This is a genomic window from Parasphingopyxis sp., assembly GCF_028279465.1.
Lineage (GTDB): Bacteria > Pseudomonadota > Alphaproteobacteria > Sphingomonadales > Sphingomonadaceae > Parasphingopyxis.
In genome coordinates this window covers 56,108-171,450 of the sequence record NZ_JANQNS010000008.1, presented here as the reverse complement: position 1 = coordinate 171,450, position 115,343 = coordinate 56,108, and the positions used below count along the sequence as shown (strand labels likewise).

The following is a 115,343-nucleotide window of genomic DNA, read 5'->3' as shown; positions in this document are numbered from 1 at the left end:
CCGAGGCTATCCGATGATCCTGCTTCACTACCATCTGTTCAAAAATGCCGGCACGTCGGTCGATGCGATGCTCAAGGCAAATTTTGGCGAGGCCTGGGTCGAGCAGGAATTTGAAACCCGCGGCAGCGAGAGTAATTGCGACGCCGTACGCCAGTTTCTGGTCGAACGGCCACACATAAAGGCCTTGTCATCCCATACAGCTCTGATGCCGGTTCCGGAGATCGAGTCGGTCGAGATATTTCCAATCCTGTTCGTCCGACATCCGATCCTCCGGCTCAAATCCGCCTATGCGTTCGAGAGCAAGCAGGACGCGGACACACATGGGGCTCGATTGGCGCGATCGACAGATTTCAGCGGATACATAAGCGCGATGCTGGAACAGGAGAACGCTACACAGGCATGGAATTTCCAGACTACCCGATTGGCATATTGCCACTGCGGCGGCAGCGATGTGCCGCTGGAACGCGCGCAAAACGCGCTCCGCCAACTCCCCTTTGTCGGACTTGTCGAGGAATACGTCTTGTCGATCGACATATTGGTCGCGAAGCTCAAACCCCATATTCACGATTTCGAACCGCTATTGGCCCGTAAGAACGCCACGTCTGACGGTAGCGAAAGCGTGACTGCCCGGATCGCCGCCATTCAGACCGAACTCGGCGATGCACTCTTCGAAAGGCTTGTTCGCGCCAATTTCGCGGATCTGGCGATATATTACACGATCGCCGATCGCTATTTGAAGATCGCCGCCGAACAGAAAACCGATAGCGGCTAGACTGGCGTATCTGTCCTGGCAACATTGGCTGTGATGCGGCCCGTTGCGCTGGTTGGCAGCGTCGCGAGGCCACTCGGTGTAGACAATTGCGAACATTCTCCAACATGGTATGCGATTACGCCGTAGTCGTGGGATTCGGACCGCCTCCGCCTCGCACAGCAAATCGCAAAGACGCCAACGGAAGAATGATCGGATTCAGGCATGACTGAGCATATGCCCGCGCGGCGCGGGATCATTCTTGCGGGCGGTTCGGGGACGCGGCTTCATCCGCTAACCATCGCGGTATCCAAGCAATTGATGCCGGTGTTCGACAAGCCGATGATCTACTATCCGCTCTGCACGTTGATGCTGGCGGGTATTCGCGAAATTCTGATCATCACAACGCCGCATGATCAGGCACAGTTCCAGAATCTGCTCGGGGATGGCAGCCAGTGGGGGATCGAACTCCACTATGCCGTACAGCCTGACCCCAACGGCCTGGCCGAAGCCTTTATCATCGGGCGGGACTTTGTCGGCAATGCGCCTTCGACGCTCATCCTCGGCGACAATATCTTTTACGGTCATGGGCTGGAACCGCTCCTGCTCAGCGCCGATAGCCGGCGCGATGGCGCCAGCGTCTTCGGCTATCTGGTCAGCAACCCCGAGGCCTATGGCGTTGTGTCGTTCGACGATGAAGGGCGCGCGGAGACGATCGAAGAAAAGCCGGACAAGCCGAAATCCCATTATGCGGTGACCGGGCTCTATTTCTACGACGAGAATGTCTGCGAAATGGCCGCCTCGCTCAAGCCATCCGCACGCGGCGAGCTCGAAATCACCGACCTTAACCGGCTCTACCTGGAAGCGGGTACGCTGAACGTTGAAATGATGGGCCGTGGCTTTGCCTGGCTGGACACAGGCACCCATGGCGCGCTGACCGATGCGAGCCAGTTCGTGCGCATCGTTGAAGAACGGCAGGGCACCAAAATCTGCTGCCCGGAGGAAGTCGCCTGGTACAAGGGGTTCATCGACCGGGATCAGCTGCGTGACCTGGGCAATGGCTTGGTGAAAAGCGGATATGGCGAATATCTGCTGGAGATCGCCGGGAAGCCCGGCACATGAAGGTCGTCGATACCGACATACCCGACGTCAAGCTGATCGAACCGAAGGTGTTCGCCGACGATCGCGGCTTCTTTTTCGAAAGCTGGCGCGAAAACGCGATGGCCGAGTATGGGATAGCGGGGCCCTGGGTGCAGGACAATCACAGCCGGTCCGCCAAGGGTGTCTTGCGCGGCATCCACTATCAGGTCCAGCAGCCCCAGGGTAAGCTTGTCCGCGTGACGAGCGGGGCCGTGCTCGATGTCGCCGTCGACCTCAGACAATCCTCGCCGACTTTCGGCAAACATGTCGCGTTCGAACTCAGCGCCGAGAACAAGCATATGCTTTGGGTGCCGCCGGGCTTCGGTCACGCCTTTCTGACGCTCGAAGACGACACCGATTTTCTCTACAAATGCACCGATTATTTCGCGCCCGAACATGACCGGTCGATCCGCTGGGACGATCCCGATATCGGGATCAACTGGCCGCTTGCACCCGGCGAAACGCCAGATGTTTCGGACAAGGATGCCAAGGGCAAATGGTTTAAAGACGCAGAGCTGTATCCGTGAAAACCGTGATTTTCGGAGCGGGCGGCCAGCTGGGCCGCGCCTTGCGGGCGACCCTCCCCGAGAACGTTGCGGCGGAAAGTTTCCCCGAGGAAGAGCTCGATATCTGCTCGCCCAATGCGGTTGCGGCGGCGATCGAGGAAACCAAGCCCGATATCGTGATAAACGCGGCCGCCTATACGGCCGTCGACAAGGCAGAAAGCGAAACGGATACTGCCTTCCACGTCAATGCCGAGGCGCCCGGTCATATCGCGCAAGCCTGTAATGATGTGGGCGCGCGGCTGGTCCATGTCTCCACCGATTATGTGTTCGACGGCACGGGCGAACGGCCCTATCGCCCGGATGACCCCACCGGCCCGGTTAGCGTCTATGGCCGATCCAAACTCGCCGGCGAAGAGGCGGTGCAGGCGATCCTGCCCGACGCGCTGATCGTGCGGACCGCCTGGGTCTACGCCGCGGGCGGCGCGAATTTCGTAGTGACCATGTTGCGGCTGATGGCCGAGCGCGACGAACTCAACGTCGTCGCAGATCAGATCGGCGCGCCGACCCATGCCGACAGTCTCGCCCGCGCATTGTGGGCGCTCGTCGGCAACGAGGCTCAGGGTGTTTTCCATTATACCGATGCCGGCGAAACGAGCTGGCATGGCTTCGCGATGGCGATCGAGGAGCAAGCGCGGGCGATGGGCATGATCGACGGCTGCACCGTCCACCCGATCACTACTGCCGAATATCCGACGCCAGCCGCCCGCCCGGCCATGAGCCTGCTCGACTGCACGGCGACCTATGCGATAACCGGACCGGCAAAGAACTGGCGCGACGAACTGCGCAACATGCTTGACCAGCAAAAGGCCCTTTCATGAATACTATCCTCATCACCGGCGGCGCCGGTTTTATTGGAGCGAATTTCGTGCGGCACTGGCGGGCGCACCATCCCGAAGACGAAGTCATCGTGCTCGATGCGCTGACCTATGCGGGCAACCGGGAAAGCCTGGACGGGGTCGAAGGCATCGACTTTATCGAAGGCGATATTCGCGATTTCGACATGGTGTATAAACTTGTCGGCAATCGCGGCGTCGATCGCATCATCCATTTCGCCGCCGAAAGCCATGTCGATCGCTCGATCGACGGTCCCGACGTGTTCATCGACACCAACATCATCGGCACCCTGTCGCTGCTGAAAGCTGCCAAGGCGCATTGGCTCGACGCGGGCGGCGGGCGTCCCCATCGCTTCCACCATGTCTCGACCGACGAAGTCTATGGCAGCCTCGGCCCCGACGATCCGGGTTTCAGCGAGACGACACCCTATGCGCCCAATTCGCCTTATTCGGCCTCGAAAGCGGCGTCCGACCATCTCGTACGCGCCTATCACCACACCTATGGCCTCGAGGTCACGACGTCGAACTGTTCGAACAATTACGGGCCCTATCAATATCCCGAAAAGCTGATCCCACTGTTCATCCTCAACGCGCTGCACGGGAAGAATTTGCCGATTTATGGCGACGGACAGCAACGGCGCGACTGGCTGCACGTGACGGACCACTGCATGGGCATAGACCTGGTCATCTCGAATGGCCGGAGCGGCGAAGTCTACAATATCGGCGGCGGGGCGGAGATGCCCAATCTCGCCGTGATCGACACGATATGCGCGGCAGTCGATCAGGCATTCGAGACGAAGCCCGGTATCGCCGAAGCCTTTCCCGACGCTGCCGCCGCCAATGGCAAACCCAGCGAAACCCTGAAAACCCATGTCGAAGACCGGCTCGGCCACGATCGCCGCTATGCCATCGACGAACGCAAGATCGCCGGCGAACTCGGTTACAAACCCGCGCGCACGTTCGAACAGGGACTCGCGGAAACGATCGACTGGTATCTGGACAATGAAAACTGGTGGCAGGCGGTACTGGCGAAGGCCTGAGTCGTACGCCGATCCCGCCGCGATGGTGAGCTGCATCTACTAGACCGGTTGTGCAGTGCGAAGAATCGTATAGGTAGCATGATCGATGCGATAGGAACATGAATGTCAGACACGCCTGAATTATTGCTGCATATCGGCGCCGGAAAAACCGGTTCGACATCGATCCAGTTCACGCTCAGGCACAACGCGAAGGCGCTCATCGCGCAGGACTGCCGTTACGCCGGATTAATGCTGGAACAGTTGACGCAAGAGGGTCAGTTCGACTGGTCGGTAAATCGTGCGCCGCAAAAATATTTCCGGACCAAAGAGCCTGAACGCGTCGACGACGAAGTCTATACTTTCATGCGCGACAAGCTCGAACAGCTCGGCCGGAAAGGCTATCGCCAGGTCATTTGGAGCAATGAGGCCTTTTTGACCCGGCACGGCCGGATCATCCACATTATCAAGCGATTAGCGGACGATGGCGTTGCTGTTCGACCGGTCTGCTATGTTCGCCGCCATGATAAATGGGCACGGAGCGTCTATGTCCAGAATGCGATCAAGTTCAAGCCGTATCGCGGGCGTATCAAGAGCTTCGACGAATGGGCGCCTGATAGCATAACGGGGTATAGCGAGTCCCTGGCGAGATGGGCGCGTCTGTTTCCGAATATCGAAACCTATAATTTCGACGCCATCGATGATGTCGCGGCTCATTTTTTTGAGCTGGCGGGCTTGGAACCCGTACCAACCATCCGGGCCAATGTCGCGCCGTCCAATGCCGTTCTCGCCGCATGGGCGGTGTTCAACAACAAGTTTGCCGGCCAAGTGATGCCCACGGAGTTTCTGGATACCGGCAGACGGTTGGGCATCATGCCGAATGAAGATCGCAGCTGCCTGCCGATTGAAGATCTCTTGCCGTCGGTTGAGCAGCTTCAGAAGTTTCAGGACAGCCAGGCCGACGATCTCGAATATGTCAACACGCTGCTGACAGAGCGCGGCGAGCCCGCGCTCGAATTTCACCAACCCGAGGACAAGCCGAGAAAAGCCTCGGACTGGGAAATGAACCGTTTGCTCCTGCAGATGATCTATGCGCTGCAGGAACAAGTCGTAGAGTTGGAAGAGAAACTCGACCGGGTTTCAGCGGAGGAAAACGAATAAGGGACTCAGCGCAGGAGCTCAGACCGATAGAAGGCTAAGAGTCGATACCGGCGCATGCATCTATGTCGTTGAACTAAAGGTGCAAGACAAACGGTTTGAGTCGCGCGAATGCCTTGTGTCTAATCGTCGAGGCGCTGCGTTATATTGTGCCAGCGTTTATAATAATTGACGACATCGTCCTCTCCATAGAGGGACACAGCTTCGTCCACGCCAGCGAGGCCACGCTCCTCAAACTGGCTCAGAATATCCTCGATCTGACCCTTCACATCGCTCAACAGCAGATGCGTTTTTGAGTCGAAAAGAGCAGAAAATCCGCTGTCGACCAGATCACCGACCAGTTCGGCTTCAAAGTCCTGCAGTTCGGTTTTGACTTTCCTGCCCTGCTTCCGCTTGATCTGGTTGATCCGCATGACACGAGATTTTTCGAATGCGGTGGGGACTGCGGGCGCGACATGCTCCGCCATCCGCTTCACTGCCGAACGCCAGTCGTCGAGCAGACACTGGTGCGGCGCGATCAAGATATTGGCGTCGTCCGGTGCGTGCACCAAAGCGCGCAAGAGCGAAATAGTATCCATTATGGCAAATACGCCGCGCCGCCCTTTCTGCCATGGGTCCTTACGGTTCGCCGCCCGGGCGTTGTACGAGCGGGCAACCGCAAAAGGGTCGCGAACGCAGCTGATCGCCGGACAGTTATCGAGTTCGGCAAGAATGCCATTCAACCGATTGTAATAGTTGGGCGTTTTGTTGCCGAAGAACCGAATCTCGTCTCCTCTGGAAAGGACTTCGTCCTTGGATGTCGACCGCCATCGATCGTGCTCGAACGCGATAAACGCGTCGGGAACCGAAATCTCCGAATGATCGATATTGGGTGGAAAGACCTCGACGCCGCAATGGATATGCTGGGTCGCGGAAAGGTAGCGCGCGGTGGCACTCGTACCACCGCGCGGCATACCGAACACAATGAAATCGAGCTTATTGGTCATGGCCACGACCGACAGGTTGCAATGCCGGGATCAGATTCAATCTCCAGTCCGGCAGCGGTGACCGCACCAATCCACCGATTTTATAGGGCTGCCAAGCCGGCTTACGATTCTTCCTGAACCAGGCTGACGCCACGCGACTTCAGCTGCCGCAGCACCTTGTTCGCCTTCTGAACGAAGGGCGCTTTTTCGGCCTGATAGGCTTCCTGCTTCGCGGTCTGATCATCAAATTTCTTGTCGCCCTGCTCGGCGGACCAAAGGGCGCGCGCGAGTGCAGGACGGGCTTTTTTATCAGCGTCGGTCAATTCAATTTTTTCGGCCATTGTTGTACTCCTAAGCGTAAATTCATGGGAGTTCTAACCAAGCGTTTTTGAAATTGCAACGCGCAAAAAACCGCGAAAATCCGGTGTAGACGACGAATATCGAATTCAGTCACCAGCCCGGCTGAAACACCCTTGCCGACGCCAAAGCATAAGGATCCGAAAGTGGTACCGGGAACATATGGTGCCTATCATGGAAGTGTGTGATCCGCGCCAAATCATGGCTATGGCCACGTCCATCGGCATGGCGTCAGGTTGGTATCACGTGCCCGGTAAATCATTCTTCACGGACAATAGTATTTCGAGTAACGCGCTAAGAATGCCCGTTGTAGATATCGGAGCCAAGGCTCGATAGACTCGTGCCATAATCACCATTCTTGCCAATGGATCACGATGCGTAATTCGCCGAAGATAATCTATTTACATATCGGCAGTCCGAAGACCGGCTCCAGTTTCATTCAGTCGTCGTTGGCGAATGCGGAAAAGACGCTCGCGGATCATAAGATCCATTATCCGATCGACGAAACCGAATCGGAAAAGGCGCGAAACGGCCTCATAACGTCCGGAAATTTCTATCCGAAGCCTGGAGCATTCACCGCACTCATCGAGAGAGGCCGCCAATCGGACCTGCCCGGCTGGTTGATTTCCAGCGAGTCGATTTTTCAGCTCTTGGTCAGAGAAGGCTCTGGCTTCCTCGATCGCATTTCCGCCGAATGTCCTGACGCCGAGATCAAGACACTCGTGTATTTGCGTGATCCGGTCGATCATGTCGTTTCCGGTTACCAGCAACGCGTCAAACGCGGCGGTTTCACCGGCACACTGGCTGATTTCATGCAGTCCTACCGCTATCCTTCGGAGACGAAGACCGTGCTTCGTCAACTTCGCAAATGCGGCGCAGACACAACTGTCCTCAATTACACGCGGCACAAGAAGAATTTGCTCGCAACGTTCGAGAACTGGCTTGGGCTGGTGTCGGGCTCACTGCCGCGGCCCCCGGTGAATAATATCAACCGCTCGCTGACCAATTCAGAATTGAAACTGCAGCTTATTTTCAACGCACATTTCGGCGGCCTGGCGCGGCGATTTGTCAGCGACCCGCTTTGTCACGCTTTGCCGGATATCAAGTCCGAAACGCCGCCGCTATCGCGCGACGAGCTGACTGTCTTTCTCGAGCGCATGCATAGCGAAATGGAAGATCCCGAATATCTCGAACTGGTGCCGGCGGAAGAGCATCCGCGGCCCGGCGAAGCCGAGGACTATATCGCGCGGTTTTCCAATGAAAATCGGGATGACCAGTTCGTTTTTTCGGCCGATCAGATCCACGCCGTAGCCGAAGCGTTGAGCGATGAGCTGAAAAGATATGAGAAGCGCGCCGGACTCAGCACAGCGCCGGCAGGCACCGAACCCGAGAATTCCGATGAGAACCGGTCTATTTTCATCAAGGCGCTATGGCTCAGCGAGCAGGATGATCGCGCATTCGATAGCGCCGGATCGCGCGCGCTGGCCTTCAACGAAGAGCGGAAAGAAGCAGCCGAAAAAGCGGATATGGCATTGGGCGCGCTTCGATCGAAAGGCTTCGTGCTGAAACAATCGGCTTGATCGATACGCGCTTTTTCCGATCGGCGCCCGACTTTGGGGGGCGCCGAATCAGAACGATCTGTCATTGCGATCCGCGGCCGCGGGCCTCTCGACAAGCTAAGCCTGCACCTCGAGCCAAAGGCCACCGCCGGTCTGCGGAACCGGCTCGCCATAAGCTTCGGCCATCTGATCGCGATGATGCGTTCCAAAATAATTGTTGAAGAACACGATCTTGAATCTGTCATTATACATCAGGAATGCACGGACCGCGTAGATCTCGTTCCAGGACCGCCGGAATTCAAATACCCAGCTATCGGTATATTCGAACGGATAGTGGATATCATGGAAATGCACGAGCACGCCGGGTTTCAGGACGGGTAGAATCTCGAACAGTTCGAAACAGACATCGCTCCCGGTTTTCAGAACGTGGGTGGAATCGATGAAGAGAATGTCCCCCGCTTCCAAAGTGGAATAGAGCGCCGGATCCGTTGCTTCGACGGGACTCTCGATAATCGTGACTTTTTTCGCGTCGTCTTCCGTCAGATTTTCGCGCAATCGGGCGGGATAAGGTTCGACGCACATGACGCGCGTATCGAGCCCATCCCGATCGATCGCGTCGAGCATCGCAGCCGTTGAAAAGCCCGATCCGATCTCGATAATCTTTGCCGGCTTGTTGTGCGCGATGATCGCACTCAGCATGACCGCATCGCCGAGCGGGAAGAAGCCGTTGTCGTAATAGTAACGCAAACCGTCCGTCTTGTGCTCCGGAAATTTGTGCTTTCCAATGAACGGCGCGACTTGCTGGAACCGCTCTTGCAGTTCGGCAGCGCTGACATTGAGGGCGGGAAGCGTTTCGATTGACCTTCCGCGATCGATATTGAACCGGTCGCGTATAGCCTCCGGATCCACGATCGGCGAATAGTAGTGACCGGGGGGATGGCCCGGCACGACATGGCTATGCGCGGAGCGCTCTATTGAATTCTGAATCCGGTAAAAGACATCTTCAAACGAAAGGCCGTGCTCATCGAGCTGGGACGCCCAGTGTTTAAGTTCTTTCTCCCGCGGTTCCCGCAAAAGCAGGCACTGATACAAGCTCTTGATATGATCTTCGGAAGAATGCTGCACTTTGGCCATTTTTTACTCCAGGTCGACGCCGTTTCACCGGCGAGAATATCTATAGTGAAACCCAAACATATATCGCGATCTCCCGATCACGATAGTGAATGTCCATGATCGTCCAGCCATCGCTTATGCGATACGCCCACGATTACAGGCACTCCGATTATCTGTGCTGCCGGCGGCAATTAGATGCGCGCCGCCGAATCAAGTTGTACTACCTTAGGGTCCCGTTTCACGCCGAGCGATTCAATAATGTCCACATGCGCCTGCCAGGCCGCATCTACAGTGATCTCATCCTTGATCCCGGATCGCAAGCGATCCCATAAGTCCGCATTGCCGATACAGTCTTCGATAATGTTGGCGAGCCGCTCGGTCGACCCTGGCGGAAAGGACAGGCCATTCTTTCCGTCGACGATGCGGTCGTCGAGGCCGCCCGCGCGCGCCGCTATAACGGGCCGGCGCGCATCCCACGCTTCCGACACGACTAATCCGAAGGTTTCCGGCCATACCGAGGGCACGACCGCCCAATCGATCCCGGTCATGAGATCGAACACGTTGCGCCGCGAATAGGAGCCCATTTCGCGTACCGTGAGATTTTTGGGCGCGTCTTCGAGTATAGCTTCAATACGCGCCACATAGTCTTCGGACGCGTGCTGTTTATTCCCGCCGAAAATCTTGACCTCGATATCCTCCTTGACCCTGTCAGCGGCTACGCGCGCCGCCATCAGCAATATGTCGATCCCCTTCGCATCGACAAATTGTCCAAAGAAACCGAAGACGTTCAGCGACGCGCTCGCCTTAGGCGTCCAGTCGTCAGGCCGCACGCTCTTATGACCGTTCGGTACGACCGAAATATTGTCTTTCGGAATGCCCCAATCGACGAAGCGCTGTCGAAGGTACGCGGACGGCGCGATGAAATGATCGACGAGACCGAAGGCCCGCTTGAACATGCGCCGCCGCAATATGAATTCTTCCGCAGACCGGTCAGGAAAGCATTTCACGCACTGATCCGGTGATGAATCGTTGCAGATGCCGTTCTCGTGATAACGATAAAGCTGGCCGCGCGAATTACAGATCGCGACATATTCGTGCAGCGTGTAGATGATCTTGACGTTGGGCAGGATCTTGCGGGCCAGTTCCAAAAATTCGAGGCCGATCCAAATTGAATGATGTACATGAATGACGTCAGGCTGATGATCTTCGAGGAATCGGGCCACCGCCTTGTTGCGCCGTTGATCGTAGATCGTGTGGAAGAAATCGTCGAATTTCTGGCCGGCCAATATGTATTCGTTGGCGCTATCCGGAAGAGCCGTGATCGCGGAGCCGACCTTGGCATATTGCGGGAACATCTGACCATCGATGCCAGCGAGCATAACCGGATCGAAATTCGCATCGCGCACCGCCGCGTCATGAATATCCTTCGCGACGAACTGGGCGCCGCCACGCATCACGCGCGGATGATACAGCGAGACGCTTAAATACTTGATGGGGCGATCCGTCATAGTAGTGCCTGGTCCGAAACGATGTCGACTACTTGATCGCAGGACTCGAATTTCTTCGAAAAGTGCACGCGATTGAGCCACATGAAGGACCGGACCGAGGGCGACATGGCCTTGCCGACCCCTTCGAGGTGAATCCATCGCGCGTCGCGATCGACCACGATATCGCCACCTGCCGCGATCCAGCGCAGACAGAAATCAGCGTCTTCGTAATAGGCAAAGATATAATCTGTGGGCAGGCCGCCAAGCGCCCAAAACCGATCCTTGCGGACTTTCCAGAGCGCCGCGCTCACGATGCACGCGTCTTTGCGCACATTCATCAAGGCCCGATCGAGTCCCGCTTCGTCATCATCGATATGATGGGACAGACCCTTGCCGAAATGTTCGACACGAAGGGCGTTGCCTGTCTCTCCGGACCGGGAGTTCATCACCGTTTCCCTGACGACATACATGCCCGAATGCATGAGCAGCCCCTCGCCATAATAGAGAAGGCCGCCATGCAGGGCGTCGCCGGGGTCTGTCTTTAGAAAATTGAGCGCGGCTTCCTTGTCCTCGGCTGGTGGAAACACATCGGGATTCATGAAAATCAGCGTATCGCCGCGCGCCACTTCGGCGCCATGATTATTGCCGCCAGAGAAACCGGAATTGCCCGTACAGACGTATAGCGAGAGCCTGATATCGTGGATTTGGCAGAATGCGAGCACGTTGTTGACGAGGCCGACCGGGTCCGGAACCTGGTTGAGAACCACGATAACCTCGGCGCTGCCTTCTTTCAGGAAATCCGCGAGCTCAGTGAGCTGCACGAGCAACATTGCCGGCTTCCTGTATATCGTGATGATAATGCTCTGATCGACATCCGCATCGCCCCTTGTATCGACCATCTTGGCAAATTTCTGATTTGCCAGAACCGTTTTCCAGATCGGTTCGATCCGGTCATAGAGTTGCGCTCCGATCGCAAGCGTATCGCCAATCGGATGCGCCGCGAGAACAGCGCAGGCACCCAATGCCTGGTCAAGGAATTTTCCAGTCGAGAGCCAACGACTGGCGGGATCTTGATGGACCTTGAAGTTTCTCAGATAGAGATTGACCTCGGAATGCACAAAAAAGCTGTCTTCGGCCGGAATTTTCAGAATCGCAATAAAGCCATTGGCCGCTCCTTGATTGCCAAGCACTTCGTCGACATCCGGCCGAGCATACCAGCACACGCCATCCGTATCCAAATCGAAGCTTAGATAGCCAACTTCCATGCGAAGCTGCAGCGTTTGAATAATACGGCGGTCGGCCCAACCCGCGATAAAAATATCGCCTTGGTCGGAGCAGAAAAAATTCTCGATCTGAAAATAGCGATCGACCTGCACGCCTCGTAACTCGCCACGACCGTGCTTCTCATAATGTCGTTTCAGAGATTCTTCGTCTTCGCCGAACACATCGAGTAGATCGGCATTCGCCTGTGCATAATTCTGAAATTTGAACTCGCTCGGCATGGTTTAAGCGGCGTCTTTCTTCAACGATTCCGCGAGTATGTCCAAGCCGAAATTGTCATCATACTCAGACTCGTCATTCCGCAGCTTGAACTGCCGGCCCTCTCGAAAGCCGACAGAATAGAAATGCTCTCTGACACTGGCAAAACGTCCGTCTTCGACGGCTTTCACGACATCCTCATAGCGATTTGCATAATCGTCTTCGTCCAGTTCACACGCGAAGGGAATACGTTTCTCATAGATGCCCGCGGTGACAAAATGGTGAAACCCGGATTGAACAGCCCCTTGCGCGATGGCAGCCTCGACATCGGGATAGCGAGACAAATAGCCGTCCTCATCGAATGACGGTTTGACGGCTAGCTGAACAATGTAATGAAAAACGTCGGTCGGGACCGAGACCCTATCGTCGTCGGACTTTTCGATATCCATCAAACCGCGCGCCAACGCACACGCACGCGCCTGTTTAGAACTCGCGGACTTCAGAACTTTATCCCCCGATGTGCCGATTCCTTCTCTACTGCTTATTCGATCCCCGGTAAGTTGCAAGCGTGAACCGTTTTTGGGGATGGGTGGCGTGGCAATGTTTCGGAATAATGCTAACGAGAAGCAGAGGGTCGCAAAACAAGGGTCAACTTCGATGGCGGGGATAATTTATGTATTGGGGTCAACGCGTTCCGGCACGTCTGCCATCCGCAACGCGTTAGGTGAAACACAGTATAAAGGTTATGGCGAGGGGCATCTGGCCCCCATACTCGTTGATATGATCGCTACGATACGCCGGCACAATAGTTCGGGCCTTGGCCATGACGAGCCTGGGAACGGACTCTACAAGTTACGCCCCTTCGTTCTGCTGCGCCATTTGTTCCACGGATATGAGCGATATCTCGTCGAAGAGATCGGCTCGGAATACATCGTCGACAAAACCCCAACCATCACGCCGATACTAGCGGCGCCAGATCTGAACAAATTCCACAAGAATGTGAAATTCATTCATTGCTCGCGCCGCCATGTCGACAATATACATTCGAAGCTGAAGAAATTCCCCGAGAAGGACATCGCCCATCACACGCGGGAATGGGCGGACACCAATGCCGCCTGGCTCGATATCCGGGATGAGCTTGACGAAAATTTCGTAGAGTTCGATTTCCACCAGTTGGCCACCGACCCGGATAGCGTTGCAAAGTTGATCGGCGAATATATCGGCGTTGATGAGGATGTGATCGGCAAAATGGCAGCGTATCTGCACTCGCAGAGACCGGAAGCCGCGCCTGACCGCGATCTGACGAAATTCCTCAAGCTGAGCGAAGTGGATTGGAGCGATGAGGATAAGGCCGTCTTCACCTCCATCGCGGAAGACGTCGGCGAGCGCCTGGGTTACGGTTTCGAAGACTATTTCGCTTAGGCACCAGACCAAACGGCAGCAGACCGCCGGGTCGAACGAGTCCGAAAGGCCTGATCTACTCGATCAAGCCAGCCTCGCACAGCATCTCAGCCAATCCGGTCTCGATCGCGATTTCCGCGGACCAGCCGAGCTGGTCTCGCGCGCGCGCGCAACATAAAATATTCGAATGCACATTGGCGCCCAGCGCGACCTGCCTCGTTCTGATCGAGCGGCCCGTCATCTCCTCGATATGGCTGATCAGCTCGCGTACGGATACGCCGCGCCCGCTGCCGATATTGAGCGTCAGGCTCGGGTCCGAAAGATCGGTATCCACCGCCAGTCTCACGGCCCGGCACAGATCGTCCATGGCGATATAATCGCGCAACGCACTGCCGTCGCCGAACAGTTCGATCGTCCGGTCCTCCAGGATCGCGTCGATCAATATCGGAATAATGCCCTGGCCCGGCTTACGCACGAAACCGCCATAGGGATTGGACACCCGCAGCGAAATTGTCTCGGTACCGAACCTTTGGGACAGAAACGCAAAGGCCTGTTCGAGAAACAGATTGTAGAGGCCATAGTCATTTTTCGGCTGCGGCAGCACATTCTCACTTATCGGTAGCTTGTCCGTATCCCCATAGACCGTGCCGCCAGACGATATGAAGATAAGCCGCCCTCTCCATCCTCGAGCGATCAGCGATTCCATCATCGCGACATGCGGCCCGACTTCCCTATCGTAGAGTTCGTTGCGCGAGGCAAAGCTGATGCGCGGATCGGACAATCCGGCGCAATGAATAATCGCCGCATCCGTGCAATCGGCATCGAGCCAATCGCCATCGAACAGGTGGGACGTATGAACCTGCCGCGAATCGTCATCCGGCAATGCGGGAGACGGTTTGCGCGCAATCGCCCGAACGTCGCCGCCATGTTGATCCAGATATCGAACGATAGCGGACCCGATAAAGCCGGACGCGCCAGTGACATAAATTGTCATTTTCCAGCGTTCGCCCGCAATTCGGCTTTCAATCCATCGCAATAGCTGCACATCGGCCGCAACCGCCGCCGACTGTCGGGATCGAAATACGCGCCCGGCGCAATCCATGCGATAGTATTGACCGATCTCACCAACATACCCCCTGCTTCACGCGCATCGTCGACCACATCACGACGGAAAACAACTTTTTTCGCGGTGACGATATCCGTCATGTCTCGATGGAATAGCGTCGCCGCGATCCGGCTACGGAAATAGTCTCGGTCTATTGCGTGTCTCTGCCGAGCAGGATACTTCCCCGCGACCAGGGGCAGTCACTAGCACATTCCGTTGTTTTGCGCAGACGGCCCGCCCAATGCCCATCGTGTCCCGGAGAGTCTCTTGGCGCTGAAAATCGATGCTTGGAACTGGCATAAGGATGGCTGGCTGCAGACCGAAGGCGCGATCCGCGTCACGGGCTGCGAAGAGATCAGCATCAACCTGTACATACCCAATGCCGATGACTGGCCGGAGAATAAGCGGATAGCCATTTTCGACGGGCAATCGGTTCACCATGTCGAACTGCACCGTGGTAAGCTTCACGCGATGGAGCCGATCCATACGGTCGATGGCGATATCACGCTGCAATTCGTCAGCGAGTATCTCGATAATCCGGGCGCGCAGGATAATCGGAGGCTCGGCTTTCTTCTGAATATCGTCGATCCGCCGAAGGAGTCTTTCGAGATCGAGCGGACGATCATGCGCGACAGGCCCGCGCGCCTCACCACTACACATCCCGAAACCGATCTGATCCGTTACGCATTCGACGAAGAGCATTATTGCGCGCAGTTCGAGATGGGCGCGGCGCCGCACTATCCGATCCAGCACTATCTGATGCTCGGATGGATGATCGGCCGCGATCCGAACGCCGAATTCGCCAACGATGCCTTCATCGCATCGGCTGAATATGACGCGGCGAGCGGGCTCTCGCCCCTGTCGCAATATTGCCTGCAAAATGCGAAAACGAGCCGGATAGAGGAGAAGGACGAAGACCGCCGGCACCTCGACGCTATCTGGCGAGACTACATTGGCGCGGAGCTATACGATCGTAGGCCGAATTTCCGGTTCGACATCGACTTCTATCAGCGTGCTTATCGGGACCTCGAGATTCTCACCGCAAAGGAGCATTTTGATACGATCGGTCGGCGCGAAGGCCGGCCGCCGAACCGCTATCATCTCGCCCGGTCGACCATATCCAATCTGGACGGCAAAATTTCGAAGCTCGTACGGGACGAAGCGCTTGCCCAGGCCATTGTCGATGACATTCCCCATGCCGCCGAACTCGCCTTTGAACTGATCGGCCTTGGCGAACCGGTCGATCGGAAAGTCTCGGACTTCTCCGCAAAATATTATCGCGAAACCTACTCCGATATCGACAAGCCGGGTCTCGATGCCTGGCAGCATTATCTGTCCTATGGCTTCACCGAAGGCCGGTTCAGCCTCAAACAGCTGCGTGAAAACATGATCGACGGGGAGCAATTGTTCGACCCCGACCGCCCGACATGCCTGATCGCCAGCCATGATTTTTCGCGGACAGGCGCGCCTGCCGTCGCGCTCAAACTCGCGCAGGAGGCTACCAAGACCTGCAATGTCGTCGCGTTGTCGCTCCGCGACGGCTCGTTGTTGGACGATTTCGCCGCCACGAGTTCGGCTGTGATAGTCACCGAAAATCCAGCCGCCGATTTTCAGTATTTCGAGCACCCCGCTCTCGAATCCGCCGATTTTGCCATTCTCAATTCAGTGGAGAGCTTCGCCTTCATTCGCGAAATGGTCGCGCGCGGCGTTCCCTTCGGCTGCTATATCCACGAATATAAGCATTACACTTTTCCATACTACAAAACGAAGATCGCCGCGCTCTACTCCGACACCCTCGCCTTCTCATCCGAAAGCGTGCGGGATTCATGGGCGGGCGTTTTCGAGGACACGCAATTCGATGTGGATCGGGACTCCTATATCATTCCGCAGGAGCGGCTGCCCGATCCCAAGCTGAGCGCGAGCGATTTCGCGGCGGCCCGCGAACGCGTATCGCGGATCATTGGCGCAGACCTTACCGGCAAACGCGTGATCTATGGCGCCGGGCAAGCGCAGATGCGCAAGGGCACCGATCTGTTCATCGTCGCGTCGCAGCATGCTCGCGACATCGATCCGTCAGCCGTTTTCATCTGGATCGGCGACGGGCAGAATCATGAGGATATCCAGTTCGGCGCCTGGCTCGATTTCCAGATGCAACAGGCCGGCGCCAACGATCCGGACGGCAACCTCTTCTTCCTGCCCGCCGGCGATTATTATTTCGACGTGTGCAAGGCGGCCGACGCGATGTTCTTGAGTTCGCGGCTCGACCCGTTGCCCAATGTGGTCTTCGATGCAATCCGCTTCGCCAATCCCGTTATCATGTTCGAGAATGCCTCGGGATTCTGCGACGAGACCTATGCGCAATCGCCCTTGCTGGAAACCGTCCCTTATGGCGACTCATATACGGCCTGTAGACGCTTGCTGGCCCGGCCGACCAAGACCGAACTTTTGCAAGACGCGGGTGGCGCGATCGAACCAACCGGAACCGTGACCGGCGAACATGAGGCGCCGCCCTTCACCGTGATCCGGTCCAGGCTAGACGCCGCCGTCGATGCGCGCGGCCACAGCGCAGAAGGCGATGGCGAATTCGACGTGGCAGTCCTCTTCGCTGGAGATGACGAACATACAGCATTGCGAGCGCGTGAGCGCGCCAAGATCTGGCATCTTGGCCGCCGCATGATCTGGCGAAATCAGCAGGAAGCTGAGCAAGCGCTGAAAGACGAAGGCGAGTGGATGCATGCCCGTTCGCGAATCGTGGAGCAGCTCGCCGAAGCGCCCACGGCTAAGGACGCAGCGCCGGATTTCGCAGTTCATATGCATGCCTATTATGTCGGTTCGCTGGCGCAAGATTTGGAGAGCTATCGCGCCTTGCAAGATACCAGCCGATTAGTCTTTACGACCGACACAGATTCGAAAGCTGCGAGAATCCAGGAGATTGCAGACAGTGCCGGTCTCGATCCGGAGATTCGCGTGGTGCCCAATCGCGGACGCGACATCCTGCCTTTCATGGAGCTTATCGACAGCGAACCGTCGCTGGCAGACGCGGCGATCTGGTGCCACCTGCACCAGAAACAGTCGATCGGTTCCGCGAGCGGCGGCGCGCAGTGGCACCGTTTCCTGATGGAGATACTGCTCGGCGATCAGAACAACGTGTCATCCGCGCTTGGCGAGATTACGGATCGTGCGACCGGCCTCGTAACGGCGATGGACCCGCATATCGTCGGTTGGGAGGCATCTCGGCGCCAGCTTCCTCTACTCGAGACGCTGCTAGGCCGTCCCCTACCCGATAGCCCGGTGATGTTTCCCGTGGGCAATATGTTCTGGACGAAAACCTCGGTCGTCCGACGGATGAATGCGCTGTTCGGCGACGATTATGGTTGGCCGAACGAGCCGATTCCAAATGACGGAACCATATATCACGCGATCGAGCGCCTATGGCCGGCGGTGACCGTATTGAGTGATCTGGATAGCGTTTTCCTCAAAAATTCGGATGTGAAGCGGATCTGATGCGGTGACTGCGCAACGGGCGGGAACCGTACTGCGCTGGTCGCGATAAGAGCACGCCAAGTCACTGATGGGTTTCCATTTGCCGCAAAGCACAATATCGGACAGATGCGCCGTAACATAAGGTGCCGGGTCGATCGCCAGAGGTCGCGTTCGGGAAAGTCTGAAACATTCTATGCCACTAATCTCGCTTGACGGCCGCGAAGCGGTTCGAATTCGCAAGAAAAACGAATATGCGACCTGGGGATCGCGCAATACCGAGAACCGGGTCGAACCGATCGCCAATCCCGCCTTCGACGTCCCTTTTCAGCTGACGCCTGGCGAGAAGATATTCACGATCGGCTCCTGTTTCGCACGCAATGTGGAGAGCGAACTGATCCGGCGCGGATTCCGTATACCCATCCGCGAACTTTTCGAGCAGCCTAGTTTCAAAGGCCTCCCGCGAGAGATCGTCAACAATTTCGGTACGCCGTCGATCTTCAACGAATTTGCCTGGGCTTTTGGCGAGAAAATCTACGACGAAGAGAAGAGTATCCTCGAGGTCGGGAAGAACAGATATATCGATCTGCACATGGTCAACAGCATCAGGCCCGCGGCGCTCAAGACCGTGCGGCAACGCCGAAAGGGCCTGATCGACGCAACCCGCACCCTCGCGGAATGCAGAGTCATGATCATGACGCTCGGCCTCGTCGAGCTGTGGTGGGATACGGAAGCCCAAACCTATCTGAACACCGGCCCGCTCCCCTCCATACTCGAGAAGCATCCCGATCGATTTGCGCTGCATGTTCTGAGTTTCGAAGAATGCCATACCTATCTTCGCCAGGCGCTCGACATCGCATTTGCCAATGCCAAGGACGATCTCTCCGTCATTCTCACCGTTTCGCCGGTGCCGATGGTGGCTACCCACCGGCCGACCGACGTCATCGCCGCCAACACATATTCCAAATCCGTGCTGCGTGCGGTGGCCGAGCAGATCATCGCCGAAGACCCGAGGGTTTCCTACTTTCCGAGCTTCGAAACCGTATCGCTGAGCGACAGGAATTTCTCATGGACCGAAGATTTCGTCCATGTAAACAAGGATATGATCGCGCTGAATGTCGAGCGAATGGTTAACGCCTTTACTGGAAACAAAACGCTGGCATCCGCAATCCTGACCGAAGTGGATATCGAACCGGCGGAACCGGCTGAAGCGCTCCTGCTGGCGGAACGGGCACGGGAAGCACGCGCATCGGGGGACGGGGAGTTCTTTGAGGAGCATTCCGGCGCTGCAAAATCATCGCCGGCCTTCGCTCTGGAATATGCGAAGTTCCTTTACGAGACCCAGCGCCCTGCGGAGGTAATCGGCCTCGCGCGGAAAGATAGGCGTCCGGCGATGCAGGTTCTTGCCGCGCGCAGCATGATAGCCTCCGGAAAACCCGCACGCGCAAGGAATTTCATTCGGCCCCTGTGCCTCAGCGATCTGAAAGAAACCGATCATTGGGAGGCCTATGTCGAAGCCGCCATCGCGATGAAGTCCGAATCTACGCTGTTGCAGATTGAGAAGGAGTGGCTGAAGTTCCAGCCGCGCAACACGGGTTATGCCCAGGCGAGGATCGGCCGCGCTCTGCATGTTATGGGGCACTACGAAGCCGCAATCGATCGGCTGCTCCCGGCCGCCACCCTGCCCGATCGGCATATCGCGACCGTGATTTACTGCGCGGCATGTCTTCACGAATTGGGACGCAACGAGGAAGCGCAAAAGATGATCCGGGGGGTAAGCGGGAAATCGGATTGGCAACTCCGACAGATTCGGCAGATAAAGCAGCGGATCAAGCGCGCGCTCGACCATGAAAAACGCTAGAAACGCGATCGAACTTCGCCGATCGGCATCCTGGCGCATAAGGGGCAACCCGGAATGCCGCCGAATATGGTGAAATTGCACGACGCCGACCGGATGAGCCGGCGCGACATTGCCGTGCAAGACGGCGCGATTACGATCTGCGGGCCGCGCAAGGGCTGGATGTGGGTCACGGTTATCGCCAATGGCGCTGACGACCTGTCTCTTACGCCCGATCCCGGCAGCATGGATTTCCGCCGCACCCTTGCCGATGGTCGCCATATTTGGACTTGGCTGGTGGAAGCGTCGAATACTCCGGTCCGTCTCGACGGGTTGCACGGGGAAAACGATACAACATGCCTTTTCGGGACGCTGCCCGATCCGTTGGACGAATGGGTCACGGGTTCCGAGGCCGAGAGGCATGCGCTTGCAGAGATGCTCGGGGACATCTCGAGCGAAACACGGCCGGCGCAACCGCGCAGCGATGCGCTGTCGGACACCCATAATTTCGATCTTGCCCGCGGTGGAGCGGCCGTCGCCCGCAGCCTTGGCTTTGCAGAGATCCAAGTCGATCTGCTGAATGCCGCGCTGGCGATTCGGCAGTCGACAAATCTAACCCGGCTACTCTCTTACGCCAAGGCCAATGCATATGATTATACAGGCGCCATAGCCGCGGCGAAAACGGCGTTGGCTGCAAAGCCCGACCTCGCCGATGGTCCGTTCCGCGCGCATCTGGAGGAGTTGCTGGCCTATTGCGATCTTGCCGGCGAATTGCGGGATATCGCCGCAAAACGGCCGCGCACGCCGGCGCGCGGCACGACGATTGCCTATTGCCTGCACAATGCGCAGCCACATGCGCAGGGCGGCTATGCGATGCGCAGCCATGCGCTGGCCAGCGCTATCGTCGAGACCGGCCAGCCGCTGATCGCTTTCGCCCGGCCCGGCTTTCCGAGCGACGGCGAAGCATCGCCCGATGGAACGCCTGACACCGAACAGGTGGATGAAGTGCGGTACCGTTTCGAAAACGGTTTTGGCCGGCGCGGACGCGCCTATGGCTATATCGCGGACGCCGCCGATTATTTCGAAAAAACCTTTGCGGCGAATGAGATAGGGCTGGTGCATGCCGCGACCAATTTCTGGACGGGCCTGCCAGCCGCCATCGCAGCCTGCCGGCTCGGTCTGCCGTTCGTTTATGAGGTACGCAGTTTCTGGTCGATCACGCGGGATGCGCGCGAGCTCGGATTTTCCGAAAGCCTGCAAGGTCAGCGCGACGACGCGCTCGAAACCATGGTGCTCGCCATGGCCGATCAGGTGCTTACGCTAAACGAAGCGATGCGCGACAGGCTCGTCGAGATGGGTGTGGATGCCGACCGGATCACGCTCGCCCCGAACTGCGTCGATGCCGACCTGTTCGCGCCACACGCGCCGGATGCCGATCTGGCGGCACAGTTCGGCGTCGGCCCGAACGATATCGTGATCGGCTATATGGGGGCGATGCTCGGCTATGAGGGGATCGACCTGCTGGTCGATGCCGCCGCGCCGCTGATCCAGGATGACGAGCGCATTCGCCTGCTCATCGTCGGGGCGGATGCGGCCAAACGCACGCAAGCCGGTGCGATCGAATATGATCTCGAACGGCAGATCGAACGGCTCAGCATGGCGGAACATATCCGCCTCGTCGATCGCGTGCCGCCCGAAACGGCGCGGAATCTCTACACCCTTTTTGACATCTGCGCCTATCCGCGCCGTCCTCTCGAAGTCTGCGAACTCGTATCGCCACTGAAACCGCTTGAAGCGATGGCGATGCGCAAGACCGTGATCGGCTCGAGCGTCCGGGCGCTGCAGGACGTGATCGACCATGAGCGTACCGGCCTGATTTTCGACAAGGGCGATGTGGAGAGCCTGCGCGCCGTTTTGCACCGGGCAATCGGCGACGAAACGCTGCGCGCACGGCTGGGCGAAGCCGCGCGCGATTTTGTGCGAACCGAGCGCAATTGGGCGCAGATCGCAGAACAAGTCGGCACGGTTTATCGCCAGGCCGAAGGCGAAGACGCGCGAACCGCCGAAAAACTGCGCAAACTCGTCGATACGCATTTCGATGCGCCGGACGATGTTAGCGCCATCCGCACCGCGCTCGGTTCCGCCCGTTGACTGCGCCGTTAGCTCCGCTTTAGGCATTTTCCGCTAGGGGAGTTTAGGGAATTTGCACGGCGGAAACCGCCCGGGTTGGGGACATTCATGAAGATTATCATAGTCTTCGGCACGCGCCCCGAAGCGATAAAGATGGCGCCCGTCGTCAAGGCCTTCCGCGCCGACCCCGCCTTCGAAACGATCGTCTGTGTTACCGGGCAACATCGCTCCATGCTCGATCAGGTGCTGTCCCTATTCGATATCGCGCCCGATATCGATCTCGATATCATGAAAGCCGAGCAATCGCTGACCGATGTGACCGTCGGAACGATGACCGGGCTTGAGACCGTTCTGGCCGAACAGAAGCCCGACGCGATGCTCGTCCATGGCGACACGACAACGGCGATGGCGGCGGCGATGGCGGCCTTTTATGCTCAGATACCGGTCGGCCATGTCGAAGCGGGTTTGCGCACCGGCGACCTCTCCGCCCCCTGGCCCGAGGAAATGAACCGGCGGGTCGTCGACCTTGTCTCGCGCTGGCTGTTCGCGCCGACCGAAACCGCCGGCGAAGCGCTGCGCAAGGAAGGCGCTAATCCCACACATATCCATATTACCGGCAACACGGTGATCGATGCGCTGCTCTCTGTCGTCGGCGATATCCATGCCGATAGCGCGAAAAAGGCGGCGTTAGACGCGCAGTTCGATTTTCTCGACGCCACCAAGCGGCTCATCGTCGTGACGGGCCATCGTCGGGAAAATTTCGATGGCGGGCTCGAACGCATGTGCCAGGCGCTCGCGCAGCTGGCCGCGCGTGGCGATGTGGAGATCGTCTATCCCGTGCATCTCAACGAAAATGTTCAGCGCGCGGCGAATACTGTTCTCGCAGACACCAACGCGGTGCATCTGATCGAGCCGCAGGATTATCTGCCCTTCGTCTATCTGATGGACCGGGCGCATCTCGTGATATCGGATTCCGGCGGCATCCAAGAGGAAGCGCCGTCGCTCGGCAAGCCGGTGCTTGTCACGCGCGACGTCACCGAGCGGCCCGAGGCGATAGAGGCCGGCACCTGTCAGCTTGTCGGCACGGACATCGACCGGATCGTCAGCGCCGCGGCGACGCTGTTGGACGACGAGCAGGAATATGCACGCGTTAGCGCGATCAAAAACCCGTTCGGCGATGGCACTGCGGCCGCGCACATAGTAGAGGCGATGAAACATGCCGCGTGAATTCGAAACCATCTGCGTCGTCGGGCTCGGCTATATCGGCTTGCCGACCGCCGCGACGCTGGCCTCGGCCGGTTTCGCGGTCAAAGGCTGCGACGTCACCCCGCATATCGTCGAAGAGCTGAACGAGGGCCGCGCGCATTTCTCCGAGCCCGATCTCGACATGCTGGTGCGCGGCGCCGTCAGCAGCGGCCGCCTGACCGCCTATACAGAACCGCAACCCGCCGACGCTTTCATCATCACCGTACCGACGCCGATCCGTGACGATAAGTCGCCCGACATGTCCTATGTCGAAACCGCCGCGCGATCGGTCGCGCCGGTGCTGGCCGAGGGCAATCTCGTCATCCTCGAATCGACGAGCCCGCTGGGCGCGACCGAGTCCGTCGCCGATGTCATCCGCGAGGCTCGGCCCGATCTTGTCGATGGCGAGACGCTCAGCGTCGCCCTCGCCTATTGCCCCGAGCGTATCCTGCCCGGCCAGATGGTACGCGAACTCGTGCAGAACGACCGTATCGTCGGCGGACTGACGCCGGCCGATTCAGAATGCGCGCGCGATCTCTATGCGAGCTTCGTGCGCGGCGAGATTCACATGACGGACGCCAAAACGGCGGAACTCGTGAAGCTGATCGAGAATGCCTATCGCGACGTGAATATCGCTTTTGCCAACGAGGTCGCGAATATCTCCGAAGCGCATGGGCTCGATCCATGGGAGGCCATCGGGCTCGCCAACCGGCATCCGCGCGTCAATATTCTCAACCCCGGCCCGGGCGTCGGCGGCCATTGCATCGCGGTCGATCCCTGGTTCCTGATTTCGAACAATGGCGATCTGACCGGCCTGATGGCCGAAGCGCGGCGCGTGAATGATGGACGGCCCGAAACGGTTCTCGAGAAAGTTCGCGCTGCGGCGGCGGAAACGGGATCGAAGAAGGTGGCCTGCCTCGGCCTCGCCTTCAAGCCCGATGTCGACGATCTCCGCGAGAGTCCTGCGATCGATATCGCCGTTGGCCTCGCCGAAGAAGGCTTTGAAATCTGCGCCGTCGAACCGCATGTGAATGCGCTGCCGGAGAAACTCTGGCGGCACGATTCCATCCGGCTCGCGGGTTTCGAGGAGGCGCTGGCCAAGGCCGATATCGTCGTGCTGCTCGTCGGCCATAAGGCGTTCCGCAATCGCGCGGCGGATGCGGACGGCAAGACGGTAATCGATACCGTCGGGCTTTGGAGATAGCCGCACCATGCCGCCCGATCAGAAAGACATCATCGAGCTCCGCAAGAAGATAACGGCGGGCGAGATCGATCCGCGCGCCTTTTTCGAGATGCTGAACCAGCACAGCCATAACGGCCTGATCGGCGTCCAGTTTGTCGCGAACGCCGATAACTGGGTCGAGCTCGCGATCGATTATGACGAGAAGCTGATCGGCGATCCGCGCACCGGTATCCTCGCCTCGGGTCCGATCATCAGCCTATGCGACATGGCGTCGGGCATGTGCGTGATGCTGACGACGGGCAAGTTCCTGCAGACCGTCACCATCGACCTGCGCGTCGATTATCTCCGCCCCGCCAAGGTCGGCAACCGGGTGACGGGCCATATGGAATGCTACAAACATACCCGCAATGTCGCGTTCGTGCGCGGCTATGCGCATGACGGCGATGCCGACAGCCCGATCGCCAATGTCACCGGCACCTTCATGTTCCTGGGGGCACCGCAATGACGCTGACGCTGCCGCCCTATGCCGAGGCGCTCGGCATCGAACCGACGCGCGACGATGACGGCCGGATCGTGCTGACCATGGCGTTCGGCCCGCATGTACAAGGCCGGCCGAAGTTCCTCCACGGCGGCGCGATCGCGGGCCTGCTCGAGATCGCCGCCTTCGCGACCCTCTGGGATGCGTTGGGCGAAGAAGAACCGCGGCCGCAGACCAAGCCGATCACGGTGACGACAGATTTCATGCGCGGCGGACGCGAGCGACTGACCTATGCAGCCGCGACCATTTCCCGGCTCGGCCAACGCATGGCCAATGTCGAAAGCTTCGCCTGGCAGGAAAGCGAGGACAAGCCGATCGCCGCCGCGCGTATGAACTTCCTGTTGGTTCGGGAGTAGAGTCTTTTTGGACTCGACCCTGCGGTCGAGCGCCGCACCGGCGAAATTCTTACGAGTTACTCTCCCGCGATACTCGTCCGCGCATCGGCGTGCACAAGACCGCCATCGACCGTCAGCGTCTCGCCGATCACATAGTCGCCCGCGCGGCTCGCCAGATAGATGGCGGCCGCCGCCATATCTTCCGCTTCGCCGATCCGCTTCGCCGGGATCGACTGCGCGACAGCGTCGCCAGCATCGCGCGCCGCTTTGTTCATGTCCGAAGCGAAAGCGCCCGGCGCAATCGCCGTCGCGATGATATTGTCCTTGATCAGGCGTGCCGCCATCCGCTTGGTCAGCCACAGGATCGCGGCCTTGGATGCGTGATAGCTGTAGGTTTCCCACGGATTGAGCCGCATACCGTCGATCGAGCCGATGTTGATGACTTTGGCCGGCTGTTCTGCGCTCGCCGCATTGACGAGCAACTGGTGCAGCGCCTGGGTCAGGAAGAAGGGCGATTTGACGTTGAGGTCCATCGCCCGGTCCCAGCCCTTTTCGGGAAAGCTCAGATAATCCTCGCCCCAGGCTGCGCCCGCATTGTTGACGAGGATATCGAGCTTGTCCTCATGCTCGGCAATGGCGGCGGCAAGACCTTTGCAGCCTTCGACGGTCGAAATGTCCATCGGAATGCCGACGACCTTCTCACCCAGCTCCTGGACAGCGGCGGCGATCTGATCTTCCTTGCGCGCCGAAATATAGACCTTGCGGCATCCGGCCGCGAGCAGGCCCTGCACGATCATCTTGCCGATGCCGCGCGATCCACCGGTGACCAGCGCCGTGCGCCCTTCGAGGCTGAAAAGTTGCCCGATATCCATTATTCTTCTCCTTCGTCATCCCAGCGAACGCGGGGATCTCTGGCAAATTGTGGAAACGCCGGCGTTTAAGAGCCTGAGATTCCAGCGTTCGCTGGAATGACGTTATCCTCGGTTTTTGATCGTTTCCCTTGCAATGATCAGCTGCTGGATCTGGCTCGTGCCTTCATAGATCCGGAACAGCCGCACATCGCGGTAGAAGCGCTCGATGCCGTAATCATTGATATAGCCCGCGCCGCCATGAATCTGTACCGCGCGGTCCGCAACCCGGCCGACCATCTCGCTGGCGAAATATTTGGCGGCCGCCGCTTCGAGCGTGATCCGCTCGCCCGCATCCTTTTTCGCCGCGGCTTCGAGGACGAGCGCCTTGGCCGCCATGCTTTCCGCCTTGCTGTCCGCAATCATCGCCTGAATGAGCTGGAACTCGGACAGCGCCTGGCCGAACTGCTTGCGCTCGGTCGCATAAGCGACGCAATCGGCGATGAGCCGGTCCGCGATGCCGACACATACCGCGCTGATATGCAGTCGCCCGCGGTCGAGCACCTGCATCGCGACCTTGAACCCCTCGCCTTCCGCGCCGAGCCGGTTGGCAGCGGGCACGGGCGCATCATCGAAATTGACGTCGCAAACCTTGGCGCCCTGCTGGCCCATCTTCTTTTCCGGTTCACCGACCGATAAGCCGGGCAAGTCGCGCGGGACGAGAAAGGCCGAAACGCCGCGTCCGCCCACTTCCTCGCCGGTGCGCGCCATGACGGTGAAGACCGAGGCCTTGTCGGCATTGGTGATGTAGCGCTTCGTGCCGGAGAGCCGGTAGACATCGCCCCCTTTTTCATCTTTGGCGCGCACAGCCTTGGCTTTCACCGCGCCCGAGTCCGATCCGACATCCGGCTCGGTCAGCGCGAAGCTCGCTATCGCCTCGCCGCTCGCCATTTTCGGCAGCCATTCGGCCTTCTGTTCGTCGGTGCCCGCGATTACCACGCCCTGACTGCCGATCCCGACATTGGTGCCGAAGGTGGAGCGAAAGGCCGGGGTGGTACCACCAAGCTCGAAGGCGACGCGCACCTCTTCGCTCATCGTCAGCCCGATGCCGCCATATTCGGGGTCGATCGACAGGCCGAACAGCCCCATCGCTTTCATTTCCTCGACAACATCCTCGGGGATAGCGTCATCAGCCTCGACCTGGCCTTCGAGCGGGCGCAACCGCTCCTGTACGAAGCGGCGGATAGTCTCGAGCAGCTGATCGAAGGTTTCCGGATCGAGCGCCATGGCTATTCCCCTGTCCTCAATGGCCGGTCCTAATACCCATTCATCTCCGCCACGCGATTGGCGTGATAATTGGCGTCGCCCATGAATTCGGCCAGCGCGCGATCGCGCTTCATGTAGAGGCCAATGTCGTACTCATCGGTCATGCCGATGCCGCCATGCATCTGCACGCCTTCGCGGACGACAAGATTGGCCGCGCGGCTCGCTTTGGCTTTGGCGACGGAGACCATCAGCGGCGCGCCCTCGTCGCCCTCATCGAGCAGCTGCTGCGCCTTGAGCACCGTGGAACGCGCGATCTCCATCTCGCTATAGAGATGCGCCGCGCGGTGCTGGAGCGCCTGGAAGCTGCCGATGGTGCGGCCGAACTGCTTACGCTCCTTAAGATAGTTCACCGTCATGTCCATCGCGCCCGCACCGACGCCGACGGTCTCAGCCGCCGCGCCCGTCTGCCCGGCATGGAGCATCTTGGTCAGCACGTCCCAGCCCTGATCGACCTCGCCGATCACGGCGTCGGCAGTCACCTCGACATTATCGAACGCAACATGCGCGCCCATCGCGCTATCGACGAGGCGCGCGGCCTCCGCCGAAAGCCCGGCGGCATCCTTCTCGACCGCGAACAGCGTGATGCCGTTCGTCTCGCCGACACTGCCGCCGGTGCGCGCGGCGACGATCAGCATATCGGCCGATGCGCCCTGAATCACGAACTGTTTCCTGCCGTTGAGCTTGAAACCGTTACCGGACCGCTCGGCCTGCATGGCGATATGGGTGGGGCGGAACTTGGCACCCTCGTCGATCGCGATGCCGAGCACCGTGTCTCCGGCGATAATGCCAGGCAGCCACTGATCGCGCATATCCTTGCTGGCATCATTGAGCGCAGTCACGCCGACCACCGAGGTCGTCAGGAAAGGAGACGGCGTCAGATTACGGCCGATCTCTTCGAGCACGATCCCGGCTTCGACATGGCCCATGCCGAGCCCGCCATCCTCTTCGCCCGCCAGCATCCCGGCGAACCCCATTTCGGCAAACTGCTTCCACAGCGCATGGCCGAAACCGTCCTTGCACTCGCGGTCGCGCCAATGGCGGAGCTGCGTTTCGATGCTGCCCTCGGCCGCCATGAAGGGGCGCACCGTGTCCTGCAGCATCGTCTGGTCATCGTCGTGATAAAGGGGCATTTCAGGTCTCTCCAGTCATGCCCTCTCCCCTTGCGGGAGAGGGCTAGGGAGAGAGGGTTGACCGAGGCGGTTCGATGCCGCCGAGATCAAGATCGCTTCGCGAACCCCTCTCTCCAAACCTCTCTCCCGCAAGGGGAGAGAGGCTCAAAATTTACGCGTCCGGCAGCTCGAGTATCCGCTTCGAGATCACGTTGAGCATGACCTCACTCGTGCCGCCTTCGATGCTGTTCGCTTTTGTCCGCAGCCAGTCGCGCGATTTTGCGCCGCCGTTCGAGGCTTCGCTGTCCCATTCCAGCGCTTCGGACCCGCCCGACGCCATGATCAGCTCGTGCCGCCGCTTGTTGAGCTCGGTCCCCGCATATTTCATCATATTGGGCGTCGCCGGGTGGTTCTTCTTGGCCTTGAGCTCGTCCATGAAACGTTCGGCCATCGCCTTGAAGGCGAGCGCCTCGACATCGAGCTCGGCAAGCTGCGCGCGCAACAGCGGATCGTCGAGACGGCCCATAGCGTCCTCGCCGAGGCTCGGCATTACCGCCTTGCCGAGCGAGCCCATGCCGCCACCGCCGCCCATGCCCGAAATCATCTCGCGCTCATGGCCCAGCAGATATTTGGCGACATCCCAGCCACGATTGATCTCGCCGACATAGCCGGTGACGCCGTCACCATAATCCTTGGGCACCTGCACATCGTCGAAAAAGGTCTCGCAGAAGGGCGAGCTGCCCGAGATCAGCAGGATCGGCTTGGTCGACACGCCTTCGCTCGCCATGTCGAACAGCATGAAGGTGATGCCGCGATATTTGTCTGCCTTGTCCGTGCGGACAAGGCAGAAGATCCAGTCGGCCTGGTCGGCATAGCTGGTCCAGATCTTGCTCCCGTTGACGACCCAGTGATCGCCCTTGTCTTCGCCGAAGGTCTGCAAGCTGACGAGATCGGACCCGCTGCCCGGCTCCGAATAGCCCTGGCACCAGCGGATTTCGCCGCGCGCGATTTCGTTCAAGAAGCGCTGCTTCTGCGCCTCGGTGCCGAAATGCAGGAGCGCGGGCCCGAGCATCCAGATGCCGAAGCTGGAGAGCGGCGGCCGTGCCTTGATGCGCGCCATTTCCTGTTTGAGAACCTTGCCTTCGGCCGGGGAAAGCCCTGCCCCGCCATAGTCTGTCGGCCATTCGGGCACCGTATAGCCCTTCTCCAGACAGGCTTCGAACCAAGCCTTTTGCGCGTCGTTTTTGAACGTGGCGTTGCGGCCGCCCCAATAGATATCGGCTTCATCGCGCACCGGCTCGCGCATCTCGGCCGGGCAATTCGCCTCCAGCCAGGCGCGGGTCTCGCTGCGGAAACTTTCGAGGTCGGGCATCGCAATCTCCTATCGGTCTTCGCCATACTAATCCCGCGGGCGCGGGAGCGCGAATCTTGCTTTACGTTTACGTCAATACTCGGCTAAGCCACAAGAAAAAGTTTTCGGTCGCAACGGGCTTTCGGGCGTCATCGCTTTGCCCTAGCCTTTCGGCCAAGAGAGGAACGCTATGAGATTCGCAGGCAAGCGCGTGGTCGTCACGGGCGGTGCTTCGGGCATCGGCAAGGCGACCGTCGAAGCGTTCATCGCCGAAGGCGCGCAGGTGATGATGGGCGATCTCAACGCCGAAACAGGCGATGCGATGGCGGCCGATGCGCACTTCGATAACCGCCTCGCCTTCCAGCCGACGGACGTCTGCAATGTCGACGATCTCAAGAGTCTGATGGACAATGCCGCCGAACATTTCGGCGGGATCGATATCCTGTTCAACAATGCGGGCGCGGGCGGCGCGCGTGAGACGATCGATGAGATGACGGCGGAGGCATGGGATTCGACGATGAACCTGCTGCTGCGCGCGGTCGCCATGGGCACGCGCTACGCCGTCGATCATATGAAGAAAAATCCGGACGGCGGCGCGATCGTCAACACCTCGTCGATCAATGCGCACGAAGCCGGCTGGGGTCCGGTCGCCTATGCGACGGCCAAGGCCGGGGTGCGGCATCTCTCGAAGCTCTCCGCAGCACAACTCGCCAAGTTCAATATCCGGGTGAACTCGATCAGCCCGGGTTTCATCATGACGAACATTTTCGCGGACGCTTACAAGAACGAGCCGGAAGAGGCGCAGCGCGTCGATCAGGCGATCCGCATGGTCTCGCCGATCGCGCAGCCGGTATCCCGTTCGGGCGCTCCGGAGGATATCGCGCAAGCGGTGCTCTATCTCTGCTCCGAGGATGGCGGTTTCGTGAACGGGACCGATCTGACCGTCGATGGCGGGATCACGGTCGGCCATCGCCATAGCTGGGACGAGAATACGCCCGGCCTGCTGGAGCTAATCGAAGCGCAAGCGCAATTGGAAGGGACCGCCTAGCCAGCCGATGAGCGACACGGCCCAGCCAGACGCCCCTGCCGGCAATGCCTCCGTTCCGCTGGAACGGCATGTGCCGGCCCGTGTGAAATTCTTCTTCGGCTTCGGCGCCATCGCCTTCGGCATCAAAGACCTCAGCTTCGCGCTGCTGCTGACCTTCTATTTCAATCAGGTGATCGGCGTGCCCGCGACAATCGTCGGCAGCGCCCTGCTCTGCGCGCTTGTCTTCGACGCCTTCAACGATCCGCTGATCGGCCATCTCTCCGACAATCTGAAAACGCGCTGGGGCCGGCGGCATCCGTTTCTCTACGGGTCCGCGATACCGGCGGCTTTGTGCTTTATATTCCTGTGGAATCCACCCGAGCTAACCGACGGGCAGATGTTCTTCTTCATCTTCGGTGCAGCCTTTCTCGTGCGCGCGAGCATGTCTTTCTTCGAGGTGCCGATGGCCTCGCTCGGGCCGGAGCTTACCAGCGAATATCATGAGCGCACGCGGCTCTACGGGCTGCGGTTTTTCTTCGGCTGGTTTGGCGGCTCATCGATGCTGCTCATTACCTATGCGTTTCTGCTGGTGCCCGCCCCCGGCTATCCGGACGGTCAGCTCAACCCGGCCGGCTATGAAAGTTTCGCACTGATTGGCGCCGTCATCATGGCGAGCGTGATCATCATTGCGGGCATGGGCACGCATAGCGAGATCAAATATCTGCCGAAGAACAATTATCAGCGCCAATCGCTGCGCGAGGAGCTACGGCTGATCCTCCGCTCGTTCAACAATCCCGGCTTCAAGATCCTGATGTTGTGCACGTTGTTCGCCAATTCCACACTCGGCCTCAATCTCGGCCTGCTCATGTATTTCATCACCTATTTCTGGGAGCTGGACTCGGCGGCGCTCGCCTGGTTCGTGATCGGCCTCGTCGCCGGCATCGCCTGCGCGGTGGTCGCTTCGGCCTGGCTCTCGAAACGGATCGGCAAGCGCCGCGCGGCCTATATCTTCATTCTTTCGTCGATCGTGTTCACCCCGGCGGCCTATCTGGGCCGGGTGTTCGGCATCATGCCCGAAAATGGCGACCCGATACTGCTGCCAATCCTCGTCCTGTTCATGGCGCTCGGCAGCGGGCTGTTGGTATCCGGCCTGATCCTCAAGGTTTCGATGCTGACCGATGTGATCGAGGACGATGCCGAGCGCAGCGGCAAGCGCAACGAGGGCATATTCTTCGCGGGCAATTTCTTCGTCCAGAAATGCGTATCGGGCATGGGGATCGCGATCACCGCCGGCATCATCGCACTCGTATCCTTCCCGATCGGCGCAACGCCGGGCGAGGTGCCGCAATCCATCCTCAACAATCTCGCGATGGTGTATACGGGCATCATTACCGTGCTAGCGCTTTCGGCAGCGGCCATCGTCAGTCGATTCCCGATCGATCAGGCCGACCACGAAGCGCGCATCGCACGCATGCGCGGCGCGGCCGGCGAAGCGACGATGTGATTTGAATTCGGATTATCAAGGAGACTCTTCATGGATTTCAACCTTTCGGACCGCGAGACCCATTTCCGCGACCGCGTCAAAGCCTTTATCGATGAGGAAGTCCGGCCGCGTGTCGATGACTATGCCGCCGAGTTCCCGCCCGACAATCGCTGGGGCACGAGCGATACGCTCGAAGAGCTGAAGGAAAAGGCGAAAGCCAAGGGCCTGTGGAACTTCTTCATGCCGCCCCATTCCGGCCAGACGCATGTCGACGATACGTTCGAGTTTGAGGGTGAACAGCTCACGAATCTCGAATACGCCCTGTGCGCCGAGGAAATGGGCCGGGTCGGCATTGCGTCCGAATGCTTCAACTGCTCGGCGCCCGATACCGGCAACATGGAAGTCTTCCATCGCTACGGCACGCTCGAACAGAAGGAGCAGTGGCTCCGCCCGCTGATGAACGGCGAAATCCGCTCCGCCTTTCTGATGACCGAGCCACAGGTCGCCTCGTCCGACGCGACCAATATCGAAACGAAGATCGAGCGCGATGGCGATGATTATGTCATCAACGGCCGCAAATGGTGGTCGTCCGGCCTCGGCGATCCGCGCTGTAAGGTCGCGATCGTCATGGGCAAGACGGACTTCGAAGCGCAGCGCCACCAGCAGCAGTCGATGATCCTGATGCCGACCGATGCCGAAGGCGTCGAGATCGTACGTCACCTGCCCGTCTTCGGCTATGACGACGCGCCGCACGGCCATATGGAGGTCATCCTCAAGGATGTCCGCGTGCCGGCGTCGAACCTGCTTCTCGGCGAAGGCCGCGGTTTCGAGATCGCGCAGGGCCGCCTCGGCCCGGGCCGTATCCATCACTGCATGCGCACAATCGGCGTGGCGGAAGAAGCACTCGAAAAGATGTGCAAGCGTCTCCAGTCGCGCGTCGCGTTCGGCAAGACGATCGCCGATCACTCGATCTGGGAATGGCGCGTCGCCAAGGCGCGGATCGGCATCGAGCAGAATCGGCTGCTCTGCCTCAAGGCCGCCGACATGATGGACAAGGCCGGCAACAAGACGGCGCGCAACGAGATCGCGATGATCAAGGTCGCCGCCCCGCAAATGGCGCTCGATATCATCGACGACGCGATCCAGGCGTTCGGCGGCGCCGGCGTCACAACCGATCCGGGCCTCGCCCGCGCCTATGCGAGCCAGCGCACGCTGCGCCTCGCCGACGGCCCCGACGAAGTCCATGCCCGCGCCATCGCCCGCTGGGAATTCGGCCGCCATGCGCCGACCGAAGATGATGGCGCGATGAGCAGCGGCGATATCGGCGTCACGCGTTAGAAATGATGTTTCACTTCATTCCAGCGAAGGCTGGAATCTCGGGCTTTCTGGCGGGACTGTTCCGCATAGTTGCCTGAGATCCCAGCCTTCGCTGGGATGACGGATGAGGAGGGAGCAGCGATCATGCAAACCGCCGATCCTGATGCGCTGGGTTTCATCCCCAACCGCCTGAGCTACATCCCCGAGTTCATCAACGAGCGCTACATCGCCAGCGGCAAGATGAAGAATTTCCAGCTGACGATCGGCCGGGGCGACGATATCGCGCTGTTCGCGTCTGGCGGGATAGCGCGCGAGGATGGCGCACCGCTCCTCGACGATCAACTCTTCCGCATCGCATCGATGACCAAGCCGATCACTTCGGTCGCCTTTATGCAGCTTGTCGAACAGGGCAAGGTCGCGCTCGACGATCCGGTCCATCGCGTGTTGCCCGAGTTCAAGGGGCTCGGCGTCTATGCAGGCGGCGGCGCGCAAGTCCCGTTCGCCACCACGCCAACCGAGGCGCCGATGCGGATGGTGGACCTGCTGCGCCACACATCGGGCCTCACCTACGCTTTTCAGAACCGCTCCAATATCGACCTCGCCTATCGGGACCGGAAGATCGAAAAGTGGCACGGCAATCACGATCTCGATAGCTTCGTCGCCGATCTTGGAACGCTGCCGCTCGAATTCTCGCCGGGTACGGCTTGGAATTACTCAGTCTCGACCGATGTGCTCGGCGCCGTGATCCAGCGCGTATCTGGGCAGACGCTCGACGCCTATTTCGCGGACCATATCCTCGCCCCGCTCGGCATGGACGACACCTTCTTCACCGTGCCGGAAAGCAAGCTCGGCCGGCTCGGCGATTGCTGGACATGGACGCCGAAAGAGCCGGTGATGTTCGACCGGGCGGAGGAGAGCATCTGGTCGAGGCCGCCCAAGCTGCTCTCGGGCGGCGGCGGGCTGATTTCGACGAGCGCCGACTATCATCGTTTCTGCCGCATGCTGCTCGGTAAGGGTTCACTCGGCGATGCCCGCATCCTCGGCCGCAAGACGATCGAGCTGATGGCGCAGAACCATCTGCCCGGCGGCCGCGACCTCGCCGATATGTCGATCGCCATGTTCAGCGAGACGCAAAATGCGGGCACCGGCTTCGGCCTTGGCCTCGCGGTCAATCTCGATCCGGCGCGGTCGATGATGCCCGGCTCAGCCGGCGAATTTTATTGGGGGGGCATGTATTCGACCGCCTTTTTCGTCGATCCGGTCGAGGATCTGACGATGGTTTTCATGACCCAGCTCCAGCCGTCCAACACCTACCCGATCCGCCGGGAACTCAAGACGCTCATCTATTCGGCACTGGCCTGACGCGCTTCCGCTTTTGACTCAGCTAATGCTTTGCCGCAGATTTCGAAAAGGGCGCGAATCGAAGGGGGCATGCATATGAAACGGACTTTCGGGATCGTCACGGCAACGGCGATGGCCTTGGCGCTGACCGGCTGCGAATTCAGCTTTGGCGGACCGAGTCTGGAGGATATCGAACAATCGATCGTCGAGAATTACGAGGGCGAAGGATATGAGAATATCGCGGTCTCGCTCGAAGAGACCGAAGAGGGCGGCTATATCGGCGAAGTCGAATATACCGTTCCCCAGCAGAACGATGTCCAGCGCACACTCGAATGCTCGGTCGAACCGGTCGAGAATAACGAAGCGTCCTGGCGATGCTATCCGCGTGTAAACGACCTCGCCCAGATGATCGTCGATGGTTATGAGGAACGCGGCGCGCAAGAAGTCTACGCCGAACTGACGTCCGAAAGCGACACCAGCTATACCGGCCATGTCGACTATACCAACCCGCAGACCGGCCAGCGCAATCGCCACGATTGTACGGTCGATCTCGCCGATGGCGATGCGAATTGGCAGTGCGCGCCGTAAGACGCACATGCCCGGTCCGGCGCAATCCGCACTGGAAAATCCCGCGCAGAATCGGTTAGGGCGTTTTCGAAGTTATCGAGGATGCCCATGACCGCCCCTTTTCGCACCGTATCGCTGTTCGCCGCCGCCTTGCTGTTGGCCGCGTGCGGTTCTCCGGAGGCCGCTGAAGAAGCGGCCGCCACCGCCGCAGAAGAAAGCGCTGAGCGGGACCGCGCATTGGTCGAAAACGCAGTGCGCGACGCCTATGAAGCGGAAGGCGCCGAGGTCACCGACGTGACGATGGAACTGGCCCCTGACGGCGCCCGCTATATCGGCAATGCGACGATCCGCGATCCCGAGAGCGGCAACGAGATCACGGTCGAATGCCGCTATACGACCGATGCCGGCGGCACGCCGCGCCTCAATTGCGACCGGATGACGGACGCAGGGTAAGCTCGGCGCTTTCTTCGATTCCCGGTCGGGCTGCTTTATGTCATCGCGGCAAGGCGCTATTCTTGATCCAGCATCATGGTCGATATCTTCATCTCCTATTCGCGCGAAAACCGGGCCAAGGTCCGGCTGCTCGCCGAGAAATGCGCCGCTCTGGGCTATGCCGTCTGGTGGGATGAGGAACTACCGCCGCACAAATCCTATGGCGATGTGATCACGGAGAAGATCGGCGTGGCCAAGGCGGCGATCGTCGTCTGGTCGAAAAGCGCGGCGGCATCGGAATGGGTGCGGGCCGAGGCCGATATCGCGCGCAACCAGAAGAAACTGATCCAGAGCGCGCTCGACGACACGCCGCCGCCCCTGCCCTTCAACCAGATTCAGTGCGTGATGCTAGACGATTGGCAGGGCCAGGACGATCATTCGGGGTGGCGCAAGATCCGGGAAAGCCTGACCGAACTATGCGGTCCGCCGAACAGCGCTGCCGAGCCCGCCTATGCCATGCCGAGCGCGCCGCCGCCGGAGCCTGTATGGGCCGAAGCAGACAGCGCCGCTCGATCGAACCGCCTTCCGCTGATCGCGGGCATCGTTGCGCTGGGCGCAACGATCGCCGTCGCGCTGTTTCTGTGGCTGCCGGATCGGGAAAAGCCGGCTATGCAAGAGAATAGAGAGGAAGCGATCGCCGCCGAAGACGCGGAAGAACCGGTGGAGGAATTCCCGCTGCGCGCCGTGATCGACGATCCGGACGGCTTCACCTATATGCGCAACGCGCCGGCGCGGGGCGCCGCTGTCTTGCGCGCCATTTCGGACGGCGAGATGTTCTCGACGCGCGAGCAGGTCGCCGACTGGTGGGAGATCATGGCCGCGGACGGCACGCGCGGGTACATGCATGAATCGCGGATCCGCATCCTGAGCGAGGACGAGCGGATCGCACGCGAAGCCAGTGCCGAAAACGCGGTCCGGTCGCAGGCAGACGCGCTCGACGATATTGCAGGCGCGATGCAGGGCGTCAGCGACGCCATCGAATCCGGGCGCGACCCGGCGCAGTAACGCGATCAGCCGAGCTTCAGGCTCTCGCGCAATTCGCGCTTCAATACCTTACCGATTGCGCTGCGCGGCAATTCATCGACGATATGAACGGCGGCAAGCCGTTGGGTTTTGCCGAGCTTCGCGTTGGCCCAGTCCCTGATCGCCTCGGCATCGCGCGGCCCGACGACGACACCGACCGGCGTTTCGCCCCAATCCTCGCTCGGCACGCCGATCACGGCGACCTCGTCGACTTCGGGATGCTCGATAACAACCGCTTCCAAGTCACTGGGATAGATATTAAATCCGCCCGAAATAATCATGTCCTTGCGGCGATCCATCAGCGTCAGGAACCCGTCTTCGTCGAACCGCCCGACATCGCCGGTGCGGATGAAGCGGTTGCCCTCTTCATCATACCATTCGGTGTCGCGCGTCTGTTCGGGCCGGTTGTGATAGCCCTTCATGATCGTACCCGAGCGCCCGACAATTTCGCCGATCTCGCCCTGCGGTACTTCCTTGCCCTGCTCGTCGATGAGGCGGATGTCATGGCCCGGCATAGGCTGGCCGACCGTATGGAGCTTGTCGGGAAATTCATGGGCGCGCAGCGCGCAGCTGCCGCCACCTTCGGTCATGCCGTAAAATTCGACGAGCCCGCCCGGCCAGCGTTTCAGAATGTCCGCCTTCAGCTCCGCCGCGAACGGTGCGCTCGTGCAGAATTTCATCAGATAGGAGGACAGGTCGTAATCGTCGAAACGCGGCTCAGCCATCAGCCGCTTATACTGGATCGGCACAAGCATCGCCGTCGTCACCTTTTCACGCTCGCTGAGTTCAAGAAATTCCGTTGTCTTGAACTTCTGCATCAGCACCGCCTTGCCGCCATTGCCGATACAGGGGAGGAAGCTCACCAGCGTCGTGTTCGAATAGAGCGGCGTCGAGAGCAGCGCGACGGTCGCGGGCGTGAAGATCAGCCCACCGAAGGCCGTCACCTGCCGCCAGCGCATCTGATGCGAATGGACGATGCCCTTGGGCGTGCCCGTCGTGCCGCTCGAATAAATGATGTTGAAGCCCTGTTCGGGATCGATCTCGACCGGTTCGGGCTCCGCGCCTTCTTCCGGCAGCCAGGCTTCGAACGCCGTATCGTCGTCCAGCGTCACCGGCGTCACGCCGTCCGGCAGCGTCAGGGTATCGAGGATCGACTGGTCGGCGAAGAGCAGCCGCGTGCCACAATCCTCGACCATCAGCGCCAGCGCCTCGGGCGTTGAACTTTGCGCGAGCGGCGCCACAGTCCCCCCGGCTCGCAATATGCCGAGCCAGAGCACCGCATAGGCCCAGCCGTTGAGGCCGCAAATCGACACCGCCTCGCCCGATTGGACTCCGTCTCGCTGAAGCCCGGCAGCAATCCGGTCGCCATAGCGATCGAACGCGGCATAGCTCAGCCTTCTGTCCCCCGCGACAACCGCGATATCGTCCGGCCGTTCGGTCGCATGGGCGCACACAACATCGGCATAGGATGCGAACTCGCTTTGCAGCATCTCGGCGGCGGTCGTCATGCCAGGCTCCTCTCAAACGTCATTCCGGCTCCCGATGGGTCGCTAATCCGGAATCTCGGGCAACAAGCAATGTGCCTAACCGCCCTGGATTCCGGATCAAGTCCGGAATGACGATACTGTTCGATTTCAGTCGCGCGACGGCGCGACCGCCGAACCGGCAAGCAAACCGCCATCGATAGTCAACTCAGCGCCCGTCATATAGGCCGCCTCGTCGCTCGCCAGCAGCACGGCCAACGCCGCCACTTCCTCGGGCTCACCGAACCGCCGCATTGGCGTATCGGCGACGAATTCGGCCATCCGCTCTTCGCGATCCGGCCCGTCGCCGAGCATCGGCTCCCACATCGGGGTCAGCACGGCAGCCGGATGGATGGAGTTGCAGCGGATGTTTAGCCCTTGCTCCGCGCAATAGAGCGCAACGGTCTTACTGTGATTGCGTATAGCAGCCTTGGACGAGGCATAGGCCGCAGCGCCCGGAATACCGACCATCCCGGAACGCGAGGATATGTTGATGATCGAACCCGTGCCTTTTTCGCGCATGGCGCGGATGGCGTAGCGGCAGCCGAGAAACGTCCCGTCCAGATTGACGCGGTGGACAGCATGCCAATCTTCGAGGCTCACATGTTCGGGGTCGTGCGGGCTCATACCCTCTTCGAAACCCGTCACGCCGGCATTGTTGACGACAGTATCGACCGCGGGAAACGCATCGGCACAGGCTTGCCAGTCGGCCTCCTCGCCGACATCCAGACGCAGCCATTGGCGACCGATATCGTCCGCAACCGCTTGCGCGCTCGCCCCGTCCTTGTCGGTCACGATGACGTCCGCGCCTTCGGCTGCGAAAGCGCGCGCAATCGCTTCGCCGATCCCGCGTCCGGCACCGGTGACAAGGCACAGCTTCCCGTCCAGCCGTTTCATTCGCGATTCTCCCGGCCAAGTGCCTCGACCGGGATGGATAGACCGCCGATTACTGGTGGTCGAGCATCCCGAGCACGCGTTTGGAGATGATGTTGTTCTGGATCTCCGTCGAGCCGCCGTAAATCGTAACGGCCCGGTTCCAGAGCCAGGTGCGCGTCGTCTTCAGCTCGTCCTTGTCGAAGCCTTCGCCTTCCCAGCCCAGGCCCTGCATGCCCATGACTTCTACCATCAGGTCGGTGCGTTCCTGCGCCAGTTTTGCGCCAACATTTTTGAGGACCGAACTGGTCGCGCTCGGCCCGCCCTGTTCGCGCGCCTCGCGCTGGGCGCGGCCGACCGTACCCATGAAATTGCGCACCGACATCTCGTGCTTGATGATCTTAAGCCGCAATTCCTTGTCGGCAATCTCGTCCTCTTCAGTGACCTCAACATATTGCTTCGCGTGATCGGCCAGCGAGCGCATCATCGCGCGCGCCCCGCCACCGCCAATGCCGGCACGTTCGAACTGCAAAAGGCGCTTGCCGATCGTCCAGCCCTTGCCTTCCTCGCCGACGCGATTTTCCTTGGGCACCTTCACATCCGTGAAGAAGGTTTCGCAAAAAGGCGACAGGCCCGAGATCATCTTGATCGGACGGCGTTCGACGCCCGGCTGATCCATATCGACGATTAGGAAGGTGATGCCGTCATGCTTGTGCTCTTTGTCCGTGCGGAACAGGCCAAAGCAGAAATCGGCCCATTGGCCGCCCGACTGCCAGGTCTTCTGGCCGTTGATGACGTAATGATCGCCCTTGTCCTCGGCAAAGCTCTGCACATTGGCGAGATCGGACCCGGCATTCGGTTCCGAATACCCCTGACATCCCCGGAGAGAGCCGTCCGATAGCGGCGGCAGCCATTTCCGCTTCTGCTCCTCGGTGCCATATTCCATCAGCGTCGGCGCAAACATGCCGACCGCCAGGCCGCCGATCGGATTATAGGCGCCGATCTTGCGCATTTCCTCGTCGAGAATGGCGGCTTCCTTGGAGGAGAGTCCTGCCCCGCCATATTCCTTCGCCCAGGTCGGCGTGCCGAAACCGCGCTCGCCCAGCGCCTTGCGCCATTTCACCATATCCGGCGACATGTCGGTCGGTCCGTCCACCATACCCATCGGATTGTGACGGCCCTTGAGCGCGGGATCGAAATTGTCCGCCAGCCAGTCGCGCACCTCCGTCCGGAAGGCGTCTAGGGGTTCGACATCGGCCATCATGCTCTCCTGAAAATGCGCTGCTTTACGTTCACGTCAATTGTCGGGGAAATGGCGGGCAAGGTCAAGCCATCGCGACGCGTTCAGCTTGGGTTAGCGCAGGCTTGGCCATGTCTTCGGACCGAAATCGGCGGGGTGACGCAGATGGCACGATTGGCTAGGCCGTCTGCCAAAGCCGGATACGTTCGGAGGGCAAGGCTATGAAAATCGCCAATTTGATCGCGCCGCTGGCGGCGATGACGTTGCTCGCGGCATGCGGCAGCGAACAGGAGCTACGCGACCGGAGCGCCGAACCCATGGTCGATGGCGAGAGTATCTACGCGACTGAGGAAGGCCGCGATACGCATAGCTATGCCAATCCGCTCGAAGCCCGCGTCACCCATGTCTCGCTCGATCTCAATGCCGATTTCGAGGAACGGCGGATGGTCGGAACGGCAACGCTCGATCTCGTGCTCGCCGAGGATGCCGAGGAGGTCGTGCTCGACAGCAAGGGGCTGGAAATCCGCGAGGTCGTCAATGGCGAGGGCGAGGCCCTGCGCTGGGAGATGGGCGAAGACAGCGGCGATGTGCATGGCGCGCCGCTGACGATTGCGCTCGACGGCGCCGAGCAGGTGAAGATCACCTATGCGTCCGCGCCGGGCGCCGCCGCCCTGCAATGGCTGGAGCCCGAGCAGACCGAAGGCGGCGAGGAACCGTTCCTGTTCAGCCAGGGCCAGGCGATTCTCAACCGGAGCTGGATTCCGACGCAGGACAGCCCCGGTATCCGCCAGACCTGGGACGCGCGGATCACCGCGCCCGAGGGCATTCGCGTCGTGATGAGCGCGGAAATGCTGACGCCTGAGGGCGAACTCATCGACGATCAGCCGGGCCGCCGTGCTTTCCGCTTTCGCATGGATGAGCCGATCGCGCCCTATCTGATCGCTATCGCGGCCGGTGACCTCGCCTTTCAGGAGCTTGGCGACCGCAGCGGCGTCTATGCCGAACCGTCGATGCTCGCCGCCGCGGCTAGCGAATTTGAGGATATTGAGGAGATGATCACCGCGGCCGAACAGCTGTACGGCGAGTATCGCTGGGGCCGCTACGATCTGCTCGTACTGCCCTCGGCCTTCCCGTTCGGCGGGATGGAGAATCCCCGTCTCACCTTCGTGACGCCGACCATTCTCGCCGGCGACAAATCGCTGGTCAGCCTAGTCGCGCACGAACTCGCGCATAGCTGGTCCGGCAATCTCGTCACCAATGCGACCTGGAACGATTTCTGGCTCAATGAAGGCTTCACCGTCTATTTCGAAAACCGCATCATGGAAGCGGTCTATGGCCGCGAACAGGCGGAGATGCTCGCCGATCTCGGCTGGGCGGACATGATGGCCGATATCGAAGCGCTGGGCGGACTCGAATCTCCCGATACCCGGCTGCATCTCGATCTTGAGGGCCGCAATCCCGACGACGGGATGACCGATATCGCCTATGAGAAAGGCGCGGTGTTCCTGCGCACGATCGAAGAAACGGTCGGCCGCGCCCGCTTCGACGCCTGGTTGCGCGACTATTTCGACCGCAACGCCTTCCGGCCGCAGACCAGCGCCGGGCTGATCGCCGATATGCGCGCCAATCTGTTCGAAGGCGACGAGGCGGACGAGATCGGCATCGAACAATGGATCTACGAACCCGGCCTTCCCGAAAACGCCGTCCATGTGCAGTCCAATCGCTTCCGCGCCGTCGACCATGCGATCCAGAATTTCGCGGAGAGCGGCGAAGTGACGGTCATCAACTGGCCCGAATGGACGACGCAGGAGCGATTGCGCTTCCTCAACGGCCTGCCGCGCGAAATGGATGAGGACCGGCTCACGGCGCTCGAAGAGACGTTCGCACTCAATGTCGCGCGCAACAGCGAAATCCGCTTTGCCTGGCTGAGGCTCGCGATCGCCAATCGTTATGACGATGCACGGGATTCGGTCGAACGCTTCCTCCTGTCCATGGGCCGGCGGAAATTCGTCGCGCCATTGTTCGAAGCGCTAATGGCCGCAGGCGATTGGGGGCAGCCTTTCGCCCGGCGAATCTATCGCGAAGCGCGACCGCGCTATCATGCGATCACGACCGGGACCGTCGACGAAACGGTGCCCCTGTCGGACGGATAGTCCGGGTTCCGCAGTTTAGCGCCGACTCCTCACCGCTTGTCGCGTTAACCCTTTCGCTTCACCCTATACTGGGGAAAGGGCTCTATCGAACGCCGCACCACGGCATTCGAAGAAAAAAGAGTCGCATATGATACCGGGTCGCAAACCGGGCTTTTTCAGCTTGATCGCCGCGTGCATCTTCGCGCTTGGCGTTACCACAACCGCCGCCGAAGCGCGCGATCCGCGCTGGCAATGCGTGACCTATGCGCGCAGCGTGTCGGACATCCAGATTCGCGGCAACGCGCATACCTGGTGGGCATCCGCAGAAGGCCGCTACGAGCGCGGCAGCACGCCGGAAGCAGGCTCGGTCATGGTGCTGCGGTCGCATGGCCGCATGCGGCTCGGCCATGTCGCGATGGTCCGCGAAGTCGTCAATGATCGCCAGATTCGCCTGAACCATGCCAACTGGTCGCGCCGCGGCATGATCGAGAGCGATGTGCTGGCTGAAGACGTTTCGCCGAACAATGACTGGAGCGTGGTCCGCGTCTGGCACACGCCGACCGGTCAGCTCGGCATCACGCGCTATCCGGTCTATGGCTTCATCTATCCCAACGCAGCAGATGCGGAGCCCGAAGTGCGGATCGCCGCGACCGAGCTGGACGCCAATCGCACCCTGCTCGCCAGCTATCAGCCTGCCGATGGCGATCGCATCGGTCAGTTGATCGAGGATCTCGATTAAGGCTTTTGGTTAGCGTGCTTCGCGCAGCTGGATAAACGCCGAATTGACCCAACCGCTAAGGCACGGGCCGTCATAGGCCCGGCGCGATCCGATCGGCTCGGATACGCCGCAGGTGGCGCTCAGTTCGCCCGCTTCGGTATAGACGATGGCCAGCCAGCTTTGATCGTGGCTGCGATTGCAGACGAAGACGCGCATGCCGACCGTTATACTGTCGAGTTGCCGCGCGCGATCGAACGGCGCAGCGCGCACGGCCAGCGCCGCCTGCCCGCCCAGGGACTGTACCTGCCCCGTCGCCTGACACGCATTGAAACGCGGCCCGAACTGGCCGACGACCACGGGCTGCACCAGCTCGTCGGACCGTTCGACCTCGCCGCGATCGAGCGGCGCCGTACCCGATCCGCTGGTCTGCTCCACATTCGGATTGCAGGAGGCGAGCGCCAGCGCCCCCGCCATCACCGCGAAAACCAACCCGTGCTTCACACTACCTCCAAAAACGACCTGCACCCGAAATAGGGATTTGCACGGGGCGGTCAATCGGTCAGTACCCGACGACGCCCGCCTGCAGCGCGTCTCAATAAGATGTTCACACTGTTTCCGTTCGAAATCCGAGCATCGGCGCGATAATATGATAGAATTACACATGGTCGCGATTGGCAGATACGGGATCAATCCATGAAGCGTTTTTTGGCATCCGCTGCGTCCATTCTGGTCCTCAACGCCTGTGGCGGCGACGGCAATGCTCCGCCACCGCCGCCTCCGCCCGCGAACACGGCGCCTTCGATCACGTCCGCGGGCACGGCGCAGGTGACGGAGAATGATCGCAACGCCTATCAGACCCAAGTCAGCGATCCGGACGGCGACACGCTGACCTATTCGATATCCGGCGGTGCGGACGCCAGCCTGTTCTCGATCAACAGCGCGGGCGCCCTCGTCTTCAATGCGCGGCCCAATTTCGATTTGCCGGCGGACGCCAATCAGGACAATGTCTATCGCGTCAACGTCACCGTCAGCGATGGCCAGGCGTCCGACAGCACCAATCTCTCCATCACCGTAGAGAATGATCGCGAGGGCATTGCGGTGCGCCGGATCGCGTCCGGCCTTGCCCGGCCGACCTATATCGCGCCCATACCCGGCGAAGACGATGTCTTCGTGATCGAAAAACGGGGGCGCATCCTGCGGCTCGATCCGGCGACGGGCGCGTTGAATACCGTCCGGACAGTGCAGGATATCTCATTCGAGGGCGAAGGCGGACTGCTCGGCATCGCCATGCCGTCCTACTATCCCAGCGAGCGAATGATCTACATTTTTGTGACCAATGCGGCGGGGGATATCGAACTGCGCCGCTTCCGCGAAAACGGCATTGAACCGCCACAGGGCGAGCCTTCGCTCCTGACCATTCCGCATCCGGTCGCCAGCAACCATTATGGCGGCTGGATCGGTTTCGATCCAGACGATCTGCTGTTCGTCGCCACCGGGGATGGCGGGGCGATCGGCGGACCGAACGACAATGCGCAAGACCCGGATTCGCTGCTCGGCAAGATTCTGCGCTTCGGCATTTTGCGCGATCCCTATGCCGGCGCGTCGGTCCCGAGCAATTTTCGCGTGATTCCACCCGACAATCCGTTCGCCAATGGCGGCGGCGCGCCGGAAATTTACGCGCTTGGCCTGCGCAATCCCTTCCGAGCCTCATTCTCGGGCGATACCCTGTTCATGGGCGATGTCGGCCAGAAGACGTTCGAAGAGGTCAATCGGCTTTCACGGCTGGATGGCGCAGGCACGAATTTCGGCTGGCCGTTCCGCGAGGGCAGCATCCCCTTTCGCGGCGACGATCCTGGCGGACTGACCGACCCGGTGACCGAATATGACAATGGCGAAGGCCCGCGCGCGGGCCGCTCGGTGATCGGCGGGATCGTCTATGACGGGCCCATCGTCGATCTTTTCGGCAAATATGTCTTCGCCGATTTCCTCAGCAGCAATATCTGGTCGATCCCGGTCGGCAGGCTGAACGGATCGATGATCGTCCCCTCAAGCGAATATGAACGCCGCAACGAGGATTTCGCGCCCGATGTCGGGACGATAGACCGGATGGTCGCCCTCGTTCCGACGGGCGATGGCAGCATCTATATCGTCGATTTCGACGGCGAAATTTTCGTCGCCGAACCTGCCTGACGAAAGCTAAGCCGCCTCCGCTTTCCGCGCTTCCTTTTTCCGCTCATGCGGATCGAGATGGCGTTTGCGGATACGGATGGCTTTCGGCGTGACCTCGACCAGTTCGTCATCCTGGATATAGGCGATGGCCTGTTCCAGCGTCATCCGGCGCGGCGGGGTCAGGCGGATCGCGTCATCCTTGCCCGATGAGCGGATGTTGGTGAGCTGCTTCGTCTTGATCGGATTGACCTCGAGATCCTGCGGCTTCGCATTCTCGCCGATCACCATCCCCTGATAGAGCGCATCGCCGGGCGAGATGAACAGCACGCCGCGCTCCTCGAGCGAGTTCAGCGCATAGGCAACGGCCGCGCCCTGCTCCATCGAGATCAACACGCCGTTGGCCCGGCCCTCGATCGGACCCTTGTACGACCCGTATTTCTCGTAAACCCGGTTTATGATCCCGGTGCCGCGCGTGTCGGACAGGAATTCGCCATGATAGCCGATCAGGCCGCGCGAGGGCGCGGAGAAGGTGATCCGCGTCTTGCCGCCGCCCGAGGGCGACATGTCGGTCATCTCAGCTTTGCGCAGCGCCATCTTCTCGACGACCGTGCCGGAAAATTCGTCGTCCACATCGACGACGACCGTCTCATAGGGTTCTTCGCGCCCACTCTCGCCGTCGCGGAAGAGTACGCGTGGGCGGCTGATCGACAGCTCGAACCCCTCGCGCCGCATCGTTTCGATCAGTACGCCGAGCTGCAGCTCGCCGCGTCCGGCCACCTCGAAGGCATCCTTTTCGGCGCTCTCGCTGATCCGGATCGCAACATTGCCCTCCGCCTCGCGCTCCAGCCGCTCGCGGATGACGCGCGATTGCACCTTGTCGCCATCCTTGCCGGCGAACGGGCTGTCATTGACGGCGAAGGTCATGGCCAGCGTCGGCGGATCGATTGGCTGGGCGTCGACCGGCGTCTCGACCTCGGGCGCGCAGATCGTGTTCGCCACGGTCGCATCGGTAAGCCCCGCAATCGCGACGATATCGCCGGCTTTCGCCGATTCTACAGGAACGCGTTCAAGGCCCTGGAAAGCGAGGATTTTCGTCGCACGCCCGCTCTCCACCACATTGCCTTCTGCGTCGATCGCCTTGATAGGCATGTTCATCTCAAGCCGCCCGCTTTCGATCCGCCCAGTGAGCACGCGGCCCATGAAATTGTCGCGGTCGAGCAGGGTCGCCAGCATCTTGAACTCGCCGTCCGGATCGGCGTCCGGTTCCGGCACATGCTCGACGATCGTCTCGAACAGCGGCGTCAGGTCGCCGTCGCGGACACTATCCTCGCGGCCCGCATAGCCCGAGCGCCCGCTCGCATAGAGGGTTGGAAAATCGAGCTGCTCGTCATTGGCGTCGAGCGCGAGGAACAGTTCGAAACATTCATCGAGCACCTCGGCGGGCCGCGCATCGGGCCGGTCGATCTTGTTGACGACGACGATCGGCTTGAGGCCGAGCGCCAGCGCCTTGCCGGTGACGAATTTCGTCTGTGGCATCGGCCCTTCGGCGGCATCGACGAGCAGGATCACCCCATCGACCATCGAGAGTATCCGCTCGACCTCGGCACCGAAATCGGCATGGCCCGGCGTATCCACGATATTGATGTGATGATCGTTCCAGTCGACGCTCGTGCATTTGGCGAGGATCGTTATCCCGCGCTCCTTTTCGAGCTCGTTCGAATCCATCGCCCGCTCCTCGACGCGTTCATTCTCGCGGAACGTACCGGACTGGCGAAACAACTCGTCGACGAGCGTCGTCTTGCCATGATCGACATGGGCGATGATGGCCACATTGCGAAGGCCCATAGAAACTCTCTCGATTGTCAGGAGCGTTGGAATTGCCGCGCGCTATACAGGTCTTTGTGCGTCGCAACAAGGCGGATGCATGCCAGTTCGATAGCGTAACGCTATGAGAATCGCTCAATTCTTATAATTGGTGTTATCGCCGTCTATCATCCTATATTGGTTGGATTGTTGATAATCACATGAATGGAGCAGCCCATGACCGCAGCTTCCCCCGAATCCGCCCCACACACGTCTAGCGTGCGCACGATCCTGTTCGCCACGGACCTGACAGCCCGCTGCGATCGCCCGCTCGATCGCGCTATCCAGCTGGCCCAGCAATGGGATGCGAAGCTGGTCCTGCTGCACGTGCTCGAAGCACAGTCCGATACCCCGGAGAATATCGCGGCCGCCGAAGAGCGGATACGGCAGGATATCGAAGATACCGGCATCCGTTTCGAGATCGATATCGCCGAAGGCAGGGTCGCGGAAACCGTAGAGGCGAAGGCCGCCGAGCATGACGCCGACCTGATCGTCACCGGCGTCGCGCGGTTCAACACGTTCGGCGACTTCGTGCTCGGTCATGAAGTCGACAAGCTGATCCGCAAGACCAACATACCGGTGCTCATCGTCAAGGCGAAGCCGCGCACGCCATATCAGCAATTGCTGGTGACGACGGATTTCTCGAAACCATCGCAAAATGCGCTCGAAACGGCGCTCGACCTGTTTCCGGCGCTGCCGATCGACCTCGCCAATGCGTTTCACGTGCCGTTCGAAGGCTTTATCAAGGCCGAAGACGCGCTGGCCGAAGTCCGCGCGGAGCAGAATGAATATGCCCAGTCGTTCATCAAAAAGATCGAGCTCGATCCCGAAAACAACGAGCGCATCACGCTCAAATTGCTGGACGGCACGACCTGCGAAGCGGTGTGCCGCCATGCCAACAGCCTCAAGAACAGCCTGACCGTCGTCGGCACACATGGCCGGGGCGGCATCCGGGCGGCGATGATCGGCAGTGTAGCCGAAGCTTTGCTCGAAACCCTGCCCGGCGACGTGTTGATGATCCGCGGTGCGAAGGCGCGCAAAAAGGTCAAGGACACGGGTGGTACGCGCTTGTCGGCGCTTGCCTGACCAAAACTAACCGCAACGACTCCGAACCCGCACCGGGATTCGCCTTTGGGCCGTAAAGCGGTATGGCGGCGCGATGCAGCGCCTCGTATCGCTCCTGATACCCGACCGGTTCATCGTCATCCTGCTGGCGATGGTCGGCGTTGCGGCCGTATTGCCCGCGCGCGGGACAGCGCTCGATTGGCTGGGCGCGGTCTCGACGATCTGCATCGTGACTCTGTTTTTCGTGCACGGTGCGCGGCTCAGCCGGTCTGCCGTAATCGGCGGTTTCACAAGGCTGCGGCTGCATCTCGTTATCGTCGGTTTCACCTTCCTCATCTTCCCTCTGCTCGGACTGGCACTGACAACCGTCGCAGCGCCGCTGATCGAGCCGGCCTTCGTGCCGGGCATCCTGTTCCTCTGCGCGCTGCCGACGACGGTCGCCTCGTCGATCGCGATGGTGTCCATGGCCAAGGGCAATGTCGCGGCTTCGGTGATCGCCGCCGCGCTCTCCTCGATGCTCGGCGTGGTGCTCACCCCGCTGATGTTTGCCGCCTTGCTCTCCACCGCCGGTGCGCCGATCGACCTGTCCGGCATCGGCAAGGTCGTGCTGATCCTCGCCCTGCCCTTCGCCATCGGCCATCTTTGCCGCCCGCTCGCAGGCGCGTGGATCGAAGCGCATCCGGGAGTCGGGCGGTCGCTCGATCGTCTGACGATTTTGCTCGCCATCTATGTCGCCCTGTCGGCAGCCGTCGGCGGCGGGCTGCTCGCCGGACTTGGCCTGGATCGGTTCCTCTGGCTGCTCGCCGCGATGCTGGCCTTACTGGTGCTGGTCATCGGTACGGCAATGCTGATCGCGCAACTGTTCCGGTTCGACTATGGCGACGGCGCAGCCCTGCTCTTCGCGGCGATGCAGAAGAGCATCATTTCGGGCACGCCGATGGCGCGTATCCTGTTCCCGGGTGCGGAGGCCGGGCTGATCATCGTGCCGCTGCTCGTCTACTATGTGCCGATGATGACGGTTTCGGCGATCATGGCCGCGCGGATGGGTAGCGTGCGGGAGTAGAGTTTTTTGTCAGACTCGACCTAACGGTCGAGCGCGGCACCGGGATTTATTTTTCAGAACATTGCTTTCGCAATGTCGCCGCACCAGCCCGCACCCCCTCCCGACCTCCCAACAAGGTACCATCAAGTGGGAGGTCGGGAGGGGGTGCGGGCTAGTGCGGCGCTCGACCGTTAGGTCGAGTCTGACAAACTAAGCGATCCAGAGGCGCAGCACATAGGCGACCGCCGCAACCGTTCCGACACCGGCCAGCCATAGCCCGACGAACCAGGCGAGCTTCTGCCAGAGCGGGCGCTCGGGAGTATCGTCCGCCTCAGTGATAACCGGCCTCGTCGACCTTGCCGCGGAACACCCAATAGGCCCAGGCCGTATAGGCGAGGATGATCGGCACAAGGATCGCCGCCCCGATCAGCATGAAGATCTGGCTTTCTCGCGGGGCGGCGGCGTCGAAAATAGTGACGCTGCCGGGCAGCACATAGGGCCAGATCGAGATGGCGAGACCGATCATGCTGAGCAGGAAAAGCCCGAGCGCCCAGAAGAAAGGCCGCGTCTCGTAGTTGCTCTCCAGATCGCGCCACAGCATGAAGGTGAAGAAAGCGACCAGCAACGGCATCGGGATCGTGACCAGCATGCCGGGCATCTGGAACCAGCGGTCATAATATTGCGGATCGACGAACGGCGTCGCGAGGCTCACAGAGAAGATCGCGGCGAGCAGCACTGGTGTCAGCCGTAACGCGATGCCGCGCGCCTTGTTGTGCAACCTGCCCGTGCTCTTCATCACCAGCCAGCAGGCGCCGAGCATCGCATAGCCGACGACCAGCGCGGCGCCGCACAGCAGGCTGAACGGCGTCAACCAGTCCCACCAGCCGCCCGCATAGGCCCGGTCCTCAACAACGATGCCCTGTAGCAGCGCGCCCAGCGTGACCCCCTGCGCGAAGGTTGCAACGACCGAACCGGCCGAGAAGCTGAAATCCCAGAAGCGGCGATGACCGGGATCGCGCCAGCGGAATTCGAAGGCGACGCCGCGAAACACGAGCGCGAGCAGCATCGCGGTCAGCGGCGCGTAGAGCGCTGGCAGGATCACCGCATAAGCCAGTGGAAAGGCCGCCATCAGCCCGCCGCCTCCCAAGACCAGCCAGGTCTCGTTGCCGTCCCAGACCGGCGCTATGGTGTTCATCGCCATGTCCCGCTGCTGACCCACGGGAAAGGCCTTGAAGAGAATGCCAATGCCGAGATCGAACCCGTCCATCACGACATAGGCACCGATCGCGAAGGCGATGATGCCGGCCCATATGATGGTGAGGGTAGGATCGCTCATTCGCCGCGCTCCTGGTTTTCCGGAAGCGAGCGGGGGTCATCCTTGCCGATGCCCGAAGCAGGCGTGATTCCGGCCGAGCGAATGGGCGCCGTCACGCGCCTGTCTTCGCCGGATGCCGGTGCCTTGGACATGAGTTTGAGCAGATACAGCGTCCCGGCGCCGAACACGAAGAAATAGACGACGACGAAGGCGATAAGCGATCCGGCGACCGCAGGGACACCAATGTCGGACACGGCCTCCGAGGTGCGCATCACCTCATGAATAACCCAGGGCTGACGGCCGACTTCGGTCGTGATCCAGCCGGCGATCACGGCGACAAAGCCGCTCGGCGCCATGACGAGCGCGAAACGGTGCAGCCAGCGGCTCTCGTACAGAGTCTTGCGCCAGCGCGCCCACAGGCTCCACAGCCCAAGCGCGAACATCAGGAAACCGAGCCCCACCATGATCCGGAACGACCAGAAGACGATGCCAACGGGTGGCCGGTCCTCGCGTGCAACGGTATCGAGGCCGTCCAGCGGTGCGTCGATATCATGCTTGAGGATCAGCGATGCGAGACCGGGGATCGCGATCTGATAGTGCATCTCCTCCGCCTCGCTGTCCGGAATACCGAACAGGATCAGTGGCGCGGCGCGCTCGTAACTGTGAAAATGTCCCTCCATCGCAGCGACCTTCATCGGCTGATGTTCGAGCGTGTTTAGGCCATGGAGGTCGCCGGCAAAAATCTGGACCGGCGCGACGAGCGCGGCCATCCACATCGCCATCGAGAACATCTTTTTCACCGCCGGCAAATCGCGGCCTTTGAGCATGTGCCAGGCCGCCACGCCGCCCACTACGAGCGCGGTCGTGAGGTAGGCGGCGATGACCGTGTGGACGAGGCGGTAAGGGAAGCTCGGGGTAAAGACGACGTCCCACCAGCTCGCATCAAGCACGTACTGGCCGACTTCGTTGGTCGTATAGCCGACCGGCGTCTGCATCCAGCTATTGACCGACAGAATCCAGAAGGCCGAGATCACCGTTCCAATCGCGACCATCAGCGTCGCGGCGAAGTGCAGCTTCTTGCCGACCTTGTCCATGCCGAACAGCATGACGCCAAGGAAACCGGCCTCGAGGAAGAAGGCGGTGAGGACTTCGTAGGCCATCAGTGGCCCGATGATCGGCCCGGCACGGTCGGAAAAGACCGACCAGTTGGTACCGAACTGATAGGACATGACGATCCCGGAGACGACACCCATCGCGAATGTGATCGCGAAAATCTTGAGCCAATATTTGAAGAGGCGCAGATAGACGTCGTTCTTGGTCTTCAGCCACAGCCCTTCGAGCACCGCGAGAAAGCTCGCGAGGCCGATCGAAAAGGCGGGGAAGATGAAATGGAAACTGACCGTGAAAGCGAACTGGATGCGCGCCAGTAGCAGGGCGAGTTCGGCATCGGCCATGCGCTCTACCTAGCGCGCGCTGCGGGAGATTACAGCCCGGTAATTATGCAAAATCAGGCGGTTCGATTGCATCCTGCGCAACCGTCAATAGCGGCCGAAAACCGACCAGCCCGTCTCGGCGACCAGCGCCTCGAGCGCAATGGCGCCCACCGTCGAAGTTCCCGCATCATTGAGGCCCGGCGACCAGACGGCCACCGCCCCCTCCCCCGGCGTGATGGCGAGTACACCGCCGCCCACGCCGCTCTTGCCGGGCAAGCCGATGCGGAAGGCGAAATCGCCCGAGTTGTCGTAGTGACCACAACTCATCATGACGGCATTGATCCGACGGCACCGTTGGGCCGTCAGGATGCGCTCGCCAGTCACCGGGTCCTTGCCATCGAAGGCAAGGAACAGCGCGGCGCGGGAGAGCTGCGCGCAGGAGAGCGCCAGCGCGCAATGCCGGAAATAGGCGGAGAGAACCACTTCGACTTCGTTATCGAGATTGCCGAAGCTCGCCATGAAATGGGCGAGGCTGCGGTTACGCGCGCCGGTCTCGCTTTCCGACTTGGCGACCGCATGATCGATATCGATGCTTTGATCTTCCGCATGGTCGCGCAGGACGCGCAGCAGCGTCTCGATAGTCGCGTCGGCATCGCCATTTTCGATCAGATGATCGGTGACGACGATGGCGCCGGCGTTGATCAGCGGATTGCGCGGAATGCCGTGCTCATGTTCGAGCTGGACGATCGAGTTGAAAGCCGTACCGGACGGCTCCCGCCCCACACGCCGCCAGAGCGCATCCCCGACTTTCTGGAGCGCGAGCGAGAAGGTGAATACTTTCGATATGCTCTGGATCGAGAAACATTCGTCCGCGTCGCCGATCCTGTGGCATGCACCGTCCCGCGTGGCGATCGCCATGCCGAACTTGTTAGGATCGACCGATGCGAGCGCCGGAATATAATCGGCTACTGTGCCGCTGCCGCGATGCGGCTCGACGGCCTCGCCGACGATTTGCAGAATCCTGTCGAGGTCCATCCGTCCCTCATGCCGCCAAATCCGGCCAAAAGCCACGAATTATCAACGGCTAGGTGACATATCATCGCAACTGTATTATATGAATAATACGCACCTTGAAAAAGTCACACTCGGACGGCATTTAGGGATGAGTTCGAGGAGAAGGAAAACAGTCATGGCCACGACACCGGCAAATGAAACCACAACAGCCACCAAGGTCGATACCGGCCTGACGCTCGACGCGCCCGATCCGGTGCCCGCGGTGACGGCGGAAAAGGCCGCCGGCCTCGTGCCCGTCGAGCCCGAAAAACAGGCGAAACTCGACGAGAAGGTGAACGGCTTTGTCGGCGAGCTGGTCGAACTGGACGCGAACAGCCCCGAATTTGGCGAGAAGGTCGACCAGATCACCAATATGGGCCGCAAGGAAATCGCGGATGCGGCCGGCCAGTCCAACCGGTTTCTCGACCGGCCCGTCCGTTCGATGGACGAGAATAGCGCGATCGGCACGGACCTGTCCGAGCTGCGCCGCACGGTCGAGGATCTCGATCCGGGTTCGCGCGGCGACCTGACTTCGAGGCGCAAGATTTTCGGGATCATTCCCTGGGGCAGCAAGCTGCGCAACTATTTCGATTCCTACAAAAGCGCTCAGAGCCATATCGCCGCGATCCTGAAGCGCCTCGCCTCGGGCAAGGACGAGCTGATCAAGGACAATGCGGCAATCTCGGTCGAACGGCAGAAGCTGTGGGACGCGATGGGCCGGCTCGAGCAGATGATCTATGTCGCCAAGGCGCTCGATGCGAAGCTTGAGGAAAAGGCTGTCGAGCTCGAAGTGACCGATCCGGAAAAATCCAAGGCGATCAAGGAAACCGCGCTCTTCTATATTCGCCAGCGGACGCAGGATCTGCTCACGCAGATGGCGGTATCGGTACAGGGCTATCTCGCGCTCGATCTCGTGAAGAAAAACAATGTCGAGCTGATCAAGGGCGTCGACCGCGCTTCGACGACGACCGTCGGCGCGCTGCGCACGGCGGTGACCGTCGCCCAGGCGATGACCAACCAGAAGCTGGTGCTCGGTCAGATCACCGCGCTCAACGAGACGACCGCGAACATGATCGATTCGACCGGCGAGATGCTGCGCACGACGACGGCAGACGTCCATCAGCAGGCCGCCTCCTCGACTATCCCGCTCGAAACGCTGCAACGCGCCTTCCAGAATATCTACGATACGATGGACGAGATCGACCGGTTCAAGCTGGAAGCATTGGGCTCGATGAAGCAGACGGTCACCGTCCTGTCCGACGAGGTCGAAAAGTCGAAAGGCTATATCGCCCGGGCCGAAGGCGCATCGAAGAGCCAGGCCACCCCGTTCGAAGCGCTTGAGGGATAAGAACCTAAGTGACCACCAGCGATCGTATCCTCGCCCAGGCCGACGAACTGCTCCGCCGCGTATCGCCGCAGGCGCGCGAACTGGCGCGCCGCCAGCGCCAGCGCCGCCAGCAGGCGTTCGTCCGGCGGTTACGCCGCGGCGTGCTGATTTCGCTGGTCGCTATCCTCGGCATGACGGCGGCGGGACTCTTCATCGGCAGCTTCGGCTTCGCCTGGATGATGCTGACGGTGCTCGTGACCTTCTTCGTGATGCTGACAGTGCTGATCGCGGGCAGCCGCGAATCGGCCGTGACGCAGGAAAAGCTGATGGAGAGCGAGCTGCCCGCCTTGCCCTCCAACACCGAAAACTGGCTGGCCAAACAGCGGCTCGCCCTGCCCGCGCCCGCCAACCGCAAGCTCGACCAGATTGCCGTGCGACTTGAGGAATTGCGCCCGCAGCTCGCCAATCTCGATCCCCGCGAACCGGCGGCCGTCGAGGTGCGCCGCCTGGTCGGCGTCGAGCTACCCGAACTCGTCGAAGGCTATAAACGCGTACCCGATCATCTCCGCCGCGAGGAAAGCCATGGCGGCCGCACGCCCGAAAAGCAGCTCGTCGAAGGCCTCGACATCGTCAATGACGAAATCAGCCGCATGACCCGCCAGCTCGCGAGCGGCGAACTCGACGCGCTGGCGACGCAGAAAACGTTCCTCAAGCTCAAATATCAAGGCGATGAGGATATGCGGGAGGAATCCTAACCGTTTGTCGTCATTGCGAGGAGCCGAAGGCGACGAAGCAATCCAGAGCTGCAGACGGTACGCTTGAGGCTCTGGATTGCTTCGCTATGCTCGCAATGACGACATCGGCCAATTCTGCGTCCATCAAATCCCCGCATACCAGGCATAGTCGCCGACATCTTCCCAATAGCCGCCCTTGCCGCCGTAAATATTGTCGAAGCTCTCGACCGCCTCGAGCCGCATCACGAATTTCGCATGCTTATAGCCGAGCTGCCGCTCGATCCGGGCGCGCAGGGGTGCGCCATGCGCTTCGGGCAGCACGTCGCCATTCATGTCATAGGCGAGGATCGTCTGCGGGTGGAAGGCGTCGATCAGGTCGATGCTCTCATAGTAAGGCCGGTTCTGCGCGCCATAGGTGTCCGCGCAATGGAAAACGATATAGTTGGCGTTATCGCGCAGGCCGGCGAGATCGAGGATGCGCGAGAGCGGCGTCCCCTTCCATTGGCCGATCGCGCTCCAGCCTTCGACGCAATCGTGCCGCGTGATCTGCGTCCGGCTCGGCATGGATCTGAGGTCCGCCAGCGACAGCGAGAGCGGGCGCTGGACGAGCCCATCGACCTGCAGCCGGAAATCGGCGAAATTGTTGGCGAGCATCTCCTGATAGTCCCTGCCCTGCGCCGTTTCGGCGGTGCGGCTGCCATTGGCGCGGAAGCGCGGCGAGATCTCGGCCAGCGTGAATTCTCGCGCCAGCGCCTCACGGTCCGTGATCAGCCGCTGGGCGCGCATTGTCAGCCCTTCGGCCGAGGCGAGAATCTCTCTGACGCGCTCATTGCGGCTCCAGCTGTCGCAGCCCGCGAGCAGCACAGAACTGCCCAGCCCGGCGAGAAGTTTTCGGCGGTTCGTCATGATAGCCATTATGCGGACTCCTCGGCGGGTGTATCGGTGGCGGGCGCAGCTTTCGGCGCCTTCTCTTTGGGCAGGCGGAAGCGGCCCGTAATCATCGAGCGGATTTCGTTATACGGTCCGGCGAGCACCACCATGATCAGGTGGACGGCGATGAAACCGGTGATCAGGAAGGCGACAATAAAGTGGATCGAGCGCGCCGATTGCCGGCCGCCGAAAATATCGAGCAGCCAGGGCCAGGCTGCGTTCATCGTCGGCGACATGGTCAGGCCCGTCAGCACGATCAGCGGCAGCAGCACGAACAGCACGATCAGATAGCTGAGCTTCTGCAGGATATTGTAGTTCAGCGCCTCGGCCCCGGTCGGGAAGCGCAACCGGGCATGGTCCTTGATATCGTGCCAGATATGGCGAAGCGATAACTCTTTTCGCTTGGGCGCGAGATCGCGCTGCACATGGCGGTTGCCGAAACTCCAGAACCAGTAGGCGAGCCCTGCCAGCACGAAAATCCAGCCGAAGAAGAAGTGCCAGAGCCGCCCGGTCGCAAGGCTGTAATAGCCGGGAATGGTCGACCAGTGCGGGAAGGCCCGGGTCGAGATATCGCCGTCGGGTTCCGTCCAGCGGCCGAGCACGCCGGTTGTGTCCCAGCGCCAGTCGCCGATCTCAAGATAACCGCGATCGTCCTCGCTGTAGATTTCGAGCCAGGCCTCGTCGAAATTCGCGCCATAGCTGCCCCAGTATAGCCGCGGATGGGCGTTAAAAATGGAGAGCCCGCTCATCAGCAGCACGATGATCGCAATGGCGTTGGTCCAGTGCCAGAGCCGAGTGGAAATCCTGTGCCGTTTTACCAGTTCGCCGGGTTGCGGCTCAGTATCGTCTCTCGCCATTTTCTACCCCTTTTCAAAGCCATCCATAGGCTCATTCGCGCGCGATGGCGATGACGTTACAGGGTGACGGAGAAAAGACTCAGGCGTGGCGGTGTGGATCGTTGCGCCAGTAGAGCCAGCTTGCCATGGTCAGAATGGCCACGAGCATGAGGCTCCCACCCACGATTAGATAGATCGCGATGGCCGGCGTGAAAAGTGTCGCGCCGATGATCAGCAGCCCGAGCCCGATAAAGCCGCGACCGGCGAGGATATGGGTGCGCAGCCAGCTATGATCGCTTGAGAGTGTCCATGGCGTGCGCACACCGACGAGGAAATTGGGCCGCGTCTTGGGCAGGAAATTGCCCAATATGACGAAGAAGATGCCAGTCGCGCCGCTCACCAGATCGGTAATCGAAATCGCCCATCCGGCCGCGATGCCGAGCGTCGCCAGATGCAGCACCATGAGCAGCGCCATCGTGCCCGCGATCGACCAGTCGAGCATCGGGCGGCTGCGCTGCAAATTCTCCCGCCGGGGTTCGTTACGCGCGAGGAACAGGAACAGCACGAACAGCCCCGCCGCAATGGCCGGGAAAAGGATCAAGCCTTCCACCAGGCTGCCATAGCGATTGACCGCTCCGGTCGCGTCATACTGCATCGGAATGCGCGTATCGGCGGGCAGGACCAGCCAAGTGGCAAGCGAGGCGAGCGCCATCGTCGCCAGCGCTAATATCGTAACGCGTTTGACCCAGGGCGAGATCATCGTGCGCGCTCCCGACCCGTCACCGCGTCTGCATTCCTGCCCGCCAGCAGGGCCGCCACGACACCGACCATCTCCTCGGCTACGCTCGCATTGAAGCTGTAGACAATCTCCGTCCCGCGCCGTTCCGCGAGGATCAGGCCTGCATCCTTCAACACCTGAAAATGGCGTGACATAGTCGGCGCCGAGACGTCGAACTGCTCGGCTAACATTCCCGCCGTCGCATCGCCCTTGCGCAATTGCGCAAGCACCGCGCGACGGATCGGATGCGACAAGGCTTTGAAACAATCCTGCATGCAGATTGCTTAGCATAGAGGCTAATTAGCATCAATGCTAAATAAGGCAGACGACGTTTGGGTGAAGGGTCGGGCTGCGTTTTTCGGAGAAGCTGGATGCCCCGCGTGGATTCGAACCACGATTGACGGAGTCAGAGTCCGTAGTCTTACCATTAGACGACGGGGCAACCGGGAGGCGGCGACATAGGCAGCACGGCAAATGCTGTCAATGTGCCCAACTTGCTCTTTTGCCGGGCTTTGGGCTAGTCTGATCGCAAGTACCGACGGCACAAGCCGTTTCGGAAAACATAAGCGTTAGAAGAAGTAACCGGCGTGGACGACAAATTCGCCAGCCCCAGACCAGAACCCGGCGCGTCGCCGCGCGCTGCGCCCAACCGTCAGCACAAATCCCATCATCGCAACGGACAGGCCTATCGCAGCCGCCGCAGCTATGGCGCGCTCGATCTCGGCACCAACAATTGCCGACTGCTGATCGCGCGGCCGGCCGAGGACGGCTTTACCGTGATCGATGCCTTTTCGCGCATCGTGCGGCTCGGCGAAGGCCTCTCCAAGACAGGCCGGCTCAGCGATGCCGCCATAGACCGCTCGATATCGGCGCTCTCGATCTGCGCCGACAAGCTACGCCGCCGTCATGTCAGCCTGGCGCGCTCGGTCGCGACCGAAGCCTGCAGAAGGGCTGCCAATGGCCGCTATTTTGTCCGCCGGGTCCGCGAAGAAACCGGCATCGCGCTCGATATCATCAGCCCGCGCGAGGAAGCGCGGCTCGCAGTACTGGGCTGTCACATCCTGCTCGAACCCGGCGACGGCCCGGCGCTGATCTTCGATATCGGCGGCGGCTCGACCGAGCTCGTATTGATCGAGCCCAACGGCCTCGGCGAGCGCGAGGGCGAGCCGCAAATCCTCTCCTGGTACAGCGCGCCTTGGGGCGTGGTGAGCCTGGCGGAAAAGGAATTCAACGACCTGACGACGCTGGAAGACCGGCTCGACACCTATCAGCGCATGCGCAACCGCGTCGCCAAGAGCTTTGCCGATTTCGCCTCTACCCTGCCCACGATCGGCTATCAGCCGCGCCTGCTCGGCACGAGCGGCACGGTAACGACGCTGGCCAGCGTCCATCTCAAACTGCCAAGCTATGACCGCAGCAAGATCGACGGCCTGGTTCTGCCCTCCGAAGCGCTGCGGGCGGTGAGCACCGATCTTGCGCATAAATCCGTGCCCGAGCGTGCGGAAATCCCGTGCATCGGAGCCGAGCGCGCCGATCTCGTCGTCGCCGGCTGCGCCATTCTCGAGGCGATACTCGATATCTGGCCCGCCGAACGGATCGGCATCGCCGATCGCGGCATTCGCGAGGGCATCTTGCGCTCGATGATGGCGGCCGACCGATGAAACGGGTCCGCAAGGCGCGCGGACGGTCCGAATCCTCGCGCCGCTGGATCGAGCGGCAGATCAACGACCCCTATGTCAAAAAGGCCCAGAAAGACGGGTATCGCGCGCGCTCTGCCTACAAACTCATCGAACTCGACGAGCGGTTCGGACTGCTCAAGGGCGCGCGGCGGATCGTCGATCTCGGCATTGCGCCGGGCGGCTGGTCGCAGGTCGCGCGACAGCGAGCGCCGAACGCCAAAATCGTCGGAATCGATCTGCTCCGCACCGATCCGATCGAAGGGGTGACGATCTTCGAAATGGATTTTCTCGACGATGACGCGCCGGAGACGTTGACCGAAGCGCTGAGCGGCGAAGCAGACCTCGTAATGTCCGACATGGCCGCAAACACTGTCGGCCACAAACAGACCGATCATCTGCGCACAATGGCGCTGGTCGAGGCCGCCGCCCTGTTCGCGACCGAAGTGCTGCGCCCCGGCGGCGTATTCGTCGCCAAAGTGCTGGCGGGCGGCGCGGACAATACACTCGTTGCCGAGCTCAAGCGCAATTTCGCCAGCGTCAAACACGCCAAGCCGCCGGCCAGCCGCAAAGGCTCATCGGAATGGTATGTGATCGCGAAAGGGTTTAAGGGCCAAGACCCCAAGGATTGAGCCTGAGGAGGCGAGAATGGGCCTGTTCGGTAAACTCTTTGGCAAAGACGGGACCCCGCCGGCGCCCGCGCAACCTGACGTGCCGACTCTCGCCATTGATATCAATGGCGAGCCGCTGCCCGATCCCGACATGACGCGACGGCTCGAACAGCTGGCCGCTGTGCCCGCCGAACAGCGCGACACAAGTTGGCAGTATGATTTCTTCACCGCTCTCTGGACCGCCGCGATCGAAATTCCGTCCTCGACACCATTCGTGGGGCTGGACGGCTTCGCCTATTTGCGGTTCGACATGCCCTCGGCAGACGAATTCGTCGCCCATAATCTCGCCGGTCTGACCCAGCCCTGTCTCGATGCGGGGTCGGGCGCTGTCCTGTTCGCGGACGCACGGGCCGAAGAGCCGATTTACGTGATCCCGATGGGCATGATCGAGAGCATCCTGCGCTATCGTGATTGGCGCGGCGATCCCGTCGATATCGCGGAAACGCGCGGCGCCCCGGATGCCGGCAATGTGAGGCTCAAGGCCGGATCGAAAGTCATGCAGGGGACGCCGTCGGCCGACTATCTCTCGCCCGAGGCAGCACGCGCGCTGGACCGTCATCTCAAGGAGATTTGGAAGATCGAACAGCCACGCGTCTCGGTAATGATGTCTGCCGAGATGCAGCCCTCGCGCTCGCTCGTCGTCAATGTGTCGCGAGACGCATTTGGCAGCGACGCGCATGCCGACAACTTCGCCCGGGCGGTGCTCTGGTTCCTGCCGCCGTCGCGCTCGATCATCTTCATGCCAGATACTATGGCGGAAGCGGATATGATCCCGCTTGCCGATCTGGCAAAAGCTTAGTCGCCTGACGCCGCCCGCGCTTCGGCCACCGCTTCGCGAAGCCGGTCGTAACCGACTGCACCAGCCAAAATCCGATCGCCAACCACAAAGGCCGGGGTGCCGTTCACCTCGAGCTGCACGGCGAGGTCGCGGTTCCGGCGCAGCTCCGCCTCGATCGCCGCGTCATCGAGATCGCGGCGGACTTGCGCCGCATCGAGACCGGCGCTGCGCTGCGCCTCGGCAATCGATGCCGCACCCGGGCGGCCCGCAGCATACATCGCCTGATGAAATTCGAAATATTCGCGTTGCTTCGCCGCCGACAGGCTGACCCGCGCTGCGTCCACGCTTTCTTCGCTCAGGATCGGCAGTTCTCGGAACACGACGCGCACATTCGGGTCCTCGGCGATGAGCCGCTCGATATCAGGCAGGCTCGTACGGCAGAAGCCGCAGGCATAATCGAAAAACTCGACGACGGTGACATCGGCATCCGCCGCGCCGATCCAAGCACCCTCGAATGGCGTTTCGAGTTCGTCGCGCACCGTGGAGATCATCTGCACCATGCGGCGTTCTTGCAGCCGCTCCATCGCCTCGGGAATAATCTCCGGATTGGCCAGAATATATTCGCGGATGACGGTTTCGAGTTCTTCGCGTTCAAGCCCGGCGGGCAGATCGACCTCGGTCCGGCCGTCAGCCGCGGCCGAGCCGTCCGGTCGCAGGATGAAGAACGCAGCGACAGCCGCGATCAGTGCAATAGCGCCAGCCATGATCCAGCGGTTCATGTTCGTATCCCGTATCCGTTTCTACTCTGCCTGATCTGCCTGATCTGCTTGCGCCCGGCGACGGCGCCGATCACCATGCTCTTCGATAAAATTCTCGGCAATCAGTGCGATATCCTGGGCGCGCAACCAATCGGGCGTACCTTGCGGTATTCCTTGCATGGCTTGGCGCGCATTGACCAGCGCTTCCTGCGGCGATCCGGCTAGGGTCGCATATTCGGCCGTCGCCAGATAGGCGCGGGCGAGATCGCCTTGCTGCGAATAGATATAGCCGAGACGCCGCCAGGCGAACGGATTGCGATTGTCCCGGGCTACCGCCGTACGCAGCACGCGGCGCGCTTCGGCCAGATGCTGTTCATCTTCGGTCGCGATCAGCGCGTGACCGAACATCGAGGCGATCAGTGGGTGATTGCGCGAATTGGCAAGCGCCATCCGCAAATCCTCCAGCGCATCCTCCGGCCGGCCGGATTCGAGCAGAATCTGGCCGCGCAGTTCGAGGAAATAGGGATCGCCCGGCGCGCCCGCTAGCAACGAGTCCACCTCGGCAAGTGCGCGATCCGGAAAAGCCTGTTTGTGATAGGCATAAGCCCGGGCATAGCGCGCGGGCACCGACATATCGCTCTCAGGATAATTGATCAGCGTCTGTTCGGGCTGCTGCACGAAGCCGATGAGTTTGGCGCGGGCCCGCTGAAACCGGGCTTCGAGTTCGGGGTCGGTTTCCGCATTCCAGGCCGGGTCATTCTGATAGAGTTCTTCGAGGATCGCCAGCCGTTCGCCGGTCAGCGGGTGTGTGCGTTCGTAGCTGTTATCCTGCGGGATATTCAGCCGATATTCGAGATTTTGCAGTCGACGGAAAAAGGCGAGGCTGCCGCGGCCGCTGATCCCGGCGTCGGAAAGATATTGCGCGCCGGCCAGATCCGCGGCCGATTCCTGCGTCCGGCTGAAGGCGAGAAAATTGCCGATCGCCGCGCGCGAACCGGCCGATAGCATCGCAAGACCCGCCTCGCCCGCGCCCGCCGCGATCGCGGCCGCGCCAAGAATGAGCGAGAGGATGCTGATGCCGCCCGCATCGCCCATCGCATCCTGAATCGCGATCACATGGCCGCCGGTCACATGGCCGATCTCATGCGCGATGACGCCCTGCACCTCATTGGCGTTGTCCGCCGCCATGATTAGGCCCGAATGGATGAAGACGCGTTGTCCGCCCGCCACGAAGGCGTTGATGCTGCGATCGGAGACGAGAACGATCTCGAACCCATTGGGCTCGAGCCCGGCCGCTTCGACCAGCGGTGCCGCCATGTCGTTGAGCAGCGTTTCCGTTTCCGCGTCGCGCAGGATTGACTGTGCCGAAACCGGGCGCACCGCCATGAGCAGGCTCAAAAGCAGCACGAGCGCGAAACGCGACACGATACGCGCCGAAACGGCGGGAATGAACGCAGGGGAACGCATTATGGCCCTTGTCAGGTTCGGCATATGAACCCGGCATGAAAATGAAGGGCCGGATGTCATCTTACGCCTATTCGCCGAATGTCCGCTGCCACCAGCCGCGCCGCGCGGGCTTGTCCTCGCCTTCGCTTTGCGCGGCAGCGTCCGGCACAGCCTCTTCCGCCGGCGCTTCGCTGCCATTGGCCTGTGTCCGCGAACCGCCGGAACCCGCCGATTGCGATTCCGCGGCATCATCAGCCGGTGCCTCGCCATTGGCCTTGGCCGGCTCGGCCTTTTTGCGCGAGCGGCTGCGCTTCGGCTTTTCCTCCGCCGTGTCTTCGCTTGCCGACGCATCGGTTTTGCTGTCCGCCTGCTCGGTTTCGGAATCCGCCTTTTTGCGGCTCCGACTGCGCTTGGGTTTGTCCGCCTTGGCGTCTGCAGACTCGCTAGCGGCTTCATCGGCCTTTGCCTCGCCCTTTTCGGCCGATTCTTCGGCTTCCGGCTGAGCCGTATCCTCGGCGCTTTTTCGGCGGCGGCCGCCGCGGCGGCCCCGGCGCGATTTCTTCGGCGGCGCGTCCTCTTCGCCGTCATCAGCGGACTGCGTCGCGTCTTCGGTCTTCTCGTCTGCCTTACCGGCCGTATCCTCGGTCTTGGCCTTGCTGCGCCGACCGCGGCCGCCGCGCCGTCCACGACGACGGCGGGATTTCGGCTTTTCCTCCTCCTGCTCTTCCTCGATCTCGTCGACGATATCCTCATCATCGTCATCGAGTTCGAGCGGCACGATCTCGACCTTTTTGGTCGGGGCCGGGCCGGACGCGGAGACTTCCATCGCTGCGCCTTCGAGCGTGCGCTCGGGCATGACTTCGATCGAAACGCCGTACAGCTCTTCGATCTCGCCCAAATCCTTGCGCTTGGAGTTCAGCACATAGACCGCCGCGTCGCGCGAACAGGTCAATGACAGTTTCGACCCCTTGCCCTTCGCCGCCTCCTCTTCGAGCATGCGGAGCGCGGACAGGCCCGCGGACGAGGGCGTGCGCATCAGGCCTGTGCCATCGCAATGCGGGCAGGGAATGGTCGAGGCTTCGAGTACGCCCGTGCGCAGCCGCTGCCGGCTCATTTCAAGGAGGCCGAAAGACGAAATCCGGCCGACCTGGATGCGCGCGCGATCGTTCTTGAGCGCGTCCTTGAGCGCGCCTTCCACCTTCCGGTTGTTCGAGCGATGATCCATGTCGATGAAATCGATCACGACGAGGCCCGCCATGTCGCGCAGGCGCAACTGGCGCGCAATCTCGCGCGCCGCCTCGATATTGGTCTTGAGCGCCGTTTGCTCGATATTATGCTCGCGCGTCGAGCGCCCCGAGTTGATGTCGATAGACACCAAAGCTTCGGTCGGGTTGATGACCAGATAGCCGCCGGATTTGAGCTGGACGAGCGGCTGATACATTGCGCTGAGCTGATCTTCGACCTGATAGCGCTGGAATAGCGGCGTCGCGTCCGCATATTGCTGCACGCGGCGCGCATGGCTCGGCATCAGCAGTTTCATGAAGGATTTGGCGGCCTTGTAGCCCTCCTCGCCCTCGACGATCACCTCGCTGATATCGCGATTATAGATATCGCGGATCGCGCGCTTGATAAGATCGCTATCGGTGTAGATCTTCTCCGGCGCCGTCGCCTTGAGCGTGGCGTCCCGAATTTCGTCCCACAGGCGCGCCAGATAGGTGAAATCGCGTTTGATTTCGGTCTTGGTGCGCGTCATGCCGGCGGTGCGCACGATACAGCCCATCGTGTCCGGCAGGTTGAGCTCGGAAATCACCGATTTCAGCCGCTTGCGGTCAGACGCGTTCGAAATTTTCCGGCTGATCCCGCCGCCATGCGACGTATTCGGCATCAATACGCAATAGCGCCCGGCGAGCGACAGATAAGTGGTCAGCGCCGCGCCTTTATTGCCGCGCTCTTCCTTGACGACCTGGACGAGCAGCACCTGCCGGCGCTTGATCACATCCTGAATCTTGTAGCGGCGGCGCAGGTCCATCCGGCGCTTGCGGATATTCTTTACAGAGGGTTCGTCATGATGCTCTTCATCGGCATCGGCGTCGCCCGTTTCCTCGACTTCGGGCTCATCGCCCTCCTCGTCGTCATCGGCGGCCTCCTGCTCGGCCTGCTCTTCGTCTTCGTCCTCGCGAAGCTTGGCCTCTTCCTTCGCCTGCTCGACTTCTTCGGCGAGCAGCTTGTCCCGGTCTTCTTTGGGGATCTGATAATAATCGGGATGGATTTCGCTGAAGGCGAGGAAGCCGTGGCGATTGCCGCCATAATCGACAAAGGCCGCCTGCAGCGAGGGTTCGACCCGGGTTACCTTGGCGAGATAGATATTTCCCTTGAGCTGCTTATGCTCTTCGGATTCGAAATCAAATTCCTCGATCCGGTTGTTTTGGACGACGGCCACACGGGTTTCTTCCCGGTGGCGCGCATCGATCAACATACGCGTTGCCATTTATGTGTCTCCGATCATGCCGATCCGTCCATGCGGGCGGTGCGGACATGAAAACTGATGGGAATGGGCGATTGGCGATCGCGCATGGCGTCGCGCCCATTCGCGGTGAATTGGAATAAATTGCGTCTGCTGAATCGGCATGTCCGGCCTCAGGGGCGGGACGACTGTCCACGAACACGGAACGGCGCGAACCGCGCATCGCCTCATATTCGGGAAGTATATGCCTCATGCAGCTTCAACCTGGCGGGTCGGGCGAAATTGCGCCGACCATCTGTGGCAGTAAAGTTGCCATGCCAACCGGCACAATCAACCCCTGCACCTGAAATCGCTAGCAGCGCGGCCTCGCAACGGCAAGAAAAAGCATGGCTGACATGGCGGATAAAGCCCGGACAAACATGGTGAACCCGCTGTTAACCGGACTATTTCACCTCGTTTTGAAGCGCACGCCTTAGCCCACAGCCCGAACGAAAAAGAACAAGGGTAACCTTAATCATGTGTTTGCGCTGGACCAAAGGGGGGGTAGCGCGGCAATATGGGACCATGTCCCTGCTGCTCGCCATTTTCGCGATCTTCGGTTGGCAGCCGGCCCTGGCGACCGCCATTCAGGCGGTGAACGTCACGCCGGAGCGGATCACCGTGCAATTCGACGATACGGTCGAAAACGCGTCCGCCTTTGTGCTCGACAATCCCTATCGCATCGCGATCGATATTGCCGGTGCGCGCGCCGGCAGCGCCACGGGCCAGGCCGGCCCGATCCGTGCGATCCGGCAGGGCCAGTATAACCCGCAGACAGCGCGCCTCGTGCTCGATCTCGCGCGCCCCGCGGTCTTCCAGAATGGGCGTTTCTCGGACAATGGCCGAGAATTTACGCTCGATATCCGGCCCGCGAGCCGGGTCCAGTTCGCCAGCGCGGCCGATGCCGGGCGCGCCAGCTTCCTGCCGCCAGCAGCCTTTCGCGCCCGCCCGCCGCGCGGCCGGGGCGAGCTAACGGTACGCTTGCCACGCGCGACGCCTGCCAATCAGATGGAATTGCCGGAAATTCAGGGTCCGCGCGGCCGGCCGCTCGTCGTGATCGATGCCGGTCATGGCGGCCACGACCCGGGCGCGATTTCGCCCTTTGGCAATGTCTATGAAAAGGACGTGGTGCTGGCGATCGCACTCGCGACCCGCGACGCGTTGCTCGCATCAGGCCGTGTGCGGGTGGCGCTGACCCGCGACGATGACCGTTTCCTGGTCCTGCGTGAGCGCTACGAGATCGCGCGGCGCCTCGGCGGCGAGCTGTTCATCTCCATCCATGCCGACAGCGCCCCGAACACGAACGCGAGCGGCGCTACCATCTACACGCTCTCCGAAGTGGCATCGGACGCGGAAACGGCGCGCCTTGCACGACGCGAAAACGCGGCCGACATTATCAACGGCGTCAATCTCGGCGGCGAGGATGACGATGTGCGCTCGATCCTGATCGACCTGACCCAGCGCGAGACGATGAACATTTCGGCGCGTTTTGCCTCGTTGCTACGGCGCGAGGGCGGAGACCATATGCCGTTTCGCAACGATTATCATCGTTTTGCCGGTTTCGCGGTGCTCAAGGCGCCGGATATGCCGTCTGTTCTTTTCGAATCGGGATATCTGACCAACGCGCAGGATGCCCGGCGGCTTTTCTCGCGCGAAGGACAGCGCGCTATCGCACGCGGTCTCGCCGAGGCGATCGAGACACATTTCGCCCGGCGTACGACCAGCACCGACTAGGGTCAGAATTTGCGGCGGATTGCCGGGCGCAACATAAAAACCGGCTGGCATCGATAGTCAAAACTGGTAAACCGTCGGGCGATGACGGATATTGCCCAGAACGATACTGGCGAAACCAGCATGGACGTGAAGCTCCGGCGCGAAACCAAGGGTTTTTTCGCCGGGTTGAGACGCGTGTTGAGCAAGCGCCGTTATCGCTGGCCGCTCTATCTGCTCGGTATAGCTATACTGGGCCTGATCGCCTTCTGGTTCACCTTCATGCGCGATCTGCCCTCGACCGATACGCTGCTCGATTACGAGCCCGCGCTGCCGACCTTCGTACGCGACGTGAATGGCGAACCGGTGCAGAGTTTCGCGCGGGAGCGCAGGGTGGAGCTCGCTTTCGAGGAATATCCGCCGCAGCTGATCCGCGCTTTCCTTGCCGCAGAGGACGCGGATTTCTTTAGCCATAACGGGCTCGATTATCCGGGCCTTGCGGCGGCCGCCATCGACTTTGTCCGGATCGAGGTTACTGGCGCCGAAGAGCGCGCGCGCGGCGGCTCGACGATCACCCAGCAGGTCGCGAAGAACCTGCTGCTGACGGACGAATATTCGATCACGCGCAAGATTCGTGAGGCTATCCTCGCCACCCGGATCGAGGGCGCGCTGACCAAACAGCGGATCCTCGAACTCTATCTGAACCAGATTTTCCTCGGGCGGAACGCCTATGGCGTACAGGCCGCGTCCCGCGCCTATTTCGATAAGGATGTCGCCGACCTGGAACTGCATGAAGCCGCTTTCCTCGCCGGCCTTCCGCAGGCGCCGTCGCGCTACAATCCGATTACGAACCCGGATGCCGCGATCGGCCGCCGCAATGTCGTGCTCGAGCTGATGCGCGACAATGACTGGATCAGCGAGGCCGAATATACGGCCGCCCGCGCCGAGCCACTCGGAACGACGCGGTCGACCCAGTCGGTAACCGACAATGTCGACGGCTATTATATGGAAGAGGTCCGGCGCATTCTCGTCGACAGCTTCGGCGATGATGCCGAAGACGGCCCCTATGGCGTCTATTCCGGCGGCCTCTGGGTCCGCACCTCCTACGATCCCGATATGCAGGCCAGCGCCGAGAACGCATTGCGCGCCGGCCTGTTGCGCTTCGACCGCGGCCGGCCCTGGGCGGGTCCTGTCGCCACGATCCCGATGGATGATGGGGAGTGGCGATCGCGGCTCGCCAGCGCGAACCTTTCGGTGGATTATGAAGACTGGCGCGTCGCTGTCGTCATTTCGAAAGATGCGAGCGCCGCGCAGATCGGCTTCGCCGATGGCGAAACCGCCTCGCTCTCGCGCGGTTCGGCATCGGTTGCGCGGCGCGGCGGCGGCACGGCTTTCTCGACGATGCAGCCCGGCGACATCATCACGGTCCGCCCCTCGGGCAGCGGCTACGCCTTCGTCAAAGTCCCGGATATATCTGGCGGCATGGTCGTCGAAGACGTCCAGACCGGACGCGTCTATGCGATGCAGGGCGGATTCAGTTCCGGGCTCGAAGATTTCAACCGGGCAACCCAGGCTGAGCGGCAACCGGGATCGAGCATCAAGCCGTTCGTCTACGCCGCGGCGCTCGAGAACGGGATGACCCCAGCCTCGATCATCGTCGACGGACCCTTCTGCGTCTATCAGGGCGCAACTCTGGGCCGGAAGTGCTTCCGTAACTCGGGCGGCGGCGTTGCCGGCCCGCAGACGCTGCGCTGGGGCCTCGAACAGTCGCGCAACCTGATGACTGTGCGCACGGCGTCCGAAACCGGCATGGAAAATGTCGTCGAACTGATCAGCAATGCCGGTATCGGCGAGCATGAGCCATTCCTCTCGACATCGCTCGGCTCGGGCGACACTTCGGTGCTCCGCATCGTCAACGCCTATGGCATGCTCGCCAATCACGGGCGCGATGTTGGCCCGTCGCTGATCGATTATGTGCAGGACCGGCGCGGCGAAGTGATCTATCCGGCCAATTGGCGCGCCTGCGAGGGCTGCAATGCCGATGATTGGGATGGCGGACGCATGCCGCGCCCGCCCGTACCCGGCCGCCAGATCATTGACCCGATGACGGCCTTCCAGATGGTGCATATCCTGGAAGGCGTGATCCAGCGCGGCACGGCGACGATCCTGCGCGATCTCGGCCATCCGATCTTCGGCAAGACGGGCACGACGACGGGCCCGACCAATGTCTGGTTCGTCGGCGGCACGGCCAACCTCGTGGCGGGTGTTTACATGGGCTATGACCGGCAGAATCGCAGTCTCGGCTTTGGCGCGGGCGGCACGCTCGCCGCGCCGATCTTCCGCCAGTTCATGGCGGAAACCCTGGAAGACCAGGCCGTTATCCCGTTCCGCGCGCCGCGTGGCATTCGCATGGTCAGGATCGACCGGCGCAGCGGCCGCCGCGTCTTCGGCGGCTGGCCGAGCCAGGACTCGCACAGCGCGATCATCTGGGAGGCGTTCCGACCCGATAGCGAGCCGACGCGAACGATCCGCCGCGACGTCCTCGCGCGCCGCCCTGCGCGTCCTGTCCTGAATGAGGCCGAGCAGAATACGGTCGAAATCGACGCACCGCGCAACGACAGCGAATTCCTGCAATCCGAAGGCGGCATCTACTAAGCCGCGCATCTTTACGGACGATATCGCGGGCCGAGTCCTTAACAATAGCGCCGGAATTTCGGCCGATTGCCCCATTGCGGTGCGCCACGTTACAATAAGCGTCGGTCGCGCAAGTGGGAGACTCGCGAATGACCGATGGGGCCATCAACACGGCGAGCGAATTCGCCTATCGGAAGCTCGAAGAAACGCGCGCCGAACGGACCCGGCGCGGGCTGGTGTTCACGGCCGTCATAATCGCGGCAATAGTGATCACCCTGGCCGCCCCGGCGCTATACCTTGCGATTGTCGGGATAGATGCCGCGGACGGCACGATAACATTCGCCATATCCATGGCCGTGTTCGTGCTGGCGTTGCTGACCTATCTCCGGAGCACGCGAAGCGCCAAGATAGCGGTCAACCGGCTGAAACGGGAGATCAACGGCGCAATCGCTCAGGATATCGGTTTCACCTACGAGCCTGAGGCCATCCGGCCGCCGGAATTCGGAGAGGCGGCCGCTGCCGGCCTGTTCGACAAGGGCGATATCGCGTTGTTCGAGGATCGTTGGGAACGCTACGATGCCGAGCATGTCATCCGGATCACCGATACCCAAACCCGCTCGAGCAACGGCGAATACAGTACCACATATTTCAGGGGTGCGCTGGCCGCCATCGACCTGAAGACGGACGGCGGCCATGCGATCAAGCTGCTGTCGCGGCGTACGCATATGACGCGCCGCATACGCAAATCGCGGGAGGAGGATCCCCTGCAAGAATTCGAAACCGGCGACGAACAGTTCGATCGCAGATACCGCGCCATGGGCGACAGCGCCGAGGCGGTCCGCGATTTCTTCGATGCCGATATGCGGCGGGAAATAGCTGCGCTGGTCGACCATTTCCGCCCCGGTTTCATTGGCCGTATCTTCCGGCTCAACCCGCTCTCATTCGCTGTCACGGGAAAATATGTGGTCGTCACCGTCTCGGCCAAGAAACTGTTCGAAAGCGTGATACTGCGTCCGGGCAATGATCGCGCGCGCGTGGACACGGTGCGCGAAGACATCGCCCGGATTTCCCGTTTTCTACACATCCTTGCCGAGAAGGCATCCGGCAGCGCTTGAAGCGCACAGCCGACGCGGCTAACTCGCGGCAGCCCGGAACCTTTACCGAAAGAGAGACTCGATGCGCGCCGAAGCGCAAGCCCATATCGATCAGATCAATCAGGCGGTCGGCCTGTTACGCCGCTTTCTCGACTGGGACGTCGCGAAAGCGCGGCTCAACGAGTTGAACGCCAAGGTCGAGGACGCGTCGCTCTGGGATGATCCCAAAGCGGCGCGCGAAATCATGCGTGAGCGCGGGCGGCTCGACGCGGCGATGACGGCCGTGCGGAAGATCAGCCAGGAACGCGACGATGCCGCCGAGATGATCGAGCTGGCCGAGGCCGAGGGCGATGACGGTCTGGTCGATGATGCCGTCGCGGCGCTGGCCGCGCTCGCCGAACGCGCCGAGCATGACAAGACCGAAGCGCTGCTCGCCGGCGAAGCGGACGGCAACGACACCTATCTCGAGATACACGCCGGTGCCGGGGGCACGGAGAGCCAAGATTGGGCCGAGATGCTGCAGCGCATGTACCAACGCTGGGCCGAACGGCGCGGCTTCAAGGTCGAGATTGTCGACTATCAGGCCGGTGAACAGGCCGGCGTCAAATCGGTAACACTGCTATTCAAGGGCGAGAATGCCTATGGCTATGCCAAGACCGAAAGCGGCGTCCATCGGCTCGTCCGTATCTCACCCTATGACAGCTCCGCGCGCCGCCATACGAGCTTTTCCAGCGTCTGGGTCTATCCGGTGATCGACGAGGATATCGAAATCGAGATCGCCGAGAGCGACCTGCGGGTCGATACCTATCGCGCCTCGGGCGCGGGCGGCCAGCATGTGAACACGACCGACAGCGCGGTGCGCATCACGCACGAACCCACCGGCATTGTCGTCGCCTCGCAATCGCAACGATCCCAACACAAGAATCGGGCCGAAGCGATGAGCATGCTCAAGGCGCGGCTCTACGAGGCCGAGCTGCGGCGGCGCGAGGAAGAGGCCAATGCCGTCGAAGCGAGTAAGACGGATATCGGCTGGGGCAACCAGATCCGGTCTTATGTCCTCCAGCCGTATCAGATGGTTAAGGACTTGCGCACCGGCGTCACCTCCTCTTCGCCCTCCGATGTGCTCGACGGGGAACTCGACAAGTTCATGGCCGCGGCGCTATCCCAGCGCGTGACAGGGGAACAAGTCGAGGTCGAGGATATAGATTGATGCGCCTTGCCGCATGCCTTTTGCTATTGGCCGTTGGCGCCTGCGACATCATCGCGCGCGAGGACAAATCCGTCTTCCCGCCCGCCGACCGGCCGGTTTCCGATATCGTCTCGAGCCAGTTCTCTGACGAGGCATCGCGCGACCGGGTCAACGAGGCCGAGACGGTGATGGACATGGCCGATATCGAAGAGGGCATGACCGTCGCCGATATCGGCGCCGGCAATGGCTATTATACGGTGCGCCTCGCGCCGCGCGTCGGCGATCGCGGCCGGGTGCTCGCCCAGGACGTGATCCCCGAAACCCGCGACCGGCTGGCCGAGCGCGTCACGCGCGAACAGCTCGACAATGTCAGCGTGCGGCTCGGCGAGTTCGCCGATCCCAAACTGCCGCCCGACAGTTTCGACCGGATTTTCATGGTCCATATGTATCACGAGATCGAAAGCCCGTACGAATTCCTCTGGAACATGCGGCCCGCACTGCGCGAAGGCGGCCGGGTGATCGTCGTCGATGCCGACCGCCCGACCAATCGCCATGGTACGCCGCCGGACTTGCTCGAATGCGAATTCGAAGCCGTCGGCTATCGCCGCGTCGTTTATCGCCCGATGCCCGATATGGGCGGCTATTTCGCGATGTTCGAACGCGTCGGCGAGAGGCCGGAGCCCGAAGAGATCGAACCCTGCGGACAGGATTGAGGCTCTCTCGCTAGGACTGGAGTTTGGGCCAAAAGGCCGTCTTTACGGCACATCGAACTACCCGTTCGATCCCACTCGACATCTGCTGACCTACCCGAAAAACCGCCTTGCCTCGCCCTGTAACCCCGCCTTACGCCGTAAATCGGTTTGGCAGGCGGCCATGACTTTCAACAAATCTGCTTTGCTAATGAACCGATCCGGCGGGGCATTGCCTGTACATGATCGACCGCATTTTTCTCAGCGCCAAACAAGCAGCAGTCCTGCTATGCACCCCGTTTCTAGCGGCTGTTTTTTATGCTGCTCCCGCATCGGCGCAATCCGCTTCACCGGGCGATAATTTGGTCGTTTGCGGCAACACGAATTGGGGCGGGTTGAATCAAAATCGCACACTGGCGATGCGCCAGAAGCTTTCGAACATCGCGAATTTCGGACCCGGCGGTACCTTTTCGGAGAGTACCTTCACCTTCGTGATCGTCGGCACCCCAACGGCCGCGAACCTCGCAGCCAACAACTGCAATATCTGGTTTTCGGGATATGATTCCGGCCCGGCTTATACGGTGCTTCAGACATTCGTGAACAATGGCGGTTTCGTTATCGGAGGATGCGACAACTCCTTCTTTGACGCCGTCTGTAACGGCCTGGGCGTTACCGTAACGAACTATTCGAATATCGGTGGCGGCTATACCAGCGCGATCCCCATCAACCCGCTGACCTGCGATGGCGGATCGGAGAATCTTCTGCTCGACCTGACCACCGCCGGCGGGGCCTCAAGCTATTTCACCACGGGATCCGTCCTGGCCCGGTACTCGGATGCCAATGCATTTCCATTAGCCATTACCAACAGCACCTCGGCGCCGACCTATCTACTAACCGGTGACATCGACATGTTCACCACGAACAATCCAAATGTCTCAACCGGTAGTGCGATAGTGACCGACCAGGACAAATTTATCGCCAATGTTTTCAAGCTCGCCGCCGATGTCGTAACGGGCGTGCTCGCCGAAAACGGCGCACCGTCCTGCGATAACATCAGCGTCCTGATCGCGGTCGACGACACGGCATCCGTCGGCAGCGGGACCGTGGGCATCACGATCCTGAACATTCTCGCCAATGACCGCTGGAATGGAGATCCGGTGACGTCAAGCGACGTGACGATCTCGGTCGCTCCGGGTTCGACAGTGCCGACGCAGTTGAATTTCGATATCCCGACCGGCGATATCAGCCTGAATGCCGGAAGCGCGCCGGGCACTTACAGTTTTGACTATACCATATGCCTGGTGTCGGACCCGGCGGTTTGCCGCACCGCAACCGTCCAGATCACAGTTACGCCAGCGCCATCGATCTCGGTGCTCAAATCGTCGAGCATCTTCATGCCGACGGCCGGTGGCTCGGGTTTTGCGATACCCGGCGAGGATGTCATCTACTCCATCCTGGTCGAGAATTCGGGCCCTGGCGCTGTCGACAACGATACAGTTTTCATCGTCGATGCTTTTCCGGAGGAACTGACCTTCTTCAACGGCGATCTGGATACCGGCGGGCCTGAGGTTTTCACGTCCACCGACCCCGTCGTTTTCGAGGATGGCGGAAGTGGACTGACGCTCAATTATGCGACGGACGTAGCATATTCGGATCAGCCAACCCCACCCGACATGTTCACCGATTGTAACTACACTCCCGCTGCGGGGTACGACAATAATGTGACCTATATTTGCATCAATCCCAAAGGGGCTTTTGCTGCCGGTGCGCCGGTTTCCTGGTTTCGGGTTTTTCTGCGCGGACGTATCGAGTAGGAACGTTGACCCAGCATCACGCAAACCCGACGAGCTGCGATGTGCTGCCAGTCTGGTCGAGCGACACTAAGTCGGCTTTTTGCGCCGTTCCGCTTCGGGTACAAAGAAACCCATTGGTTGCATAAGAGCAATCGGCTGCCGTACGCCGAATACTGGCATATCATTCATCGCATCTGTTCTAGAGCCAGCCCAGCTTCCGGAAACTCGTCGAATCGCCGGCGCTGGTCAGGATCAAATGATCGTAGACACGAATGCTCAATGGGCGGAGGAGGTCGGCCAGTTTGCGGGTCGTTTCGATATCGGCCTGACTCGGTGTCGGATCGCCGCTCGGATGGTTGTGCGCGACCAGCACCGCATGCCCTTCATGCGAGAGGGCGTCGGCGACGATCTGGCGGAAGGGCAAAATGATGCAATCGCGATTGCCCTCAGCGCTGCTGATCGCCACGAGCCGGCCATCGGCATCGAGATGCGCGACGACGGCATGTTCGATCTCGCTGCCGAGCACCAGGGGCGCAAAAAAGTCCTCGTTGCTGAACCCGCCGACCATCGGCGACCCCTGGATGAGCATCCGTTACCCCCCTTTTCTCGTTGTTCGAGTCCCTAACTCTTCGTTTAAATCCATACAGTCTCGAAATTGGATGAAAACGCAGTCCGGTCCAGATCGGATCAATATAATTTGGGGATAGCAGTAATTAGACCGTGAAGATTCCACATCGGACCGAATTCTATCGCTTGGCGCATATCGCGCGCTCGGCCATAAGGCGCAGGCGATGCAGCAATATCATGATCTCATGCAGCGGATTCTCGACGATGGCGTGCGCCAAGACGACCGGACCGGCGTCGGTACGCTCTCGGTGTTCGGCCACCAGATGCGGTTCGATCTGTCGGACGGTTTCCCGCTGCTCACTACGAAAAAGCTCCATATCCGCTCTATCATTATAGAATTGTTATGGTTTTTGCGCGGCGATACCAATGTGCGCTGGCTGCAGGATCGCAAGGTGAGCATCTGGGACGAATGGGCGGACGAGAATGGTGATCTCGGGCCGGTTTACGGGAAGCAATGGCGCAACTGGGTCGGGCCGGGCGGCGTCCATATCGATCAGATCGCCGGGCTTGTCGATCAGATTCGGAACAATCCCGCCTCACGCCGCCAGATCGTTTCGGCCTGGAACCCCGCCGATGTGCCGAACATGGCGCTGCCGCCCTGCCATTGCCTGTTCCAGACGCATGTCGCCGACGGCCGGCTCTCGCTCCAACTCTATCAGCGCAGCTGCGACGTGTTTCTCGGCGTGCCGTTCAACATCGCGAGCTATGCGCTGCTCACCCATATGCTCGCCCAACAATGCGGGCTGGAGCCGGGCGACTTCATCTGGACCGGTGGCGATTGCCATCTCTATTCCAACCATCTCGAGCAGGTGAACGAACAGCTTGGCCGCACACCAGGCCCGCTGCCGACGCTGAATATCCTGCGCGATCCGGGCAGCATCGATGGATATGAATATGAGGATTTCGAGATCGTCGGTTACGAGGCCGCCCCACATATCCCCGCGCCGGTGGCGGTGTGACAATCGTCTTTCGTCTCGCGCGCGCCGATAATGGCGTGATCGGGCGGGACGGGCGGCTGCCCTGGCATATTCCGGCCGACCTCAAGCGCTTCAAGAAGAATACAATGGGCCGCCCCATGATTATGGGTCGCCGGACATTCGAGAGCTTTCCCGCGCCCCTGCCCGGCCGGCGCCACATCGTGCTTACGCGATCGAAGAACTGGTCGCCGGAAGGTGCCGAAATTGCACATTCGAAAGACGAGGCCCTGCGGCTTGCCGGCGACGATAGCGAAGAGATCGCCATCATCGGTGGCGCGCAGATTTACGCGCTCTTCCTCGACAAAGCCGATCGAATCGAGCTGACCGAAGTGCATGTCGAAGCTGACGGCGATACCCGGATGGCCCCATTCGATCCGGCGATCTGGATGGAAACGGCGCGCGCGGACCATCCGGCCGATGGCGATACGCCCGCTTACAGCTTCGTGACGCTGGAGCGCAGACCATGATCCGCAAAATCCTTTTCGGCGCGATCCTGATTATCGGCGCCGCGCTTGCGCTCTTCTTTACGCTCGGGCCGATGTGGGTCGAGCGCGATATGAATCAGCGGGCCGATGTCGAACTGCCGGCGATTTCAGAAGAAGCGGAGGCACTGCACGAGCGACTCATTGTAGCGGACCTTCACAGCGACACCCTGCTTTGGGACCGCAACCTGCTGAACCGGTCCGGCCGCGGTCATGTCGACCTGCCCCGGCTCGAGGAAGGCAATGTCGCGCTGCAGGTCTTTGCCTCGGTCACCAAATCGCCAGCCGGCCAGAATTACGATTCCAACCCCGCCGACAGCGACACGATTATCTGGCTCGCCATCGGTCAACTCCAGCCGATCCGCACCTGGTTCTCGCTGCTCGAACGCTCGCTCTACCATGCCGACCGCCTCGTCCGCACCGAGGCGGATAGCGAGGGCGCGCTGCGCATCGTCCGCACACGCGCTGATATCGATGCGCTGCTCGCCGACCGCCAGCGCGGTGAGCAGGTGACCGGCGCGCTGCTTTCGATCGAGGGGCTACATAATCTTGAGGGCGAGGTCGCCAATTTCGACCGGCTGTTCGACGCCGGATACCGGATGGCGAGCCCCACCCACTTCTTCGACAATGAGATGGGTGGATCGATGCACGGGCTCGAAAAGGGCGGGCTGACCGAATTCGGCCGCGATATCGTCCGCCGGATGGAGCAGGGCGGCATGATCGTCGATATCGCCCATGCGAGCCCGGCCATGGTCGACGATATCCTCGCCATGGCGACGCGCCCGGTCGTCTCCAGCCATGGCGGCGTGCAAGCCGTGTGCGACGTCAACCGCAATCTCACCGACGATCAGATACGGGGCGTCGCCGCGACAGACGGTGTGATCGGGATCGGCTATTGGGACGGCGCGATCTGCTCGGTCGAACCGGCCGATATCGTCGCGTCCATCCTTCACGTGCGCGATCTCGTCGGCATCCGGCATGTCGGGCTGGGGTCGGACTATGATGGGGCCGTCACGGTGGGTTTCGACACGAGCGAACTCGCCGTCATCACGCAGCTCCTGATGGACGAAGGGCTGAGCGAGGGCGAGATCGCGCAGATCATGGGCGGCAACGTTATCCGGCTGCTTCGCGACGGACTGCCCGAAGGCTGATCTGGCCCGCCAACGGCGCATTGCCGCCCCTGCCCCACCACCCTATAGGCTTGCTCCATGCAGCGGCTTTTCCACCGCGATACGGTGCCCGACGACTTGAGGGGCGGCGTTATCGCGCTCGGCAATTTCGACGGCTTTCACCGGGGGCATCAGGCCGTGGCCGCCCGCGCCGTCCATCATGCACATGACGACAAACGGCCGGTGATCATCGCCACCTTCGATCCCCATCCGGTGCGTCATTTTCAGCCCGACGCCCCGCCCTTCCGCCTGACGACGCTCGACCAGCGCGAAGAGCTGTTCCGCGAGGCCGGCGCGGACGCGATGATGGTGTTCGAGTTCGGCGACGAGCTGGCCGGAACCGCGGCGGAGAGCTTTATCGCGGACATATTGCTCGATCGGTTCGGTGTCGCCGGCGTCGTCACCGGCAACGATTTCGTATTCGGCAAGGGGCGGAAGGGCGATGTCGTGATGCTCGCCGAATTCGCGAAAGCGCGCGGCTTTTTCACCGAAATCGCTGCGCCGGTGAACGAAGGCGAGGCAGTCATTTCTTCGAGCCGCATTCGTGAGGCGCTCAAGGCCGGCGATTGCGAGACGGCGACCCATCTTCTGACGCGGCCGTTCACCATCGAAGGCGCGGTCGAGCATGGCGCAAAACAGGGCCGCGAGCTCGGCTATCCGACCGCCAACATCCGGCTCGGCAGCTATATCCGGCCCAAATACGGGATCTACGCGGTGCGGGGCCGCCTGCCGGACGGGCGCATGCTGAACGGCGCGGCCAATCTCGGCATCCGCCCGAGCTTCGATCCGCCCGTCGAGCTGCTCGAACCCCATTTCTTCGATTTCGACGGCGATCTCTACGGCGAGACCATCGCCGTCGAGCTCGTCAGCTTCATCCGCGACGAGGCGAAGTTCGACACGCTCGGCGCGCTCAAGGCGCAAATGGCCGAGGATTGCGCAGAGGCGGAGCGGCGGCTGACGCGGCACGTGCTGTGACCTTCTCCCCTTGTGGGAGAAGGATATGGAGCCTTAACGACGCAGGAGTTTAGGCGGAGTTGGACGAGGGGTTCGTCCCTATCCGATAGGTTAGAACCCCTCACCCAGCTCCGACTAGCTTCGCTTTGCTCAGCAAGTCTCCACATCCCTCTCCCAAAAGGGGAGAGGAAAATATATGGACGCCCCGGCCCTTGCCCCTTACATCGCCCCAAATGTCCGAACAGCCCGATTATAAAGACACGGTTTTCCTGCCGAAGACCGACTTCCCGATGAAGGCGGGGCTCGCGCAGAAAGAGCCCGGCATCCTTGCGCGCTGGGAAGAGCAGGACCTGTACGGCAAGCTGCGCGAGGCGCGGAAGGGCCGCGAGAAATTCATCCTGCATGACGGCCCGCCCTATGCGAACGGCAACATCCATATCGGCCATTCGCTGAACAAGATCTTGAAGGATCTCGTCGTGCGGAGCCAGTCGCTGCTCGGCAAGGACGCGCCCTATGTGCCGGGCTGGGATTGTCATGGCCTGCCGATCGAATGGAAGATCGAGGAGCAGTATCGCAAGAAAAAGCGCTCCAAAGACGACGTGCCGACCGAAGAGTTCCGCAAGGAATGCCGCGATTATGCCGACCATTGGGTCAATGTGCAGCGCGAAGAGTTCAAGCGGCTCGGCGTGCTCGGCGAATGGGACAAGCCCTATCTGACCATGGATTTCGACGCCGAGGCCGTGATCGTCGAGGAGTTCCTGAAATTCGCCGAAAGCGGCCAGCTCTATCGCGGCGCGAAGCCGGTCATGTGGAGCCCGGTCGAGAAGACCGCGCTCGCCGAGGCCGAGGTCGAATATGCCGATATTACGAGCACGCAGATCGATGTGACGTTCAAGATCACCGAAAGCCCGATCGAGGAACTGGTCGGTGCGCATGCCGTCATCTGGACGACGACGCCCTGGACGATCCCGGTCAACCAGGCGATCGCATACGGTGAAGATATTGAATACGTAGTGGTATATGTCGCCGACCCTCGTGATACTGCGACCGAGGTTGACCAATGTTTCTTGATTGCAAAAGCGTTGGTCGACGAGTTCTTGCAACGCTTCCCGGCGGACGTATGCCCAACTCAGTTTGAGAGCCTAGGAGAAAGATGGAGTATTAGTGGCTCCGAACTTGCAGGCACCATCGCCCGCCATCCGATGCATCATCTCGGCGGTTTCTTCGCTGCGCCACGCCCCTTTATCGCGGCCGATCATGTGACGACCGAGGCCGGCACGGGCCTTGTCCATATGGCGCCCGATCATGGCGAGGAGGATTTCTTCGCGTGCAAGGATCATGGCATCGATCCGGTCTTCGCGGTCGAGGATGATGGCGTCTATCGCGAGGACTGGCTCTGGCTGCCGCGCGGCGACGAGCGCGCGGGCAATGTCATCAACAAGCGGTTCAACTCCGCCGAGGGCCCGATCTGCGCGGATTTGCGCGAAGCCGGGGCGCTACTCTCCGCCTCCGACGATTTCGAGCACAGCTATCCGCATAGCTGGCGGTCCAAGGCCAAGGTCATCTATCGCTGCACCCCGCAATGGTTCGTGCGGATGGACTCCCCCCTCCCGCCTGCGGGAGGGGGTCAGGGGGTGGGCGAGGCCATCTCCATCGATGACGTGATAGAAATCGAGGAAGAAGAACCCACCCCTAACCCCTCCCGCAAGCGGGAGGGGAACATGGTGCGCGGCCACGCCAAGGGCATCGGCCCGACCTTGCGCGAGATCGCGCTGTCCGAAATCGACAAGACCCGCTTCATCCCCGAACGCGGCCATAAACGCCTGCGCTCCATGGTCGAAGGGCGGCCGGACTGGGTGCTGTCGCGCCAGCGCGCCTGGGGCGTGCCGATCACACTCTACGTAGACAAAAACGGCAATTATCTAAACGATCCCGAGGTGAATGCGCGTATCGTCGAAGCCGTGCGCGACGGCGGGGCCGATGCCTGGTTCGCCGCCGATCATCAGGCGCTGCTCGGCAATCGCTACGATCTCGACGATTATGAGGTCGTCACGGACATCTTGGACGTCTGGTTCGACAGCGGCTCGACCCATGCGTTCGTGCTCGAGAGCGACAACTGGCCGGACCTCGATTCCCCAGCCGATCTCTATCTCGAAGGTTCCGACCAGCATCGCGGCTGGTTCCAGTCGAGCCTGCTCGAGAGCTGCGGCACGCGCGGCCGCGCGCCGTATAAAGAGGTGCTCACCCACGGCATGACGCTCGACGCCAAGGGCAAGAAAATGTCGAAGAGCCTCGGCAATACGCTCGATCCGCAGAAGATTATCGACGTGAACGGCGCCGATATCCTGCGCCTCTGGGCCTCGACTGTCGATTTCACCGAGGACCACCGGATCGGCCCGGAAATCCTCAAGGGCGTCACCGACATGTACCGCAAGCTGCGGAACAGTTTTCGCTATATGCTCGGCGCGCTATCGGATTTCGACGAGAGCGAGAGGACGGCCCTCGCCGATATGCCCGAACTCGAACGCTATGTGCTCCACCTGCTGACCGAGCTCGATGGGACGCTGAAGGACGCGGTCAATGACTATGCTTTCAACCGCTATGCCCGCGCGCTGACCGATTTCGCCAACGAAGACCTCTCCGCCTTCTTCTTCGATATCCGCAAGGATTGTCTCTATTGCGATGTTGGAGAAAGCCTGCCAGCGGGAACGGCGAAGCGGCAGGCCTATCGGACGGTGCTCGATATCCTGTTCCACGCGCTGGTACGTTACGCCTCGCCGGTCCTCTGCTTCACGGCGGAGGAAGTGTGGCAGACGCGCTATCCGGATGCCGGGTCAATCCATCTGGAGGAATGGCCGGAGATCGAGGCGGCATGGGCAGATGCGGCGCTCGGCGAAAAATGGACCGCCATCCGCGAAGCCCGGGAACAGGTGACCGAGGCGATCGAACCGCTGCGGCGCGACAAGGTAATCCGGTCCAGCCTCGAAGCGGAAGTGGCCATGCCGGCGGTAGACGGGATTTCCGCCGAAGATATGAGCGAAATCTGCATCGTGGCGGATACGAAGTATGAAAGCGACACCGTGAAAGTGATTAAGACCAGCCATCACAAATGCGGCCGCTGCTGGCGCCTGCTGCCCGATGTAGCCGAAGACGGCGCATTGTGCGGCCGATGCGATTCCATGGTGAATGGCTGAACCGGTGCGGAATTCGGACGTATACCCTGTGGCTTTTGTGGCTTTTGGAGCGCCGTGCGGAGATTTAAGTGAATAGCGCATGTAACCCCCGGCCTGTGTCAACCAGTGTCAACCAGGCGGCTACGGTATGAGCGAAACCAAGGGCTTACGCCGCAGCACCATGCTCGGCTATCTGCTCGCCGCAATCATATTTGTCGTCGATCAGGTTTCGAAATACTGGATCATCACGCTGCTCCAGCTCCCCCAGCGCGGGCAGATCGAGCTGCTGACGATCCTCAATTTCACCTGGGTCGAAAATCGCGGCGTATCGCTTGGCATGCTGGCCGCATCCTCCGATACGCAGCGCTGGATGCTCGTTGCGCTGACCGGCGCGATCTCGCTCGGCGTCGCGATCTGGATCTGGCGGGAAAAGCGCGCCGGCGACGTGTTTGCGCTCGGCATGGTGCTGGGCGGCGCGCTCGGCAATATCGTGGATCGCATCCGCTTCGGCTATGTCGCGGACTTCATCGATCTGCATTTTGGGGACTTTCAGCCCTTTTTGGTCTTCAATGTCGCGGATGCGTCGATTACCATCGGGGTTGTGATTTTGGTGTTGCGGGCTTTTCTGCTACGCGACAAGCCTGAACCGGCGGAGACAGAGTAATGCGTAAAATGATGGTGGCGACGAGCCTCGTGGTGATGGGCGCAACCCTTTCGGCCTGCAGCATTTTTGGCGGCAGCCGGGACCGGCCGGACGAGTTTCTCGTATCGCGCTCCGCGCCGCTCGTAATCCCGCCCGATTTCAACCTGACCCCGCCGCGCCCCGGTGAACCAGCCGCCCGCGGCGCCGATTCGAGTACCCAGGCGCTACAGGCCATGTTCGGCGGACCCGCGCCGCGCAGCGCGGCCGAAGCGGCGCTCGTCAATCAGGCGGACCCGGAATCGGCCGCTGCCGGTATCCGCAGTACGGTCGGCGATCCGGACACCCAGGCGGTCGATTACGGTTCGACGACGCGCGATATCCTGAACGCGCCCGAAGGCGACGCGCCCGAAGCGACGGTTTCCACGCCGCAATAGGGCGATAGCGGCGGGGCGAACACGCGGTGGGCGCCCTCCTCTTCCGCCGCCTGCTGACCGCGATACCGACGCTGCTCGGCGTCGTCATTCTCTCCTTCGTGCTCATGCGGCTGGCGCCCGGCGGGCCGTTCGATGGCGAACGCGCGCTCGACGACGACACCCGCGCCGCGCTCGATGCGGCCTATGGGCTGGACCTGCCGCTCGGCGAACAGATCGCGCTCTATGTCGGCCGGCTGATCCGCGGTGATTTCGGGCCGAGCCTCGTCTATCGCGACTTCACGGTGAGCGAGTTGATCGCGCAGGGCTTGCCCGTATCGCTCACCATCGGCGGGCTCGCGCTGCTGCTGGCCTGCGCCCTCGGCATGGGCGGCGGGCTTGGGGCGGCGGTACGCGCCGGGCGCTGGCAGGACGAGGCGATCATGGGGCTGGCGACATTGCTGACCGCCCTGCCTGTCTTCGTCACCGGGCCGCTCTTCGTGTTGATTTTCGCGCTGGGCCTTGGCTGGCTGCCGGTCTCGGGCTGGGAGCCGGGCAGTCCGTCGCATCTCGTGCTGCCCGTGGTAGCGCTGTCCCTGCCCTTTGCCGGCGCCATCGCCAAGCTGACGCGCGCGGGGCTCGCCAAGGCGCTGAACGAAGATCATGTGCGCACGGCCCGCGCGCGGGGCCTTGCCGAGCGGCAGGTGATCGCGCGCCACGCGCTGCGGCCGGCGCTCGTCCCCGTCGCCAGCTATCTTGGACCGGCGGCGGCCGGCCTGCTCACTGGCGCGGTCATCATCGAAACCGTGTTCGCCCTGCCCGGCCTCGGCCGCTATTTCGTGCAGGGCGCGCTTAACCGGGATTACCCCCTCGTGCTCGGCGTGGTGACACTCTATGCCGGCCTGATTATCCTGTTCAATCTGGTCGCCGACCTGATTTACGGCTGGCTCGACCCAAGGATGCGCGCGGAATGACGGCGTCGCGCATCTCGCTCGGCATTGTCGCCATAATCGCCCTTGCCGCGTTGTTCGTGCCGCCGTTCCTCCCCTGGACGCATAGCGCGATCGACTGGGACGCGGTGCGCGCGCCGCTCTTTTCGACCGGGCATCTATTCGGCACCGACTCGGTCGGGCGCGATCTGCTCGCTCGCACACTGGTCGGCACACGCGTCACGCTGGCCGTGGCGTTGGCGGCTGCACTCGTCGCACTCGTTATCGGCACGGCCTGGGGCGCGATTGCCGGCTGGATCGGTGGGCGCACGGACGAGATCATGATGCGGATCGTGGATGGCTTGTACGCCCTGCCCTTCATGTTCGTCGTCATCCTGCTGATGGTCGTGTTCGGGCGCAACATCGTGCTGGTCTTCATCGGCATCGGCGCCGTCGAATGGCTGACGATGGCACGCGTTGTGCGCGGACAGGTGATTGCACTCAAGGAGCGGCCGTTCGTAACCGCAGCCGAAGCGGCCGGCGCACCCGCCAACCGTATCCTGACAGGCCATATCCTGCCTAATGTCGCGGGCGTGGCGCTCGCCTATCTGCTGCTCACAGTCCCGCAGGTCGTCATGGTGGAGAGCTTTCTCTCGTTTCTGGGTTTGGGCGTGCAGGAGCCGCTGACCTCGCTCGGCATACTCGTCAAGGAAGGCGCGGACGATATGGATATCCAGCCGCATGCGCTGCTGATTCCCGGCGGCGTGCTCGTGCTGATCATCGTCTGCCTCACCATCGCGGGCGAGCGGCTGCGCGACAGGCTCTCGCAATGAGCCTCTATGTCGTTGAAGAGTTGAGCGCGCGGATCGGCGACACAGTGATCGTCGACACTGTCAGCTTCGCGGTCGAAGCGGGGCAGTGCGTCGCACTGGTCGGCGCATCGGGATCGGGCAAGAGTCAGACCTGCCTAGCGCCATTCGGCCTGTCGCCTGCCGTGCCGAGCGGTTCGACCCAGCTTGACGGCGTCGAGCTTGTCGGCGCGGACGCAGCGACGCTGCGCGCAATCCGCGGCCGGGATGTCGGATTCGTCTTCCAGCACCCGCTGACCGCCTTGACGCCGCATCTCACAATCGGCGCACAACTGACTGAAAGCTGGACACGATCGGGCGCGCCAACGCCGTCGCGTGCCGATATGGTCGCCGCGTTGGACCGTGTCGCCCTTGATGCGCCAGAGGATCGGCTCGATCAGTTTCCCCACCGGCTATCGGGCGGGCAGCGGCAACGCGCGCTCATCGCCATGGCCATCGCGCACCGTCCGAAACTGCTAATCGCGGACGAACCGACAAGCGCGCTCGACGCCAGCCTGCGCGCGGAGATCATGGCCTTGCTGGACGAGCTGCGGCGCGAGCATGACATGGCCTTGCTGCTGGTCAGTCATGATCTCGCCGCCGTCGCCAGCCATGCGGATAGCGTGGTGATGCTGCGCGATGGGCGGGTCGAGGAGAGCGGGCCGGCCGCCGATATTCTGGCTGCCCCGCGCAGCGATTATGGCCGCGCGCTGGTCGCCGCCACACCGAAACTCGCAGACTCGGCACCCGCTTTGCCCGAGACCGGCGCACCGTTGCTGCATGCCGAAAATGTGAGCGTGTCCTTCAGGCGACCCGGATGGCGGCGCGACCGGTTGCAGGCTGTGTCGGGCGCCTCGCTGGCTCTTGCGGAAGGCGAAGCATTGGCGTTGGTCGGCGGTTCGGGCTCGGGCAAATCGACCCTGGCGCGCGCCATCGCACGACTGGGACCACTGGATACCGGCACCGTCCGGTGGCGGAGCGAGCCGCTACCCGAGCGCAAACGCATGACCACACATCATCGGCGGCTGATCCAGCCCGTCTTTCAGGACCCGGTCGCCAGTCTCGATCCGCAATGGCGCGTATCCGATATCATCGCCGAGCCGCTCAAGCATCTGCGGCCTGACCTTGCCGAATGGGGGCGGGCGGGCGCGGTGAAACAGTTGTTGCAGGAGGTCGATCTGCCCGCGGATTTCGCCGATCGCTTCCCGCGCGAACTATCGGGCGGCCAGGCCCAGCGCGTCGCGATTGCCCGAGCACTCGCCGTCGAGCCTGAAATGCTGTTGCTGGACGAGGCCACATCGGCGCTCGATGTGCTGGTGGCCGGCCGGGTGCTCGATCTGCTTGAGAAGCTTCAGCATGAGCGCGACTTGGCGCTTCTCTTCATCACCCACGATCTCGCCGTGGCAAAACGGCTCTGTCATCGGATCGCCGTGATGGATGCAGGCCAAATCATAGAGGAAGGGCCGACGGAGCAAATCATTACCGCGCCGGCTCATCCGATTACGCAAAAGCTGGTCGCCGCGTCCTAGAAAGCCACGCCGAGCGTTCCGACGACCGTGCCGTCGGTCAGCGGAGTGTTCACAGCCGTATCGACATAGGCAACGCCGATGGACAAAATCCCGAACGCCGCTTCGATACCGAGCGACCAGTCGACATAATCATTGTCATTGTCGATCGAGAGGCTGCCATTCGTATAGCCGAGATGGCCGCTAACCGTGAACGGCGTTCCCGGAATGCCAACGCTCGCATCGGTATAGATGTAGAGATTGTCGTCATTACCGATCGAATTCTGGCTCGGCGCCCATGCCACGCCGGTGGTGATCTCGGCCGGGCCGATCGCATAGGCCAGCGAAGCATAGGGCTCGACATAATCGGCATCGCCGACATTCCCGTTCGGATAGAGATAGGCCAGCACGCCGACATCGAGCGTCAGGCCGGACGTGATTTCGCCGGACCAGCCCGCATAGATATCGAGTTCCGTATGACCGAAAACGGGACTGTCCTCGATCGAAGACGCCCATGTGCCGACATAGAAGCCGCTGTCATGTTCAAGATCGATGCCGCCCTGGATCGCGATATCTTCGTCGGAGAAGGACACGCCGCGGAACCGGTAATCGGTCACCAGCGCGGCATTGCCCGAGACGCTGAAGCCGCCGCCCAGATCGTTCGCGTGAGCGGGTGCCGCTATCGCCGTCGACGCTAGAAGAGCGAGGCCGAGAATGGAGTTGCGCATAATATGTCCTTTATAGTCGAATGCATCTACATTCGTCCCTGCGCACTCCTCAATCTCTGTCCTGATACGGCGGATCGATAAAGCGTATGATTGTGATCATGCACAAATTCGCATCCGCACACAACGATATTACTCAGATTACCGGAAATTCGAAACGGTATGTTGCTGCACTGCAACAATTTGGTGCGGCGCAGAATGCTTAGGCGATTATTAGCAGCTTTGCGCGACAACCGCCCCGATCACGGAGAAAAGGCCGCATGACCGCGCAGGATCGCATCGCTGAACGGATACCGGAATCCCCGGAACTCGAGCGGATTCCGCAACTCTACGCAATTCTCGAAATCGCCAGACGGATGGCGCGCAGCGAAGGCGAAAAGGCGGATATTCCGAGCGAGAGCAGTTTGCGCCACGCCTATATCCGCGCACCCGGAATCGCGAAAAAGCGATTCGATGCAGTGACAGCCGATGCGGCGCGCGCCGCGACAGGCGGTGCGCAAGCCCTGCTCGGCGAAGGCGAAGATCGCGCCGCTGCGGCCGGCCGTCTTGCCGATCATCTACGGCACGAACTGGCGCAGCTCGCCCGTATCGTCGGTCTTTAATCGTCCATTGGCGGCGGGGTCGCGGTCTTGATCGCGACGCCGTCGGGGGGCAACGCCTCCGCTCCACTTTTCGGCCATTCCTTGATGTGCAGATCGCGTTGCGGGAACGGAATCTCGATGCCGTTTTCCTGAAACTTGTTCCAGATGCGCGCATAAATATCGCCGCGGACATTGCCGACACCGCCTTCGGGATCCTTGATCCAGATCCTGAGCTCGAAATTGACCGAGGAATCGCCGAACTCGACGATCCAGCAACGCGCCTTCGGGCTGTTAAGCACCCGGTCGCTCTCGTCCGCCGTTTCCAGCATCAGCTTCCGGGCAAGGTCGAGATCGGCGTCATAGGATACACCGATCGGGATATTCACGCGAACCTCAAGGCTCGAATAGGACCAGTTCTCAACCTCTTCGGTCATCAGGATTTCGTTCGGGATCAGATGCTCCTTGCCGTCGCGCGTAATGATCGAAACGGCGCGGATGCCGATCTTGTTGACCCAGCCGAAACTGTCGCCGACGGCGATCACGTCGCCCGGTTTGATCGAACGGTCCATCAACAGAATGATCCCGGCAATGAGATTGCCGATCGTCTTCTGCATGCCGAAGCCGATGGCGAGACCGAACGCACCGCCAAAAAAGGCGAGTGCGGTCAGGTCGATACCGAGAATATCGATACCGACGAAGAAGGCGACGACGATGATGACGATCATCGCGATCTTGTCGGCAAGCAGCTTTTGCGCGGGATCAAGGGCGGACGACCGCTGGATCGAGTGACTGATCACCCGGCGCACGATCCGCACGATCGCGAACAGCACCAGGCCGGTAACGGCGATGGTCAGCAAGGTCAGCAGCGAGATGCGCGTATCGCCGACATCGACGCCAATCCGGTCAAGAACCAGCGTTACGCGCTCCAGACCGCCCACGGCGTTCGAAAGGATGAGCGCAAAGGTAAATACGCCCGCCGCCACGGCTATCCAGCGTGCAAAGCCGCTCGCACGGATGATGTGCCAGACGAGATAGGCCGCGCAGATACCCCAACCCGCGCCGATGATCAGATCGGTATAGGTCCACCAATCGAACGAGAAGAAGGCGATGGCGAGGACGATCGAAACCGACGCATGATAGATGATCTTGACCATGCGGTTGGCCAAGCCTTCCGCCCGCTCGCCGACGACCCGCTCCCAAAAGCCCTTGAGATGCTTGCCCGAGAGCCGGCTGATAACCCAGCCCAGCGCCATGCCGATGCCAACTATCGCGAACCCGAGGATCGCGGCGAGCCAGTTAAGGTCCGCCGGGAGCGGGATACCCGCGCGCGTCAGCAGTGCGATTATCTCCTGCATGCCGCCTTCTCGTATCTTTCCAGCCCCTTCGCAAGATCGGCGATCAGATCGTCGGGGTCTTCCAAGCCGATATTGAGTCGGATGACTGGGCCTTCGGCCTGCCAGCGAGTCGCCGTGCGATCCGGCGTCGGATCGACCGGCAGCGCCAGACTTTCATATCCGCCCCAGCTATAGCCGATCCCGAACAATGCGAGATTGTCGACAAAGGCCGCGACGGCCTCTTCGCCGCCGCCATCCATCACAAACGAGAACAGGCCGGCCGCGCCGGAAAAATCGCGCTGCCAGACTTCATGGCCCGGGCAATCGGGGAGCGCCGGATGCAGAATGCGCGCGACCTGCGGCTGCTCGGCCAGCCAGCGCGCGACTTTCAAGCCACCCGCCTCATGCTGCCGCATACGCACGTCGAGCGTTCTGAGACCGCGGAGCGCGAGATAGGCATCGTCGGGCGAAACGACTTGACCAAGCTGCTGCGCCGTCCGCCGCACCCGCGCCCAATATTTCTCATGCGTCGTCACCGAACCGAGCATCACGTCGCTATGGCCGACAATATATTTGGTGCCGGCGAGGATCGCGATATCGACGCCCTGTTCGATGGCCCGGAAGAAATGCGCGGCCGCCCAGGTATTATCGAGCAGCGTCGTAATCCCGCGTTCCTTCGCCACGGCGCAGATCGCCGGGACATCCTGCACTTCGAAGGTCAGGCTGCCTGGGCTTTCCATCATGATCGCGCGCGTTTTCTCGCAGATCAGATCGGAGATCCCGGCACCGACAAGTGGGTCGTAGTAGCGCGTCTCCACGCCCCATTTCTTCAGGAACGCCTCGGCATAGCTGCGTGTCGGGTCGTAACTGCTATCGGCCATCAGCAGGACATCGCCGGGCCGCAAAACGGCAAGCAGCGCGCAAGCGATGGCGGCCACGCCCGACGGGAAGAGCATAGTGCCGCAGGCCCCGGGCTCCATCTCGGTCAGCGCTTCGGCGAGCGCCCATTGGGTCGGCGAGCCGCGCCGGCCGTAAAAGAATTGCCCGTCTTCATTGGAACTCTTGCGCGCGCGCAGATCGGCGACGGTATCGTAGAGATGCGTGCTCGCGCGCCAGACCGGCGGGTTCACAACCGCGCCCGTCCATTCCTTGCGCCGACCGCCGGTTACGAGGCGGGTCGGTGGCTTGTTATCCGATGAGCCGCCGCTCACGCGGCTCCGGTCGCTTTTTCGGTATCGGACTGGCTGCCCCATTCGGCCCAGCTGCCGTCATAGAGCGCGACATCGGTCTTGCCGAGCAGCTTCGCGCCGAACAGCAGCACGGCCGCCGTCGTACCGCCGCCGCAGGTTGTCACCATGGGTTTTTCGAGATCGACGCCGGCCGCTTCGAACGCCGCTTTCAGATCGTCGCCGCGTTTCCAGGTCCCGTCCTCGTTGAAGAGATTGGAGTGCGGCACATTCTTCGAACCGGGAATATGGCCGGGCGCGATATCGGGGCGGGGCTCCGGGCCTTCGCCCTTGAACCGCGCTTCGGGCCGTGCATCGACGATTTCGGTCTCGTCGGAGCCGGTCAGCGCTTTCATCGCCGCCAGATCGCGAACCCCGCTATCATCATGAAAGGGCGTGAAATGGCGATGGCGGACCTGCTGCTTGCCCTGGTCCACGGCATTGCCTTCCGCCTTCCATTTGGCGAGACCGCCGTCGAGTATAGCGACATTGTGCGCGCCGAACACGTCCTTCGTCATCCACCAGGCGCGTGCAGCGCTGTGCAGCGGCGAATTGTCGTAGATGACGATCCGGCTGCCATCGCCGACACCGAGCGACTGCATCCGGCTCGCAAACTTCTCCGCCGAGGGCAACATACCGGGCAGCGGACTGGACGTATCGCGGATCTCGTCTAGATCCATGAACACGGCGCCGGGAATATGTTCAAAGCCGTGTTCGGCTTTCGCATCGCGTCCGGAATCCGGGAGGAACTGGGTCGCATCGATGATGTGCAGATCGCTGGCGCCGAGTTCTCCGGCCAACCATTCGGTCGAAACGAGCATGTCCATGGGCGATGATTTCCTGCCTTGAGTGTCGAGTCCCGAATTTCTTAGCTTTGGCCTTAGCTGCGGGCAATGCCTAGTCGAGAGACTCCAGAAAAGCCCGGGCACTATTACGGAGCGCGACCTTCTCGCCCTTCTCCTTCTTCTCCCATGTCCGATACGGCATGGCGAGACGGCGATTGTCGCCGAGCTTGTCCTCGTTTCGTGCAAGGAAATCCCAGTAGAGCGCATTGAACGGGCAGGCATTGTCGCCCGTCTTCGCCTTCACGTCATAACGGCAATGGCTACAATAGTCAGACATCTTGTTGATATAATTGCCCGACGCCGCATAGGGTTTGGACGCCAGCAGCCCGCCATCGGCGAATTGGCTCATGCCGACAGTGTTCGGCACTTCCACCCATTCATAGGCGTCGGCATAGACTTCCAGATACCAGATATGGAGCTGGTGTGGATTGACGCCCGCCAGAAGGGCGAAGGTGCCGGTGATCATCAGGCGTTGGATGTGGTGCGCATAGGCGTGGTCGAGTGTCTGACCGATCGCCTGGGACAGGCAATGCATATCCGTATCGCCCGAATAGTAGAAATCGGGCAGATCGCGATCGGCATCGAAGAAGTTGTTCTCCACATAGTCCGCCCCCTCGCGCCAATAGATGCCGCGCACATATTCGCGCCAGCCGATGATCTGGCGGATGAATCCCTCGACCGCGTTGAGCGGCGCGTCGCCATCCTGATATTTTTTCTCCGCTTCGCGGCACAGATCGAGCGGATCGAGCAAGCCGATGTTCAGGTACGGCGAAAGCAGCGAGTGATAGAGAAACGGCTCCCCTGTCAGCATCGCGTCCTGATAGTCGCCGAAACGCGACAGGCATTCGTCGAGGAAGCGGCGGCGCGCGCGCAACGCTTCTTCGCGTGTCACGGCGAACTGGAAGTGATCGAGACTGCCCGGATGATCGGCGAACCGCTCGGCGACGAGATCGAATACCTCCCGCGTCGTCTCGTCCCGCCGAAAGGCGATCGGCTTTGGCATGAACAGGTCCTGGTCCGCTGGCTTGCGATTGTCCTGATCGTAATTCCACTTGCCGCCTTCGGGTTTGTCGCCATCCATCAACAGGCCCGTCTTGCGCCGCATCTCGCGATAGAAATATTCCATGCGCAGCTGTTTGCGGCCCTCGGCCCAGGCTTCGAATTCGGCATGATCGCAAAGAAAGCGGGTGTCGGGACAAATCTCGACCGGAATGCCAAACTTCTCTTCCCACTCGTCCAACATCGTACGGACCCGCCATTCGCCGGGTTCGGTCACGCGGATGGCGGCGGGATCGTGGCGTTCGATGGCGCGCGCAATTTCCCCGGAAAAGCTGCCGCTATTGTCGGCATCGTCGAGCTTCACATAGTCGACCGTCCAGCCGCGATCCCGCATATCGGCGGCATGGTGCCGCATCGCGGCGAGGATGAACGCGATCTTCGCCTTGTGATGCCGCACATAGCTGGTCTCGTCATCGACCTCCATCAGCAGCAGCACGGTGTTCCCGGCGTCTACATCATCCAGCGACGAGAGATCGCGGCTCAACTGGTCGCCGAGGAGCGGTATCAGGATGGGCTTGGAACTCGCCATGGTCAGCGGGTCGCGCGGATGGGCCCACGCATCAACCCGTCCGAATGATCATGTCGTGCGGACGTTGAGCATCCGGCAGCCAATCCCGCGAAACTGGCCGAACCCGCGTTCGAGCCAGAAGGGCTGCATTTTCGGCCGGGGCGGTTCGAGCTCCCGCCCGACCAGCATCGTCGCGTGCATCTCATGCACCACGCCATCCGCGTCGCGATAGCGCGGCATCATGTCGACGATTGGCACGAGCATCGCCTTGCCGTCCGACTGAACGGGTTTGTATGTCTTCGGATCGAGCCGGATCTGCGCGCTATGGATACACTCTTCACCGGGCGCGAGCGTCTCGAGGTTGACACAGGCCTCCCCGGCATCCGGTTCCGTCGCCATGGCCGCATTGTCGGCGGAGCGAATGCCGAGCCTGACAGCGATATCGCTGAGCGTCTCATCGCTCACATTTGTGAGCACCAAACGATAGGCGAGCGTAAGGCCCAGACTGGAAAGTCGCGCGGTCAGAGGCACGAAATCGATCTCGATCCGCGAGGGACGATCTTCTTGCGCCGAAGCGACCGGGGGCTGTGCGGCGGGCGTCGGTGCAGCGGGCGCCAGTCCAGCAGGCGGCAGAGCGGTGGGCGGCCCCTTGGCAACGGGCGTGGGCGCACGCGCAGGAACCGCTTCCGGTTCGGGCTCGGGTTCTTTCGCCAAAACGGGTTCACGCAGGGGCTGTTCTTCAACTGCCCGTTCGCGTACCTTGCGTCGCAACAGGAAAAGTGCGGCGAGAGCGGCCAGCCCGAATATCCCGGCAAGCCATATCCACCATGGCATGCCCTCTTCGCCTTGCGGCGTCGACGCGGGCATGGGTGTGGCATCGGCTGGCTCGACCGGCGCGAGCGGAGCGCTTTCGGCGATTGCAGAGGGCTGCGTTTCGGGCGTAGCTTGAGGCTCAAGACCTGGCGAGGCTGCCGTCGTCTGTCCCCTCGCAGGTGGTTGGGTGGCAGGCCGCTCGGCGGCTGGCTGCGGATCGGACTGCGCCGTTGCGGGTGCGGGATCGTTTTGGGTCGGCACTGGCGCAGGGCGCGTCACAACCGGTGGAGGTGTGTCATCCTCCTGGCCCAGCAATCGCGGCGCAGGCATACCTGGCGCGCGCGGACCTTGCACCTCGGGTTGCGGCTGCGGCCGCTGCTCGCCGGGCTGCAGATCGAAGACCGGGGCCTGACGCGCGACAGCGCCCGTGTCCTCCGCTTCCTGCGCCATCGCCGCCGCCACTGGCGTCATCGCGCCGATCGCCAGGCCGAGCCAATATGCCAATAGCCGTTTCACGGGTTGCGTCCCTATCCTGTTCCCCGCTCGATATCGACCCGGATCAAAGCCGATACGCGTTAATCGCCGATGAACCGTGCAGCAGGAATGACATGAAGCGGCAGATAGCCTAGATGGGCGGTCATGGAACCTACCCATCTCGGCAAGACATCCGCGCTGCCCGCTTCGCCGGAAGAAGCGGTGCTCGACTATGTCCCCAACCCGCGCGCCGGAGAGCTTTATCTCGTGCGCTTCGCCGCGCCTGAATTCACCTCGCTGTGCCCGGTTACGAGCCAGCCCGATTTCGCGCATCTCGTCATCGATTATACGCCAGGCGAGACGATAGTTGAGAGCAAATCTCTAAAACTGTTTCTCGGAAGCTTCCGTAACCATCAGACATTCCACGAAGATTGCACGGTCGGCATCGGCAAGCGCCTGTTCGAAGAGATGCGGCCGCAATGGCTGCGGATCGGCGGCTATTGGTATCCGCGCGGTGGGATTCCGATCGACGTATTCTGGCAATCGAGCCCGCCGCCCGAAGGGCTATGGCTACCCGACCAGGGCGTCGCCCCCTATCGCGGACGCGGCTGAGCATGACGCATATTCTCTACGGCGCACCAGTTTCGCTCTATTCGGGGAAGGCGCGCGCCTATCTCGATTGGAAAGGCGTCGATTACCGCGAAGAGCTTTGCACGCCGGACATTCAGCGTTCGATCGTGATCCCCCATGTCGGGCGGCCGGTGATGCCCGTAGTCCAGAAGGACGACGGCACGATCCTCCAGGATACGACCGTCATCATCGATCATTTCGAAGCGATAACGGATGGCCCGAGCGTCTATCCCGAAACGCCGGTCCAGAAGCTCATCGCCCTGCTGTTCGAACTTTATGGAGACGAATGGCTGGTGATCCCGGCGATGCACTATCGTTGGAATTACAACGAAGAGTGGGTCTATGGCGAATTCGGCAAGATCGCCCTGCCCGAAGGCTCGCCGCAGGAACAATATGATAAGGGCAGGGAAAATGGAGCCCGGTTCAAAGGGTTCGTGCCGATGCTCGGCATTACGCCCGAAACCATTCCCGGCATCGAAGCAAGCTACGAGGCGCTGCTTGGAGAATTGGACGCACATTTCGCCGTCCATGACTATCTGCTCGGCACGCGTCCTTCGATCGGAGATTATGGGCTGATCGGCCCGCTCTATGCACATCTCTATCGCGACCCGAAATCAGGTGAGTTGATGAAAAGGCTCGCGCCCAACGTCGCGCGCTGGGTCGAGCGCATGGTCGAGGTCGAAAATCCACGATCCGGCGAATTTCTGCCCGACGACGAAATTCCGGAAACGCTTCTACCCGTCGTGATCCGGATGCTCGAAGAGCAGTTCCCGTATCTAGGCGCTCTGGCGCATCTTTATGCCGATTGGGCGAAGGCCAACCCCGGCGCCGACATTCCCCGCGCAGTCGGCATGGCGCCTTTCACGATTGCAGGGGTCAAGGGCGAGCGCGCGGCCACGACCTTTTCGCTCTGGATGCTCCAACGTCCGCTCGACCATTATCGCAGCCTGAAGGGTGCAGTCCGCGAGAGAGCGCGGGACGTTCTCGATCATGGCGACGGCGAGCTGTTTCGCAATTTCATCCTGCGCGCGCGCGTTCGTTTCGAGAATCACATACTCAGCCAGGATTAAAGACGCTTCACCGTATTTCGTTCATTGTCGCTTTACTGACATGAATGTAAACTATAAATGGCCTGCCAGCGTAACAGAGTAGCGAAACCGTGACCGACACCACCCTGCCCCGCCACGACCATCCGATCGCCGTCGAATCGGACGATATCGATTTCATGGGTCATGTAAACAACGCCAATTATCTCAAATGGGTGCAGGAAGCCGTGCTCGCCCATTGGCAGAAGATCGCCCCGCCCCAGGCCGTAGCCGCCCATCTCTGGGTCGCGCTCAAGCATGAGATCACCTATCGCAAGCCCGCCTTTCTGGACGATACGGTCATCGCATCGGTGGTGGTCGAAAAGGTGCAGGGTGCAAGCGCCTTCTACGACACGGTGATCAAGCGTGGCGAGGAGGTGCTGGCCGAAGTGAAATCGCGCTGGTGCTGCATCGATGCCGATACCCAGCGGCCCAAATATATCGCGCGCGACATCGCCGCGCTGTTCCTGCCTGAAAAAGCCGAGCGCTAGCGCAGCAATCCACCCAATACGCCGCGTATAAAGCCCGACGCGCCGGGTACGCCCAGCTTGTCTGCAATCTCGCGACTGAGCACCCCGCCCGCCGCCGAAGCCGCGGTTTGCGTCGGATTGGCGCGGCTCGACCGGCCGGTCAGCGTGCGGCCGAGCTTGCGGCCCGCGGACGACATGCCGGAACGCACCGCCGCATCGCGCATGCGTTCGACCAGTCCCTTTGACTTGCGCGAGCGCTTGCGGACGGCCTCTTCGCCCCGCTCCTCGGCCTCCTGCGCGGTTTCCGTTGCGTCCTGCGCCTTTTGTTCCAGCAACTCGGCAGCGGACTCGCGGTCGACGCGCTCGGCATAGACATCGCCGATCGGAGACGCCGCGATAATCGCCGCGCGCTCGCCGGTCGAAATCGGTCCCATGCGCGAATAAGGCGGCCGGATCAGCGTGCGCTCGACCGGAGACGGTGCACCATCCTCCATCAGCGTCGAAACCAACGCCTCACCGACCTTGAGCTCGGTGATCGCCGTTTCGACATCGAGATCGGGATTGATCCGGAAGGTCTCGGCCGCCGCCTTGATCGCCCGTTTGTCGCGCGGCGTGAAGGCGCGCAGCGCATGCTGGATGCGATTGCCGAGCTGCCCGGCCACTTTCTCCGGAATATCGATCGGATTCTGCGTGATGAAGAAAACGCCAATCCCTTTTGAGCGGATCAGGCGCACCACCTGTTCGATCTTGTCCTGCAAGGCGTCGGGCGCGTCGTCGAACAGCAGATGCGCTTCGTCGAAAAAGAAGACGAGTTTCGGTTTATCCGGATCGCCAACCTCGGGAAGCGATTCGAACAATTCGCTCATCAGCCAGAGCAGGAAGGTGGCGTAGAGCTTGGGATTCTCCATCAGCTTATCAGCCATCAGCATATTGACGAAGCCGCGCCCCTGATCATCGGTACGGAAGAAATCGTCGATATCGAGCGCGGGCTCACCGAAAAACTCGGCCGCGCCCTGATTGTCGAACTGCAGGAGTTTGCGCTGGATCGCACCGACGCTCTGCCGCGCGACATTGCCGTAGCGCGCGGACAAGTCTTTCGCATTTTCCGACGTCGCGACCATCATCGCCTGCAGGTCTTCGAGATCGAGCAGCAGCATTCCCTCATCGTCTGCATAGCGGAACGCGATCTCCAGCACGCCTTGCTGTGCGTCGGTCAGGTCCATCAAACGGCCGAGGAGCAGCGGCCCCATCTCGCTGATCGTCGTACGGATCGGATGGCCCTTCTGGCCGTACAAATCCCAGAAGATCGTCGGGCTGTCGGCGTAGCCATAGTCTTCGAGACCGATCGTCTCGGCGCGTTCGACCAATTTGTCATGATGCTTGAAACTCTCGCTGCCCGGCATCGCGACGCCTGACAGATCGCCCTTTACGTCAGCCACGAACACGGGCACGCCCGCATTCGAAAAGCTCTCGCACAAGCCCTGCACCGTGACCGTCTTGCCGGTGCCGGTCGCGCCGGCGATCAGGCCGTGCCGGTTGGCGCGCGCCAGATTGAGATATTGTTTTTCGCCGCCACCGAGCCCGAGAAAAACCCCTGCCGAGTCAGCCATAGATACGTCCCCTCATAGTCGGGAAAACGATACCGGGCGGCATCGCCGATGCAAGCCAGGAGAACGGCCCCGCCGCATAAAGGCAACGGGGCCTTCTATTCTAGTCGAGGAAATCGACGCCGATAAAGGCCGGCGGCGTATTGCCGCGCTGGCGCAGCAGCAGCACCGAAGGCCGCCCGGCGCGCTGAGCTTCGCGGATGACCCGCACAGCATCGGACGGCTGCAGCGTCGCGGTGCGGTTGATCGACAGGATCACATCGCCGCGGCGGATATTCTGCTGGGCCGCATCGCTCGACGGATCGACCTGGTTGACGACCAGACCGCGCACGCCGCTCGGCACGCCGATCTGGCGGGCAATCTGCGGCGTCAGCGTCTGGAAGCCGATACCTATAGCCTCCATCGTCGCCTCGGATTCATCGCTGCCCGGTTCTTCCTTAGTCGGTTCTTCGAGCGTGTCTTCGTCCTCTTGGCCCTGCTGGGCGCGGCGGAGAAGCTCCTCGTCGGTCGGGCGTTCGCCCATCGTTGCCGTGACGCGGATGCGCTCGCCATCGCGGATCAGCACGATAGGCACGCGCGACCCGACGGGCAGGTTCGCGACAATGTAGGACAGCGTATCGTCCGGCGTCACATCGCGGTTATTGACGCTGACGATGACATCGCCCTGGCGGATACCGGCCGCTTCGGCCGCTTCACCCGGTTCAACTCGCGCGACGATCTCACCGCGATTGGCTGGCAGGCCGAGCGAATCGGCAATCGCGTCGGTCATCGGCTGAATGCTGACGCCGAGATAGCCGCGCTGCACGCGCTCACCGCGCATCAGCGTTTCGACGATCGGCCGCGCTTCGGATGCCGGAATTGCAAAACCGATGCCGACATTGCCACCGGTCGGCGAGAAGATCGCGCTGTTGATACCGACGACATTGCCCTGAATATCGAACATCGGGCCGCCGGAATTGCCCTGGTTGATGGACGCGTCGGTCTGAATATAGCGGTCATAGGCGCCGCCCTGCCCGATCGTGCGCTGCAGCGCCGAAACGATGCCCGCCGTGACCGTTCCGCCGAGGCCGAACGGGTTGCCGATCGCGATCACCCAGTCGCCGACGCGCAGATCGTCGGAATCGCCGAACTCGACAAAGGGCAGGTTATCGCCATCGATCTTCAGCACGGCGAGGTCGGACGAGGGATCCCGGCCCACAACCCGCGCCTCATATTCGGTACGGTCGGACAGTATCACCGTGATGGTGTCCACCGGATCGCCGCCCGGCCGCCCATTGCGGCTGCGCGAAGAAATCACGTGATTGTTCGTCACGACGAAGCCGTCCGCCGAAATGATGAAACCCGAGCCGAGCGAGGTCGCTTCACGCGTGATCGGTCCGTTATCGCCGCGGCGGCCAAACTGCCGGAAGAAATCGTCGAACGGGCTGCCGGAAAACGGGTTGCGCCGCTGTATCTCGATCGTCTGAGTCGTGGAAATGTTGACGACGGCCGGTGCGAGCCTCTCCGTTAGGTCGGCAAAACTGCCGGGCGCGCTGACCTGCGGCATGGTTGTCGGCGCATTCTGCGCAACCTGGGCGCCGACCGGCTGTTGCAGCGCCAGTGTCGCTGCCGTTCCGCTGGCCAGAAGAATTCCTGTTATCGCATAAGCGTAACGCACGGTCATAATTCTCCAATCTCTCCGCTAAATCTTTTACGACACCTGTCTGTGAGCTGCGGAATAGCGCCTTAACACATATTGAACATAGGGTATTGCGCTGTCGTTGGTCGAACCGTCAGCGCAGTCCACGGAATTGACGCAGATATTCGTTGTCCGGCGACATGACGATCGCCGCCTCGCCATCGTCTGGTCCCGCCGGCCGATCGATCCCGAATGTCGCGCGGTAGGATTCCATCGCGCGGTAGAAATCATAAAAATCGGGGTCCGCGCCGAAGGCTTCCGCATAGGTCCGCGCCGCTTCGGCATCGGCTTCCGCACGGATGATCTGCGCCTGCTTCGCGCCCTGCGCCTCGATCGTCAGCGCTTCCTGTTCACGCGCGGAGCGCATCCGCCGATAGGCGGATTCCAGCGGCTGGCCCTCGGGCAGGTCGGCGCGCTTGATCCGCACATCGACGATTTCCGCGCCATATTGGCGCGCGGCAAGGTTCAGACTGTCCTGGATATTGTCCATAACCTGGCCGCGTTCCGGGCTCAGCAGCGCCGCGAAGGGCCGGCGGCCAAGCTCGTTTCTGAGCGAGGAAGCGAGGATCGGGCGTAGCGCTTCGCTCACCCGCTCCTCGGTCCGCGCCGAAATGTACATCTGCAACGGATCGACGATCCGATAGCGGGCAAAGGCGTCCACCTGCAGGCGGAGCTGATCGGTCGAGAGCACCTGCTGGCGCTCCATCTCGACGCTCTGGATGCGCCGGTCGATCCACACGACCTGATCCACAAACGGAATATGCGCCATCAGCCCTGCGCTACCCGACCCGAATGTTTCGCCGGGCTGATAGCGGTTCACGATCCGGTCGGGTTCGCCGAAGCGCACGATCACGGCCTGACGCGTTTCCGGAACGATCGAGAAAGAACTCAGGACCAGAACGATCAGCACGACGCCGAGAATGGCATAGGCGATAGGGTTACGCGCGACGCGGGTTGCGATGCTCATTGCGTTTCTCCTGCCTCGGGCGCGGGCGTCGCCTGCTGGCGTACCCGGCGCTGCACTTCGGGCAGCGGCAAGTAGGGCGTTACGCCGTCCGCTTCGACAATCGTGATGTTCACGCTGCCGAGGATGCGCTCCATCGTTTCATAATACATGCGGCGGCGCGTCACTTCGGGGGCGAGGCGGTATTCCTCATAGACCCGCGTAAAGGCGGCCGACTCACCCTGGGCCCGGGCGGTCAGCTGCTGCGCATAGGCGCGTGCGTTATTGAGATAGGTTTGGGCCGTCTGCTGCGCGGCGGACACACGGCGGAAGCTCTCTTCCACCGCGGACGGCGGATCGGCTTCTTCGATCGCGACGCCCTGCACGAGCACACCCGCGCCATAGCCATCGAGCAGTTCCTGCATCAGAGCCTGCACGCGTTGTTCGATTTCGCCGCGACCCGCGCCGATGGCGTCGTCCAGCGTCACGCGCGCGATCACAGCACGCATCGCGCTTTCGGCGACCTCGCGGATCGTCTCCTCGGGATTGACGATCTGGAACAGATAATTTTGCGGTTCCTTGATGTTCCAGCGAATCTGATAGGCGAGATCGACGATATTCTGGTCGCCGGTCAGCACGCGATTCTCCGCGTCGGCGCCGGTTCCGCCGATATCGATCGTGCGGATATTGTCGACATCGATGATCTGCACTCGGTCGATCGGCGCAGGGAAGGAGAAGTTTGGCCCCGGCTGATAAGTACCGACATAATTGCCGAAGCGCGTCAGCACGCCGCGTTCCTGCGGACCGACCAGATGGAAGGAGGTGAAGAAAATCCAGAGCGCCACGAGCAGGATAATCGCCCAGAACCAGATCGGCCGGCCGCCAAATGTCGGCAGGTCCGGGCCACGGCCACCGCCGCCGCCCCATTGCGTGCGGCCGCGTTTCAGAAGCTCGTCGAGCGCGGTCGGACCGCCCTGGCCGCCGGACGGGCGTTTGCGCGGCGGTTGGGACCATGGGTTTTTGGGGCCGTCATCGCCCCCGCCCCCCGAACCGTTACCGCCCGAGCCATTGCTGCCCGATCCGCCGCCGCCGCGGCCACCCCAAGGACCACGGCCCTCGCTATTGAAAATGGAGCCAATTCTGGCGCCCAGACCTGTAAAAACGCTCATGAGCCTCTTTATAGGAACCCTTTCCGGGAAAAACAGTGTCATTTGGTGTTGGGCTTCCTATTTGATCGATATGACAGACATCGCCGATCAGCTCTCCGCCGCCCTGAACGCCATCGCCGATCCAGTCTCGGGCAAGGGCCTTATCGATTCCGGCCGCGCACCCGCACCACGCTTCACCGATGGTATCGCGAGCGTCATCCTCGACGTGACTGATATCAACGCCGACAAACGCGCGCTGATCGAGGCAGACATCAACCGCGCGCTCGGCGCGATAGCAGGCGTCGAAAAAGTGCGCGTCGCCATGACCAGCAAACGCACGACGCGGCGGATCATCGCCGTTGGCTCGGGCAAGGGCGGTGTCGGCAAATCGACGCTGTCCGCCAATCTCGCCATCGCGCTGGCGCGCCGGGGCCTTAGGATCGGGCTGATCGATGCGGACATATACGGACCGTCCCAGCCGCGCCTGCTGAGCGTCGAAGATCGCAAGCCGACCGCCACCGAGCATAAGAAGCTCGTGCCGGTGCCGACCGATTTCGGAATCGGGATGCTCAGCATGGGGCAACTCGTGAAGCCCGGCCAGGCGATCGCCTGGCGCGGACCGATGGCCGGCAAGGCGTTGGGCCAGCTTATCGATGCCGAATGGGGCGATACCGAAACGCTGATTATCGACCTGCCACCCGGCACCGGCGACGTGCAGCTCACTATGGTGCAGAAATACAAGCCGGCGGGCGCGATCATCGTTTCGACACCACAAGACCTTGCCCTGATCGACGCCAAGCGGGCCATCCATCTGTTCGAGGAAGCCGATGTGCCGATTATCGGGCTTGTCGAGAATATGGCCGGCTATGAATGCCCGGCCTGTGGCGCGATTTCGAACCCGTTCGGGACGGGCGGCGCCGAAGCGGCAGCGGAAGAACTCGGCTTCGATTTCCTCGGCCGCATCCCGCTGGATCTCGGAATCCGGACCGCTTCAGATGAGGGCATTCCGCCGGCGGCGAGCAATGGCAGCGGTGCCGGCGCGTTCAACGCCGTCGCAGGGAAGTTGACTGACTGGATAGGTCGATCGCAGTAGCTGCGCCTTTGAAGCCATATGCAATAACGCGGCTCGGGCTTTAGCGCACCGATAATTGTTCGGCCCGTTCGCGCAATCGCTCCACGGCCGCTGCGTGGATTGCAGGCGTCGAAATGAGAACGCCAAAGGCCTCCGCGGCATGGGTGTTAAAGGTTAGCGGTTCCCCGAATGCATCGGTAACGGTGGCACCCGCCTCGCGCGCGATTAGAGCGGCCGCGCCGACATCCCATTCATGGCCCCAGCGCAGTGTGGCCACGAGATCGGCTTCGCCCGCCGCGACCATCGCAATTCTGAGCGCAATGGAATTGGGCTGGGCGACGGCGACAAGATCGGAATCCTTCGGCAGGTTCGCGAACGGCACGCGCGCGCCCGGGAGCTCAGTACGACCGCTCACCCGCAACGTCTGTCCGTTGCGCGTCGCGCCCTGTCCCGCGCTCGCCAGCCAGCGCTCTTCGCGCGCCGGCGCCTCGAGCGCACCGACAATCGGCTGACCATCCTCCACCAGAGCGACGGACACACACCAGCCCGGGCGTTCCCGGATAAAATCGCGCGTGCCGTCGATCGGATCGACGACCCAGACCCGGGACTTGCCGAGCCGGGCGGCGGTGTCGGTCGTTTCCTCCGAAAGATAACCGGCGTCGGGATCGAGCGCGGTCAGCTTTTCACGCAGAAAGCCATCGACGAGCAGATCGACATCGGACACCGGATGATCGGGCGATTTATCCCATATTTCGAGTTCGCCGCGCCAGCGTTCGGACGCGAGATGCGCCGCCTCGGCTGCAATGGCGGCAATCGCTTCGGGCGTTACGTCAGGCACCCGCCACCGTCATACCCTCCACACGGACGGTCGGCGTGTTGACACCGCGGATGAATTCGAGATCGCTCGCCGGCGTCAGCGCGCGATACATGTTCTTGAGATTACCCGCGATCGTAATCTCCGCCACCGGTGCGCCGATCTTGCCATTCTCGATCAGAAACCCGGAGGCGCCACGGCTGTAATCGCCCGTCACCGGATTGACGCCCATGCCGATCAGCTCATTGACGAGCACGCCTTTCTCGATATCGGCGATCAGGTCGTCACGCGTTTGCTCGCCCGGCTCCAAATGCAGATTCGTGGCGCCGGCACTCGGCGGGCCGCCGATCCCGCGCTTGGCATGGCCGGTGGGCTCCAACCCAAGCTGCCGCGCCGACGCGCTATCGAGCAGCCAGCCTATGAGCACGCCGTCTTCGATGATCGCGCGATCGGTCACCGGCAGACCTTCGCCATCGAAAGGCCGGGACCGCAGTCCGCGCTTGCGCAACGGATCGTCACGCACCGTCACGCCATCGGCGAAGACCTGCTCTTCGAGACAGTCGCGCAAAAAACTTGTCCCGCGAGTAATCGCCGAGCCGGTGATCGCGCCGATAAGATGGCCGAGAAGGCCGCCCGATACGCGCGGATCGAAAACGACCGGCATCGCGCCACTGTCGATCTTCGCCGGGTTCAGCCGCGCGACCGTCCGCTCGCCAGCGCGCGTACCGATGCTGGCCGCGCTGTCGAGATCGGAAAGATAGCGCGCGGTGCGATAGGCATAGTCGCGCTGCATCCCGCCGCCCTCGCCGGCGATCACGCTCGCCGAAACGCCATAGCTCGACGCCTGATAGCCGCCACAAAATCCATGGCTTGTCGCCAGCGCCATGATCGAGCGGCTCGCGGACGCGCCGCCGCCCTCGCTGTTCGTGACGCCATCGACAGCCCGCGCCGCATCCTCCGCTTCGAGCGCGCTCTCGCGAAGCGCTTCGGGCTCGGCATCGCCGCCATCGTCGATATCGAGTTCGGGCAGATCGCCGCCGAACAGCCGATCTTCCGGCGCCAACCCCGCATAGGCATCTTCCGGCGCCTCGCGCGCCATTGCTGCCGCGCGTTCCACGAGCGTCGCCAGCACGGCATCGGACAAGTCGGACGAGGAGACGCTGGCCGACCGCTGGCCGATAAAAAAGCGCAGGCCGATCTCCTGGCCCTCGGATCGCTGGACATCTTCGAGCTCGCCAAGGCGCACCTGCACTTCGGTTGAAATGCCGCCCGAATAGAGGACATCGGCGGCATCGGCTCCGGCTTTCTTGGCGGCGGTTACGAGATCGGCGGCGCGCTGCTGCGCTTCGGTGACGGTGAGCATGGCGGCGATTTAGGGAGGTGATGCAAGCTTGTCACCTAGGCCGTGGCCCCGACGACGAAACAGGCGAGCGCGACAAGCAGGCCGGTCTCCCGGTTTGAACGGAACTTTGTGAGCGCATCGCTGCCGTCTTCTGCCCGCAACGTCGCGACCTGCCAGATCAGATGCAGCGCAGCCGGCGCCAAAGCCGCGAGCGCCAGCCATTGCGGACGGACCTGCCAGAGCGCCACACACCAGCAGACAAGGGCCAGCAGATAGAAACACGCGATCCCGGACCGCGCATGCGCGCCAAACCGTCTCGCCGTGCTCTTCACGCCGGCCAGCGCATCATCCTCGATATCCTGCAAGGCGTAGATCGTATCATAACCGATGACCCAAAATACCGACCCGGCATAGAGCCAGAACATGGCGGGTGCCACCTCGCCCGTAATCGCGACCCAGCCGACCGGTATGCCCCAGCTGAACACAAGACCAAGCCAGGCCTGCGGCCACCAGGTGATGCGTTTCATGAACGGATAAGCGGCGACAAGGGCCAGGCTGCCGAGCGCCACAAGCTGCGCCTCCCATCGCAGCTGCAGCAACACGATGAGGCCGATCAGGCACAGCGCGACCAGCCAGATCCATGCTGCGCTGAGAGACGTGCGGCCGCTGGCCAGGGGCCGGGAGCGGGTCCGTTCCACCTTCCGGTCGAGATCGCGGTCGACGATATCGTTATAGACGCAACCCGCCCCGCGCATCGCGATCGCGCCGAGCAGAAACCACAGCAGCAGGTCCCAGCGCTCGGTCGCACCGCCCGCTAGCGCCACGCCCCAGGCGCAGGGCCAGAAGAGCAACCACCAGCCGATCGGCCGGTCGAACCGCGCGAGCAACCCGAAGGGACGCGCGGCCGGCGGCAGTGCGGCGATCAGCCAGTGGCGTTCGGTATCGGGTACGGAGGATTGCGCTTCCATCGCGCACCGCCCTATCCGCTCAATACGGGCTTGGACAAGCTCGACGATACCGGCATAGGAACAATTGATGCCCGCAACGCCCGCCTGGCCACCCGACAGTCTGCCGCGCCTGTTCATCGATGCGCCGTTAGAGGCGGATGGCGAGATCGTCATCGATGCGGCCCAGGCCAATTATCTGGTGCGCGTGCTGCGGCTGAAGGCGGGCGCGCAGGTCAAGCTGTTCGACGATCGGACCGGCGAGTGGCTGGCCGAACTCGCCCATATCGGCAAGCGCGACGCGGTGCTGCGTGTCGAGGGCAAACTCCGGGAACGCGAACAGGTCCCCGATCTCTGGCTTTGTTTCGCGCCGATCAAGAAGGGCCGGATCGACTGGCTAGCCGAAAAGGCGTGCGAGCTGGGCGTCGCGCGGCTCGTGCCGGTGCGCACGGAGCGCACGATTGTCCGCACGCTCAAACCCGACAGGTTGAAGGCGCATATGATCGAAGCAGCAGAGCAATGCGAACGCACGGCCGTGCCCGAACTGGCCGAGATGACATCGCTGAACGCGCTCCTTGCGGACTGGCCGGTGGATCGGACGCTGTTCTATGCCGCAGAGCGCGGCGGCGGATCGTTCCGTACAGCTCTGGCCACGCAGGACGGCCCGGCGGCAATCCTCATTGGACCCGAAGGCGGATTTACCGAGGCCGAAGACCAGGCGATCACGGCTCTTCCGAATGCTGTACCGATATCGCTCGGCCCGCGCATATTGCGGGCAGACACGGCCGCAATCGCGGCGATCAGCCTCTGGATGGCAGGGCGCGGCGATTGGACGGACTAGCCGGACGCAGCGAAAGCAGGTTTTAGCCCTCAAATACAGCGTGTTAGCGAAGTGCGCCGCATAGCTTCGGCCTTTACGAAATCTTCAGCGTGTTTGGTTAATCCTTTCTCTATGAGTGGGGATGGGCAATTGCCGGTAATTGGTCCGGCCGTTTGGCTGCGGCGTGCCGTTGGCGCGTGCCTTGCCCTGTGCCTGACTGCTTTCGGCGCCGCGCCGCTGATCGCGCAGACCACAACCACCTATTCGAACACGACTACGGGCGGCATCAATTCGGGCACCACCTGCGCTGCGTCGCTCGTCCGCAATTTTTCCGTCAGCGATTCCTTTGCGATCTCGGATGTCGATCTCGGCCTTTTCGCGACGCATACATGGCGCGGCGATATCCGGCTGACCTTGCAGTCGCCGGCCGGCACACGAGTCCAACTCGTTGATGGCGATGCCAACAACGTATCGGGCGATAATTTTAACGTCCGCCTCAACGATGAGGGCACGCAAACGGTCAATACGGACGGTAATACTGTCACCCATTCCACAACCGGGCCATTTTATCAGCACGATTTCATACCCAATGCCGCGCTCTCGGCGTTCGATGGCGAGAATTCCGCCGGCACATGGCGGCTTGAGATCTGCGATATCTTCCCTTCGCAGGACGATGGCAGTTTTCAGCGCGCCGATCTCTATCTGACCGATGCGCCGGCCAATTATGCCGACCTCTCCCTGTCCCACTCGGTCAGCAATACGAGCCCGGCGAATGGCACCAGCATCACCTATACGATTACGCTGACGAACTCCGGCAGCTCGACCCAAACCGCAACCGGCGTGACCGTGGACGCCAGCCTGCCGCTCGGCGTCACCTATACCGGGCATGGCGGCGATGGCACCTATATCAGCGGCTCCGGCGTCTGGACGGTCGCCTCCATCGCGCCTGGCCAAACCCGCACCCTAACGATCACCGCGACGGTGAACGCCACCTCCGGCGCGATCGTAACCGCCAGCGCGGAGGTCACGGCCTCGTCAGCGATTGATCTAGATTCGACACCCAATAACGGCGCGAACGGCGAGGACGATTACGACACATCGACCTTCACCGTGTCCGGCACGCGCACGGCCGGTACGCCGCCCAGCCTCACCACCATTTGCCCGGCGATCAACCAGACCGTCTTCGACTGGAACACCCGCGCCTGGACGGCCGGTGCGCTCAACACCAGCTATGCGGTGACCAATATCGGCACGATCAATTTCGCGATCAGCACGGACGGCACCTTCGTCAATTCCTCGCCCGACGATACAACCGACAATACGGGCGGCTTCGGCACGACCGAACAGGCGCTGTACCAGTTCCTCGAATATACGAACCGGGATCAGGCCGCGACCACCGTTGTGACCCTGCCGACCGCTGTGCCCGGCCTGCAATTCTATGTCTTCGACATCGATTTCGCGGCCAACGACTTTGCCGACAAACTGACCGTCACCGGCAGTTTCAACGGCACGCCGGTCATACCCGTGCTCACCAACGGCGTCGCCAACTATGTGACCGGCAACGTCGCGATCGGCGATGCCGGCTCGGGCGGCACATCGGCCGATGGCAATGTCGTCGTCACCTTCCTCTCGCCGGTCGACACGGTGACGATCGTCTATGGCAACCACACCACGGCACCGGCCGATCCGGACGGCCAGGCCGCCTCGATCCACGATTTCGTCTTCTGCAACCCCGAAACAACGCTCAGCGTTACGAAAATTAGCTCGGTAATCAGCGATCCGGTCAATGACGAAACCGACCCCTACCGGATTCCGGGCGCGGTCATCGAATATTGCATCCTCGTCTCCAATCCGGGCTCGGCCACGGCAACGTCCATCACCGCAACCGACGCCCTGCCCGCCAATATGACCTATACCGCCGGTAGCATGACGAGCGGCGCCAATTGCGCGGCGGCAACAACCGCGGAAGACGATGACGCAGCGGGCGCCGACGAAACCGATCCGTTCGGCGCATCGATCAGCGGGACGACGATTACCGCCACGGCCGCCTCGCTTGGCCCGAATGCGAGCTTTGCGCTCAAATTCCGTACGACCGTCGACTGAGCCGCTACGGCGCTTTTCTTCACCGGTGCCAAGCGATCCTATACTGGCGCATGCCAGCCAACGGGGCTAAGGGCGGGGCATGAGCACGAAGACGGCTTCAACGAGCGACGCGCCGATCATCGAAAACCGTCAGCAATTGCTTGATGTCTTCGCCGGCGGCGAAAAGCCGGCGGACCAGTGGAAGATCGGTACCGAGCACGAGAAATTTGTCTATTGTCAAAGCGATTTCCACGCCCCTTCCTATGACGAACCAGGCGGCATTCGGGACCTGCTTCTCGCACTGACCGAATTCGGCTGGGAGCCGATCGAGGAAAAGGGCAAGGTCATCGCCATGAAGGGCGCGGACGGCACGGTCAGCCTTGAACCCGCCGGTCAGCTCGAACTCTCCGGCGCGGCGCTCGACAACCTCCACGAAACCTGTGCGGAAACCGGCCGCCATCTCGAACAGGTCAAAGCGATCGGTGCGACAACCGGCAAGGGCTTTCTCGGCCTCGGCATGTGGCCGGACAAGGCGCGCAGCGACCTGCCGATCATGCCTAAAGGCCGGTACAAGATCATGCGAGAGTACATGCCTAAAAAGGGCAATCTCGGGCTCGACATGATGCTGCGCACCTGCACCATCCAGACCAATCTCGACTATGCGAGCGAAGCGGACATGGCGCAGAAGTTCCGTGTGGCGCTGGCGCTGCAGCCGCTCGGCACCGCGCTCTTCGCCAATTCGCCTTTCACCGAGGGTAAGCCCAACGGCTTCCTGTCCTTCCGCAGCCATATCTGGTCCGACACCGACCCGGACCGCACGGGCATGCTCCCCTTCGTCTTCGAAGACGGATTCGGCTATGAGCGCTATCTCGACTATGCGCTCGATGTGCCGATGTATTTCGCCTATCGTGGCGACGAATATCTCGACGCCTCGGGTCTGAATTTCCGCGATTTCCTAAAGGGAGAGCTCCCGATCCTGCCCGGCGAAAAGCCGACGCTGGACGATTGGAACGACCATCTCTCGACGATCTTCCCCGAGGTCCGCCTCAAAAGCTTTCTCGAGATGCGCGGCGCGGACGGCGGCCCGTGGAACCGGATTTGCGCCCTCCCCGCCCTCTGGGTCGGCCTGCTTTACGATCAGACCGCGCTCGATGCGGCCTGGGATATGGTGAAAGGCTGGACGCTGGAGGAACGCGAAGCGCTGCGCGACAGCGTCCCGAAACTCGGCCTCAAAGCGCCCGTGCCGGGCGGCCGCACGCTCGGCGAGATCGCCCCCGAAATCCTCGACATCGCGACCGCGGGCCTTAGCGCCCGCGCCCGCCTTAACGGCAGCGGCGACAATGAAAGCGGCTTCCTCGATCCGCTCCGAGAGATCGTCGCCAGCGGCAAGACGCCCGCCGAGCGACTTCTCGAGCGCTATCATGGTGAATGGACCGGCGACGTCTCGCGGGTGTATGCGGAAGAGAGTTTTTAGGCGGCGCTTTCGGAGAAAGTGCGGTTTCCCGGTCAAGTTGACTAACTCTGCACGCAAATGGCCTTCGGAAGGCACGCATCACATCTACCCGAGCCAAGAGATATGTTCAAAGAACTCAATGCAGCGACAGCCAAACCTACGATTTGGTCTGAATACACGGCGGATGTGCTTTGGACAGATCGTCATATCGCCGAGCAGATGTTGGCATACCATCTCAACCCGGAAATCGATGCAGCATCCAGATCGACCGGCTTTATCAGCGACTCCGTAAGCTGGCTGGTTTCAGAGTTTGATCTGGACGAAGGATCAAAGACCATCGATTTCGGTTGTGGACCGGGCCTTTATACGCAGCGGTTCAAGGATGCCGGGATAGGGACTGTCGTAGGGCTGGATTTCTCCGAAAACTCTATCAGCTATGCGCAGCAAAAGGCAAAGGCGTCCAATCTGGCTATCGAGTATCATCTAGGGAATTACCTGGAGTACAGCGATCCGCGAACATTCGATCTGATCACTTTGGTCATGTGCGACTTGTGCGCGCTCAGTCCATCACAGCGCTTCACGTTGTTCGCAAAATTCAAGTCCATACTGAAGCCGGAAGGCGTAATTGCACTGGATGTCTACACTGAATCCAGGTTTACTGATCTGACCGAAGATCTAAACGTCGAAAAGAACGCAATGAATGGATTCTGGAGTCAGGAAGAATACTGGTGCATCAAATCCTCTTTTACATATGATTCTGATCTTGTGGCATTGGATAAATATGTCATCTACGAAGAACAGAGAGAGTGGGAGATTTACAATTGGCTCCAGCATTTCACTGTGGAAATGCTAGATACGGAACTCGACCCACATGGCCTCGAAGTCCAGACATCCTACAACGACCTGCGAGGTACTCCGCTTGCCGATGGTAGCGAGATGGCTGTCATCATCAGTCACGCATAGCAGAAAATGAGATGGTGTGTTTCGTGGACCGTCGCGGATACCATCGGAATTCCAAAGCGGTTGTCGACGAACGCGCAGCTTATGAAGGTCTTCAGGCGGAGGCCTCGACGGATCGATGGGCGACGCCCAGCTGGGTGATGAGTAGCGCGGCGCCAGTCAGCGCCAGGCCTTTGAGGAAGTGCGCTTGCTGGTTCAGGCGCATGGCTTCGTCGGGAGCGTAGATCATCTCATAGCCATGAACGACGATGGTCACGGGAACCAGGAAGAGTATGATCAACCAGCCGCCAAGGCGCGGCCGCCAGTTGAAGAGGATCATGCAGGCCCCGGCCAGCTCGACGACCCCCGATATCAACGTCCAAGCGACCGGGTAGGGCACCACATCGGGCATGAGTCCGACATAGTAAGGGATGTTCGTAAAATGGGTGACACCTGAGAGCAGAAAGAGCGAGGCGAAGAGTATGCGCGCGGCAAGGGTAAGCGCCGGGCTGTTCGGGAGTCGGTTTTCTGCAAACATGGGTTTACCTCAGCACTAATTACGGATAAATTATATCCATAATTGACCAATTGTGAAGGGGAAATTTATCGTGAAATATCTGCTATATGGCGTCGTGGCGCTGGTCGTGCTGGCTGTCGGTGCGCTGTTCTACCTGGGTCAAACGTCGCAGAATGGCGAAGCGCCGGGCCTGATCGACGGGCAATTGGCGCCCTGTCCGTCATCGCCCAACTGCGTGTCTAGCGAAGCCGGTGCTACGGGCGAGCAACAGGTCGATCCGCTGCCGGTCGGCGCCTGGGACGCGTTGCCGGGGGCGATCGCCGATATGGAAGGCACCATAACATCGCAGGACGAGACCTATCTCGCCGCCGAATTCACCGCCTCGATCTTCAGTTTCGTCGACGATGTGGAGTTCCGCCTTGCCGAGGATGGCGTGCATGTGCGTTCCGCCTCGCGCGTCGGTTACTCCGATATGGGCGTCAATAGCGAGCGCATCGCCGAGATCCGGGAGAATCTGGACGGCTAGTCGTCTCGGACCGAGCAGAATCCATAACGCGACGAAGAGAGGTTGCCGATGAAGATGAGCAAGGGTGTCGAATGGGCTGCGCATGCCTGTGCAGTCCTTGCTTTGTTGCCGCCGGGTTCGGCGCTTCCCGGTGAAGCGCTCGCCGATTTCCTCGACGTTCCACCGCCTTATATGGCCAAGCAGCTTCAGGCGTTGAGCCGCGCGGGCATCGTTACGGCGCAACGCGGCGTGGCCGGCGGCTACCGACTCGCCCGGCCGGCTGATGCCATCTCCCTCTGGGATATCGCGGCCGCGGTCGAGGGGTCAGCCCCCATTTTCCGGTGTACGGAAGTGCGGCGCAACGGTCCGTGCGGCGCGTCGCCCGCGGAATGCCCCGGGCCATGCGAGATCGCTGCAGCGTTCCGCAGCGCCGAAACGGCCTATCGGCAAGCGCTGGCAGCCGTGCCGCTTACCGATATCGTCGCGGGTGCGGCGCGAACGGCAACCGCAGAGCGCAAGCAACGCATCACCGAATGGATCGAGCGGGAATTCCGTGAATCTAGCCGGGAATGGACTAGCAAGCGCAATTAATGCGCTTCTCAGCGAGCGGCGCACATGATGACCTGAAAGGCGACATGTAAACGACGCTCTACTCCGCCGGTACCATTTCGCCCGGCTTGCCCTTGCGGCCCGTCGCCCACGCGAAGAAGCGCGGCACGGGCGCGTTGCGCTCCATCCAGTGCCAATATTCCTCGTACGCCGGGTCGGCCATCAGATGCTTTTCCTCGGTCTTGGCGCGCCAGTAATAGACGGCGCTGACCAGCGCGAGGAGTATGGTGTTGCGGATCATGTCGACCGGGCTGCCGCTCGTCGCGATGAAGGGCATGGTCGCCAGCCACCAGAAGGCGTTCTTCGAGAGATAGGCCGGGTGGCGCGTCCAGCGATAGGGGCCATGGGTGATGATACCGCGATGGGTGAGGTTGGAAAAGCGGATGCCGAAGGCAACCGTCGCCCAGCTATAGATCGTCGTCAGCAGCACGAGGATCGCGCCCGTGATCGCGAGCGCGATCGGCCAGTCCGCCAGCCAATGCGTCCAGTCCGCGGTATTCTGCTGATAATCGAGTGGCCCGCCTGCGCTCATCAGGATGAAGGGCGGATAGCAGATCAGCGCCGCGAGCCAGCCCTGCGTATAGGGATTGGCCGAACGGATATGCGAATCCAGCGGGCGCAGCGTCATCACATAGCCGACCGTCGCGAAGGCCACGTCGATCAGGAAGAGCAGCGCGATCAGGAAGTGCGCCATCGCGACCGGATTGGAGAGGATATCGTCCATGCTCCAGCGCAGTACCTCGAACCAGTTGCCGGGCACGATCGAGATCATGAAGGCCGTGAAGAAGCCTTTGACCGCCCAGCTGCGGAAATGCTCGATCACCTTTTCGCGATCGATATCGGCGCGCTCTCCCGTCAGCCACGCGCCGAACATATAGCAGCCGTCCTTCGGCTCCTTCAGCCGCCGGTCGATCCAGAAGATGTAAGGTATGGAGACCACGAACATGACTGGGGCCGCCCAGGCCAGCATCCGCATCGCGAACAGATATTGCCCGTCCCAATACCAGCGGCAGATGCAATAGAGCGCGGCGATGATGCCCCAGGTCGCCCAGAGCCCGGCAAGCTTGGCGATGCTGATCTCGCGCGTTTCGTCATGCGGGCGAAGCGGGCGCTCCCAATCGAGGCCCGTCGTCTCATTCTTCCACGCCTTGTCGACAAAGATCGTCCACAGCACCATCGGCAGGCCGCAGGCGACCACCGCGATAATGCCCGAAACCGGCCCGTTCGCCCCGGTCATCTGGCCGACGATAATCGCCGCAAACAGCCCCGCGAGGCCGACAAAACCCACGCCGCTCGAGACCGCCGAGGGCGGCCGCGGATCCGCGCCGGCCGCCGGAGCGGGGCGCTCGATGTCGCGATGCGCGTTCATATGGCGCAAATCTAAGGAAAATTGGTAACTTAAAGATGAAGATCGCCGCCGGGCGAGACAGGCGCAAGGCTGGAGCGGGTAGCGGGAATCGAACCCGCATCACAAGCTTGGAAGGCTAGTGCTCTACCATTGAGCTATACCCGCATCGCCAAGCGCGACGCGGGGTTAGTCGCTTGGCGCGCCGGATGCAATATCCTCGGCGCGGGCATCGGGCAGCGCATCGACATCGCCGATCGCGCGGAATAGCGCGACGCGCTGGAGAGCGCGGTCGGCACGGGCGAGAATTTCGGTGCTGCGGGTGGCGTTCGCGGCGCGCTGGGCGTCGATGACGGTCAGGAAATCGGCGAGGCCGCGACGATAGCGGATCGATGCGAGGCCGACATTGTCGTTATCGAAGACGAGCTGGCGTTCGAGTGCTTCGGCCCGGCCGTCCGCGGCCGCGATGGTACCTAGCGACTGTTCTACATCGCCCAGAGCGACGAACACCGCACGGCGATAATCGG

103 protein-coding genes, 2 tRNA genes and 1 pseudogene (1 of these 106 cut by a window edge) are annotated in these 115,343 nt (G+C 61.3%); 59 read left to right on the top strand and 47 right to left on the bottom strand.

The annotated features are described in order from the left end of the window. Positions 1 to 13: 13 nt before the first annotated feature. The 6 genes from Q0974_RS05090 (at position 14) to Q0974_RS05065 (ending at position 5,464) form a co-directional block, all read left to right on the top strand. Positions 14 to 772 (top strand): sulfotransferase family 2 domain-containing protein, encoded by a 759-nt coding sequence (locus Q0974_RS05090; protein WP_299323397.1) that lies wholly within the window; start codon positions 14 to 16, stop codon positions 770 to 772. Positions 773 to 973: 201 nt separating this feature from the next. Further along, entirely contained in the window at positions 974 to 1,870 is an 897-nt protein-coding gene (rfbA, locus tag Q0974_RS05085) for a glucose-1-phosphate thymidylyltransferase RfbA (protein ID WP_299323394.1), read from the top strand. Beyond that, positions 1,867 to 2,415, top strand: coding sequence for a dTDP-4-dehydrorhamnose 3,5-epimerase (gene rfbC, locus Q0974_RS05080; protein ID WP_299323392.1), 549 nt, complete (start codon positions 1,867 to 1,869; stop codon positions 2,413 to 2,415). Before rfbA ends, rfbC begins: the two co-directional genes overlap by 4 nt. Beyond that, on the top strand, positions 2,412 to 3,272 hold the full coding sequence (gene rfbD / locus Q0974_RS05075; protein WP_299323390.1) for a dTDP-4-dehydrorhamnose reductase: 861 nt from the start codon (positions 2,412 to 2,414) through the stop codon (positions 3,270 to 3,272). The genes rfbC and rfbD overlap by 4 nt, the downstream gene beginning before the upstream one ends. Next, positions 3,269 to 4,327: a dTDP-glucose 4,6-dehydratase gene (gene rfbB / locus Q0974_RS05070; RefSeq protein WP_299323389.1), complete on the top strand. Its 1,059-nt coding sequence runs from the start codon at positions 3,269 to 3,271 to the stop codon at positions 4,325 to 4,327. The genes rfbD and rfbB overlap by 4 nt, the downstream gene beginning before the upstream one ends. 102 nt (positions 4,328 to 4,429) lie before the next feature. Beyond that, positions 4,430 to 5,464, top strand: coding sequence for a hypothetical protein (locus Q0974_RS05065; RefSeq protein WP_299323388.1), 1,035 nt, complete (start codon positions 4,430 to 4,432; stop codon positions 5,462 to 5,464). 119 nt (positions 5,465 to 5,583) lie between these two features. Here Q0974_RS05065 and Q0974_RS05060 read toward each other — a convergent pair whose 3' ends face one another. Further along, the gene (locus tag Q0974_RS05060; RefSeq protein ID WP_366943578.1) at positions 5,584 to 6,447 is read right to left on the bottom strand and encodes a sulfotransferase; all 864 of its coding nucleotides are present in this window, start codon (positions 6,445 to 6,447) and stop codon (positions 5,584 to 5,586) included. 101 nt (positions 6,448 to 6,548) lie between these two features. Then, positions 6,549 to 6,767 carry a hypothetical protein gene (locus Q0974_RS05055; protein ID WP_299323385.1) on the bottom strand — a complete coding sequence of 73 codons (219 nt, stop codon included), beginning with the start codon at positions 6,765 to 6,767 and terminating at the stop codon, positions 6,549 to 6,551. Between the two features lie 390 nt (positions 6,768 to 7,157). Between Q0974_RS05055 and Q0974_RS05050 the strand changes: the two genes are divergently transcribed. Continuing rightward, positions 7,158 to 8,363 (top strand): hypothetical protein, encoded by a 1,206-nt coding sequence (locus tag Q0974_RS05050; protein ID WP_299323383.1) that lies wholly within the window; start codon positions 7,158 to 7,160, stop codon positions 8,361 to 8,363. A 96-nt stretch (positions 8,364 to 8,459) separates the two neighbouring features. Here Q0974_RS05050 and Q0974_RS05045 read toward each other — a convergent pair whose 3' ends face one another. The 5 genes and pseudogenes from Q0974_RS05045 to Q0974_RS05030 all read right to left on the bottom strand — a co-directional run bounded on the left by Q0974_RS05045 (position 8,460) and on the right by Q0974_RS05030 (position 12,870). Then, positions 8,460 to 9,290, bottom strand: a complete 831-nt coding sequence (locus tag Q0974_RS05045; protein WP_299323380.1) for a class I SAM-dependent methyltransferase — start codon at positions 9,288 to 9,290, stop codon at positions 8,460 to 8,462. Between the two features lie 30 nt (positions 9,291 to 9,320). After that, positions 9,321 to 9,476, bottom strand: a pseudogene (locus Q0974_RS16275) (DUF4214 domain-containing protein); the annotation flags it as partial. 170 nt (positions 9,477 to 9,646) lie between these two features. Then, entirely contained in the window at positions 9,647 to 10,963 is a 1,317-nt protein-coding gene (locus tag Q0974_RS05040) for a glycosyltransferase (RefSeq protein ID WP_299323378.1), read from the bottom strand. Next, the gene (locus Q0974_RS05035) at positions 10,960 to 12,444 is read right to left on the bottom strand and encodes a glycosyltransferase (protein WP_299323376.1); all 1,485 of its coding nucleotides are present in this window, start codon (positions 12,442 to 12,444) and stop codon (positions 10,960 to 10,962) included. The genes Q0974_RS05040 and Q0974_RS05035 overlap by 4 nt, the downstream gene beginning before the upstream one ends. 3 nt (positions 12,445 to 12,447) lie before the next feature. Further along, positions 12,448 to 12,870 (bottom strand): hypothetical protein, encoded by a 423-nt coding sequence (locus tag Q0974_RS05030; RefSeq protein WP_299323373.1) that lies wholly within the window; start codon positions 12,868 to 12,870, stop codon positions 12,448 to 12,450. A 151-nt stretch (positions 12,871 to 13,021) separates the two neighbouring features. On the opposite strand from Q0974_RS05030, the gene Q0974_RS05025 reads away from it, so the two are divergent. Next, entirely contained in the window at positions 13,022 to 13,843 is an 822-nt protein-coding gene (locus tag Q0974_RS05025) for a sulfotransferase (protein ID WP_299323725.1), read from the top strand. A 55-nt stretch (positions 13,844 to 13,898) separates the two neighbouring features. Here Q0974_RS05025 and Q0974_RS05020 read toward each other — a convergent pair whose 3' ends face one another. Both Q0974_RS05020 and Q0974_RS05015 read right to left on the bottom strand, forming a co-directional pair. Further along, on the bottom strand, positions 13,899 to 14,816 hold the full coding sequence (locus Q0974_RS05020) for an NAD-dependent epimerase/dehydratase family protein (RefSeq protein ID WP_299323370.1): 918 nt from the start codon (positions 14,814 to 14,816) through the stop codon (positions 13,899 to 13,901). After that, positions 14,813 to 15,028, bottom strand: a complete 216-nt coding sequence (locus tag Q0974_RS05015; protein ID WP_299323368.1) for a hypothetical protein — start codon at positions 15,026 to 15,028, stop codon at positions 14,813 to 14,815. Before Q0974_RS05015 ends, Q0974_RS05020 begins: the two co-directional genes overlap by 4 nt. A gap of 166 nt (positions 15,029 to 15,194) precedes the next feature. Here Q0974_RS05015 and Q0974_RS05010 point away from each other — a divergent pair, with 166 nt between their 5' ends. The 7 genes from Q0974_RS05010 to Q0974_RS04980 all read left to right on the top strand — a co-directional run bounded on the left by Q0974_RS05010 (position 15,195) and on the right by Q0974_RS04980 (position 25,696). Continuing rightward, on the top strand, positions 15,195 to 18,431 hold the full coding sequence (locus tag Q0974_RS05010; RefSeq protein WP_299323365.1) for a rhamnan synthesis F family protein: 3,237 nt from the start codon (positions 15,195 to 15,197) through the stop codon (positions 18,429 to 18,431). Positions 18,432 to 18,603: 172 nt separating this feature from the next. After that, entirely contained in the window at positions 18,604 to 20,268 is a 1,665-nt protein-coding gene (locus tag Q0974_RS05005) for a GSCFA domain-containing protein (protein WP_299323363.1), read from the top strand. A 66-nt stretch (positions 20,269 to 20,334) separates the two neighbouring features. Further along, the gene (locus Q0974_RS05000; RefSeq protein WP_299323360.1) at positions 20,335 to 22,395 is read left to right on the top strand and encodes a glycosyltransferase family 4 protein; all 2,061 of its coding nucleotides are present in this window, start codon (positions 20,335 to 20,337) and stop codon (positions 22,393 to 22,395) included. A gap of 87 nt (positions 22,396 to 22,482) precedes the next feature. Then, positions 22,483 to 23,601, top strand: coding sequence for a non-hydrolyzing UDP-N-acetylglucosamine 2-epimerase (wecB, locus tag Q0974_RS04995; protein ID WP_299323358.1), 1,119 nt, complete (start codon positions 22,483 to 22,485; stop codon positions 23,599 to 23,601). Then, positions 23,591 to 24,823: a UDP-N-acetyl-D-mannosamine dehydrogenase gene (wecC, locus tag Q0974_RS04990; RefSeq protein WP_299323355.1), complete on the top strand. Its 1,233-nt coding sequence runs from the start codon at positions 23,591 to 23,593 to the stop codon at positions 24,821 to 24,823. The genes wecB and wecC overlap by 11 nt, the downstream gene beginning before the upstream one ends. A gap of 7 nt (positions 24,824 to 24,830) precedes the next feature. After that, entirely contained in the window at positions 24,831 to 25,307 is a 477-nt protein-coding gene (locus Q0974_RS04985; protein ID WP_299323352.1) for a PaaI family thioesterase, read from the top strand. After that, positions 25,304 to 25,696, top strand: coding sequence for a PaaI family thioesterase (locus Q0974_RS04980; protein ID WP_299323350.1), 393 nt, complete (start codon positions 25,304 to 25,306; stop codon positions 25,694 to 25,696). Before Q0974_RS04985 ends, Q0974_RS04980 begins: the two co-directional genes overlap by 4 nt. 56 nt (positions 25,697 to 25,752) lie before the next feature. Here the strand turns inward: Q0974_RS04980 and Q0974_RS04975 are convergent, their stop codons facing one another. The 4 genes from Q0974_RS04975 to Q0974_RS04960 all read right to left on the bottom strand — a co-directional run bounded on the left by Q0974_RS04975 (position 25,753) and on the right by Q0974_RS04960 (position 30,330). Then, complete coding sequence (locus tag Q0974_RS04975; RefSeq protein WP_299323347.1) at positions 25,753 to 26,547, bottom strand: SDR family oxidoreductase; 795 nt, start codon at positions 26,545 to 26,547, stop codon at positions 25,753 to 25,755. A 102-nt stretch (positions 26,548 to 26,649) separates the two neighbouring features. Beyond that, positions 26,650 to 27,810 (bottom strand): acyl-CoA dehydrogenase family protein, encoded by a 1,161-nt coding sequence (locus tag Q0974_RS04970; RefSeq protein ID WP_299323345.1) that lies wholly within the window; start codon positions 27,808 to 27,810, stop codon positions 26,650 to 26,652. 29 nt (positions 27,811 to 27,839) lie between these two features. Next, positions 27,840 to 28,979 (bottom strand): acyl-CoA dehydrogenase family protein, encoded by a 1,140-nt coding sequence (locus Q0974_RS04965; protein ID WP_299323343.1) that lies wholly within the window; start codon positions 28,977 to 28,979, stop codon positions 27,840 to 27,842. Positions 28,980 to 29,130: 151 nt separating this feature from the next. Beyond that, positions 29,131 to 30,330: an acyl-CoA dehydrogenase family protein gene (locus Q0974_RS04960; RefSeq protein WP_299323341.1), complete on the bottom strand. Its 1,200-nt coding sequence runs from the start codon at positions 30,328 to 30,330 to the stop codon at positions 29,131 to 29,133. A gap of 169 nt (positions 30,331 to 30,499) precedes the next feature. On the opposite strand from Q0974_RS04960, the gene Q0974_RS04955 reads away from it, so the two are divergent. The 7 genes from Q0974_RS04955 (at position 30,500) to Q0974_RS04925 (ending at position 37,541) form a co-directional block, all read left to right on the top strand. After that, positions 30,500 to 31,357 (top strand): SDR family oxidoreductase, encoded by an 858-nt coding sequence (locus Q0974_RS04955; protein WP_299323340.1) that lies wholly within the window; start codon positions 30,500 to 30,502, stop codon positions 31,355 to 31,357. A 7-nt stretch (positions 31,358 to 31,364) separates the two neighbouring features. Continuing rightward, positions 31,365 to 32,840, top strand: coding sequence for an MFS transporter (locus Q0974_RS04950; RefSeq protein WP_299323337.1), 1,476 nt, complete (start codon positions 31,365 to 31,367; stop codon positions 32,838 to 32,840). 30 nt (positions 32,841 to 32,870) lie between these two features. Then, positions 32,871 to 34,157: an acyl-CoA dehydrogenase family protein gene (locus Q0974_RS04945; protein WP_299323335.1), complete on the top strand. Its 1,287-nt coding sequence runs from the start codon at positions 32,871 to 32,873 to the stop codon at positions 34,155 to 34,157. Positions 34,158 to 34,280: 123 nt separating this feature from the next. Then, the gene (locus Q0974_RS04940; protein WP_299323333.1) at positions 34,281 to 35,498 is read left to right on the top strand and encodes a serine hydrolase; all 1,218 of its coding nucleotides are present in this window, start codon (positions 34,281 to 34,283) and stop codon (positions 35,496 to 35,498) included. Between the two features lie 75 nt (positions 35,499 to 35,573). Beyond that, a complete protein-coding gene (locus Q0974_RS04935; protein ID WP_299323331.1) occupies positions 35,574 to 36,065 on the top strand; it encodes a hypothetical protein in 492 nt (163 codons plus the stop codon). A gap of 87 nt (positions 36,066 to 36,152) precedes the next feature. After that, entirely contained in the window at positions 36,153 to 36,497 is a 345-nt protein-coding gene (locus Q0974_RS04930) for a hypothetical protein (protein ID WP_299323328.1), read from the top strand. Between the two features lie 75 nt (positions 36,498 to 36,572). Continuing rightward, positions 36,573 to 37,541, top strand: coding sequence for a TIR domain-containing protein (locus Q0974_RS04925; protein WP_299323326.1), 969 nt, complete (start codon positions 36,573 to 36,575; stop codon positions 37,539 to 37,541). 5 nt (positions 37,542 to 37,546) lie between these two features. On the opposite strand, the gene Q0974_RS04920 is transcribed toward Q0974_RS04925, so the two are convergent. The 3 genes from Q0974_RS04920 to Q0974_RS04910 all read right to left on the bottom strand — a co-directional run bounded on the left by Q0974_RS04920 (position 37,547) and on the right by Q0974_RS04910 (position 41,219). Next, complete coding sequence (locus tag Q0974_RS04920; RefSeq protein ID WP_299323323.1) at positions 37,547 to 39,067, bottom strand: class I adenylate-forming enzyme family protein; 1,521 nt, start codon at positions 39,065 to 39,067, stop codon at positions 37,547 to 37,549. A gap of 126 nt (positions 39,068 to 39,193) precedes the next feature. Next, positions 39,194 to 39,979 (bottom strand): SDR family oxidoreductase, encoded by a 786-nt coding sequence (locus Q0974_RS04915; RefSeq protein ID WP_299323319.1) that lies wholly within the window; start codon positions 39,977 to 39,979, stop codon positions 39,194 to 39,196. 49 nt (positions 39,980 to 40,028) lie between these two features. Further along, positions 40,029 to 41,219: an acyl-CoA dehydrogenase family protein gene (locus Q0974_RS04910; RefSeq protein ID WP_299323317.1), complete on the bottom strand. Its 1,191-nt coding sequence runs from the start codon at positions 41,217 to 41,219 to the stop codon at positions 40,029 to 40,031. A gap of 197 nt (positions 41,220 to 41,416) precedes the next feature. Here Q0974_RS04910 and Q0974_RS04905 point away from each other — a divergent pair, with 197 nt between their 5' ends. Together Q0974_RS04905 and Q0974_RS04900 are read left to right on the top strand one after the other, a co-directional pair. Next, the gene (locus Q0974_RS04905; RefSeq protein ID WP_299323314.1) at positions 41,417 to 43,348 is read left to right on the top strand and encodes a M1 family metallopeptidase; all 1,932 of its coding nucleotides are present in this window, start codon (positions 41,417 to 41,419) and stop codon (positions 43,346 to 43,348) included. Positions 43,349 to 43,475: 127 nt separating this feature from the next. Beyond that, positions 43,476 to 44,066 carry a CHAP domain-containing protein gene (locus Q0974_RS04900; protein WP_299323313.1) on the top strand — a complete coding sequence of 197 codons (591 nt, stop codon included), beginning with the start codon at positions 43,476 to 43,478 and terminating at the stop codon, positions 44,064 to 44,066. A 9-nt stretch (positions 44,067 to 44,075) separates the two neighbouring features. Here Q0974_RS04900 and Q0974_RS04895 read toward each other — a convergent pair whose 3' ends face one another. Then, positions 44,076 to 44,546, bottom strand: coding sequence for a hypothetical protein (locus tag Q0974_RS04895; RefSeq protein ID WP_299323311.1), 471 nt, complete (start codon positions 44,544 to 44,546; stop codon positions 44,076 to 44,078). A gap of 192 nt (positions 44,547 to 44,738) precedes the next feature. On the opposite strand from Q0974_RS04895, the gene Q0974_RS04890 reads away from it, so the two are divergent. Beyond that, positions 44,739 to 46,235, top strand: coding sequence for a PQQ-dependent sugar dehydrogenase (locus Q0974_RS04890; RefSeq protein WP_299323310.1), 1,497 nt, complete (start codon positions 44,739 to 44,741; stop codon positions 46,233 to 46,235). A 6-nt stretch (positions 46,236 to 46,241) separates the two neighbouring features. Here the strand turns inward: Q0974_RS04890 and typA are convergent, their stop codons facing one another. Continuing rightward, the gene (typA, locus tag Q0974_RS04885) at positions 46,242 to 48,059 is read right to left on the bottom strand and encodes a translational GTPase TypA (RefSeq protein ID WP_299323307.1); all 1,818 of its coding nucleotides are present in this window, start codon (positions 48,057 to 48,059) and stop codon (positions 46,242 to 46,244) included. Between the two features lie 195 nt (positions 48,060 to 48,254). Between typA and Q0974_RS04880 the strand changes: the two genes are divergently transcribed. After that, complete coding sequence (locus Q0974_RS04880; RefSeq protein WP_299323305.1) at positions 48,255 to 49,163, top strand: universal stress protein; 909 nt, start codon at positions 48,255 to 48,257, stop codon at positions 49,161 to 49,163. 73 nt (positions 49,164 to 49,236) lie between these two features. Continuing rightward, the gene (locus Q0974_RS04875) at positions 49,237 to 50,205 is read left to right on the top strand and encodes a bile acid:sodium symporter (RefSeq protein ID WP_299323302.1); all 969 of its coding nucleotides are present in this window, start codon (positions 49,237 to 49,239) and stop codon (positions 50,203 to 50,205) included. 310 nt (positions 50,206 to 50,515) lie between these two features. Here the strand turns inward: Q0974_RS04875 and cydB are convergent, their stop codons facing one another. The 3 genes from cydB to Q0974_RS04860 form a co-directional block, all read right to left on the bottom strand. Beyond that, positions 50,516 to 51,520 carry a cytochrome d ubiquinol oxidase subunit II gene (gene cydB, locus Q0974_RS04870; protein ID WP_299323301.1) on the bottom strand — a complete coding sequence of 335 codons (1,005 nt, stop codon included), beginning with the start codon at positions 51,518 to 51,520 and terminating at the stop codon, positions 50,516 to 50,518. Beyond that, entirely contained in the window at positions 51,517 to 52,953 is a 1,437-nt protein-coding gene (locus Q0974_RS04865) for a cytochrome ubiquinol oxidase subunit I (RefSeq protein WP_299323298.1), read from the bottom strand. The genes cydB and Q0974_RS04865 overlap by 4 nt, the downstream gene beginning before the upstream one ends. A gap of 84 nt (positions 52,954 to 53,037) precedes the next feature. Then, complete coding sequence (locus tag Q0974_RS04860) at positions 53,038 to 53,967, bottom strand: glutaminase (RefSeq protein WP_299323297.1); 930 nt, start codon at positions 53,965 to 53,967, stop codon at positions 53,038 to 53,040. 154 nt (positions 53,968 to 54,121) lie between these two features. Here Q0974_RS04860 and Q0974_RS04855 point away from each other — a divergent pair, with 154 nt between their 5' ends. After that, positions 54,122 to 55,333, top strand: a complete 1,212-nt coding sequence (locus Q0974_RS04855; protein WP_299323294.1) for a toxic anion resistance protein — start codon at positions 54,122 to 54,124, stop codon at positions 55,331 to 55,333. An 8-nt stretch (positions 55,334 to 55,341) separates the two neighbouring features. After that, a complete protein-coding gene (locus Q0974_RS04850) occupies positions 55,342 to 56,067 on the top strand; it encodes a hypothetical protein (RefSeq protein ID WP_299323293.1) in 726 nt (241 codons plus the stop codon). 123 nt (positions 56,068 to 56,190) lie between these two features. Here Q0974_RS04850 and Q0974_RS04845 read toward each other — a convergent pair whose 3' ends face one another. The 5 genes from Q0974_RS04845 to Q0974_RS04825 form a co-directional block, all read right to left on the bottom strand. After that, complete coding sequence (locus Q0974_RS04845; protein ID WP_299323291.1) at positions 56,191 to 56,961, bottom strand: molybdopterin-dependent oxidoreductase; 771 nt, start codon at positions 56,959 to 56,961, stop codon at positions 56,191 to 56,193. Continuing rightward, complete coding sequence (locus tag Q0974_RS04840; protein ID WP_299323288.1) at positions 56,961 to 57,833, bottom strand: cytochrome b/b6 domain-containing protein; 873 nt, start codon at positions 57,831 to 57,833, stop codon at positions 56,961 to 56,963. Before Q0974_RS04840 ends, Q0974_RS04845 begins: the two co-directional genes overlap by 1 nt. Before the next feature lie 79 nt (positions 57,834 to 57,912). Continuing rightward, positions 57,913 to 58,572 carry an SdpI family protein gene (locus Q0974_RS04835; protein ID WP_299323286.1) on the bottom strand — a complete coding sequence of 220 codons (660 nt, stop codon included), beginning with the start codon at positions 58,570 to 58,572 and terminating at the stop codon, positions 57,913 to 57,915. Further along, positions 58,569 to 58,865 (bottom strand): metalloregulator ArsR/SmtB family transcription factor, encoded by a 297-nt coding sequence (locus tag Q0974_RS04830; protein WP_299323284.1) that lies wholly within the window; start codon positions 58,863 to 58,865, stop codon positions 58,569 to 58,571. The genes Q0974_RS04835 and Q0974_RS04830 overlap by 4 nt, the downstream gene beginning before the upstream one ends. 93 nt (positions 58,866 to 58,958) lie before the next feature. Then, positions 58,959 to 59,032, bottom strand: a tRNA-Gln gene (locus Q0974_RS04825). A gap of 145 nt (positions 59,033 to 59,177) precedes the next feature. Here Q0974_RS04825 and Q0974_RS04820 point away from each other — a divergent pair. From Q0974_RS04820 to Q0974_RS04810, 3 genes are read left to right on the top strand one after another with little or no spacing between them, the layout of a single operon-like run. Continuing rightward, entirely contained in the window at positions 59,178 to 60,251 is a 1,074-nt protein-coding gene (locus tag Q0974_RS04820) for a Ppx/GppA phosphatase family protein (protein WP_299323282.1), read from the top strand. After that, positions 60,248 to 60,898, top strand: coding sequence for an RlmE family RNA methyltransferase (locus Q0974_RS04815; RefSeq protein WP_299323279.1), 651 nt, complete (start codon positions 60,248 to 60,250; stop codon positions 60,896 to 60,898). The genes Q0974_RS04820 and Q0974_RS04815 overlap by 4 nt, the downstream gene beginning before the upstream one ends. A gap of 16 nt (positions 60,899 to 60,914) precedes the next feature. Then, positions 60,915 to 61,736: a hypothetical protein gene (locus tag Q0974_RS04810; protein WP_299323277.1), complete on the top strand. Its 822-nt coding sequence runs from the start codon at positions 60,915 to 60,917 to the stop codon at positions 61,734 to 61,736. Here Q0974_RS04810 and Q0974_RS04805 read toward each other — a convergent pair. The 3 genes from Q0974_RS04805 to Q0974_RS04795 all read right to left on the bottom strand — a co-directional run bounded on the left by Q0974_RS04805 (position 61,733) and on the right by Q0974_RS04795 (position 66,407). Next, positions 61,733 to 62,494: a DsbA family protein gene (locus tag Q0974_RS04805; RefSeq protein ID WP_299323274.1), complete on the bottom strand. Its 762-nt coding sequence runs from the start codon at positions 62,492 to 62,494 to the stop codon at positions 61,733 to 61,735. The two genes, Q0974_RS04810 and Q0974_RS04805, sit on opposite strands and share 4 nt — an antisense overlap. A gap of 21 nt (positions 62,495 to 62,515) precedes the next feature. Further along, entirely contained in the window at positions 62,516 to 63,940 is a 1,425-nt protein-coding gene (locus Q0974_RS04800; protein WP_299323272.1) for a M48 family metalloprotease, read from the bottom strand. A 67-nt stretch (positions 63,941 to 64,007) separates the two neighbouring features. Next, the gene (locus tag Q0974_RS04795; RefSeq protein WP_299323269.1) at positions 64,008 to 66,407 is read right to left on the bottom strand and encodes an Rne/Rng family ribonuclease; all 2,400 of its coding nucleotides are present in this window, start codon (positions 66,405 to 66,407) and stop codon (positions 64,008 to 64,010) included. 540 nt (positions 66,408 to 66,947) lie between these two features. Between Q0974_RS04795 and Q0974_RS04790 the strand changes: the two genes are divergently transcribed. From Q0974_RS04790 to Q0974_RS04765, 6 genes are all read left to right on the top strand, one after another. Then, the gene (locus Q0974_RS04790) at positions 66,948 to 68,156 is read left to right on the top strand and encodes an N-acetylmuramoyl-L-alanine amidase (RefSeq protein ID WP_299323268.1); all 1,209 of its coding nucleotides are present in this window, start codon (positions 66,948 to 66,950) and stop codon (positions 68,154 to 68,156) included. A gap of 81 nt (positions 68,157 to 68,237) precedes the next feature. After that, a complete protein-coding gene (locus tag Q0974_RS04785; RefSeq protein WP_299323265.1) occupies positions 68,238 to 70,787 on the top strand; it encodes a transglycosylase domain-containing protein in 2,550 nt (849 codons plus the stop codon). Positions 70,788 to 70,915: 128 nt separating this feature from the next. Next, entirely contained in the window at positions 70,916 to 71,881 is a 966-nt protein-coding gene (locus tag Q0974_RS04780; RefSeq protein WP_299323263.1) for a DUF3137 domain-containing protein, read from the top strand. Between the two features lie 61 nt (positions 71,882 to 71,942). Next, on the top strand, positions 71,943 to 73,070 hold the full coding sequence (prfB, locus tag Q0974_RS04775) for a peptide chain release factor 2 (protein ID WP_299323261.1): 1,128 nt from the start codon (positions 71,943 to 71,945) through the stop codon (positions 73,068 to 73,070). Further along, positions 73,070 to 73,762 carry a class I SAM-dependent methyltransferase gene (locus Q0974_RS04770; RefSeq protein WP_299323260.1) on the top strand — a complete coding sequence of 231 codons (693 nt, stop codon included), beginning with the start codon at positions 73,070 to 73,072 and terminating at the stop codon, positions 73,760 to 73,762. Before prfB ends, Q0974_RS04770 begins: the two co-directional genes overlap by 1 nt. Positions 73,763 to 73,980: 218 nt before the next feature. Next, positions 73,981 to 75,552 (top strand): hypothetical protein, encoded by a 1,572-nt coding sequence (locus Q0974_RS04765; RefSeq protein ID WP_299323257.1) that lies wholly within the window; start codon positions 73,981 to 73,983, stop codon positions 75,550 to 75,552. Positions 75,553 to 75,730: 178 nt separating this feature from the next. Here the strand turns inward: Q0974_RS04765 and Q0974_RS04760 are convergent, their stop codons facing one another. Beyond that, positions 75,731 to 76,120: a JAB domain-containing protein gene (locus Q0974_RS04760; RefSeq protein WP_299323255.1), complete on the bottom strand. Its 390-nt coding sequence runs from the start codon at positions 76,118 to 76,120 to the stop codon at positions 75,731 to 75,733. Positions 76,121 to 76,322: 202 nt separating this feature from the next. On the opposite strand from Q0974_RS04760, the gene Q0974_RS04755 reads away from it, so the two are divergent. From Q0974_RS04755 to Q0974_RS04710, 10 genes are all read left to right on the top strand, one after another. Then, positions 76,323 to 77,117, top strand: a complete 795-nt coding sequence (locus tag Q0974_RS04755; RefSeq protein ID WP_299323253.1) for a thymidylate synthase — start codon at positions 76,323 to 76,325, stop codon at positions 77,115 to 77,117. Further along, positions 77,114 to 77,602, top strand: coding sequence for a dihydrofolate reductase (locus tag Q0974_RS04750; RefSeq protein WP_299323251.1), 489 nt, complete (start codon positions 77,114 to 77,116; stop codon positions 77,600 to 77,602). Before Q0974_RS04755 ends, Q0974_RS04750 begins: the two co-directional genes overlap by 4 nt. After that, entirely contained in the window at positions 77,599 to 78,768 is a 1,170-nt protein-coding gene (locus Q0974_RS04745) for a dipeptidase (RefSeq protein ID WP_299323248.1), read from the top strand. The genes Q0974_RS04750 and Q0974_RS04745 overlap by 4 nt, the downstream gene beginning before the upstream one ends. A 57-nt stretch (positions 78,769 to 78,825) precedes the next feature. Next, positions 78,826 to 79,761 carry a bifunctional riboflavin kinase/FAD synthetase gene (locus Q0974_RS04740; RefSeq protein ID WP_299323247.1) on the top strand — a complete coding sequence of 312 codons (936 nt, stop codon included), beginning with the start codon at positions 78,826 to 78,828 and terminating at the stop codon, positions 79,759 to 79,761. A 212-nt stretch (positions 79,762 to 79,973) separates the two neighbouring features. Beyond that, positions 79,974 to 82,934, top strand: coding sequence for an isoleucine--tRNA ligase (gene ileS / locus Q0974_RS04735; RefSeq protein WP_299323244.1), 2,961 nt, complete (start codon positions 79,974 to 79,976; stop codon positions 82,932 to 82,934). Between the two features lie 127 nt (positions 82,935 to 83,061). After that, the gene (gene lspA, locus Q0974_RS04730) at positions 83,062 to 83,577 is read left to right on the top strand and encodes a signal peptidase II (protein ID WP_299323242.1); all 516 of its coding nucleotides are present in this window, start codon (positions 83,062 to 83,064) and stop codon (positions 83,575 to 83,577) included. Continuing rightward, a complete protein-coding gene (locus Q0974_RS04725) occupies positions 83,577 to 83,990 on the top strand; it encodes a DUF3035 domain-containing protein (protein WP_299323241.1) in 414 nt (137 codons plus the stop codon). The genes lspA and Q0974_RS04725 overlap by 1 nt, the downstream gene beginning before the upstream one ends. 26 nt (positions 83,991 to 84,016) lie before the next feature. After that, positions 84,017 to 84,940 carry an ABC transporter permease gene (locus Q0974_RS04720; protein ID WP_299323240.1) on the top strand — a complete coding sequence of 308 codons (924 nt, stop codon included), beginning with the start codon at positions 84,017 to 84,019 and terminating at the stop codon, positions 84,938 to 84,940. Continuing rightward, the gene (locus tag Q0974_RS04715; protein ID WP_299323238.1) at positions 84,937 to 85,728 is read left to right on the top strand and encodes an ABC transporter permease; all 792 of its coding nucleotides are present in this window, start codon (positions 84,937 to 84,939) and stop codon (positions 85,726 to 85,728) included. Before Q0974_RS04720 ends, Q0974_RS04715 begins: the two co-directional genes overlap by 4 nt. Continuing rightward, positions 85,725 to 87,272: an ABC transporter ATP-binding protein gene (locus Q0974_RS04710; RefSeq protein WP_299323236.1), complete on the top strand. Its 1,548-nt coding sequence runs from the start codon at positions 85,725 to 85,727 to the stop codon at positions 87,270 to 87,272. Before Q0974_RS04715 ends, Q0974_RS04710 begins: the two co-directional genes overlap by 4 nt. Here Q0974_RS04710 and Q0974_RS04705 read toward each other — a convergent pair. After that, positions 87,269 to 87,976 carry a TorF family putative porin gene (locus Q0974_RS04705; protein WP_299323234.1) on the bottom strand — a complete coding sequence of 236 codons (708 nt, stop codon included), beginning with the start codon at positions 87,974 to 87,976 and terminating at the stop codon, positions 87,269 to 87,271. The genes Q0974_RS04710 and Q0974_RS04705 overlap by 4 nt on opposite strands. A gap of 257 nt (positions 87,977 to 88,233) precedes the next feature. Between Q0974_RS04705 and Q0974_RS04700 the strand changes: the two genes are divergently transcribed. Further along, positions 88,234 to 88,575, top strand: coding sequence for a hypothetical protein (locus Q0974_RS04700; RefSeq protein ID WP_299323232.1), 342 nt, complete (start codon positions 88,234 to 88,236; stop codon positions 88,573 to 88,575). On the opposite strand, the gene Q0974_RS04695 is transcribed toward Q0974_RS04700, so the two are convergent. From Q0974_RS04695 to Q0974_RS04675, 5 genes are all read right to left on the bottom strand, one after another. Next, on the bottom strand, positions 88,572 to 89,909 hold the full coding sequence (locus tag Q0974_RS04695) for a mechanosensitive ion channel domain-containing protein (protein ID WP_299323230.1): 1,338 nt from the start codon (positions 89,907 to 89,909) through the stop codon (positions 88,572 to 88,574). The two genes, Q0974_RS04700 and Q0974_RS04695, sit on opposite strands and share 4 nt — an antisense overlap. Next, positions 89,897 to 91,141 carry a cystathionine beta-lyase gene (gene metC / locus Q0974_RS04690; protein ID WP_299323227.1) on the bottom strand — a complete coding sequence of 415 codons (1,245 nt, stop codon included), beginning with the start codon at positions 91,139 to 91,141 and terminating at the stop codon, positions 89,897 to 89,899. Before metC ends, Q0974_RS04695 begins: the two co-directional genes overlap by 13 nt. Next, positions 91,096 to 91,941: a 3-mercaptopyruvate sulfurtransferase gene (sseA, locus tag Q0974_RS04685; RefSeq protein WP_299323226.1), complete on the bottom strand. Its 846-nt coding sequence runs from the start codon at positions 91,939 to 91,941 to the stop codon at positions 91,096 to 91,098. The genes metC and sseA overlap by 46 nt, the downstream gene beginning before the upstream one ends. Before the next feature lie 70 nt (positions 91,942 to 92,011). Beyond that, positions 92,012 to 93,547, bottom strand: a complete 1,536-nt coding sequence (locus Q0974_RS04680; RefSeq protein ID WP_299323223.1) for a cryptochrome/photolyase family protein — start codon at positions 93,545 to 93,547, stop codon at positions 92,012 to 92,014. A gap of 48 nt (positions 93,548 to 93,595) precedes the next feature. Beyond that, the gene (locus Q0974_RS04675; protein ID WP_299323221.1) at positions 93,596 to 94,855 is read right to left on the bottom strand and encodes a hypothetical protein; all 1,260 of its coding nucleotides are present in this window, start codon (positions 94,853 to 94,855) and stop codon (positions 93,596 to 93,598) included. 123 nt (positions 94,856 to 94,978) lie between these two features. On the opposite strand from Q0974_RS04675, the gene queF reads away from it, so the two are divergent. From queF to Q0974_RS04660, 3 genes are all read left to right on the top strand, one after another. Then, on the top strand, positions 94,979 to 95,425 hold the full coding sequence (gene queF, locus Q0974_RS04670; protein ID WP_299323218.1) for a preQ(1) synthase: 447 nt from the start codon (positions 94,979 to 94,981) through the stop codon (positions 95,423 to 95,425). A 2-nt stretch (positions 95,426 to 95,427) separates the two neighbouring features. Next, a complete protein-coding gene (locus tag Q0974_RS04665; protein ID WP_299323217.1) occupies positions 95,428 to 96,513 on the top strand; it encodes a glutathione S-transferase family protein in 1,086 nt (361 codons plus the stop codon). A gap of 89 nt (positions 96,514 to 96,602) precedes the next feature. Continuing rightward, positions 96,603 to 97,019 carry a thioesterase family protein gene (locus Q0974_RS04660; protein WP_299323214.1) on the top strand — a complete coding sequence of 139 codons (417 nt, stop codon included), beginning with the start codon at positions 96,603 to 96,605 and terminating at the stop codon, positions 97,017 to 97,019. Here the strand turns inward: Q0974_RS04660 and Q0974_RS04655 are convergent. The 4 genes from Q0974_RS04655 to Q0974_RS04640 form a co-directional block, all read right to left on the bottom strand. Continuing rightward, on the bottom strand, positions 97,016 to 98,608 hold the full coding sequence (locus Q0974_RS04655) for a helicase HerA-like domain-containing protein (RefSeq protein WP_299323212.1): 1,593 nt from the start codon (positions 98,606 to 98,608) through the stop codon (positions 97,016 to 97,018). The genes Q0974_RS04660 and Q0974_RS04655 overlap by 4 nt on opposite strands. Before the next feature lie 100 nt (positions 98,609 to 98,708). Continuing rightward, the gene (locus Q0974_RS04650) at positions 98,709 to 100,262 is read right to left on the bottom strand and encodes a Do family serine endopeptidase (protein ID WP_299323723.1); all 1,554 of its coding nucleotides are present in this window, start codon (positions 100,260 to 100,262) and stop codon (positions 98,709 to 98,711) included. 115 nt (positions 100,263 to 100,377) lie between these two features. Continuing rightward, a complete protein-coding gene (locus Q0974_RS04645; protein WP_299323210.1) occupies positions 100,378 to 101,250 on the bottom strand; it encodes a protease modulator HflC in 873 nt (290 codons plus the stop codon). Next, positions 101,247 to 102,395 carry a protease modulator HflK gene (locus Q0974_RS04640; protein ID WP_299323209.1) on the bottom strand — a complete coding sequence of 383 codons (1,149 nt, stop codon included), beginning with the start codon at positions 102,393 to 102,395 and terminating at the stop codon, positions 101,247 to 101,249. The genes Q0974_RS04645 and Q0974_RS04640 overlap by 4 nt, the downstream gene beginning before the upstream one ends. Before the next feature lie 70 nt (positions 102,396 to 102,465). On the opposite strand from Q0974_RS04640, the gene Q0974_RS04635 reads away from it, so the two are divergent. Then, positions 102,466 to 103,467: an Mrp/NBP35 family ATP-binding protein gene (locus Q0974_RS04635; protein WP_299323207.1), complete on the top strand. Its 1,002-nt coding sequence runs from the start codon at positions 102,466 to 102,468 to the stop codon at positions 103,465 to 103,467. Between the two features lie 40 nt (positions 103,468 to 103,507). Here the strand turns inward: Q0974_RS04635 and Q0974_RS04630 are convergent, their stop codons facing one another. Genes Q0974_RS04630 through ubiA form a run of 3 tightly spaced genes read right to left on the bottom strand, consistent with a single transcriptional unit; the run spans position 103,508 to position 106,570 of the window. Next, the gene (locus tag Q0974_RS04630; protein WP_299323205.1) at positions 103,508 to 104,284 is read right to left on the bottom strand and encodes a 3'(2'),5'-bisphosphate nucleotidase CysQ; all 777 of its coding nucleotides are present in this window, start codon (positions 104,282 to 104,284) and stop codon (positions 103,508 to 103,510) included. Further along, positions 104,277 to 105,623, bottom strand: coding sequence for a TldD/PmbA family protein (locus Q0974_RS04625; protein WP_299323203.1), 1,347 nt, complete (start codon positions 105,621 to 105,623; stop codon positions 104,277 to 104,279). The genes Q0974_RS04630 and Q0974_RS04625 overlap by 8 nt, the downstream gene beginning before the upstream one ends. 35 nt (positions 105,624 to 105,658) lie before the next feature. Continuing rightward, positions 105,659 to 106,570 (bottom strand): 4-hydroxybenzoate octaprenyltransferase, encoded by a 912-nt coding sequence (gene ubiA / locus Q0974_RS04620; protein ID WP_299323200.1) that lies wholly within the window; start codon positions 106,568 to 106,570, stop codon positions 105,659 to 105,661. 67 nt (positions 106,571 to 106,637) lie between these two features. Between ubiA and Q0974_RS04615 the strand changes: the two genes are divergently transcribed. The 4 genes from Q0974_RS04615 to Q0974_RS04600 all read left to right on the top strand — a co-directional run bounded on the left by Q0974_RS04615 (position 106,638) and on the right by Q0974_RS04600 (position 111,864). Continuing rightward, positions 106,638 to 107,387, top strand: coding sequence for a 16S rRNA (uracil(1498)-N(3))-methyltransferase (locus Q0974_RS04615; RefSeq protein ID WP_299323198.1), 750 nt, complete (start codon positions 106,638 to 106,640; stop codon positions 107,385 to 107,387). 111 nt (positions 107,388 to 107,498) lie between these two features. After that, the gene (locus Q0974_RS04610; protein ID WP_299323195.1) at positions 107,499 to 109,469 is read left to right on the top strand and encodes a proprotein convertase P-domain-containing protein; all 1,971 of its coding nucleotides are present in this window, start codon (positions 107,499 to 107,501) and stop codon (positions 109,467 to 109,469) included. A 79-nt stretch (positions 109,470 to 109,548) separates the two neighbouring features. Next, on the top strand, positions 109,549 to 110,922 hold the full coding sequence (locus Q0974_RS04605; RefSeq protein WP_299323193.1) for a glutamate--cysteine ligase: 1,374 nt from the start codon (positions 109,549 to 109,551) through the stop codon (positions 110,920 to 110,922). Positions 110,923 to 111,024: 102 nt separating this feature from the next. Beyond that, on the top strand, positions 111,025 to 111,864 hold the full coding sequence (locus tag Q0974_RS04600; RefSeq protein ID WP_299323191.1) for a class I SAM-dependent methyltransferase: 840 nt from the start codon (positions 111,025 to 111,027) through the stop codon (positions 111,862 to 111,864). Between the two features lie 91 nt (positions 111,865 to 111,955). Here Q0974_RS04600 and Q0974_RS04595 read toward each other — a convergent pair whose 3' ends face one another. Next, a complete protein-coding gene (locus Q0974_RS04595) occupies positions 111,956 to 112,378 on the bottom strand; it encodes a DoxX family membrane protein (RefSeq protein ID WP_299323189.1) in 423 nt (140 codons plus the stop codon). Positions 112,379 to 112,448: 70 nt separating this feature from the next. Here Q0974_RS04595 and Q0974_RS04590 point away from each other — a divergent pair, with 70 nt between their 5' ends. Continuing rightward, entirely contained in the window at positions 112,449 to 112,883 is a 435-nt protein-coding gene (locus Q0974_RS04590) for a DUF1499 domain-containing protein (protein ID WP_299323187.1), read from the top strand. Between the two features lie 48 nt (positions 112,884 to 112,931). Then, on the top strand, positions 112,932 to 113,453 hold the full coding sequence (locus Q0974_RS04585) for an Rrf2 family transcriptional regulator (protein WP_299323185.1): 522 nt from the start codon (positions 112,932 to 112,934) through the stop codon (positions 113,451 to 113,453). 58 nt (positions 113,454 to 113,511) lie between these two features. Here the strand turns inward: Q0974_RS04585 and Q0974_RS04580 are convergent, their stop codons facing one another. The 3 genes from Q0974_RS04580 to Q0974_RS04570 form a co-directional block, all read right to left on the bottom strand. Further along, on the bottom strand, positions 113,512 to 114,840 hold the full coding sequence (locus Q0974_RS04580; protein WP_299323183.1) for an isoprenylcysteine carboxylmethyltransferase family protein: 1,329 nt from the start codon (positions 114,838 to 114,840) through the stop codon (positions 113,512 to 113,514). 70 nt (positions 114,841 to 114,910) lie between these two features. Further along, a tRNA-Gly gene (locus Q0974_RS04575) sits at positions 114,911 to 114,984 on the bottom strand. Between the two features lie 21 nt (positions 114,985 to 115,005). Continuing rightward, positions 115,006 to 115,343, bottom strand: the final stretch of a protein-coding gene (locus tag Q0974_RS04570; protein WP_299323182.1) for an efflux transporter outer membrane subunit. Its footprint extends 1,090 nt past the window's final position; only the last 338 of its 1,428 coding nucleotides appear in the window; its start codon lies beyond the right edge, outside the window — the gene reads right to left on this strand; it ends in the stop codon at positions 115,006 to 115,008.

Coding starts and splice junctions, on each gene's coding strand:
- Q0974_RS05090 (WP_299323397.1), top strand. CDS start 14: ATGATCCTGCTTCACTACCATCTGTTCAAAAATGCCGGCACGTCGGTC.
- rfbA (WP_299323394.1), top strand. CDS start 974: ATGACTGAGCATATGCCCGCGCGGCGCGGGATCATTCTTGCGGGCGGT.
- rfbC (WP_299323392.1), top strand. CDS start 1,867: ATGAAGGTCGTCGATACCGACATACCCGACGTCAAGCTGATCGAACCG.
- rfbB (WP_299323389.1), top strand. CDS start 3,269: ATGAATACTATCCTCATCACCGGCGGCGCCGGTTTTATTGGAGCGAAT.
- Q0974_RS05065 (WP_299323388.1), top strand. CDS start 4,430: ATGTCAGACACGCCTGAATTATTGCTGCATATCGGCGCCGGAAAAACC.
- Q0974_RS05060 (WP_366943578.1), bottom strand. CDS start 6,447: ATGACCAATAAGCTCGATTTCATTGTGTTCGGTATGCCGCGCGGTGGT.
- Q0974_RS05055 (WP_299323385.1), bottom strand. CDS start 6,767: ATGGCCGAAAAAATTGAATTGACCGACGCTGATAAAAAAGCCCGTCCT.
- Q0974_RS05050 (WP_299323383.1), top strand. CDS start 7,158: ATGCGTAATTCGCCGAAGATAATCTATTTACATATCGGCAGTCCGAAG.
- Q0974_RS05040 (WP_299323378.1), bottom strand. CDS start 10,963: ATGACGGATCGCCCCATCAAGTATTTAAGCGTCTCGCTGTATCATCCG.
- Q0974_RS05035 (WP_299323376.1), bottom strand. CDS start 12,444: ATGCCGAGCGAGTTCAAATTTCAGAATTATGCACAGGCGAATGCCGAT.
- Q0974_RS05030 (WP_299323373.1), bottom strand. CDS start 12,870: ATGGATATCGAAAAGTCCGACGACGATAGGGTCTCGGTCCCGACCGAC.
- Q0974_RS05025 (WP_299323725.1), top strand. CDS start 13,022: ATGTTTCGGAATAATGCTAACGAGAAGCAGAGGGTCGCAAAACAAGGG.
- Q0974_RS05020 (WP_299323370.1), bottom strand. CDS start 14,816: ATGACAATTTATGTCACTGGCGCGTCCGGCTTTATCGGGTCCGCTATC.
- Q0974_RS05015 (WP_299323368.1), bottom strand. CDS start 15,028: ATGACGGATATCGTCACCGCGAAAAAAGTTGTTTTCCGTCGTGATGTG.
- Q0974_RS05005 (WP_299323363.1), top strand. CDS start 18,604: ATGCCACTAATCTCGCTTGACGGCCGCGAAGCGGTTCGAATTCGCAAG.
- Q0974_RS05000 (WP_299323360.1), top strand. CDS start 20,335: ATGGTGAAATTGCACGACGCCGACCGGATGAGCCGGCGCGACATTGCC.
- wecB (WP_299323358.1), top strand. CDS start 22,483: ATGAAGATTATCATAGTCTTCGGCACGCGCCCCGAAGCGATAAAGATG.
- wecC (WP_299323355.1), top strand. CDS start 23,591: ATGCCGCGTGAATTCGAAACCATCTGCGTCGTCGGGCTCGGCTATATC.
- Q0974_RS04985 (WP_299323352.1), top strand. CDS start 24,831: ATGCCGCCCGATCAGAAAGACATCATCGAGCTCCGCAAGAAGATAACG.
- Q0974_RS04980 (WP_299323350.1), top strand. CDS start 25,304: ATGACGCTGACGCTGCCGCCCTATGCCGAGGCGCTCGGCATCGAACCG.
- Q0974_RS04975 (WP_299323347.1), bottom strand. CDS start 26,547: ATGGATATCGGGCAACTTTTCAGCCTCGAAGGGCGCACGGCGCTGGTC.
- Q0974_RS04970 (WP_299323345.1), bottom strand. CDS start 27,810: ATGGCGCTCGATCCGGAAACCTTCGATCAGCTGCTCGAGACTATCCGC.
- Q0974_RS04965 (WP_299323343.1), bottom strand. CDS start 28,979: ATGCCCCTTTATCACGACGATGACCAGACGATGCTGCAGGACACGGTG.
- Q0974_RS04960 (WP_299323341.1), bottom strand. CDS start 30,330: ATGCCCGACCTCGAAAGTTTCCGCAGCGAGACCCGCGCCTGGCTGGAG.
- Q0974_RS04955 (WP_299323340.1), top strand. CDS start 30,500: ATGAGATTCGCAGGCAAGCGCGTGGTCGTCACGGGCGGTGCTTCGGGC.
- Q0974_RS04950 (WP_299323337.1), top strand. CDS start 31,365: ATGAGCGACACGGCCCAGCCAGACGCCCCTGCCGGCAATGCCTCCGTT.
- Q0974_RS04945 (WP_299323335.1), top strand. CDS start 32,871: ATGGATTTCAACCTTTCGGACCGCGAGACCCATTTCCGCGACCGCGTC.
- Q0974_RS04940 (WP_299323333.1), top strand. CDS start 34,281: ATGCAAACCGCCGATCCTGATGCGCTGGGTTTCATCCCCAACCGCCTG.
- Q0974_RS04935 (WP_299323331.1), top strand. CDS start 35,574: ATGAAACGGACTTTCGGGATCGTCACGGCAACGGCGATGGCCTTGGCG.
- Q0974_RS04930 (WP_299323328.1), top strand. CDS start 36,153: ATGACCGCCCCTTTTCGCACCGTATCGCTGTTCGCCGCCGCCTTGCTG.
- Q0974_RS04925 (WP_299323326.1), top strand. CDS start 36,573: ATGGTCGATATCTTCATCTCCTATTCGCGCGAAAACCGGGCCAAGGTC.
- Q0974_RS04920 (WP_299323323.1), bottom strand. CDS start 39,067: ATGACGACCGCCGCCGAGATGCTGCAAAGCGAGTTCGCATCCTATGCC.
- Q0974_RS04915 (WP_299323319.1), bottom strand. CDS start 39,979: ATGAAACGGCTGGACGGGAAGCTGTGCCTTGTCACCGGTGCCGGACGC.
- Q0974_RS04910 (WP_299323317.1), bottom strand. CDS start 41,219: ATGATGGCCGATGTCGAACCCCTAGACGCCTTCCGGACGGAGGTGCGC.
- Q0974_RS04905 (WP_299323314.1), top strand. CDS start 41,417: ATGAAAATCGCCAATTTGATCGCGCCGCTGGCGGCGATGACGTTGCTC.
- Q0974_RS04900 (WP_299323313.1), top strand. CDS start 43,476: ATGATACCGGGTCGCAAACCGGGCTTTTTCAGCTTGATCGCCGCGTGC.
- Q0974_RS04890 (WP_299323310.1), top strand. CDS start 44,739: ATGAAGCGTTTTTTGGCATCCGCTGCGTCCATTCTGGTCCTCAACGCC.
- typA (WP_299323307.1), bottom strand. CDS start 48,059: ATGGGCCTTCGCAATGTGGCCATCATCGCCCATGTCGATCATGGCAAG.
- Q0974_RS04880 (WP_299323305.1), top strand. CDS start 48,255: ATGACCGCAGCTTCCCCCGAATCCGCCCCACACACGTCTAGCGTGCGC.
- Q0974_RS04875 (WP_299323302.1), top strand. CDS start 49,237: ATGCAGCGCCTCGTATCGCTCCTGATACCCGACCGGTTCATCGTCATC.
- cydB (WP_299323301.1), bottom strand. CDS start 51,520: ATGAGCGATCCTACCCTCACCATCATATGGGCCGGCATCATCGCCTTC.
- Q0974_RS04865 (WP_299323298.1), bottom strand. CDS start 52,953: ATGGCCGATGCCGAACTCGCCCTGCTACTGGCGCGCATCCAGTTCGCT.
- Q0974_RS04860 (WP_299323297.1), bottom strand. CDS start 53,967: ATGGACCTCGACAGGATTCTGCAAATCGTCGGCGAGGCCGTCGAGCCG.
- Q0974_RS04855 (WP_299323294.1), top strand. CDS start 54,122: ATGGCCACGACACCGGCAAATGAAACCACAACAGCCACCAAGGTCGAT.
- Q0974_RS04845 (WP_299323291.1), bottom strand. CDS start 56,961: ATGGCTATCATGACGAACCGCCGAAAACTTCTCGCCGGGCTGGGCAGT.
- Q0974_RS04840 (WP_299323288.1), bottom strand. CDS start 57,833: ATGGCGAGAGACGATACTGAGCCGCAACCCGGCGAACTGGTAAAACGG.
- Q0974_RS04835 (WP_299323286.1), bottom strand. CDS start 58,572: ATGATCTCGCCCTGGGTCAAACGCGTTACGATATTAGCGCTGGCGACG.
- Q0974_RS04830 (WP_299323284.1), bottom strand. CDS start 58,865: ATGCAGGATTGTTTCAAAGCCTTGTCGCATCCGATCCGTCGCGCGGTG.
- Q0974_RS04815 (WP_299323279.1), top strand. CDS start 60,248: ATGAAACGGGTCCGCAAGGCGCGCGGACGGTCCGAATCCTCGCGCCGC.
- Q0974_RS04810 (WP_299323277.1), top strand. CDS start 60,915: ATGGGCCTGTTCGGTAAACTCTTTGGCAAAGACGGGACCCCGCCGGCG.
- Q0974_RS04805 (WP_299323274.1), bottom strand. CDS start 62,494: ATGAACCGCTGGATCATGGCTGGCGCTATTGCACTGATCGCGGCTGTC.
- Q0974_RS04800 (WP_299323272.1), bottom strand. CDS start 63,940: ATGCGTTCCCCTGCGTTCATTCCCGCCGTTTCGGCGCGTATCGTGTCG.
- Q0974_RS04795 (WP_299323269.1), bottom strand. CDS start 66,407: ATGGCAACGCGTATGTTGATCGATGCGCGCCACCGGGAAGAAACCCGT.
- Q0974_RS04790 (WP_299323268.1), top strand. CDS start 66,948: ATGTCCCTGCTGCTCGCCATTTTCGCGATCTTCGGTTGGCAGCCGGCC.
- Q0974_RS04785 (WP_299323265.1), top strand. CDS start 68,238: ATGACGGATATTGCCCAGAACGATACTGGCGAAACCAGCATGGACGTG.
- Q0974_RS04780 (WP_299323263.1), top strand. CDS start 70,916: ATGACCGATGGGGCCATCAACACGGCGAGCGAATTCGCCTATCGGAAG.
- prfB (WP_299323261.1), top strand. CDS start 71,943: ATGCGCGCCGAAGCGCAAGCCCATATCGATCAGATCAATCAGGCGGTC.
- Q0974_RS04770 (WP_299323260.1), top strand. CDS start 73,070: ATGCGCCTTGCCGCATGCCTTTTGCTATTGGCCGTTGGCGCCTGCGAC.
- Q0974_RS04765 (WP_299323257.1), top strand. CDS start 73,981: ATGATCGACCGCATTTTTCTCAGCGCCAAACAAGCAGCAGTCCTGCTA.
- Q0974_RS04760 (WP_299323255.1), bottom strand. CDS start 76,120: ATGCTCATCCAGGGGTCGCCGATGGTCGGCGGGTTCAGCAACGAGGAC.
- Q0974_RS04755 (WP_299323253.1), top strand. CDS start 76,323: ATGCAGCAATATCATGATCTCATGCAGCGGATTCTCGACGATGGCGTG.
- Q0974_RS04745 (WP_299323248.1), top strand. CDS start 77,599: ATGATCCGCAAAATCCTTTTCGGCGCGATCCTGATTATCGGCGCCGCG.
- Q0974_RS04740 (WP_299323247.1), top strand. CDS start 78,826: ATGCAGCGGCTTTTCCACCGCGATACGGTGCCCGACGACTTGAGGGGC.
- ileS (WP_299323244.1), top strand. CDS start 79,974: ATGTCCGAACAGCCCGATTATAAAGACACGGTTTTCCTGCCGAAGACC.
- lspA (WP_299323242.1), top strand. CDS start 83,062: ATGAGCGAAACCAAGGGCTTACGCCGCAGCACCATGCTCGGCTATCTG.
- Q0974_RS04725 (WP_299323241.1), top strand. CDS start 83,577: ATGCGTAAAATGATGGTGGCGACGAGCCTCGTGGTGATGGGCGCAACC.
- Q0974_RS04715 (WP_299323238.1), top strand. CDS start 84,937: ATGACGGCGTCGCGCATCTCGCTCGGCATTGTCGCCATAATCGCCCTT.
- Q0974_RS04710 (WP_299323236.1), top strand. CDS start 85,725: ATGAGCCTCTATGTCGTTGAAGAGTTGAGCGCGCGGATCGGCGACACA.
- Q0974_RS04705 (WP_299323234.1), bottom strand. CDS start 87,976: ATGCGCAACTCCATTCTCGGCCTCGCTCTTCTAGCGTCGACGGCGATA.
- Q0974_RS04700 (WP_299323232.1), top strand. CDS start 88,234: ATGACCGCGCAGGATCGCATCGCTGAACGGATACCGGAATCCCCGGAA.
- Q0974_RS04695 (WP_299323230.1), bottom strand. CDS start 89,909: ATGCAGGAGATAATCGCACTGCTGACGCGCGCGGGTATCCCGCTCCCG.
- metC (WP_299323227.1), bottom strand. CDS start 91,141: ATGGGGCAGCCAGTCCGATACCGAAAAAGCGACCGGAGCCGCGTGAGC.
- sseA (WP_299323226.1), bottom strand. CDS start 91,941: ATGGACATGCTCGTTTCGACCGAATGGTTGGCCGGAGAACTCGGCGCC.
- Q0974_RS04680 (WP_299323223.1), bottom strand. CDS start 93,547: ATGGCGAGTTCCAAGCCCATCCTGATACCGCTCCTCGGCGACCAGTTG.
- queF (WP_299323218.1), top strand. CDS start 94,979: ATGGAACCTACCCATCTCGGCAAGACATCCGCGCTGCCCGCTTCGCCG.
- Q0974_RS04665 (WP_299323217.1), top strand. CDS start 95,428: ATGACGCATATTCTCTACGGCGCACCAGTTTCGCTCTATTCGGGGAAG.
- Q0974_RS04655 (WP_299323212.1), bottom strand. CDS start 98,608: ATGGCTGACTCGGCAGGGGTTTTTCTCGGGCTCGGTGGCGGCGAAAAA.
- Q0974_RS04645 (WP_299323210.1), bottom strand. CDS start 101,250: ATGAGCATCGCAACCCGCGTCGCGCGTAACCCTATCGCCTATGCCATT.
- Q0974_RS04640 (WP_299323209.1), bottom strand. CDS start 102,395: ATGAGCGTTTTTACAGGTCTGGGCGCCAGAATTGGCTCCATTTTCAAT.
- Q0974_RS04635 (WP_299323207.1), top strand. CDS start 102,466: ATGACAGACATCGCCGATCAGCTCTCCGCCGCCCTGAACGCCATCGCC.
- Q0974_RS04625 (WP_299323203.1), bottom strand. CDS start 105,623: ATGCTCACCGTCACCGAAGCGCAGCAGCGCGCCGCCGATCTCGTAACC.
- ubiA (WP_299323200.1), bottom strand. CDS start 106,570: ATGGAAGCGCAATCCTCCGTACCCGATACCGAACGCCACTGGCTGATC.
- Q0974_RS04615 (WP_299323198.1), top strand. CDS start 106,638: ATGCCCGCAACGCCCGCCTGGCCACCCGACAGTCTGCCGCGCCTGTTC.
- Q0974_RS04610 (WP_299323195.1), top strand. CDS start 107,499: ATGAGTGGGGATGGGCAATTGCCGGTAATTGGTCCGGCCGTTTGGCTG.
- Q0974_RS04605 (WP_299323193.1), top strand. CDS start 109,549: ATGAGCACGAAGACGGCTTCAACGAGCGACGCGCCGATCATCGAAAAC.
- Q0974_RS04600 (WP_299323191.1), top strand. CDS start 111,025: ATGTTCAAAGAACTCAATGCAGCGACAGCCAAACCTACGATTTGGTCT.
- Q0974_RS04595 (WP_299323189.1), bottom strand. CDS start 112,378: ATGTTTGCAGAAAACCGACTCCCGAACAGCCCGGCGCTTACCCTTGCC.
- Q0974_RS04585 (WP_299323185.1), top strand. CDS start 112,932: ATGAAGATGAGCAAGGGTGTCGAATGGGCTGCGCATGCCTGTGCAGTC.
- Q0974_RS04580 (WP_299323183.1), bottom strand. CDS start 114,840: ATGAACGCGCATCGCGACATCGAGCGCCCCGCTCCGGCGGCCGGCGCG.